Genomic DNA, 115,343 nt, shown 5'->3' on the forward strand with positions numbered 1-115,343 from the left:
CGGCCTGGTCCTGATCATCGTGTTCGCCGGCCTGGCCGGCATGTCCGGCTCGGTCGGCGCCGTGATCGGCTTCCGCGCCGGGTGGGGCCTGGGCAACGCACTGTTCATCGCGACCGCACTGTCCACGATCGTCAGCGCGTCGAAGGGCTCGCTGGCGCAGGCGATCATCCTGTTCGAGGCGGCCCTCGGCCTCGGCATCGCCTCCGGCCCGCTGGTCGGCGGCCTGCTCGGCGAGCAGTCGTGGCGCGGCCCGTTCTTCGGCGTCTCGGTGCTGATGACGATCGCCCTCCTCGCGACCGCGGTGTTCCTGCCCGCGACCCCACCGGCCGCCCGTCGTACGACGCTCGCGGACCCGTTCAAGGCCCTCACCTACCCCGCACTCGCCGTGATGGCGGCGGTCGCGGTCTGCTACAACCTCGGCTTCTTCTCGCTGCTCGCCGCCGGCCCCTTCGCCCTGCCGGAGGCCGGGATCATGCAGATCGGCTGGATCTTCTTCGGCTGGGGCGTGCTGCTCGCCGTGGCCTCCGTCGTCCTCGCGCCGTGGGTCCAGCGCAAGGTCGGCACCGTGCCCGCGCTGATCGGCGCGCTCGCGCTGTTCGCGCTCGACCTGCTGGCGATGGCGCTCGGCGCCGAGACGAGCACCGTGGTGATCGTCGGCATCGTCGTCGCCGGCGCCTTCCTCGGCGTCATCAACACCCTGGTCACCGAGGCCGTCATGGGCGCCGCCCCCGTCGAGCGGCCGGTCGCGTCGGCGGCGTACTCCTTCGTCCGGTTCACCGGCGGCGCGGTCGGCCCGTACGTCGCCCTCAAGCTCGCCGAGCACCAGGGCTCCGCGGCGCCGTTCTGGTTCGGCGGCATCGCGGTCGCGGTCGGCGTCGTGGTCCTCGTGGCCGGCGCCCGCACCCTCCACACCGCCCTGCACGGCGCCCCCGCCGCCCACTCCCCCGAGGAGGCCGAGGCCGAGGCGCTCGGCGACCTGGCCTGACGCCGACCCGGCTCGAACTGGCTCGAAAACAACGCCGACCCGGCAGGAAGTGGCTCTCATGACGGCCACCTTCTGCCGGGTCAGCGCCTTTTCACGACCACTTTGTGCCGGGTCGGCGGGATCGAGGAGCCAGTTGGCGACGGGTCAGCTGAAGATCATGCAGCTCGAACTCGCGTAGGCGACCAGCTTGCCGCGGCCGTCGTACAGCTTCGCCTCGGCGAGGGCGGTACGCCGGCCGCGCTGCAGCACGGTGCCGACGGCGCGCAGCCGTCCGGAGTCGACGGTGACCGGCTTGAGGAACTTCACGGTCAGGTCGAGCGAGGTGTAGCCCTCGCCGACAGCCAGGGTGGAGTGCACCGCGCAGCCGCAGGCGGAGTCGAGCAGCGTGGCGAAGACGCCGCCGTGGACGCTGCCGATCGGGTTGTAGTGACGCAGCTCCGGGTCGAGCTCGAAGATCGCGGTCCCCCGCTCGGGCACCTCGAAGCCCACGAACCCGAGGGTGTCCGCGATCGGCGCGGCGGGCAGCCGGCCGTCGAGGATCGCGTGCAGCTGCTCGAAGCCGTCGAGCGCGCTCGGGTCCACCTGGGTCTGGATCAGGGACTCAGTCATGGAGCCATCAGACCAATCCGAAGCTGAGTCTGTCAATGAGACCTGGGTCGCCTATGCTGGCGGGATGGACACCCCGCCGGCACTGGAGTGGTCGGTCGACAACTGCACGCTCGGCCGGGCGATGGCGATCCTCGGCGAGCGGTGGACGGTGGTCGTGCTGCGCGAGGTCTTCTTGGGCGTACGCCGCTTCGACGACATCCGCCGGCACGCCGGGATCCCCCGGCAGGTGCTGACCAACCGGCTCGCGACCCTGGTCGACGAGGGCATCCTGCGCAAGGAGCCCTACCGCGAGGACGGCGCCCGCACCCGCCACGAGTACCGGCTCACCGCGAAGGGCCTCGAGCTCCAGCCGATCCTGCTGGCCATCAGCCACTGGGGCGACCGGCACCTCGCGGACCCCGGCGGCCCGCCGACGGTGTTCGTGCACCGCGGGTGCGAGGAGCCGGTCCACGTGGAGGTCCGCTGCGCCGCCGGCCACGAGGTCGACGACCCCCGCGGGGTCGCCACCCGCCCCGGCCCGGGGGTGCGGCTGTTCGAGGGCTCGGGTCAGGCCCGCGACCTGGCCAGCAGGTAGACGAAGTACGGCGCCCCGATCAGCGCCACCACCAGCCCGGCCGGCACCTGCGCCGGCGCGATCACGGTCCGGCCGACGAGGTCGGCGAGGCCGAGCAGCACGGCCCCGACGAGCACCGCGACCGGCACCGAGCGGGCGTGCCGACCGCCGACGAGGGCCCGAGCCAGGTGCGGGGCGACGAGGCCGACGAAGCCGACCACGCCGACCGCGGCCACGCTGGTCGCGGCGAGCAGCGCGGCCGTGACCAGCACGACGAGCCGGACCGTCTCCAGGCGCACACCCACGAGACGCGGGGTGTCCTCGTCCAGCGCGAGCAGGTCGAGCTCGCGGCGCACCAGCCACGCGAGCGGGAGCGCGACGGCGAGCACGACCGCGACAGGCAGGACCTGCTCGAAGGTGCGGCCGTACGTCGTACCGGACATCCAGGTGTAGATCCGCGGCGTGTCCCAGGGGTTCGAGCGCACCAGCAGGAAGGTGGTGAGCGCCGCGGCGCCGTACCAGGTGCCGATGCCGATCAGCAGCAGCCGGTCGGCGTTGAGCCCGTGCCGCCAGGACAGGCCGTAGACGAGGGCGAAGGAGACCAGCGCGCCGACGACGGCACCGACGAGGATCGCGCCGTTGCCGGCGGCCTGCGAGACGCCGGCAGCGGTGACCACGACGACCGCACCGACGCCGGCACCGCCGGTGATGCCGAGGATCCCGGGCTCCGCGAGCGGGTTGCGGCAGGTCGCCTGGACCAGTGCGCCGGACAGGGCGAGCGCGGCGCCGCCGAACACGGCGGCCGCGACCCGTGGCGCCCGCTCGTCGAGCGCGAACTGGACCAGCGGCACCGCCTCGCCGTCGAACCACAGGGCGATGTCGCCGAGCTTGAGCCACGTGTCGCCGGCGAGCAGGCCCAGCAGGACGATGCCGAGCGCAGCCAGGGCCACCACGACGAGCACCACCACGAACCGCAGCCGGGTCCCGACCCGGACCCGCGCGGCGGCGGGCTGCCGGGTCGGCCCCGAGTCGCGACCACGCCGGGCGAGCACGATCATCACGACCGCCCCGACGAGGGTGGTGGTGATCCCGGTCGGGATCGAGATCGCCTCGTCCGCGCCGAGCACGGCCCGGACGAGGGCGTCGGCGAGGACGACGACCACCGCGCCGGTCAGGCCGGCGGCCGGGATCAGCACGGCGTGCCGGTTCAGCGCGGGCACGACCCGGCCGGTCAGCCGCACGATCACCGGCGCGAACAGGCCGACGAAGCCGATCGGTCCGGCCAGCGTCACCGACGCCGCGGTCAGCAGCACGGCGAGCACGGTGCCGGCCGCACGCGTCGACCGGACGGGGACGCCGAGCACTGCCGCGCTGTCGTCACCGAGGCCGAGCAGGTCGAGCCGGCGCGCGAGGAGCAGCGCAGCGAGGGTGCACACGACGACGACCGGTGCGGCCTGCTGGAAGGCCCGCATCCCGAGCTGGCTGAGCGAGCCGCTCCCCCAGGCGAACAGGCTGGTCGTCTCCTCCTCGAACAAGATGAGGAGCGTCGAGGTGGCGGCCTGCAGGGCGAGCGCGACGGCCGACCCGGCGAGCACGAGGCGGGTCGTCGCCGTACCCGCTCCGCCGGCGAGTCCGAGGACGAGGAAGGCGGCGAGCGAGCCGCCGGCGAAGGCGGTCAGGCCCGAGGCCCAGATCGGGACCGTGATCCCGAACGCCGCGACCACGGTGACCGCCAGGTAGGCGCCGCCGGTGACAGCGAGGGTGTCGGGCGAGGCGAGCGCGTTGCGCGCCAGCGACTGGAACAGCGCGCCGGCCACGCCGAGCGCGAAGCCGACCGCGATCCCGGCGGCGAGCCGCGGCATCCGCGAGCCGATCAGGACGTCGCCGGCGTCGGCTCCCGCGCCCGCGTCGGACCGGTCGCCGAGCAGCCAGCGGACCAGGTCGCCCGCGCCGACGGCGGAGGTGCCCTGCGTCAGGTGCCAGGCGGAGACCCCGAGCAGGGCGACGAGGAGCAGCAGCAACGCACCGGTGGCGCTGCTGACACCGGAGCGTCCCAGGCGTGGCGTCGCCCCGGCCTGCCCGGTCGTCCCGGCAGGCGCGGCGGTGCGCTGCTGCTGCTCGACGCTCATCGCACTACTGGGTCAGCAGGTCGACGTACGCGTCGATGACCTGCTCGGCCGAGCGGGGGCCACCGAAGGTCCAGATCCCGGCCGGGAACGCGTGGGTGCGGCCCTCGGCGACGGCGGGGATCTTCTGCCACACGGCGTTCTCGGCGAGCGCGGCGTTGACGTCGCCCTCGGGGTCGACGGTGCCGGTGTGGAAGAAGGTGGCGTCGCCGAGCTCGCTCATGCCCTCGATGTCGGTCTGCCCCAGGCCGTACGCCGGGTCGACCTCGCCGGTCCACGCGTTCTCCAGCCCCAGCTGCTCGCCGAGCTCGCCCATCAGCGAGCCCTGGCCGAACGGGCGGATCGAGACGTTGCCGCCCTGGACCCAGCCGTCGAAGTAGACGAACTTCCCGGCGCCCTTCCCGGCATCGGCAGCGGCGACCTTCTCCCTGGCCTCGGCCAGGTGCGCCTCGAAGCCGTCGACGACGGCCTTCGCCCGCTCCTCGCGGCCGGTCGCCTTCGCGATCAGCTCGAAGGTGTCGATCATGTTGGCGACGGGGTCGGCGGCGTCGGCGCCCTTGGTCGCGAGCACCGGGACGTCGTACTTCGCCAGCTGCTTGAGGATCTCGTCGTCGGGCGTGTAGGCCTCGACGATGACCAGGTCGGGATCGGTGCCGAACAGCGTCTCCAGGTTCGGCTCGCCGCGGGTGCCGACGTCGGTCACGCCCTCGGGGAGCTTCTCGGCGGTGTCCCAGGTGGTGTAGCCCTCGGCGTCGGCGACGGCGACCGGCGCCACGCACAGCGAGAGCACGTCCTCGACCTGCTGCCACTCGAGCACGGCCACCCGCTCGGCAGGCTTGTCGAGCTCGACCGTGCGGCCGTAGCTGTCGGTCAGCTTCACCCGTCCCGTCGAGGTCGTCGTCTCGTCAGCGGAGCACTCGGCGGAGTCGGCTGCCTTCGGGGCCGGCTTGTCGTCGGCGTCGGCCTCGGTCGTGCCGCATGCGGCCAGGAGCAGGCCGAGCGGCAGCACCGCGACGGGAGCCAGGGCAGCGATCGGTCGGGTCTTCATCGGGTTCCTCACTGGTGGGGCTGGTGGGGCTGGTGGGTGGTTCGGTGGTGGTGCCTGCCCTGGGCCTCCACCCGTACCGCGCCCGTGTGCGGGTCGAGGTCGCAGTGGATGGGCAGTCCGTACACGGCGGTGAGGTGCTCAGCCGTGAGCACGTCGGCCGGTGTGCCGACCGCGCGGACCGCACCCTGGTGCAGCAGGACGACCTGGTCGGCCACGGTGGCGGCATGGTTCAGGTCGTGCAGGACGACGCCGAGCGCCGTCCCGTGCCGGTCCGCGAGGTCGCGGACCAGGTCGAGCGTCTCAACCTGGTAGCGCAGGTCGAGGTGGTTGGTGGGCTCGTCGAGCAGCACGACGGCGGTGTCCTGGGCCAGGCAGGTGGCCAGCCAGACACGCTGCAGCTCGCCGCCGGAGAGCTGGTCGACGGGCCGGTCGGCCATCTCCTCGATGCCGGTCACGGCCATGGCGTGGTCGATGGCCGCCCGGTCGGCGTCGGTCACGCCGGCGAAGCGGCCGCGGTGGGGGTGGCGGCCGAACGCGACGACGTCGCGGACCTCGAGCCCGGACGGGTGGGGGCGCGACTGCGAGAGCAGGGTGACCCGGCGCGCGAACTCCTTCGCGCTCAGCGGCGCCGCGTCGGCGTCGTCGAGGCTGATCCGCCCCTCGACCAACGGGTGCAGGCGTGCCAGCGAGCGCAGCACCGTCGACTTGCCGCTGCCGTTGGGGCCGATCAGCGCGGTGACCTCGCCGGGGGTGAGGCGCACGGACACGCCGTGCACCACCGTGCTGCGCTGGTAGCCCAGCACCAGGTCGCGTCCTTCGAGAACCGTCGTCACACAAGGCAGCCTAACCTAAGTTAGGTGAGCCTTTCCTGTGGGGTGGCTCACGCAGTCGGAATCACCTCTGAAGAGGCGAAACCTGCGCTTCCCGGCCGTTGCAACGGTCAAGAAGCGCGGGAATCGCCTCTTCAGAGGTGATTCCTGCAGCCGCCGCTCAGGACGTCTTGCGGACCGCCCACTCCCGGATCCGGTCGATCCGCTTCTGCAGCTGGTCGGCGTTGGCGACCGCAGCAGCGGGGCCGCCGCACTCCTTGCGCAGGGCGGCGTGGGTGATGCCGTGCGCCTGTCCGGTGCGGTGGTGCCAGGACGCGACGAGCGAGTTGAGCTCACGGCGCAGCAGGCCGAGGTGCTCGTGGGTGGTGACCTCGGTCAGGGTGTCGGCGGCCCGCTCGTGCTCGGACTGGCCCGAGGACTCCGGACGGCGCGAGCGTCGCCGGTCGGCCTGGCGCTGCTGGAGCAGCGCGCTGACCTGGTCGGGCTCGAGCAGGCCGGGGATGCCGAGGAAGTCCATCTCCTCCTCGGAGCCGACGTGGACCTCGCCCTCGTGGCCGAACTGCGCGCCGTCGTACAGCGCGTGGTCGAAGCGGGCCTCGGAGCCGAGGGCCTCGAAGGGCCCGAGCTCCAGCTCCTCCGACGCCGACTCGCTCGCGTTGGCCTGGTTCATCAGGTCTTCCTCGGCGGCGAAGATGTCGCCGTCCTCGCTGACCTTGCGCTTGAGCACGTGGTCGCGCTGGGCCTCGAGCTCGGCGGCGAAGCCGAGCAGGTTGGGCACCGACGGCAGGAAGACCGAGGCGATCTCGCCGCGCTTGCGGGCGCGCACGAAGCGGCCGACGGCCTGGGCGAAGAACAGCGGGGTGGAGGTGGTCGTCGCCCACACGCCGACCGCGAGCCGCGGGACGTCGACGCCCTCGGACACCATCCGGACCGCGACCATCCAGCGCGAGTCGCCCTCGCTGAACGTCGAGATCTTCTTCGACGACGCCTTCTCGTCGGACAGGACGACGGTCACCGACTCGCCGCTGATCTGCTTGAGCAGCTTGGCGTAGGCGCGGGCGCTGTCCTGGTCGGAGGCGATGACCAGGCCGCCGGCATCGGGGATGTGACGGCGCACCTCCGACAGGCGCTTGTCGGCGGCCTCGAGCACCGACGGCATCCAGGACCCGTTGGGGTCGAGGGCGGTGCGCAGCGCCTGGGACGTCATGTCCTTGGTGAGCGGCTCCCCCAGCGACGCGGCGACCTCGTCGCCCGCCCGGGTGCGCCAGCTCATCTGGCCGGAGTAGGCCAGGAACAGCACGGGACGCACGACGTGGTCGGCGAGCGCGTCGGCGTAGCCGTAGGTGTAGTCGGCCACCGAGGTCGGTACGCCGCCCTCGCCGGGCGCGTAGGTGACGAACGGGATCGGGTTGATGTCGGAACGGAACGGCGTGCCGGTCAGCGCCAGACGGCGGGCGGCCGGCTCGAACGCCTCGCGCACGCCCTCGCCCCAGCTCAGCGAGTCACCGGCGTGGTGGATCTCGTCGAGGATGACCAGGGTCTTGAACCGCTCGGTGCGGATCCGCATGGCGAGCGGGTTGACGCCGACACCGGCGTAGGTGACCGCGACGCCGACGTAGTCGCTGGCGATCTTGCCCGAGCCCGCCGAGTACGTCGGGTCGATCGGGATGCCGGCGCGGGCGGCGGCCTCGGCCCACTGGAGCTTGAGGTGCTCGGTGGGCGCGACGATCACCAGCCGGTCGACGACGCGCCGGCCGAGCAGCTCCGCGGCGACGGTGAGCGCGAAGGTGGTCTTGCCGGCACCGGGCGTCGCGACGGCGAGGAAGTCACGCGGGTTGCGGGCGAGGTAGTCGGTGAGCGCAGCGGACTGCCAGGCACGCAGCGACGGCGCCGTGCCCCAGGCTGCCCGCTCCGGCCACGCCGGACCGAGCGAGGTCATGCGTCGGGACCGGACCCCTCCGGGCCCTTGTCGTCCGACAGGCCCTCCCAGATCTCCTTGCAGTCGGGGCAGACCGGGAACTTCTCCGGCGCCCGGCTGGGCACCCAGACCTTCCCGCACAGGGCCACGACCGGCGTGCCCATGACCATCGCCTCGGTCAGCTTGTCCTTCTCCACGTAGTGGGAGAAGCGCTCGTGGTCGCCCTCGTCGGTCGGGACGGTACGGCGGTCCTCGCGGACGTCCGTGTCTGTCGAGAATCCGATCGTGGTCACGTCCCGCAGTCTAGTGCCCTCCGGAGACATCGACGTCCTCCGGGAGCCCGCGCCACACGACGACCGCGACCAGCAGCGTGATCACGGCGCCGGCGAGGCCGACGATCCCGAACGCGTCGGTGTACGACGCCAGCGCGGCCGGCTCCACGGCGGTCCCGAGCGCGCCGGTGACCGACTCCACGGCGGCGTCGGGAGCGCCGGACGGGAGGCCGTGACGGTAGACGACGCCGGCGAGGCTGCCCAGCACGGCGATGCCCAGCACGCCACCGACCTCGTAGGACATCTCCTCGACCGCGGCCGCCGAGCCCGCCTGGTGCGCGGGCGCGGCGCCCATGATCAGCGCGGAGGCCAGGCCCAGCGCCGCCGTGCCGAAGCCGACGAGGAGCAGGGAGACCGCGATGCCGGCGTACGGCATCGGCCGGGGCAGCAGCCACAGCACGAGCAGGCCGGCAGCGAGGACCACGAGACCGGCGACGACCACGGTGCGCGCGCCGAACCGGGCGGCGACGCTCGGGGCCAGCGGCGGCCCGACCAGGCCGCCGAGGGCCATGGGCAGCAGCGCGACGCCGGCCACCAGCGGGCTCCAGCCCTGGACCAGCTGCAACCACTGCGAGCCCACGAACAGCAGCGCCATCATCGCCGTGCTGCTCACCAGCGCGGTCGCCACACCCGAGCGGAAGACCGGGTTCGCGAACAGGCGTACGGCGAGCATCGGCTCGTCCTGGCGCAGGCAGCGCCGCACGAACAGCGCCAGCATCGCGACGCCCGCGACGAGCACGAGCAGCGTGACGACGTCGAGGTCGCCCTTGCCGAGGTGCTTGACGCCGTAGACGGCGGTGACCATGCCGGCGACCGAGAGCACGGTGCCGATCGCGTCCACCCGGCCCGGCCGCTCCGAGCGGCTCTCGGGCAGCAGCAGCAGGCCCGCGACGAGCGCGACGACCATGAGCGGCACGTTGACGAGGAAGGCGGCGTGCCAGCTGAACGCGCTGAGCAGCGCGCCGCCGACGATCGGCCCGACCGCGCCGCCGACCGCGGCGGTCGCGGCCCACAGCCCGAGGGCGAAGGCCCGCTCCCGGGCGTCGGGGAACAGCGCGCGGATCAGGGAGAGCGTGGCCGGCATGATCATGGCGCCGCCGAGCCCGAGCAGGGCGCGCACGGCGATCACGTCGCCGGGGCTGCGCGCGACGAGCGCGGCGAGCGAGGCGACGGCGAAGATCGTGAAGCCGGTGAGCAGCATCCGGCGCCGGCCCCAGCGGTCGGCGAGCGCGGCGACCGGCACGAGCAGCCCGGCGAGGACGAGCGAGTAGACGTCGACGATCCACAGCTGGGCCAGCGCCCCGGCGTGCAGGTCCTCGGTGAGGTCGGGAAGCGCGACGTTGAGGACGGTCATGTCCATCACGACGACGAGCAGGCTGGCCGCGAGCACGGCCAGGCCGCCCCAACGACGGCGGCCCCGCACCTCGGCGGACCGCTGACCCAGGGTCGTGGTCATCGTGCAGCACCTCCCTCGAGGAACGTGGAGCGGACCAGCGCCTGGGCGTCGTTGCGGGCGATGTCGCCTGCGACGAGAGCGTCGCGCGCGGCGACGAGCAGGCCGTAGACGCTGTGCCCCAGCCAGCGAGCGGGTACGTCGGAGCGCAGCACGCCGGCCGCCTGTGCGGCGGCGTAGAGCGCGACCTCGTCGGCGAACAGCGCCGTCGCGCGCTCGTGCAGGTCGGCGGCGTTGAGCACGGTCGGGTCGGTCAGCGCGATGCCGAGCTCGTGGGCGTCGATGACGAACCGACCGAGGATCTCCTCGATGCAGGCCCGGATGCGCTCGGGGTCGGCCGAGGCGATGACGTCGGTGACCTCGGCCTCGACGAGCGTCGCCGCCCAGCGGTCGAGGGAGCGCCGGCCGATCTCGTGGAGCAGGTCCTCACGGCTGGCGAAGTGGCGGTGAACGGTCGCGCGGCCCACGCCGGCCGCGGTGGCGATCTGCGCCATCGACGCGGTCGGGTCCGTGGTGAGCAGGCGCTGGGCGGCGGCCAGCACCGTGTCCCGGGTGGTCATGATTCCTCCTTGATGAGACATCACTGTCTCACATGAGACAGTGATGTCTCAAGACGAGGAACCGGTCAGTTGAGCTCCGGGTCCGCCGGCCGGGTGGCGTGGAACGCGAGGTCGCCGGGCTGGCGACGCAGCACCTGACGGCGCAGGTCGTGGGTGTCACCGAGGAAGACGTCGTCGACCCGGCTGGGGACGACGTACCAGCTGCCCTCGGCGATCTCGGCCTCGAGCTGGCCGGCGCCCCAGCCGGCGTACCCGGCGAAGATCCGCAACCGGTCGACGGTGCCGTCGACGAGCTCGCGCGGGGTGTCGAGGTCGAGCAGCCCGAGCCGGTCCCACAGCACCCGGAAGCCGGCGGCGTTCTCGCCGCCGGGTGCCGCCAGGGCGACGGCGAGGGCACCGTCGGTCGCGACCGGGCCGCCCTGGAAGAGGACCTCGGGCTCCTCGACGACCTCGCCCCACTCCCCCAGCACCTCGGAGACCGGCAGTGCGGTGGGGCGGTTGAGGACGACGCCGAGGGCCCCCTCGTCGTTGACGTCGAGCAGGAGCACGACGGTGTCGACGAAGTTGGGGTCGAGCAGGTCGGGCGACGCCAGCAACAGGCGTCCGGCGCTCAGCTCGCTGGACATGGGTCCATCATCCCTCTTCGTCGGCCGCGTGCGGAACGCAAAGCGGCCCCGGACCCGACGCGGATTGGGAGGGAGACGCGTCGGGCCGGGGCCGCACCCGGGAGGGGGCTGGTGCCGGTTGGTTCGGGAGAGGTCAGGCGGCGACCACGGCGCGCAGGCGCTCGAGGAGGGTGCCGCGGACCTCGGGCTCGGCGTAGACCGCATCGGGCGTGACGACCGGCATGCCGCGGTGGAGCAGGCGGGCCCGCTCCTCGATCTCGGCGCCGATCCGGTCGGCAGCCTCGTCGCCGATGCTGGTGCGACCGGCCATCACGGCCAGCAGGTGGTGCTCCTTGAAGGAGGCCGCCTCCATCGCCGAGGCCATGGCGTCGTCGAGGGGGTGGGCGCGGTAGTGGTCGATGATCATCCGCACCCCGGCCAGCTCGTGGGCGGTGTTGCTCCACGCGATCTCGACGGCCTCGGCGAGGTCCATCGGCTGGTGGGCGAGCATCCGCTCGATCTGGCCGGACAGGCGGGTGTGCCACTTCAGGGTGAGGGCGGCGAGGAGGTCGAGCTCGTCGCGGAACGCGACGGACACGCCGTCGACGTCCATGGGCAGCAGGCCGTCGCGGCGGACAGCGGAGGTCGCGATGACGGAGCGGAGGGTCTCGCCCCGGTTGTGAAAGGCCGTCCAGGTCATGGTCAGCACTCCTGTTTCGATCGGCGGTCGTCCGGAACTCGGGGTATCCGACATACCGCTGGTACGTACTACGAGTATGGAGCCGACCGCGGGTATGCCCAAGGGAACGACACCGTGATCCCGCCCACCCGCCGCAGTGACGGGTGTCACGGCGCGCCTATGCTGAGGCGGTGGCGAAGGCATCGGTGTCCAAACTCGTCCCCAAGGTCCCCGTGCCCGGGGTGCCCGGGGCGTCCCGCCGGGCGGCGTACTCCGCCTCCACCAAGCGGGCCCTGGTCGACGTCGCCGAGCAGCTCTTCGCCGAGAAGGGGTACGCCGCGACCTCCCTCGACGCCATCGTGTCCGGCGCGCGGGTGACCAAGGGCGCGCTCTACCACCACTTCTCGGGCAAGCAGGCGCTCTTCGAGTCCGTCTTCGAGCGGGTCGAGCAGGAGGCCGCCAAGCGGATCCAGAAGTCGCTGCGCGGCCAGAAGGACCCCTGGCGCAAGGCGACCGAGGGCCTGCGCGCGTTCCTCGACGTGGTCCAGGAGCCGCCGTACCGCCGGATCGTGATCCAGGACGGTCCGGCCGTGCTCGGCTACGAGCGCTACCGCGAGCAGGAGGAGCGCTCGACCTTCGCCAACATCGTCGAGATCGTCCGCGCCACCCTCGATGCCGGCTCCTGGGACCTCGACGAGGACATGCTGCAGACGTTCGCGCGGATCTTCTTCGGCGCGATGTCCTCGGCCGGCGAGTCCGTCGCCACGGCCGCCGACCCGGAGGCCGCGGCCCGGCGGGTCGAGGGCGCGATCGGGTTCCTGCTCGCGGGCGTGCAGAGCCTCGTCGAGCAGGGCGTCGCGATGCCGAGCACGCTCGACGAGGACGACGAGGACGGCGAGGCCGCCGACCCGGAGTGACCGGGCCGGCGGCGTGGGTCGCAGGTCAGTTGTAGGTGACCGAACCGGTCGACGCGGCGCCCTTGCCGGGCACCAGCTCGAGCCAGGTCCGGCCGGCGGGCAGCTCGACCTCGTTGCCCGCGGCGTCCTTGAAGGTCAGCTCGGCACCCTCGTCGGCCTTCTCCCAGGTGACGTCGATGGCCTGGCCGCCGTGGAAGATGACCGCCTTGCCCTTGCCCTCGAAGTGCGAGACCGGGACCGGGTTGCCGGCGGGGTCCTTGTAGGGCGCCAGGCTGGTGCGCACGGTCGCCGCGATCACGGTGTCGGGCTTGAAGACGTCGCCGTCGGCCATGTAGCCGTTCTGCAGGACGTACTTCGAGCCGTCGTACTTCCAGTGCGAGGTGCGCCCGGCGGAGAGCTTGGCGTCGATCGTGGTCGCGGGCGCGCCGGCCGGGAGCGGGCTGTCGCCGAACGGCAGGTAGTCGTCGGGGCGGGTGGCGGTGCCGCGTGCCGAGGCGCCGATCTTCTTCAGGTCGGCCATGACGCTGTGCAGCGAGTCGTGGGTGCCGTCGTTGATGCGCACCACGTTGGGGTTGTTCATGTCGAGGAACTTGATGCCGGCCTTGCGGATGCCGTTGAGCGTCACCGGGGCCGCGCCCGAGGTGACGATGGTGGCGCCGAGCGGCTTGGCGATGCCGACGTCGGTGAGGCGCATCGACCGGACCGGGCCGGCCTTCTCGGGCAGCTTCTCGTAGAAGAACACGGCGAGCCGGGTGATCCCGCCCTCGACCAGCTCCTCGACCACCAGGTCGGCCTTGCCGATGCCGATCTGCGGGTCGCTGTCGACGGAGTTGTCGATCTTGACGATGTACGCCGGGTGCTTGCGCGCCGGGTCCGCCCCGCCCTGGGTCAGCTCGCCGGTCAGCGGCCACGTGGCCGGCGGCGCCGGCGTCTCGCTGGCCGTGGTCGGGGCGTCGCCCCCGCCGCTCGACTTCTTCCCGCCGTCGTCACCACCCCCGCAGCCGGCGAGCGCGAGGCTCAGCACGACGAGCGAGGCGGGCAGGGCACGGCGGATGATCGAAGGACGCACGCGGCAAGTCTGACCCACGCCGGTCCCACAGGGCGCAGCCGCCCCCCGCGTGTCGGGATGTGACATGACCGGCCCGGGCAGCGTCGTACCGGGAAAGCACACCGCTCCCCGGGAGAGACATGATCGAGCCCGTGCCCGACTCCTTCGACGCCTTCGCGCGCAGCCAGGCCCCGCAGCTGTACCGCGCGGCCTGGCTGCTGTGCGGCGAGCGGACCCAGGCCGAGGACCTGGTCCAGGAGACGCTGGCGAAGGTCTACGTGCGGATGCACCGTCGGCTCGGGCCCCGCCTGGACAACCCGGCGGCCTACGCGCACACGGTGCTGACCCGCACCTTCATCAGCAGCCGCCGGCGCCGGAGCAGCACCGAGACGCCCTACGCCGACCTGCCGGGACTCGGGTCGGCGGCCACCGCCGACCACGCCGAGGCCACCGACCTGCGTCTCGCGCTCACCGAGGCCCTCGCCGGGCTGGCGCCGGTGGACCGGGCGGTCGTGGTGCTGCGGCACCTCGAGGACCTGTCGGTCGAGGAGGTGGCCGAGGTGCTCGGCCTGAGCCCGGGGGCGGTGCGGAACCGGAGCATGCGCGCGCTGGCGCGCATGCGGGAGGAGGTAGCGCGATGACCGAGCACGAGCTGACCGTGGTGCTGGAGCGGGCCGTCGAGCGGCTCGACCCCGATGTCACCGGCCTGGTCGCGGGCGGGGCGCGGCGGGGGCGGCGCAAGGTCCGCCGGCGCCGGGCCGCGGCGCTGGCCGCGGGCAGTGCGGTGGCGGCACTCGTCGTCGGCGCGGTGGCCTGGCAGTCGTCGCTCGGGGCGACCACCGCCCACGACCGGGTGGCGACCCGGCCGACGCCACCCGCGCCGAGCCCCGCGTGGACCGCGGGACTCACGCCGGAGAACCAGCGGTCCCTGGCGCCGGACGACGTGGTGCTGGAGCGGTTCTTGCGCCAGCTGCCGGCCGGCCGGGTCACCGACCTGCGGATGACCCCCGTCGACGACCCGGACCACGTCAGCCAGCACGGCCTGGAGATCAACCTTCGGCTCGACGGCGCCGACCTCGAGGTCAGGCTCTACGACATGAGCCCCGATCCCGAGCACTGGAGAGAGGTCGCCCGCTCGCTGCCCGGGAACGAGCGCTGCGCGGCCTCGCCGGCGTGCACGGCCCGGCGAACGACCTACTCCGCCGAGAAGACCTGCGGGGCACCCGAGTGCAGGCCGCTCCCGGACGGCTCGTGGCTGTGGCTGCGGTCGGGCGACGGCGGCGACGGCTCGGACACGAGCGGATTCACGGCGAACTGGTCGGGCGTCTTCGCCCCGGACGGATGGATGGTCGACGTCTCCGCAACCAACCGGGACGACGTCGGCGATCCGCTGCTGAGTCTCGACCAGCTCACCGCGCTGGCGACCTCCGACCTCTGGTTCTCCTGAGGGTCGGGTGGGTGGGAGTGACCCGCTGGTCACTGCCACCCACCCGATGTCCTGCGGTGGATCAGGTTCCGAGCGAGATGCCGCCGTCGACGTAGAGCGTCTGGCCGGTGATGTACGACGCCTCGTCGCTGGACAGGAAGGTCACCGCGGCGGCGATGTCCTCGGGGAAGCCGACCCGCTTGACCGGGTTGGCCTCGGCGTTGAGGCGGCGGAACTCGTCGACGTCGAGCTTGAGCCGGGCCGCGGTGGCATCGGTCATCTCGGTCGCGATGAACCCGGGCGCCACCGCGTTGACGTTGATCCCGAACGGGCCCAGCTCGATGCCCAGGGTCCGGGTGAAGCCCTGGATGCCCATCTTGGCCGCCGAGTAGTTGGCCTGGCCCCGGTTGCCCAGCGCGGAGATCGAGGAGATGTTCACGACCTTGCCGTACTTCTGCTCCACGAAGTGCTTCTGAGCAGCCTTGGTCATCAAGAACGCACCCTTGAGGTGCACGCCCATGACCAGGTCCCAGTCGTCCTCGGTCATCTTGAACAGCAGGTTGTCGCGGGTGATGCCCGCGTTGTTCACCAGGATGTGGATCCCGCCGAGCTCGGCGACGACCCGCTCGATCGCGGCGTCGACCGACGCGGCGTCGGAGACGTTCGCGCCCACGCCGATGGCCTTGGCGCCCTCGGTCAGGGGCAGCTTGGCCGCGGCCTCGGCGGCAGCGGCCTCGTCGAGGTCGACGATCGCGACCGATGCGCCCTCCTCGGCGTAGCGGCTGGCGGTGCCGAACCCGATCCCTCGTGCGGCTCCGGTGATGACGGCCACTCGCCCGTCGAAACGACCCATGTGCTTACCTCAGCTCTTCTCGAGTCCAGTCCGATCGCGTCGCAGCCTACGACGAGCCCTGGTACGGCGTTCCTGCTGTCCGGCACTCAGTCCTCAGCCGGGCGGGCCGCCGGGCCGGTCCCCACAACTGGGTATCTCTGGGCCCGGCGGGCCGGCTGGGCCGCCAATCCCCTGCGGACCGCGACGACCCGCTCCTACCTTCGGGGTCGCGCGATCGCCACGGGGGCGCCGCGGGCAGGGGGACGCCGTGATGATGAGCTCTACGACCTGGACGCGTCGGGCGGCATGGCCGACGAGCCTGCTGCTGGTGCTCGGCTCGCTGCTGGCGCTGGGTGCGACCAGGAGTCCGGCGTCCGCGTCCAGCGTGAGTGCGGCCGTCTTCACCGGTGGTTCCGGGACGACCTCGGTGAACGGCACGCTCTACGCCAGGCAGGGCGGCGCGCTCACCCTGACGGTGACGACCTCGAGCGACACCAAGTGCGTCACGGTGTCCGGGGCGCTGTCGGGCATGCAGGTCTCGGACACCGCGAGGTCCTCGTGGACGTTCGCCTTCGCCGCGGGGTCCGGCGACGGGTCGCGAGCGGTCACCGCGGCCGCCTCCCCCGGTTTCAACACCCCGCGCACGAACTGCACCGGCGCCTCGAACAGCACCCAGGCGTCGTACGTCGTGGACAACACCGGCCCCACCGCGACGCCTGCCCTCACGCCGGTGCCGAACGGCGCGGGCTGGAACGCCACCAACACGACGGTGAGGTGGACCGTCGCCGACGCCGTGGGCGGTGTCGGCGTGGCCGACGCGAACCCGTTCCCCGACCAGACCGTCACCCAGAACGGCGTCACCACCGTCAGCGTCGCCGCGAGCACCGACCGGCTCGGCAACCAGGGCTCCCCCGCGTCGGTCGACGTACGGGTGGACAAGGCGAGGCCGACCATCACCGGCACCGAGACCAGGAACGCCAACGGCACCTCGACCGTCACCTTCACCTGCTCCGACACGAGCCCCGGCGGCGCCACGGCGTCCGGCGTCGCGAGCTGCGTGGCCGACGGGACCAGCCCTGCCTCGAGCTCGAGGACCGTGACGTCGGGTACGACGGTCACCGGCACCGCCACCGACAACGCCGGCAACAGCGCCACCGCGTCCGTCACCACCGCTCCGGCCGACGCCACCGCACCCACGATCACGGCGGCCGTCGCACCCGCTCCCAACGCCGCGGGCTGGAACAGGTCCGACGCAACGGTCACCTTCACCTGCGCGGACGAGGCAGGCGGATCGGGCGTGGCGTCCTGCCTCGCCGACGGCACCTCTCCGGCCTCCGCCTCCCGGACGATCACCACGGAGACGGCCGGCACTCTCGTCTCCGGCACCGGCACCGACAACGCCGGCAACAAGGCGACGACGGCCACCACGGTCAAGCTCGACAGGACCGCGCCGAGCATCACGGCGTCGACGGATCGCGCACCCAACGCCGCCGGCTGGTACGACCACGACGTCACCGTCTCGTTCCAGTGCGCCGACGCGCTCTCCGGCGTCCAGAGCTGCCCGGCGGCCCCGACCCTGGGCGAGGGGGCCGACCAGTCGGCCGGCGGCTCGGCGACCGACCGCGCCGGCAACACGGCGAGCGCGCAGCAGAGCGGGATCGACGTCGACACCACGGCGCCGGTGCTGACCGGCAGCTTCCCGGCCGGCTGGCACACCGGCGACGTCACCGTCACCTGGACCTGCACCGACGCGCTCTCCGGCGTCGCCGGCCAGCCCGCCAGCAGCACCGTCGGCGGCGAGGGCGCGAACCTCTCCGCGACCGCGAGCTGCACCGACCGAGCCGGCAACACGACGACGCGGACGGTCGACGGGATCCAGATCGACCGGACCGCCCCCGTCACCGGGCTCTCCGGCGTCTCGAACAGCTGGACCAACGGCAGCGTCACCGTGACGCTCGCGCCGACGGACGGGCTGTCCGGCGTCGCCGCGACGTACTACGCCGTCGACGGCGGCGACCTCCGGTCGGGGACCAGCCTCACCCTGACCGACGAGGGCGCGCACACCCTCACCTACTTCAGCACCGACCGTGCCGGCAACGGCGAGCAGCTGCAGAGCGTGGTGGTCCGCATCGACAGGACCGCGCCCACCATCGCCCACCTCTTCACCCCGCTCTCCTACACCGACGGCGCCTGGACCAACCACGACGTCACCGTCTCGTTCGACTGCGCGGACCAGGGCGGCTCCGGCGTCGCGAGCTGCTCCGCGCCGGTCACCGTGTCGGAGGAGGGCGAGGCCCAGCAGGTGGTCGGCACGGTCACGGACCACGCGGGCGGCTCCGCGACGGACACCGCCGTGGTGAGCATCGACAGGACCGACCCGACCATCACCGCCTCCGAGGACCGGCCGGCCGACCACGGCGCCTGGTACGACGCCGACGTCACCGTGACCTTCGCCTGCGCCGACGCGCTGTCCGGCGTCGCCTCCTGCCCCGCACCGAAGGTCCTGCACGAGGGCGCGGACCAGGCCGCCGGCGGCTCGGCCCACGACAACGCCGGCAACTCCGCCAGCGACGAGGTCACCGGCATCAACGTCGACGAGACCGCACCGGTGCTCACCGGGAGCTTCCCCGGCGGCTGGCACACCGGCGACGTCACGGTCACCTGGACGTGCACCGACGAGCTGTCCGGCATCCCCGACCAGCCCGCCGACAGCACCGTGACCGGTGAGGGCGGCAACCTCGGCGCGACGACGACGTGCACCGACCGGGCCGGCAACAGCACCACCGAGTCGGTCAGCAGCATCCGGATCGACCGCACGGCCCCGACCACCTCGGCGACCGTCTCCGGCGACCTGCACCAGGGCTGGTACCAGGCCGGCGTCGACGTCGCCCTCTCCGCGAGTGACAACCTCTCGGGCGTCGACGCGACGTACTACTCACTCGAAGGCGGCGACGCGCGGCCCTACCTGGCGCCGGTCTCCGTCGCCGACGACGGCACGCACACCCTGCGCTACTGGAGCGTGGACGCGGCGGGCAACGTCGAGCCGAGGGCCGGCAACACCATCACCCTCAGGATCGACCAGACTCCCCCGACGCTGACGGGTGCCGCGACCACCGCGCCCAACGACGACGGGTGGTACGGCGGCGACGTGACCGTGGCCTGGAGCTGCTCCGACGCGACCTCGGGCATCGACGGCACCTGCCCCGCCGACAGCACGGTCGGTGGCGAGGGCGCGAACCTCGGCGCGAGCGCCTCGGTGTCCGACCACGCCGGCAACTCCACCGGCCGGACGGTCGACGGGATCCGGATCGACCGGACCGCCCCGACCACCACGGCGGACGTGGCCGCCGCGCCGGACAGTGGCTGGTACGCCGCACCCGTCGAGGTCACGCTGCACGGCAGCGACAACCTGTCCGGCGTGTCCGTGACGCGCTACAGCGTCGACGGCGGCGAGCCGCAGCGCTACGACGGCGCCTTCACCGTCTCCACCGACGGCCCCCACGAGGTCACCTTCTGGAGCCGGGACGCGGCCGGCAACGTCGAGACGGCCGGCGCCCCGCTGACCTTCCGGATCGACCGGACCGCACCGGTCACCACCGTGATCAACCCGATCTCGCCGGACACCGGCTGGTTCGTCACCAGCGGCATCCCGTTCGCCTTCGACGCGAGCGACGCGCAGTCGGGCGTCGCGGCGACGTACTACACGATCGACGACGGCGCCCCGCAGGAGTACGGCGAGCCGTTCACCGCGGACCTCTCCACCGGCCGCCACACCGTCGGCTACTGGAGCGTCGACGTCGCCGGCAACGCGGAGCAGGTGCGCACCTTCCCGCTCGCCATCGACACCGTCGCGCCCACGATCACCGGCAGCCAGAGTCCCGCCGCGAACGGCAACGGCTGGAACAACGGCGACGTCGACGTGACCTTCCACTGCACCGACGCCGACTCCGGGATCGACGGGGTGGCCGGCTGCGCCGGGGACACGACGCTGGTCAACGAGGGTGCGCACCAGGTCGTCCACGGCGACGCCGTCGACGTCGCGGGCAACCGCAGCAGCACCGACTACGGGCCGGTCCGGATCGACAGGACCGCGCCGACGCTCCAGGGCGTGCTGCCCGCCGGGGCTCGCGACGGTTGGTACCGCGGCGACGTGGCGGTCCAGTGGGTCGGCGACGACGCGCTCTCGGGCATCGACCCGGCGATCAAGCCGGCGAGCAGCACAGTGACCGGCGAGGGCGCCGACCTGACGGCCGGGCCGGTCACGATCGACGACAGGGCCGGCAACGAGAGCGCACCCGCGACGGCGCACGTGAAGATCGACCGGACGGCGCCCACGATCAACGGCGCGCCGACGAGCCAGCCCAACGCGGCCGGTTGGTACAACAGCCAGGTCATCGTCGACTTCAGCTGCACCGACGCCCTGTCGGGCGTGGCCACCTGCCCCACCAGCAAGGCGATCCGCACCGACGGCGCGAACCAGTCGGTGACCAGCGACCCGGCGTCCGACGTCGCCGGCAACGAACGCTCCGGCAAGACGGTCGGCGACATCGACGTCGACGGGACCGCTCCCGCCACCACGGCCAACAACCAGTGCACGAAGGTCAACGGCTGGTGCACCGGCGCGACCGCGAACGTGGTGCTGACCGCGACCGACCAGCCCGGGCTGTCCGGGGTGAGGGAGATCCGCTACCAGGTCAACGGCGGCACGACCCAGGTGGCGAACGGCGCGACGAAGACCGTGACCGTGCCGCTCGACGGGTCCGGGGCCGCGACCCTCACCTACTGGGCGGTCGACTACGCCGACAACCGGGAGCCGGCCAACAGCGTGGCGCTCACGTGGGACAACATCGCGCCGACCGTGACGCACACGGTGACCCCGAAGCCCAACAGCGCGGACTGGAACAACGCCGACGTGACCGTCCACTTCGACGCCAAGGACGACGACGCCGGGTCCGGCGTCAAGGCCGGCAGCGTCACGCCCGACGTCGTGGTCGGCACCGAGACCGCGGGCCGCGACATCACCGGGACGGCCGAGGACGTCGCCGGCAACAAGGGCAGCGACAAGGTGACGGTCAAGCTCGACAAGACCGCTCCGGTCATCACCGGGGCGATCGTCGACGGAACGCTCGGCACCAACGGCTGGTACACCTCCCCCGTCACGGTGCGGTTCACCTGCTCCGACGCCCTCTCCGGCATCGCCACCTGCCCGGACCCGGTGGTGCTGGCGACCAACGGGGCGAGCAACTCCGCGACGCGCACCGCCACCGACAACGCCGGGAACACGGCGTCCGCGACCGTGTCGGGCATCAGGATCGACCAGGAGCGGCCGAGGCTCACGACCGCCGACGTCAACGTGGCCGGCGCGACGTACACCCTGGGCGCCGTACCGAGCGCGTCCTGCAGCGCGACCGACGCCGTCTCCGGGATCGACTCGTGCCGGGTGAGCGTCACCGGCGGCAACGCCAACGGCGTCGGCGGCTTCGCCTACACCGCGGTCGCCACCGACCGGGCCGGCAACACCACCACGGTGACCGGCGTCTACACGGTGAAGTACCGGTTCGACGGCTTCCTCCAGCCGATCAACGACACCGCGCACCAGGTCGGCGTCGCGACCAGCACCTTCAAGGCAGGCAGCACCGTGCCGGCGAAGCTCCAGCTGAAGCGGGACGACGGTGCCGTGGTCCAGTCGCCGACCGCGCCGGTGTGGCTCACGCCCGTGAAGGGCAGCGCCACCAGTGCCGCCGTGGACGAGACGGTCTACACCGCCTCGGCCGACAGCGGAAGCACCTTCCGGTACGACGCGACCGCCCAGCAGTACCTCTACAACTGGAAGAGCACCAGCGCCGGGGGCAACTACTGGCGGATCGGCGTGCGGCTCGACGACGGGCAGACCTACTACGTCAACATCGGCCTTCGCTGAGGGCCGTCCGCAGGCGGGCGGCGTACTGTGCGGACTCCCCCGCGGCGTACTTGGTGCGCGGCCAGAAGAAGCCACGCAGCCCGTCCCCCTTGGTCCGCGGTACGACGTGCAGGTGCAGGTGCGGCACCGACTGGCTGACCACGTTGTTCATCGCCACGAAGCTGCCCTGCGCCCCGAGCCCGTCGACCACCGCGCTCGCCAGGCGCTGCGCTGCGCCCAGGAAGCCGTCACGCTGCCCGGCCGGGAGGTCGGGCAGCGTCACGACGTGGGTCCGGGGCACGAGCAGGACGTGGCCCTTGAACACCGGGCGCCGGTCGAGGAACGCGAGCAGGTCGGGCTCGTCGAGCACGACGTCCGCCTCGGTGTCGCCGGCGACGATGGAGCAGAAGACACAGTCCGCCATGTCGCCGAATCTAGGCCCTGGGACCGACGCTCAGGCCGCGCCCTCGCCCGCCAGCCAGGAGTCGCGGGTGGCGACGGCGATGTCCGGGTTGTCGGAGAACAGCGCGTCGACACCGGCGTCGAGGAAGGCGTCGACCTCGCCGGCGAGGTCGCCCTTCGCGTTCGGGTCGGTGCCGATGCGGTGGTTGGTCGGCAGGAACTGGTTCTCGACGCGCATCGTCCAGGTCACCACGCGCAGACCGGCGGCGTGCGCGTCGGCGACCAGCGCGCTCGGTGCACCGATCGCGCCGGACCCGTCGCGCGGGATGACCAGGCCCTTCGTCGGTGCCACCCAGTCGGCGTAGGTCGCGATGTCGGCGAGGCCGGCGGGCGTGACCAGGTCGGCGTACGTCGTGGTGGAGCCGGCCGCCCTCAGGTCGTACGGCGCCCCGCTGCCGTCGACGAGCTGGGCCAGCGGGACGCGGGTCATCGTCGAGAGCTGACGCAGGTTGGCGGTCTCGAAGGACTGGATGACGACCTTGGCGTTGGGCCGGTCGAGGCCGTTGCGGCGAAGGGTGCGCACGAGCGGCTCCTCGAGGGAGAGCCCGATCGAGTCGAAGTACGACGGGTGCTTGGTCTCCGGCGCGATGCCGATGGTCCGCCCGGTGCGGCCCGACTCGCGCTTGACGAGCTGGATCACCTCCTCGAGCGTCGGGACCTCGAGCTGGCCGTCGTAGCGGGTGTTGTCGGGGCGGACCTGCGGCAGCCGCTCCTTGGCCCGCAGCGTCTTGAGCTCGGCGAGGGTGAAGTCCTCGGTGAACCAGCCGGTGACGCTGACGCCGTCGATGGTCCTGGTCGTGCGCCGGCCCGCGAACTCCGGGTGGGCGGCGACATCGGTCGTCCCGCTGATCTCGTTCTCGTGCCGCGCGACGAGCACCCCGTCCTTGGTGGAGACGAGGTCGGGCTCGACGTAGTCGGCACCCATCCGGATGGCGAGGCGGTACGCGGCGAGCGTGTGCTCGGGGCGGTAGCCCGAGGCGCCGCGGTGCGCGATCACGATCGGCTCGGCACCGGGGTGCCGCTCGGCGTGGGCGTTGCCGTTGCCGGGCGCGGCCTGCGCGGGGACGGCGGCGGCGCCGAGGGCGACGACGGCGGTGGTGGTGGCAGCCATGAGGGTCCTCCCGAGGAGGGTCGTCCGGGTCATGACCGCCACCCGAGCAGCCCCAGGTGGCCCGCCGGGGAGGGGAAGGTGAAGTGCGGGCAGCCGTCAGCGGGCGAGCAGGAGGATGCCGCCGGCGAGCAGGGCGACGACCTTGAGGACCTCTGCGCCGACGTACCACAGGTGCGCGCGCGATCGCGGCGCCTCGGTGCCCGCGGGAGCCGCGAGGACCGCGTCGGTCCGCCGGGTGAGCGCGGGCCGGACGAGGAGCAGCTGGGCGAGGAGCACCGCCACGGCGACGCCCAGCGCGATCCCCGCGCCGGCACCGGGATCGCCGACGAGCAGGGAGATCACGACCAGCACCGCGAGGACCAGCTCGCACGCGTTGAGGGCCCGGAACACCAGCCTGCCGATGCCCAGCCCGACCTGCAGCGTCACGCCGGGAGCCCGGAACTTCACCGGCGCCTCGACGAACGAGATCGCCAGCACCATGCCCAGCCAGACGAACGACGCGGCGGTGGCGGTGGCGTGCGACGCGGGCATGAGGTGATCATCCACCCTCCGTTCGGGGGTACGCCGGGCTCCGAGCGCGCGTGAGAATGGCCCGGTGGCGTACTGGCACCGGACCGCACCGCACACCTTCTCCCCCACCGAGCACGTGGGCGGCGCCTGGGACCGGGCGACGCAGCACATCGCGCCTGCGCTGGGCGTCCTCGCCCACGAGGTCGAGCGCGATCGCGACGCACGCCGCTCCGACGGGCTGGTGGTCAGCCGGCTGTCCTACGACATCCTCGGCACGGTGCCGATCGAGCCGATCGAGGTGGCCGTGGAGGTCCTCCGGCCCGGCCGGACCATCGAGCTGGTCCAGGCCACGGCGTCGTACGCCGGCCGGGCGGTCGCGGTGCTGCGGGCCTGGCTGGTCGAGCCCTACGACACCACTCCCCTGGCCGGCACCGACCTGCCGTCGATCCCGGGCCCGGACGAGATGGAGCCGTGGGACATGGCCGGGCTGTGGCCGGGCGGGTTCATCGCCTCGATCGAGATCCGCCGCAAGGAGCTGGGCCCGGGCCGCTCGATGGTGTGGGTCCGGACCCCGCACGCGCTGGTCGCCGACGAGCCCGTGAGCCGGCTCGCCGCGGTCGCCGGACTGGTCGACGTGACCAACGGGATCGCGGTGCGGAGCGACCCGGCCGAGGTCGCCTTCCCGAACCTCGACCTGACCGCCCACTTCCTGCACCACCCCGCGGAGGGCTGGCTCGGGCTCGACACCACCCAGTCCTACGGGGCCGGCGGGATCGGCGTCACGAGCTCGAAGATGCACGACGAGAACGGCCCGCTCGGCACCATCGCGCAGACGCTCACCGTGCGCCCGTAGCCGCTGGTGTCCGCCGGCCCCCTCCTCGCCGGCACTTATCGGTCACCTGCCCGATCCGCTGGTCCGCCGCGCCGCCCTACGGTGCGCCGAAGACCCCGACCAGAGGAGCCGAGATGACCGACCCGAACACCCCCGCACCCGACGAGATCGGGTGGCTGAGCGCCACCGACCTGGTCGCCGCCGTCCGCTCCCGCCGCCTCCGGGTGGCCGACGTCGCGGAGGCCCTGATCGAGCGGGTCGAGCGGCTGAACCCTGCCCTGAACGCCCTCGTGTGGTTCGACGCCGAGCAGGTCCGCCGGGACGCCGCCGCCCTGGACGCCGCGCAGGACGCGGGTGCCGACCTCGGCCCACTGCACGGCGTGCCGTTCACGATCAAGGACCTGACCGCCGTCGCCGGGGTGCCCCTGACCTTCGGGATGAAGCCGCTCGCCGAGAACCTCGCCGACCACGACGCGGTGATCGTCGAGCGCCTGGTCGGCGCCGGCGGGCTCTTCCTCGGCAAGACCAACACCCCCGAGTCGGGCTACAAGGCCTGCACCGACAACCACCTGTTCGGCCCGACGCACAATCCGTGGAAGCCCGGCTTCAACGCGGGCGGCTCCTCCGGCGGGGCCGGGGCCGCCGTCGCCGCGGGGCTCGGCCCCCTCGCCGAGGCCAGCGACGGCGGGGGCTCGGTGCGGATCCCCGCATCCCTGTGCGGTGTCGTCGGGGTGAAGGCGTCCACCGGCCGGATCCCGCAGACGGTGCTCCCCGGTCGCTACTACTCGTGGGCCTACCACGGCCCGATCACGCGGACCGTCGCCGACGCCGCGCTGATGCTGGACGTCGTCACCGGTCCCGACCCGCGCGACCCGCTCAGCCTCCCCGACCGGGTCGACTTCACCGCCGCCATCGCCGACCGGGACCTCACCGGCGTCCGGGTCGCCTGGTCGCCGGACCTCGGTCTCGGCATCCCCGTGGATCCCGAGATCCTCGCCGTGTGCGAGGAGGCGGTCGGTGCGCTGGCGGCCGCCGGCGCCGAGGTCGAGAAGGCGGAGCCCGACTGGGGCGAGCTCGACCCGCAGCTCGCGATGTGGCACGGCATCTGGGTCCCCGGTTTCGCCTCGGAGCACGACCTGCTCGACTGGCCCTCCCTGCGCGGCGACGTGGACGACGAGCTCATCGAGCTGGTCGCCGAGGGCGAGCGGCTGACCGGGGTCGACGTCGGTCGTGCCGACGCGGCACGCGGGCAGATGTGGGACGTCTTCACCCGCTTCATGGGTCGGTACGACGTCCTGGTCTCGCCGACCGTCGCCACCCGCACCTTCCCGCACGGCCAGTTCGCCCCGGACCACCTCGCCGACCGCCCGCTGCGCGAGCAGCTGCTCGGCTGGTTCCTGACCTATCCCTTCAACCTGTTGACCACCCCGGCCATGTCCGTGCCGGCCGGCTTCACCGCGGACGGCGGTCCGGTCGGGCTGCAGCTGGCCACCGGCCTGCACCAGGACGCGCTGCTGCTGCGCACGGCGGCGGCACTGGAGGAGAAGCGCCCGTGGGCGCAGCACTTCCCGGCGTCCTGCCGCTGACGAATACTGGGGCGGTGCCCGTCCCCGAACCGTCGCCCGGCGCGTACCCGTCGACGTCGCGCCGTGCTCGCCAGCTCCTCGAGCTGGCGAGCACCGCGGTGCCGTTCTGCGCCTGGGCCCTCGGCTACCGCGACGCGCAGTCGGGCGTGATGCGGCCGCTGGTCCACACCGGCTACCGACCGGAGATGATCGAGTTCATCTTCGGCGAGCTCGGCGACCTCCCGCTGACGCGGCGGCTGCTGGCCCGGACCGGGACGCCGTACTTCTGGGAGGACATCGCCGGCTTCGCCGATGGCCCCGTGGCCCGCGAGGTGCTCCGGCCGAGCGGCTTCACCGAGGGCACCTCCATGTCGCTGCGCGGCACCGACGGACGCGCGGTCGGCGTCGCGCACCTGAGCCTGGCCGAGGACCGGGTCCCCGCCAACGCGCGCGCGGTGCTGGCCAGCCTGACCGAGGCGCTCGGCGAGCTCGCCGAGACCACGTCCCGTGCCTCGGGCGTGCTCCTGACTCCACGGGAGCGGGAGGTCCTCGCGCTGGTCGCGAAGGGCCGGACGAACCCGCAGATCTGTGCCGAGCTGGTGCTCTCACGCAGCACGGTCGGCACCCACATCGAGCACATCCTGGCCAAGATGGGTGTGGCGACCCGGGTCGAGGCCGTGGCCCGGGCGTTCGCGCTGGACCTGGTCGACCCCTGACGACGTACGGTGGAGCGCATGCGCGTCGCCGTCGTCGGAGGTCACGGACAGATCGCCCGCCTGCTGCACCCCCTGCTGGTCTCAGCCGGCCACCAGCCGGTCGCCCTGGTGCGCCGCGAGGCCCAGCGGACCGCACTCGAGGCGGTGGGTGCCGAGGTCCGGCTGCTCGACATCGAGAACGACGACGTCGCTGGCTTCACCCGGGCGTTCGAGGGCTGCGACGCGGTCGTGTTCAGCGCCGGCGGTGGCCCCGACGGCAACGCGGCCCGCAAGCGCAGCGTCGACCTGGAGGGCTCGCTGAAGTCCGCGGCCGCCGCGTCGGCGTCGGGCATCCGCCGCTTCGTCCAGGTCTCGGCGATCGACGTGGACCAGCCCGTCGCACCCGACGCCGGCGAGGTGTGGGCGGCGTACGTCGCCGCCAAGCGTGACGCCGACGCGGCGCTGCGTGCCGGCCCGCTGGACTGGACGATCCTGCGGCCGGGCCGGCTCACCGACGAGCCGGCCACCGGCCGGGTCGCGCTCGGGGCCGACGTCCCGCGCGGCGAGGTCACCCGGGCCGACGTCGCCCTGGTCGTCGCGGCCGTGCTCGATCGCACCGAGGCCGTGCACCACCAGTGGAACCTGGTGGGCGGTGACGTCCCCGTCGCCGACGCGGTCGCGCGGGCCGCGGCCTCCTGACCGCGGCCCGCGCAGAGCGTCCTCAGACGGTGTTGCCGCGTCCGTTGAAGATCGAGACGCCGCCGGGGCCGACCAGCAGGCCGAGAACGATCAGCACGATGCCGAGCACGATGCTGCCCTGCAGCAGGGTCACGATGCCGGCGATCACCAGGACAGCCGCGATGATCCACAAGAGCATGCCCATCACTGTTTCCTTTCCCTCGCCCACCGGTTGTGGGGTGCTCGGGCAGTACCCGGGCGCTCGCCCGGCACACGCCCCACCACTCCGGTCAGCGCACGCCGCGGACCCGGTCGAGCGAGCCCGGCTCGGGCGTGCCGGGCCGCAGGTCGGGTGCCGCGTGGCGGGTCACCGGCGGTGGGCCGTAGCGCAGGTGGCCGGCCCACGCGGGTCCGGCGACGTCGTGCTCCGGGTCCTCGGGCCAGCCGTCGGAGCGACGGAGCGACCAGGTCTCGATCGGCATCGCCACCACCTCGGTGGCGGCGAGCTCGCGGCGGGTCGGACGGCGAACCTCGCTCGTGCGGCCGGGCAGCACCCGGTCGGTCAGCACGTCGAGGGCGGCCTCGTGGTCGGCCCCGTCGAGCACGTGGAACTCCCCGAAGAGCACCGCGCTCGTGTAGAGCAGCGACGACTCGAACGCCGACCGGGCGACCACGACGCCGTCGACGACGGCGATCGAGACGGCGACCGGGACCCCGGCCGCGACCCGGCGCATCCAGCGCGACCCGGTCGAGCCGTGGGCGAGCAGCAGGTCTCCCCACCGGGCGACGGCGGTGGGCAGGACCGCCGGGGTGCCGTCCAGGTCCACGAACCCCACGTGGGCGAGCACCCCGCTGTCGAGGAGCGCGTCGAGGTCGGCCCGGGCGTGCGACATCAGCTCGGGCATCCGGGTCGGCTCGGTGCGGCTCATCCCGGCCCCCGCCGCGTCGACGCCGCCTGCACCAGCCCGGCGAACAGTCCGGCGTCCGCGTCCATCTCGGGATGCCACTGCACGGCCAGCCGGAACGGGTGGTCCGGGTCCTCGATCGCCTCGAGCAGTCCGTCGGCGGCCCAGGCCACGGCGGCGAAGCCGGGATGCTCGCGGACCGACTGGTGGTGGTGGCACGCCACCGGCGCGACCCCGTCCAGGAGCGCACCCAACCGGCTCCCGGCCGCGACCCGCACGGCCGTGCGTCCGTAGACGTCCCCGCCGGGGCTGTGCTTCTCGTGGTCGACGAGGTCGGGCACGTGCTGGTCGAGGGTGCCACCGGCGTGGACGGCCATCACCTGCATGCCCCGGCAGATCCCGAGCACCGGCAGTGCTGGAGCGAGCGAGGCGGCCGCGTCCAGCAGCGCCAGCTCCCACGCGTCGCGGTCGCGTCGCGGCCCGCCGGTCTCCGGGTGGGCCGCGGCGCCGTACCGCTCGGGGTCGACGTCGGCGCCGCCGCTGATGACCAGCCCGTCGAGGCGTCGTACGACGTCGCTGGCCGCCTGCGCGAAGGGCTCCGTCGGTGGCAGCAGGACGGGCACCCCACCGGCCGCCTCGACCGAGCGCGCGTACGCGGCCGGCAGCAGGTCGGCCGTGGCGTCCCAGACACCCCAGCGGGCGGGCTCGCGGTAGGCCGAGAGCCCGATCAGCGGTCGCACCGGACTCACAGGGGCGTGACGTAGGCGCCCGAGATGCCGCCGTCGACCAGGAACGTGGAGGCCGTGATGAAGGACGACTCGTCGGAGGCGAGGAAGAGGACCGCGTTGGCCATCTCCTCGGGCTCGCCGAACCGGCCCATCGGGACGTGCACCAGCCGCCGCGCGGCGCGCTCCTCGTCCTTGGCGAACAGCTCCTGCAGCAACGGGGTGTTGACCGGTCCGGGGCACAGCGCGTTGACCCGCACCCCCTCGCGGGCGAACTGCACGCCGAGCTCGCGCGACATCGACAGCACGCCGCCCTTGGACGCGGAGTACGAGATCTGCGAGGTGGCCGCACCCATCACCGCGACGAACGATGCGGTGTTGATGATCGAGCCCTTGCCCTGCTCGAGCATGTACGGCAGGGCGGCCTTGCAGCACAGGTAGACGCTGGTCAGGTTCACCTCCTGCACCTTGCGCCAGGCGTCGAGGTCGGTGTCGAGGATCGAGTCGTCCTCCGGCGGGCTGATGCCCGCGTTGTTGAAGGCGACGTCGACCGAGCCGTAGGTGTCCTTGGCGGTGCGGAAGAGGGCGTCGACCTCCTCCTTCGACGTCACGTCGACGTGGGCGTAGGTGAAGCCGAGCTCGGCCGACAGCTCCTTCCCGCGGACGTCGTCGACGTCGCCGACGACCACCTTCGCCCCTTCCTCGAGGAACCTCCGGACCGTGGCCAGACCGATCCCCGAGCAACCCCCGGTGACGACGGCGACCTTGCCTTCCAGGCGACCAGACAACGCGTTCTTCCTTTCGATCGGGTGGGTCAGTCGTGTGCGATGAAGACGTTCTTCTCCTCGGTGAACGCGTTCGGGGCCTCGGGCCCGAGCTCGCGTCCCAGGCCGGACTGCTTGAAGCCGCCGAACGGCGTCCAGTACCGGACCGAGGAATGGGAGTTGACACTGAGGTTGCCCGCCTCGACCGCGCGTGCCACGCGCAGGGCGCGACCGACGTCGCGGGTGAAGATCGACCCCGACAGGCCGTACTCCGTGTCGTTGGCGAGCCGGATAGCGTCGGCCTCGTCGTCGAAGGGCATGACCGCGACGAGCGGGCCGAACACCTCCTCGCGCCACACGGGCGCCCGCGTGTCCTCGGCGACCACGACCGTCGGGGGCAGCCAGAACCCCTCGGCGAAGGACGTGTCGTCGGGCACGCTGCCGGTGATCACCGGCTCGGCGCCGTCGAGGTAACGGGCCACGCTGTCACGCTGCTGCGCCGAGACGAGCGGTCCCATCTCGCTGTCGGGGCTGGCCGGGTCGGCGACCCGCAGGCCCTTGACCGCCGTCTCGAGGCCGGCCATGAAGTCGTCGTACGCCGAGCGCTGGACCAGGATCCGTGACCGGGCGCAGCAGTCCTGCCCAGCGTTGTCGAACACGGCGTACGGCGCCGCGGCCGCCGCCCTGGCCACGTCGGCGTCGGCGAACACGATGTTGGCGCTCTTGCCGCCGAGCTCGAGGGTCACCCGCTTGACCTGGTCGGCGCAGCCGGCCATGATCCGCTTGCCGACCTCCGTGGAGCCGGTGAAGCAGACCTTGCGCACCGCAGGATGGGTCACGAACCGCTCCCCCACCACCGACCCCTTGCCGGGAATCACCGTGAACACGCCCTCCGGGATGCCGGCCTCGAGGGCCAGCTCCCCGAGCCGGATCGCGGTCAGCGGCGTCAGCTCGGCCGGCTTGAGCACCACCGTGTTGCCGGCCGCGAGCGCGGGCGCGAACCCCCAGCCGGCGATGGGCATCGGGAAGTTCCACGGCACGATCACGCCGACGACGCCGAGCGGCTCGCGGAAGGTGACGTCGACGCCCCCGGGCACCGGGATCTGCCGGCCGAAGAGACGCTCCGGTGCGGCCGAGTAGTAGTTGAGCACGTCGCGGACGTTGCCGGCCTCCCACCGGGCGTTGCCCAGGGTGTGGCCGGCGTTGGCGACCTCCAGCTGCGCGAGCTCCTCGAGGTGCGCGTCGACCACGGAGGCGAAGGACCGCAGCAGCCGGGCCCGCTCGCCGGGCGCGAGGTCCCGCCAGGCCGGGAAGGCCGCCTGGGCGCGGGCGATCAGCGCGTCGGTCTCCTCGACCGAGGCCTGGCCGACCTCGGTGATCGGTACGGCGGTCGCCGGGTTGAGGACGGTGACGGTGGACATCTCTCCCTTTCTCGTTTCGTCCGGTCTCACATGCGCTCGAAGCTGCGACGCAGCTCCCAGTCGGTGACGGCGGCGTCGAAGGCGGCGAGCTCGACGTCGGCCATGTTGGTGTAGTGGTCGACCACCTCGTCACCCAGCGCGGCCCGGGCCACGGTCGAGTCACGGAAGGCGTCGCGGGCGGCGCGCAGGGTGCCGGGGACCCGCGGCCGGTCGGAGGCGTAGGCGTTGCCGACCAGTGCGGGCTCGAGGTCGAGCCCCTTCTCGATGCCGTGCAGGCCGCCGGCGAGCATCGCGGCCAGCGCGAGGTACGGGTTCACGTCACCGCCCGGCACCCGGTTCTCCATCCGGGCGCCGGCTCCGCGACCGACCAGGCGGAGCGCGCAGGTGCGGTTGTCCTCGCCCCACGCGATGGTGGTCGGCGCGAACGAGCCGTCGGCGAAGCGCTTGTAGGAGTTGATGTTGGGCGCGTAGAGCAGGGTCAGGTCCGGCATCGTGTCGAGCACCCCGGCGACGAAGGAGTCGTAGAGGGCCGACCGGGTCCCTGACCCCTCGTCCCAGAACGCCAGCGACCCGTCCCTCCCGCGCAGGGACAGGTGGATGTGGCAGGAGTTGCCCTCCCGCTCGTCGTACTTCGCCATGAAGGTGAGCGACTTGCCGTGCGCCGAGGCGATCTCCTTGGCGGCCGTCTTGTAGACCGCGTGGTTGTCGGCGGTGACCAGGGCCTCGTCGTACAGGAAGCCGATCTCGTGCTGACCGTGGTTGCACTCGCCCTTGGAGCCCTCGACGTTCATGCCCGCGCCGTACATGGCGTTGCGGATGTCGCGGATGACCGGCTCGACCCTCGTGCCGCCGAGGATCGAGTAGTCGACGTTGTACTGGTTCGAGGGGGTCAGCCCGACGTAGCACCGCTCGGACGCGGCCTCGTAGGTGTCCTCGAACAGGATGAACTCCAGCTCGGTGCCGGCCAGCGCCGTGTAGCCGAGCTCGGCGGCCCGGTCGAGCTGGGCGCGCAGGACGGCGCGCGGCGAGGCCGCCACCGGGCGGTGGTCGGGCCAGGTCAGGTCGCACTGGACCATCGCCGTGGCGGGCAGGTGCGGCAGCAGCCGCAATGTGGCGAAGTCGGGCACGAACTCCATGTCGCCGTACCCGCGCTCCCACGACGTCATCGCGTAGCCCGGCACCGTGTTCATCTCGACGTCGACGCCGAGCAGGTAGTTGCAGCCCTCGGTGCCGTGCTCGAGGACGACGTCGAGGAAGTACTGCCCGTGCAGGCGCTTGCCCTGCAGCCGGCCCTGCATGTCGGTGAACGCGACGACCACGGTGTCGACCCGGCCGTCGCCGATCATCGTGCGCAGGTCGTCGAGGGTCAGGTGCCGCTCGTTGCGGGTCATGGGTCTCCCTGTCGTCGGTTTGTCGTGGGTGCTCCGCGGCTCAGCCGAGGAGGCCACGCAGCAGTGCGGCCGTGTCGTCGCAGTGCTGCTCCATCGCCCGGCGCGCCCGGACGGGGTCGCCGCCCAGGATCGCGGTGACGATCGCGCGGTGCTGCGTGCTGGAGTGCTCGATGTTGACGTCCAGGACCGGGATGGCCTGGAGCATGTCGTGCAGGCAGGCCTGCACGTCGGTGACCGCCGCAACGGTTCTGGGTGAGCCGGTGACGCCGGCGATCGCGAGATGCAGCCGGGAGTCGGCCTGCCGGTGCTCGGCGGGGTCGCTGGCCCCGTCGACCTCGGCCAGCGCCGTGGTCAGCAACATCCGCTCGCTCGCGCTCAGCTCCCGGCTGGCTGCGAGGTGGCAGGCGCCCGGCTCCACGACCCGGCGGAAGACGAGCGAGTCGAGGAGCTCCTCGCGCCGCTCGGCGATCCCTCCGTCGGCCCGCGGCTCCCCGGGGGCCGACGGCTGGTACGACACCACGGTGCCGCCGCCCCGCCCCCGCGTCGTCCGGACCATCCCCGCGGCCCGCAGTCCGGCGATCGCCTCCCGCAGCGTGGCTCGCGCGACCCCCATCCGGTCGGCGAGCTCACGCTCGGGCGGCAGCGCTGCGCCGTACGCGAACACGCCGAGCCGGATGGCCGTCGCGAGCTGCTCGACACAGCTCTCGAAGGCGTGGTGCCCCCGCACGGGGCGCAGCACGAGGTCGCCGAGAGGACGGGCCGGGTCGAGCTCCGGCGCCGGGTCCGGGGAAGGAGTCATGGTCCGAGTGTCGACCCGCGTGGCTAGAGGGCCCCGGCCGGGTCCGCCTCGTCCACGGTCCGGATCGGTCCCTTGAACCAGTTCTTCGCCGACACCTGCCACCACACGGTGATCCCGAGCAGGATGCCGAGGGTCACGATCGGCGCGTAGTTGACGAACTTCCACTCGAAGTCGTCGCTGAACGGCACCGCCCCCGGCACGAACGGCATCATCAGGTAGATCGAGACGATGACGATCTCGGCGACCGCGAGCGGGTTCATCCACTTGTACTTCGCACCGTTGTTCCACGGTCCGACCTCGAACTTCTCGCCGTGCCGCCAGCGCAGGAAGATCGGGATCGCGAAGGACAGGTAGAGGCCGATCACCGCGATCGAGGTGACGGCGTAGAAGGCGACCGGGATGATCAGCGGAGCCTCCGCAGTGCCGAGGTTGACCTCGATCAGCGCCGGTGCGGTCACGATCGCGCTCACCGCCGCCACCAGCAGCACGGCCCGCGCCGGCACCCGGCTGGCCGTGAGCTGCTGCCAGTGCCGCGAGCCCGGCACCGCACCGTCACGACTGAATGCGTAGAGCATCCGCGACGCCGACGTCATGCACGCCGTCGCGCAGAAGACCTGGGCGGTGGCCGAGATGAAGAGCACGAGCCCGGCCTTGGTGCTGCCCAGCGAGCTGACGAAGACGTAGGCGACACCGCCGGCGCCGACGCCGGCGTTGTCGGGCGCACCGTTGACGCTCGGGATCGCGAAGACCACGGCGAGCAGCAGGACGTAGCCGCCGATGGCCGAGTACGCGATCGACTTCCACAGGCCCTGGGCGGCGCCTTGCGAGGCGCCCTGGGTCTCCTCGGAGAGGTGCACCGAGGCATCGAAGCCGGTGATCGTGTACTGGGTCAGCAGGAAGCCGAACGGGATGATCGCGAGGAAGAAGCCGAGGCTCGAGGTGCTGCCGTCACCGAAGCCGGAGTTGTTGAAGCGCTCGGTGAACACGTAGCCGATGCTCTGGTGCTCGTCCGGGACGACCACCAGCAGGACGACGATCAGCGCGGCCCCGAAGACGTGCCACCAGACCGAGATGTTGTTCATGATCGCCATCAGGTGGCCGCTGAAGATGTTGACGACCGCCGTGAACACCAGGACCACGAGGAAGGTGAGGAACACGCGGGTCAGCGAGTAGTCGGCCGCGTAGCCCTCCGACCACGTGCTGATCGTCAGGTCGATGAAGGTGGCGCAGCCGTAGGCGACACCGGCGGTCACCGCGACCAGGCCGACCAGGTTGAGCCAGCCGGTGTAGAAGCCGGCCCGCGGCCCGCCCAGCTTGGACGCCCACCAGTAGATGCCGCCGGAGGTCGGGTACGACGACACCAGCTCGGACATCGTGAACCCGATGATCAAGATGAACACCGACAGGATCGGCCACGACCAGGAGATCGAGATCGGTCCGCCGTTGTTGAAGCCGGCACCGAAGTTGGTGAAGCAGCCGGCCAGGATCGAGATGATCGAGAAGGAGATCGCGAAGTTGGAGAAGCTCGACCAGCTCCGCTTGAGGTCCTGCTTGTAGCCGAGCTCGGCCAGACGCTTCGCGTCCGCGTCGAGGTGCGGGTCGGCACCCGGGTCGTTCGTCACTGCCATCAGCCGTCCTCTTTCGCCATGGGGAGGGGGAGGTGAACTGGCCGTCAGTGTGTTCCGGACCACGCCGCCCTGTCAATGGTCCGACCTTGAACCTTTAGAGCCGGGCCACCCGGCGTGCGAGGGTCGCAACGCCGCCCACCCGGCGGGGCGGCGCTGCCACGGCCCCGAAACTTCACCATGCAGGGCGTTGACGGGCCGGCACCGGAGGAGAAATGTCGCCAGCAGTCCCCAGCCCCGAAAGGCCAGCCCCGTGCCTCACCTCACCTCCACCGCCCGGCGCCGCCTCGGCGCCGCCGGCACCGCCGTAATCGCCGTCCTCGCCCTCGGCCTGCCACCCACCTCGGCGCACGCCGCCCCGCCGGGTGCACAGCCCGCCGCCTCTCCCACCGCAGTGGGCAAGCTGCTCGCCTTCAACGACTTCCACGGCGCCATCGACCCACCGGTCGGCAGCAGCGGCACCGTGGCCGGCGTCCCGGCAGGGGGCGTGGAGTACCTCGCCCACGAGGTCAAGCGGCTGCGGGCCCAGGCCCAGCTGGAGACCAAGGACGTCTACACCGTCGCGGCCGGCGACCTGGTCGGCGCGAGCCCGCTGGTCAGCGCGGCCTTCCACGACGAGCCGGCGATCGAGGAGATGAACGCGCTCGGTCTGGACGTGACCAGCGTGGGCAACCACGAGTTCGACGAGGGCGTCGACGAGCTGCTGCGGCTGCAGAAGGGCGGGTGCCACCCGACGGACGGCTGCCAGGACGGTGACGGGTTCGCCGGCGCCGACTTCCCGATGCTGGCCGCGAACGTCGTGCGCAAGAGCAACGGCAAGCCGATCCTGCCGGCCTACAAGGTGCGCAAGGTCGGCGGCGTCCCCGTCGGCTTCGTCGGCATGACGCTGGAGGGCACGCCCAGCATCGTCAACCCCAACGGCATCACCTCGGTGGACTTCCTCGACGAGGTCGAGACCGCGAACCGGTACGCCGCCGAGCTGCGCACCCAGGGCGTGAGGTCGATCGTGCTGCTGCTGCACGAGGGCGGCCAGCAGACCTCGACCGACGTCGACCGCTGCGACGGGTTCAGCGGAGCCGTCCAGGCCATCGTCGCCGGCCTCGACCCGGCGTACGGCATCGTGATCAGCGGCCACACCCACCGCTCCTACGTCTGCCACCTGCCCGACTCGGCGGGCGAGGACACCTTGGTGACCAGCGCGGGGACCAACGGCCAGGTCGTCACCGACGTCACCTTCACCGTCAGCCGCGCCACCGGCACGATCGTGTCGGCCAGCGCCGACAACGACCTCGCGATCAACGGCGTGCAGAACCCCGACGGGACCTGGCAGGTGCAGAACGGTGTCCCGGTGCGCAACCCCGCCCTCGTGGACCCCGCAGCGAAGGTGATCGCGGACAAGTACCGAGCCGCCGTCGCCCCCATCGCCAACCGCGTCGTCGGCTCGATCACCGCCGACATCCCCCGTGACAACAACGCCGCCGGCGAGAGCGCCCTCGGCGACGTGATCGCCGACGGGATGATGGCCCGCTCCGCCTCGGCCGCCCCCGACTTCGCGTTCATGAACCCCGGCGGCATCCGGGCGGCCCTGAGCTACGCGGCCAGCCCCGGCGGGGAGGCACCCGGCCAGGTCACGTACGGCGAGGCGTTCACGGTCCAGCCGTTCAACAACCTCGTCGTGACCCGCACCTACACCGGGGCCCAGGTCAAGGACGTCCTCGAGCAGCAGTTCGCCGGGTGGGCGGGCCAGACGACCACCAAGGTCCTCCAGGTCTCCGCAGGCTTCACCTACAGCTACGACGCGACGCTGCCGCTCGGCGGCCGGGTCAGCGACATCCGGCTCAACGGCGTCCCGCTCGACCCCGCCGGGACCTACCGGGTGACGATGAACGACTTCCTCGCCGCCGGCGGCGACTCGTTCACCTCGCTCCGGGTCGGCACCAACCCCGTCTACCAGCCCGGCTTCGACGTCGACTCGTTGACGGCCTACCTCGCCACGGGACCGATCGCGCCCGGGCCGCAGAACCGGATCACCAAGCTGGGCTGAGGCCCTCGGACACAGGAAGCCCGCCGCGGGCAACGCCCGCGGCGGGCTTCCTCCAGTGGAGCTGCGGGGAATCGAACCCCGGTCCTCGAGCGCCGAGCCAGGTCTTCTCCGGGTGCAGTTCGTGCTGGCGTTTTCTCGGCCCCGACGCTCGCACGAACACGTCGTCGACAGGCCCAGTCAGGTTTGAGTCCCGGTCAACCACCCTGACGGCAGTTGATCAGCAAGTCTCCTGGATGACGCCTGGGTCCGGGACGGAGACGGATGCCCGGTCAGACGCTTCGATCACCGCTCAGGCGGCGAGAGCGAAGGAACTGCGCTTAGCGTTGGCAGTTATTGGTTTCCAGCGATCGTTTACGAGATGACGCTGGCTCCTCGACCCGCTTCCCCTGGAACAAACGTCCCAAGTCGAAACCGATCAGCCCCTCTTGAGTTGTGTCGACGTCAGTCTACCCAGTGCCAACCACACAGGCCCACCGGATAATCCCGGTGGGCCTGTGCGAGAGCAACCGAGGCGGCCTCAGCCCAGGAAGCCGGCCAGCCAGTCGGCGACGACGGGGATGTCGATGCGCTGGTAGCCGTCGAGGTAGCGGCAGTTCTGGGTGTAGCCGTACGACGTCACGCCGACGACCTTCCCGTTGAGCCACAGGGAGCCACCCGAGTCACCGAAGCAGGTGCCGCCGGTGCCGAACGGGTCGTTCTCGTTGCCGTTGGTCTGGATGATCTGCGGCGTGATCTTCTGGCCCGGCATCTGCACGTAACGGCGGATGATCGGGTAGCTCATCGGCGTGGGCTTCTGCGAGCCGGTGTCGGCCTGGCGCACCTCGGTGCCGTAGCCGACCGCGGTGAACAGGGTCTTGCGCGGCTGCTTGATGGCGTCCGCGGCGTTGAGCGCGGCGAGCGGGGCCGGCGCGATGGTGACGGCGTGGTCGAGCACGATGACGCCCACGTCGTTCCAGTTGTCGAGGTCGGTGAAGTTGCTGTAGTTCGGGTGCGTGTACGCCGTGCCGGACAGGTAGCCGGCCCCGGTGATGTCGGCGTCGGTGTAGCCGGCGGTGACGTCGCTGGCGACGGGAAGCGGTGAGGGCGGCGCCTCGGCGACCACGCTGTCGAAGGTGACAAGGGTCTTGCCGAGGGTGCCCGACGTGCAGTGGGCGGCGGTGACCAGGACGGTCGGGCTGACCAGCGTCGCCGAGCAGCGGAACCGGCCGTCGGCGTCGTAGAACGCGATCATCGCGACGTTGGGGTGGGTGTCACCGTCGACGGTGCCACCGGTGCTGGCCGACGCCGGCGAGGTCGGGACGACGAGACCCAGGCCGGCCAGGGCGGCGACGGCGAGGGCCAGGAGACGAGCGCGCATGGTTCTCCTTCGTGCTGGGTGTGCGGAGGACCAGTCCAGCACCACGAAGCGGTCCGGGGAAGTGCGCTCAGGTCAAGAATCTGCGGTCGGGGGCCCGAACAACCGGACAGCGTTGTGCCAGCAGACGTCCCGCAGCCAGTCGTCGCCGAGCTCCAGGCGCGCCAGCCCTTCGAGCTGGTGGTGGTACGGGTACGGGATCGTCGGGAAGTCCGACCCGAGCAGCACCTTGGGCTGCAGGTCCCGCACCCGCGGCAGCAGCTCGCGTGGGTAGCTGCCGTCACGGTCGAAGAAGTCGGTGAAGACCATGGTGGTGTCGAGGTGAACGTTGTCGTGCTGCTCGGCGAGGACCAGGAAGTCGTCGTACTCCGGGGCCCCCATGTGGGCGATGACCAGCCGCAGCCGCGGGAAGCGACGCAGCAGCCGGGCGACCGAGTCCGGCCCGGTGAACTCGTTGCCGACCGGGCCCGACCCGGCGTGCACGGTCACCGGGGTGCCGGCGTCCTCGAGGACGCCCCAGACCGGGTCGAGGAGCGGGTCGTCGGCGACGAACTCCCCCACCTGCAGGTGGATCTTGAAGATCCGGACCCCGTCGTCGACCAGCTGGGCGACGTACTCCTCCGCCTCGGGCTCGGGGTAGAACGTCGCCGAGCGCAGCACCTCGGGAGCCGTCGCCGCGAAGTCGCGCGACCAGTCGTTGAGGTACGACGCCACACCCGGCTTGTGGGCGTAGGGGTGGGTCGGGAAGGCGCGCAGGCCGAAGGACCGCAGCAGCTCGAGCCGCTCCTCGTGCGAGTCGCGGTAGCGGATCGGCCAGGGTCGACCGATCTTCGGTCCGGCCTCGTCGAAGACCCGCCACACGGCCCGCTGGATGTTGGGCGGCAGGAAGTGCGTGTGCACGTCGAACAGCCCGGGCAGCCCGAGCGGCTCCCAGAACCCCCGCACCCCGCGGACGTCCGCGGATCGGTCCTCAGTCACTCATGCCCTTGAGCCGGCGACCGATCGCCTCCTGCTTCTCGCGGTCGGCGGTGCGCTCGGCGATGGCCTGCCGCTTGTCCCACGACTTCTTGCCCTTGGCGAGGCCGATCTCGACCTTGGCGCGGCCCTTGACGAAGTAGAGCGAGAGCGGGATGACGGTGTGGCCCTTCTCGCTGACCTTGCGCTCGATCTTGTCGATCTCGACCCGGTTGAGGAGCAGCTTGCGCTTGCGGCGGGCGGCGTGGTTGGTCCACGTGCCCTGGGCGTACTCGGGGATGTGGACACCGTGCAGCCAGGCCTCACCGCCCTCGATGTCGACGAACCCGTCGACCAGGCTGGCGCGGCCCATGCGCAGCGACTTCACCTCGGTGCCCTGCAGCACCATGCCGGCCTCGAAGGTGTCCTCGATGTGGTAGTCGTGGCGCGCCTTCTTGTTGGACGCGACGAGCTTGCGCCCGCTCGCGTCCTCCTGCTTCGCACCCGACTTCTTGGCCATGCCCCGATTCTCTCAGTACGGCGCAACGGGGTTTGCCGGAGGTGCCCTACAGGTAGCCCATCGGGTCGACGGTCTCGCCGTTGCGCATCACGATGAAGTGCAGGTGGCAGCCGGTCGACCAGCCCGTGGAGCCGGAGTACCCGACCACCTGGCCGCGGGCGACCTTCGCACCCTCCTTCACGGCGTACCTGCTCATGTGGTTGTAGACCAGGACGATGTCGGCCCCGTTGACCTTGCCGATCGCGAGGTAGAGGCGGTTGCCGTAGATCTCGTCGTAGTACTCGTCGATCACGGTGCCGGACTCGCCGGCCCACAGCGCCGCACCACAGCCGGTGCCGAAGTCGGTGCCGTTGTGCAGGCCCCAGTAGCCGTAGATCGGGTGGATCCGGTAGCCGTACGGCGACGTCACGGGGCCCGGGCCGGGGCGGGCGAGCAGGCCGGCGGTGTCGCCGTTGTAGCTGCCGCCCTGCTTCTTCGACAGCTCGATGATCTTCTGCCGGATCCGCGCCTCGCGCTTCTCGAGGCGGCGCAGCGCCTCGCGGTCGGCCTCACGGGCGGCGACGACCTCCTTGCGCAGGCCCTTGTTGTGCGCCACGAGGTCCTCGACCTCGGCCGTGGTGGCCGCGGCCTGGTTGACCAGCGCCTGCACGGTCGCGACGTTGTCGTCGGCCGCCTTCTTGGCGGCGGCGACCTCGTCGCGGGCCGCCCGGACCGCGGCGCGCTGCTGCTCCATGGCGTCCTCGGCGGCGACGAGGGCGACCAGCGCGTCGTGCTGGCGACCCATCACGAGGTCGTTGGCGGTCTCCCCCATCAGCACGTCCTCGATGCTGCCCGCGTCGGCGTACGCCGCCAGCAGGGCGAGCCGGGTGTCCCCGGACGTCGCGATGCCGATGACGGTGTCGCGGCTGGCGTCGCGCTGGGCGGCGACGTCGGCGCGGGCCTGCGCCAGCGCGGCCCGGGCGGTCGCCAGCTTGTCCTGCGCCGCGCTCAGCTCGGTGGCCAGCGTCGCGGCGGCCGCCTGGGCGTTGGCCAGGTCGGCCTGCACCGAGGCGAGCCGCGAACGGGCGCTGACCAGCCGGGCCTTGGCCTTCTCGAGCCGCTGGGCGATCTTGGCGACCTTCTGGCTGGCCTCGTGGATGTCGCCCTTGACGCTGGCGATCTCGCCCTTGACGTGGTTCTGCTTGTCCTTGAGGTCGTCGCGGTCGTCGGCATGGGCCAGCGGGACGGCCAGCCCGGCCACGGCGACGAGGGTGGCGACGGCGGTCACCAGCCACTGGGGGTGGGCCCACACGGGCAGCCTGTCGAGGGCACGGCGCAGCCACGGGGCGCTGGGGAAGAAGCGCACGGTAAGACCAATCAGTGTTCGGGGAAGTGAACCCCTCGACCGTAGCCGCCGACGATCAGACTTTGACGTATTTGCGGGTCAGCAGGAGTGTCGGGATCAGCGTGAGCGCCGGGCCGAGCAGCACGATGCCCGGCGGGAAGAGCCCGAACAGCGCCTGGGTGTAGTCGCCCCAGTCGACCCACGGCAGGAACGACACGTGGTCGGACAGGGCCTGGTCGACCCCCCAGTGCTGGAAGGCGGCGAGCACGCCGGCAGCCAGGGCGACGCCGATGATCGCGGCCACCAGCGACTCGAGGAGGAACGGCAGCGCGATGTAGAGCGTCGAGGCGCCGACCAGGCGCATGATCGCGATCTCGCGCCGGCGGGCCAGGGCCGCCAGCCGGATCGTGTTGGTGACCTGCAGCAGCGCCGCGAACAGCAGGAAGCCCGCGCCGATCCAGGAGCCGTACTTCAGCACGGTCATGATCCCGAAGATCTGTCCCAGCGCCTTGCGCTGGTCCTTGATGCCGGAGACGCCGTCGAGACCCTCCAGCGCGCTGATGATGCCGTCGGCACGCTCCGGGGTCTTGAGGGTGACCCAGTACGCCGCGGGCCAGCCCTCGGCGGTCACGATCGGGTCGGGTCCGGTGTACGACGACTCCGGGAGGGTCTCCTTCGCCTTCTCGAAGCCCTCCTCCTTCGACTGGTAGGCGAACGAGCGGACCTCGTCGTTGCCCTTGATCTCCTTCTCGATCCGCTGCTGCTGGTCGGCGGTGACCTCACCGCTCGCGCAGTTGGGGCTGTGGGAGGGGTCGTCGTCGGTGCACAGGTTGACGAGGATCTTCAGCTCGTCGCCCAGGCTGTCGCGGGCGACCGTGGCCTCACGCTGGACGAGGATGCCGATGCCGGCCAGCGAGAGGGACACGAAGAGCGTGAGGATCACCGCGAGGTGCATCGACAGGTTGCGACGCAGGCCGGTGCGGAGCTCGGTGAAGACGTAGCGAAGCTGCATGAGGAAGGCTCTCTGGATCGGGCTGGATCGGATCCGGGTCAGTGCTGGAAGCCGTAGCTGCCGGACGCCTCGTCGCGCACGACCACGCCGTTGTCGAGCTCGATCACCCGCTTGGTGAACTGGTCGACGATGCCGTGGTCGTGGGTGGCCATCACGACCGTGGTGCCGGTCTCGTTGATGTCGCCGAGGAGGTTCATGATGCCCACCGACGTGGCCGGGTCGAGGTTTCCGGTCGGCTCGTCGGCGATGAGGATCATCGGGCGGTTGACGAACGCGCGGGCGATGGCCACCCGCTGCTGCTCGCCGCCGGACAGCTCGTCGGGCATCCGGTCGCCCTTGTCCTTGAGGCCCACCAGCTCCAGCGTCTCGGGCACGACCTTGGCGATCTCACGCCGCGACTTGCCGATCACCTGCTGGGCGAACGCGACGTTCTCCGCGACCGTCTTGTTGGGCAGCAGCCGGAAGTCCTGGAAGACGGTGCCGATCTGGCGCCGCAGCCGCGGCACCTTCCAGCCGGCCATCCGGTTGATCTCCTTGCCGGCGACGTGCACCCGACCCGTGGTCGGGCGCAGCTCGCGCAGCACCAGTCGCAGCGCCGTCGACTTGCCGGATCCCGACGTACCGACGAGGTAGACGAACTCGCCCTTGTCGATGTCGAGGGTGACCTGGTCGAGCGCCGGCCGACCGGGGCCCGGGTAGCGCTTGGTGACCTTCTCGAAGCGAATCACTGACCTGACGGTACGCCACCGCCGAAGCCGACCGGTGGACCCGTCGCCGGTGGGTCGCCGGCACGTCAGGCACGTCACGTCGCGGGTTCCGAACAGGGCGTCGGTAGGGTGACGTCCGTGCCGATGGTCCTGCGTGCGCTGCTGCTCTCAGCGCTGCTCACGCTCGTGCCCGTCGCCATCGGCGTGGCCGTCTCCGGCGACGCCACGCTGTCGCGCGAGCCGGCTGCCTACAAGGGCACCGACCTGGCCGACTTCGACACCACGAAGGCCGTCGTGCAGCGCGCGCCGTTCTGCGACCTGGTGCCGGCGGCCGCGGTGACGAAGGCGCTCGGGACGAAGGCGACGCTGGCGGCCTACGACAACGGCGAGAAGTCCGACGCCTTCCCGGGCGGCGACGTCCCCCACGAGTACGGCTGCCGCTTCTCCCCCTCCGACACGGCCGTCGTCGGCGAGGCGCGGGGCTGGGTGTTCGCGCCGCCGGTCACCACGGACGCGGCACAGGCGATGGCCGAGGCCTCGCTCACCAAGGCCTGCACGGCCCTGCCCGCCGCGCCGGCGTACGGCGCCCCGTCGGCGGGCGTGCTCTGCCCCGGCGACGGCGTGCAGACGGTGTCCTTCCGGGGCCTGTTCGGCGACGCCTGGCTGGCCTGCAGCCTGACCCTGCCGAGCGCCGTCGCCCAGGACGAGCTGGTCCGGCGCGCCGGGCGCTGGTGCGTGGCCGTCGCGCAGGCCGCCTCGGTCCCGCTCACCTGACCCACCGGGCCGATCGGGGCCGGTCGGGGGTCGATCGGGCACACTTGCCGGGACTACGTCCCGACCTCGTCGTCGACCCTTCAGCACGGTCCCGCAGCGGACCGATCGTGTCCCCATGCAGCACGCCCTGCGCAGAGGGACTCTCGGACTCGCCGGACTGGCACTCGCCGTCGGCACGCTCAACCTGCCCGCCGCCGCGGCGCCCGATCCCGACGTTCCGGGCCTGACCGCGTCCGAGCAACGACTGCTGGACGCCGACCCGTCGCTGGACGTGGCGCGCGACGGCACCCTGTTCGCGGTCGACGACTGGGTCCCGCCGGCCGCCGCCCCCGATGCGACGACGTCGGACGCGCCGCCGCCGGCGGTCGCCGAGACCCTCGCCGCCGCCGCGGACGTCCCCACCTTCTCCCTGCACAGCCGACCCGGCGCGGCCCGCAGCATCTACCTCGACTTCGACGGCGGCAGCCTGCTCGCCACCAACTCGTGGCTCCTCAACGGCCTCAACAGCCTGCTGTTCGGCGGCTGGTCGCTGGACGCGCTGACGCTGCTGTTCTCGGACTCCGAGCAGGCCGTGATCCGCGAGGTGTGGGCCCGGGTCGCCGAGGACTTCGCCCCCTGGGACGTGGACGTGACCACCCAGGAGCCGCTGTACGGCGGCCTGTTCCGGGTCTCCAGCAACGACCCGACGTACGGCGCCCGCGTGGCGTTCACCAACGACGGCTCGGTGCAGACCCAGCTGTGCGGCGGTGGGTGCGGCGGCATCGCCTGGATCGGGACCTACAACGAGATCGCCTCGGGCGAGCAGCACAGCCCGGCATGGGTGTTCCCGGCCTCGCTGGGCCAGAAGGCCAAGAACATGGCGGACGCGGCCGCGCACGAGGCCGGCCACACGCTGGGTCTCTCGCACGACGGCACCGGCTCCAGCGGCTACTACGGCGGCACCCCGCTGTGGGGACCGATCATGGGCAGTCCCTACAGCTCGGCGATCACGCAGTGGTCGCGCGGCGACTACTCCGGGGCCAACAACCACGAGGACGACCTCGCGGTGATCGGCGCGCACGGACTCCCGCTGCGCACCGACGAGGCGGGCAGCACGCCCGCGACGGCCGCCGACCTGACGACGCTGCCTGATGACGGCGGCGTCATCTCGACCCCGGCGGACAGCGACTGGTACGCCCTGACCGGCTGCGCCGGCACGCTCACCGCGACCGCCTCACCGGCGGGCGTCGGGCCGGACCTCGACGTCACCCTCGAGCTGCGCGACGCCTCCGGCAACGTGATGGCCTCCAGCGCACCCCAGACCTACCGCACCTCGACCGGCGCGATCAGCGGGATGGGCGCCTCGCTCACCGTCCCCCTGGTCGGCGGCCCCTACTACCTCGCCGTGTCGGGCGGCGGCTCCGGGCCCGGTGGCGCCAGCGGCTGGGCCACCAGCGGCGGTGGGTACGACGACTACGGCAGCCTCGGCCGCTACCAGCTCTTCATGGCGGGCTGCGCCGGTGGCACCGGCGTACCCGTCCCCCCGGACACCGAGATCCCCTTCGACCCGTCCGGCGACCCCGACCCCGCGCCCCCCGGGCTGCCCACCTCCCGGCCGGGCACGCCGCACGCTCCCTCCGCGAAGAAGGGCGCCCGGGGCGGCCGGATCACCATCGACGTGCGCTGGACCCCGCCCGCCAGCGGGGGCGGCACGATCACCGGCTACGCGCTGCAGGTGTTCCGGCTCGACGCCCACGGTCGTGTCCTGTCGCGCACCACGACCGGCGTGCTGCCCGGCCAGGCCACCGGCGCCGAGGTCCGGCTGCCGCGCAAGGGCCGCTGGGCCGTGCGGCTCCGGGCCCGCAACGACCTCGGCTGGGGCGCGTACAGCCCCCGGTCGGCGCCCGCGAAGGGACGCTGAGTCGTTCTGGCGCTCGCTTCGCTCGCGCATGTCGGGCGGCACTCAGCCGCATCTCGTGCGAGCGCGCACGGCGTGCGGCTGAGTCTCGTCGCGCCGCCCGCCGTTTCTGGACGGAGGAGCGAGCGAGGAACGAGCGAGCGGGGGAGGAAGAAGCGGCGTCACAAGGCGGCGCGACATGCGCGAGCGAAGCGAGCGCCAGATTACTCCGCCTGCTCGGCGCCGCGGCGCCAGCGGATGCCGGCCTCGAGGAAGCCGTCGATCTCGCCGTCGAAGACGGGCTGCGGGTTGCCGGTCTCGTAGCCGGTGCGCAGGTCCTTGACGATCTGGTACGGGTTGAGCACGTAGTTGCGCATCTGGTCGCCCCAGCTGGCGGCGACGTCGCCCTTGAGGTCCTTCTTGAGCGCGGCCTCCTCGGCCTTCTTCTTCGCGAGGAGCTTGGCCTTGAGGACGATCATCGCGGCGGCCTTGTTCTGCAGCTGCGACTTCTCGTTCTGGCACGACACCACGATGCCGGTGGGCAGGTGGGTGAGGCGGACCGCGGAGTCGGTCGTGTTGACCGACTGGCCGCCGGGGCCGCCGGAGCGGAACACGTCGACGCGGATCTCGTTCTCGTCGACCTCGATCTCGTCGGTCTGCTCGAGCTGCGGGACGACCTCGACCGCGGCGAACGAGGTCTGGCGACGGCCCTGGTTGTCGAACGGGCTGATCCGGACCAGGCGGTGCGTGCCGACCTCGACGGACAGCGTGCCGTAGGCGTACGGCGCGTGGATCGCGAACTCCGCCGACTTGATGCCGGCCTCCTCCGCGTAGGAGATGTCGTAGACCTCGACGGGGTACTTGTTGCGCTCGGCCCAGCGGGTGTACATCCGCATCAGCATCTCGGCGAAGTCGGCGGCGTCGACGCCACCGGCGCCGGAGCGGATCGTGACGATGGCCTCGCGCTCGTCGTACTCGCCGGAGAGCAGCGTGCGGACCTCGAGGCCCTCGACGGCGGTCTTGACCCGGGCGAGCTCGGCGTCGGCCTCGGCGAGGGTGTCGGCGTCGCTCTCCTCGGCAGCGAGCTCGGCGAGGACGCCGAGGTCCTCGATGCGCTGCTGGAGGCCGCGGAACCGCTCGACCTGGCCCTGCAGCGAGGAGAGCCGGCCGGTGACCCGGGTGGCGTTGGCCTGGTCGTCCCACAGGTCGGGGGCGGCGACCTGCTCGCCGAGCTCGGCGATCTCACGCTCCATCTTGGGCAGGTCGAGGACCTGCTCGATGGTGTGCATCGTCGCAGTCAGCTGCTTGATCTCGGCGTCGTAGTCGGGGCCTGCCACAAGGAGCAAGGTTACGGCGCGCGCCCGGAATCACGCAGCCGGGGCGACCGCGCGCCCGCCGGGCCCGCTCCCGAAGGTAAAGAAAACGTGAACCCTTCTCAGAAAACCGGTGTGCCCGGCGTCACAACCTGCTTGAATCCCGCTCACTCCCTCCGCCACACGGTCCCCGTGTCCGTACCTCTCGGGTGGCACCCCCCTCCTGACGGGACGGTGACGCATGCTCCCTGCGCCGATCGACAACACACTCCTGCCCGCGGGCCGCCGACGCGCGGCGCGCTCCTTCCGACGACGGATGGCGTGGCTCAGCGTCCTCGCGACGATCGTCGCGGGCCTGGTCACGACGACCGGCATCGCGCCGGCGAGCGCCGACCAGGCCAGCGGCGACGACGCGGTCACGTGGAACACCGGGTGGGCGTGGACCTACCAGACGACCTTCCAGTACGTCGGCGACACCGCGAACGTCACGATCAACGAGAACGTGACCTACACGGTGGCGGGTGTCGAGAACTTCCAGGGACACAGCGCCTACAAGCTCACCATCACCGGCACCATCACCGGCGGCAGCGGCTCGGCGAGCACGCCGCAGGGCAACGCCAACCTCAGCAACTTCTCCGGTTCCGTGAGCGGCACGAAGTACGTGCGCCGCTCCGACCTGGCCCTGCTGCAGGAGAAGCAGCACCAGAACCTCGCCGCGAAGGCCTCGATCTCGATCATCTCGGTGAACATCACCGCGGCCATCGACCTCGAGATGACCCCGCGCGGCGGCTGGGAGGCCATCGACTTCCCGATCGAGGCCGGCCAGACCTGGCAGAACGACGTGGACGTCGACTACACCGGCGGCTTCACCTACGACGCCGGCAGCCTCGGCGGCAGCGGCGGCAGCCCGTTCGACGGCACGTTCTCGCTCGACGCCCCGGCCAACGTCACCAACGCGACCGCGAGCGTCCCGGTGGGCACCATCGCGACCCGCAGGGTCCACTCGCAGAACGCGGACGCCTCGATGGTGAGCACCCACTGGTGGTCGCCGAACCACCGCAACGACGCGCAGGAGTACCTCAAGCTCCCGCTCGACGGCGCCGTGCTGACCATCGACCGCAAGCTGTCCAACGCGACCGTCCCGGCCCCGTCCACCAGCCTCACCGAGACGCTCACCCCGTCCCTGACGTGTGCCGGCGCCGACGTCACCGTGGCCGGCAAGCTGGGCACCGGCGCCGCCGGCGTCCCGGTGGGCGTCACCCTCGACAAGTCGCCCCTGTCACCGGGCCAGGGCATCTCCGTGAGCACCACGACCACCGCGGGTGGCAACTACACCGCGACCCTCACCGCGCCCGCCGAGTCCGACGGCCTGCAGAAGGGCGGCGTCCGCGGCACCTGGGGCGTCCTCGTCACCGCCGGCGGCGTGACGAGCGTGTCCACGCTCGTCGTCACCCCGAAGAACTGCTCCGCCCTGACCTACGACGGCGCCACCTCCGCACCGCAGGGCAGCACCGCCACGGTCCGGGCCACGCTGACCGACCGCACCGGTGCCAGTGCCGCCGGACGCACCGTCACGTTCAGCCTCGCGGGCGGCGCGACGGCCAACGCCACGACCGACGCGTCCGGTGTCGCGGAGACCCAGATCTCGGTCGCGGGTCCCCCGCGCACCGCGACCCTGACGGCGTCGTACGCCGGCGACGCCGGCCACGAGCCCGCCTCGACGCAGACCTCGTTCGCGGTCGGCACGATCCCGACCACCACCTCCGTCGTCGCCCAGCCCGGCGTCGTGACCATCGGCGACCCGGTCCGCTTCACCGCCACGGTGACCCCGAGCCACGGAGGCAACCCGGGCGGCACCGTCCTGTTCAACGTCGACGGCGCCGACTTCGGCTCCGCGATCCCGCTCAGCGGCGGCCAGGCCACGAGCGCCCAGCTCTCGACCCTCGGCCTCGGCTACCACACCGTGATCGCCACCTACAGCGGCACCAGCGACCACACCGGCAGCACCTCGAGCTCGGTCACCTTCCGGGTCCGCGAGCCGCTGCTCGCCACCAGCACCTCCTCGTCGGTCTCCCCCGGATCGGCGGTCCACGGCCAGCCGGTCACCCTGTCCGCGAGCGTCACCACCGGCGCCGGCACCCCCACCGGTGACGTCGTCTTCACCGTCGGCGGCACCGAGGTCGGCCGCGCCGGCGTCGACACGAGCGGCAACGCCTCCACCGTGGTCACCGACCTCCCGGTCGGCTCCAACCAGGTCGTGGCCAGCTACACCGGCGACGACGTGTACGCCGGCAGCACGGCCACCCAGCGCACCGTGAACGTCGCCAAGGCAGCCGTCTCGGTCGCCCTGGCGGGCCCGCCGGGCAGCACGGTCAGCGGCCAGGCAGCGGGCTACACGGCGACCGTCACGGTCGAGGCCCCGGGCGGCGGTACGCCGGCCGGCCAGGTCCAGCTCCTCGTCGACGGCAGCAACGTCGGCGGCCCCGTCACGCTCGACAACGGCGTCGCGGTCTTCGCGCCGGTCACCTCCCTCGGTGCCGGCACCCACACCGTCGAGGCCCGCTACGCCGGCAACGCCGACTACCTCGCCGGCGCCGACCAGCTCGAGCAGGACGTCGACGCGGCCGACACCACCACCGTGGTGCAGGCGAACCCGTCGCCGTCGGTGCAGGACCAGAACGTCACCCTCACCGCCTCGGTGGCCGCCGTCAGCCCCGGCACCGGCGCGCCCAGCGGCACGGTGACCTTCTACGCCGGCACCGACGCCCTCGGTGCCGTCCCGCTCGTGGCCTCGGCCTCGGGAAGCCTCGCCACCCTCGACGTCGACGACCTGCCGGCGGGCACGCACCAGGTCACCGCCCGCTACGCCGGCGACGACGACTACCGCGCCAGCGAGTCCGAGGCCGTCGCCCACACGGTGATCCCGGGCACGGCGGTCGTGGCCACCACGACCACGCTGACGTCGAGCGCCAACCCGTCGACGTACGGCACCGGGGTGAGGTTCCGCGCGAGCGTCACCGCCGAGGGCGACACCCCGGCCGGCACCGTGCAGTTCTCGCTCGACGGCCAGGACCTCGGCGGCCCCGTGGCCCTCGAGGACGGCGTCGCGGTGAGCCCGCAGGTCGACTCCGCGGAGCCCGGTGACCACACGGTCATCGCCAGCTTCGACGCAGCGCCGGGCTTCTCCGGCAGCGGCGACATCCTCACCCAGTCGGTCGGGACCGGGACCGCGGACGTGTCCATCACCTCCTCGGCCGCCTCCTCCGGCGTCGGCGAGGGCGTCCAGTTCACCGCCGAGGTCACCTCGCAGGCCGGCCTCGCCCCGACCGGTGTCGTGCAGTTCTCGGTCGACGGCCACCCGGTCGGCTCCGCCGTCACCCTGGTGGACGGGGCCGCGACCAGCGCGACCCTCGCCGACCTGGCGCCGGGCACCCACACCGTCGCGGTGCTCTACTCGGGCGACCTGCGCTACGGCGCCGGCACCGCGGACCTGACCCAGGTCGTCGGCGTCATCGCGACCACCACCGGGCTGGTGCTCGACAAGACCTTCGCGGTCCACGGCGACCCCGTCACCCTGACCGCGACCGTGACCCCGGCCGAGGGCCGGCTCGGCTCGCCGACGGGCGCCGTCAGGTTCACCGAGAACGGGCAGGTGGTCGCGACGGCCACGCTCGCTCCCGGGGCGGGCACCACCGCCGTGGCCACCGCGACGGTCTCCGGGCTCACCGCGGGCGACCACGCGATCAAGGCGGAGTACGCCGGCACCAACCGCTTCGGCGCCAGCATGTCCGGTGCCCGCAGCATCGCGGTGGCCAAGCAGGCGACCGCGATCCAGGCCACGCCTGCAGTCGTCTCGCTGACCCCGCTGCTGCTCCCGCTCGGCCAGCTCCGGGCGACGGTGACGTCGGGTGGCAACCCGCTGGCGGGCGTACCGCTGGAGTTCCGCATCGGCGCGAAGCTCGTCTGCACCACCGTGACCAACGAGTCCGGGTTCGCCGTGTGCAACGCGGCCGCCCAGGTCCTGCAGCTCACCCTCCTCGGTGGCTACAACGTCACCTTCGCCGGTGACGCCAACCACCTCTCCTCCACGGCGCACGGCGCCATCCTGAAGTGAGGCGTGCTCCCATGAAAGGAACCTCTGTGCGGCGCATGATCGCGGCCCTCGCGGCCACCACCGTGGGACTCGGGCTCCCCGTCGTCCTGGCCTCGTCGGCCTCGGCCGACATCACGGCCCCGGCCCAGAACGCCGTCCTGCGTGGCACCGTCACGCTGTCCGCGAGCGGGGCGACCGACTCCGGCACGGCCTGCGTCGGCGCCAGCTCTCCCTACACGCAGCTCCAGCTGCGGGTGCCGGGCGGTGCCGAGGTGTTCACCAACACCCAGAACGGCACCGGCGCCAAGAGCGTCCAGGTCGACACGCACGCCTACCCCAACGGTGCGTACGTCGCGCGGGCGATCGAGCGGAACCGGTCGGGCTTCCTGTACTGCCCGACGTCGGACAAGACGACCGACCGCTCGGTGACGATCGACAACGTCACCGCGCTGTCCTACACCGGTGCCACCGCGGGTGCGCAGAACACCTCGGTGACGGTCTCGGCCAAGCTGACCGACCCCAACCTGGCCACGTCGGTCCTGCCGAGCCGCGTGGTCACCTTCTCCCTGTCGGGGGGCACCTCGGTCAACGGCACCACCGACGCCAACGGTGTCGCCACCGCGACGCTGCCGGTGGCCGGTCCGCCGCGGACCGCGAGCCTGACCGCCTCCTTCGCCCAGACCGCCTACTACAAGGGCTCCACGGCGCAGGTGTCGTTCGACGTCCAGAAGAACGCGTCGACGACCACGGTCGTGCAGCCCACCCCGGTCGTCCACGGTGAGGCCGCCTCGTTCACCGCCCAGGTCGCGGCGACCAACGGCACCAGCACCCCGACCGGGACCGTGCAGTTCACCATCGACGGCGACGACTTCGGCGCGCCGGTGCCGATCACGGGCGGAGCGGCGTCCTCCGGGTCGACCTCCTCGCTCAGCACCGGCAACCACACGATCGGCGCCCGCTACAGCGGTGACGCCAACGTGGCGGCCAGCACCGCGGCCACCAAGCAGCTGACCGTGGGCAAGGCACCGACGAGCACGGTGCTCACCAGCACCGGCTCGCCGACGGTCAGCGGGCAGGCGGTCACGTTCACCGCGACGGTCGGCGTGGTCTCCCCCGGCGCCGGGGACCCGGCCGGCGGTGTCCAGTTCAACGTCGACGGCGAGCCCTACGGCACCGCCGTCGCGCTGAGCGGCGACCACGCGGACCTCAGCATCAGCAACCTGGCACCCGGCAACCACACCGTGCAGGCGACGTACAACGGCAACGGCGACTTCGCCACCAGCACCTCGGCCGAGCTGACCCACGGCGTCGACCGCGCCGACACAGCGGTGAGCGTGAGCACGTCGAACCCCGACGCGGTCGCGGGCGAGCCCCTCACCTTCACCGCCGACGTCGACGTCGTCGGGCCCGGCGCGGGCGACCCGAGCGGCAACGTGCAGTTCTTCGCCGACGGCGACCCGATCGGATCGCCGGTCCCCCTCACCGGCGGCAGTGCCGTGTCGGCGCCGGTGAAGCTGGACGCGGGCGACCACCTGATCACCGCGAACTACGAGGGCGACACCCGCTTCGCAGGGGCCACCTCCACGCTCGACCAGGAGGTCGCCGCGGCCCACACCTCGACCGAGGTCGTGGTCTCCCCCAGCCCGTCGGTCTTCGGCCAGTCGGTCACCGTCACGGCGACCGTCACCCCGGTGGCGCCGGCCACCGGTGAGCCGGGCGGCGGCGTCCAGTTCACGATCGACGGCCAGCCCGGTGCGTTCGTGACGCTGGAGGACGGCACCGCGTCGATCTCCACGAGCTCGCTCTCCCGGGGCACCCACCAGGTGACGGCGACCTACTTCAGCTCCGACCCGAACTTCGTCACCAGCACCTCGCCGGCCGTGAACCACACGGTCAACAAGGCGGCCACGAGGACCACCGTCACCACCAACGCCCCGGTCGCGGTCTTCGGCCAGCCGGTGACGTTGACGGCCACCGTCGGCGCGCTCGCGCCGGGCGCCGGCTCGCCCTCGGGCACCGTCACCTTCACCGACGGGGACGCCGTCCTCGGCTCGGCCCCGGTCGGCTCGGCCACCGGCGGCATCGCGTCGATCACCGTCGACTCGCTCTCCGTCGGCCAGCACGCCGTCGTCGCGACGTACGACGGCGACGACAGCTTCACGGGCAGCAACGGCTCGGTCGCGCAGAAGGTCCAGCGGGCCCAGACCTCGACCGTCGTCTCGTCGACGGCCAACCCGTCCCCGCCCGGGGCCGCGGTCCGCTTCACCGCGACCGTGAGCCCGGTGGCGCCGGGCGCCGGCGTCCCGTCCGGATCGGTGCAGTTCAAGGTCAACGGAGCCGCCCTCGGCGCCCCGGTGACCCTCGTCGACGGCGCCGCCACCAGCCCCGACTTCGCCAACCTGTCGCCGGGCACCTACCGGATCTCGGCGGTCTACAGCGGTGAGCCGCGGTTCGTCGCCAGCACCGGACTGCTCGACCAGGGCAACGGCCAGAGCGTCGTCAAGGCCGGCACCGCCACCGAGCTGAGCTCCGACGACGCCGAGGCCGACGCCGGCCAGACGGTGACCTTCACCGCCACCGTCCGTGCGGTCGCTCCGGCCACCGGCAAGCCGACCGGCGTGGTGCAGTTCTGGGACGGCACCACCCTGCTCGGCGCGACCAGCCTGACGCCGGCCGCTGCGGCGAACACCAGCACCGCCACGTTCGCCACGGCCACGCTGGCACCCGGCACCCACGAGGTCCGGGCGTCGTACGGCGGCAGCGTGACCTTCGAGGGCTCCACCGAGTCGACCTCGCAGGTGATCGGTGCCGGCGTGACGGTGGTCGGCATCGCGTCCAGCGCCAACCCCTCGTCGTACGGCGACCGGGTGACGCTGAGCGCGATCGTGTCCGACAGCGCGCCGGCCCCCGGCAAGCCGACCGGCACGGTGACCTTCCGCTCCGGCAACAACGTCCTCGGCACGGCGACCCTGGCCACCGTGGACGGGCAGCAGGTGGCGACGCTCGACGTCGACGGCCTGGCCGCCGGCACCTACGCCCTGACGGCGACCTACTCGGGTGACGCCAGCCGGGCCGGTGCCACCTCGCCGGAGCTGAGCCAGGTCGTGCAGCGCGCAGCCACCCACCTCGACGACCTCAAGGTGATCAACTCGCAGCTGTTCACGGTCCGCGAGGTCACGGCCACGCTGCGCGGCCCGCGCAACGAGCCGCTCGCCGGGCAGACGCTGGTGTTCTCGACCAACACCACGGTGTCGGCCGGGTACCTCGAGATCTGCCGCGCGGTGACCGACGCCAACGGGTACGCCAAGTGCAAGGTGCCGCCGGCGATCCCGGCGTACGTCAACGCCGACGGCTTCACCGTGACCTTCGCCGGCAACGCCAACTACCAGCCGGCCACCGACCACGGCGGCGGCCGCTGACCCGGCGGTAGCACGAACAGCGAGGGGCGCGTCCACACCGGACGCGCCCCTCGTTGCCTGCTGGGAGGCCTACGCGCCCTTGATGTCGACCGAGGCCAGCATCTGCTCGATCATCTGGTCGCCGTCGGCAAGCCCGGCCGGGACCCGGAACTGGAGCAGGAAGAGTTGGTCTCCGACCACGGCACCGACGACGTAGTGGTGGATGTCGTCGTTGCGCCCGTCGAGGACGAAGCAGTCCACCCCGTCCACGACCCGGTTCTCGACCCGCTTGGGCGCCGCCGGCTCCGTGGACAACGTCCGCTCGAAGGACTCGGCCTTGTCGTCGGTGTCTCGCCCCGGCAGGTTCGGGGCGTCCTGCACGGTGACGTTCAGAGTTCCGCCCGTGTCCGGGTGGAGGGACGCGACCACGATCACCGCAGTCTCGGTCACTGACCAACCGGGCGAGTCGGTCAGCCGCATGCTCACGGTGGCGACGCTGAGCTCCTTGCCCGTCGCCGGCTCCACCGACGGCGTCTCCGGAGCGGTCGAGGTCGTCTCCGACGTGCCGGCCGTCGTTTCGGCCGCGCTCGAGGCGGGCGTCCCCTTCCCGGAACCTGGGTCGTCGTCCGTGCACGCCGTCAGGCCGAGAACCAACACGACTGCCGGCATCAGCCGCAGCGCCCGAGAGATGGTCACCACTGCGCTCCTGTCACGATGAGGGGCCCCAGTCTGACATCACCGTTTGGGCGGTTCCACGGTTGGGTAGCCGTCCGGGCACGACCATCCTCGGGACCACGAAGGACCACGCCCATGCTTCCCGATGCACCTGCTTCCACGCCGATCTTCGCCCCTGTGTTCACGGTGCCCATCCTCACGGGACTCCAGGGCGCCGTGCTGTTCGTCCTCAAGAAGGAGGTCCAGGCGGTCTACGACCTCCTCGACCAGCAGATCAAGGCGCTCCAGGAGCTCGACTTCCCCGACAAGGGGGCGGTACCAGCCGGGTCGTACGGGCAGGGCCACGAGTCGTGGGTCATCGCGACGGAGCACAAGCGCGCCCACGGCGTCATCGTCGACTCCCTCGTCGAGATGCGCAGCGACCTCGGTGCCTTCCAGAGTGCGATCCTCGCGGCGCAGGCGGTGATCGGTGAGACCGACGAGCAGGCCGAGGCCGACCTCCAGAAGGCCCTGGCCCGCACCCAGGGTCTCGATCTCGGCGTGAACACCGACAACGACGACGACGGGGTGACCTACTGATGGGCAAGCAGCATCTCAACGACCTGAAGCACCGCCGGCAGGGCATGTCCAGCGACGCGATCAGCACCGCGCAGACCTCCTGGCAGCTGACCGCGGACTCACTGGTCCTGATCCACGAGGCGCTCGACGGAGCCGCCACGGCGATGCCCACGACGAACATCGGCGGTGAGGCGATCCTCGAGCAGGCGAGAACGGCCTTCCAGGAGGCGGCCAAGAGGGTCGGCGAGCGGCAGAGCCAGATCTCGGGCGTCGCCACCGCCCTCGCCGCCGCCTACCCCGCGATGACCGCGGCGGAGAAGGCTGCCGACGGCGCCCCGACCGTGACTCCCCTCGACCCCGGCCCGGCGCCCGGCACCGGCGCCACGACGGAGGAGCTGAACGACTGGGCGGCCAAGAACGAGACCTACAAGACCGACACCAAGACGGTCAACGACGCTGACGAGGACGCCCGGCAGAAGGTCGAGACGCTCCTCAAGGAGTACGCCACCACCGTCACCGCGCTCAAGGAGATCAAGGGCGAGCCCAAGGTCCCGGTCGGGGACGGCGGTGGCGACCCCGGACCGGTCGGCCCGCGCTACCAGCCGCCGCCGCGCTCCACCCCGGTCGGCACCTGGATCGGCACGGGCAAGCCCGACCACCCCGATGTCCACGTCCCGCACGACCCGGGCCACACCGGCGGACCGCACGACCCCGGCCACACCGGCGGACCGCACGACCCCGGCTACCCGGGCTACCCCGGTGGACCGCACGACCCCGGCTATCCCGGCCACCCCGGTGGCCCGGGCGGCCATGGCGGTCCGGGTGGTTCCGGCGGCGACCACGGTGTCGGGCCTGCCGTCCTCGGCGGCGCGGCAGCCGGCGTCTTCGGCGCCCCGGGCCTGGTTCGCGGCATCCGCGGCCTGGTTGCAGGTCGCGGCCTGAGCGGCAGCAGCGTCGGGGCGATCGGCTCGAGCTCACGCACGGGCGGGCCCGGCTCGTTGGGCCGCACCGGATCCGGTACGCCGGGCAGCCCGGTCGCGCGTGGCGGCGGTCGGGGCGGCGCCGCAGGGCGAGGGGGCGCCGGTGGCCGCGGCAGCGGCGCGGCGGGCGCGGCCGGTGGCCGTGGCCGGCGCCGCGACGGCGAGAAGGAGGGGCGCGACCGCGACCTCTTCGACGACGGCGAGGAGTGGATCGACGACGAGGGCGCCGCTCCCGGCGTCCTCGACTGACCGGCTCCCCGCAGCAACGACGACGCCCCGGCCGCGATTCGCGGCCGGGGCGTCGTGCTGTCCGGACAGGTCCGGGGCGAAGCCTCAGGTGCAGTTGGCGGTGTGCTTGGCCTGCGCCGCGGCGAGGTTCGCGTCGGCGGTGCCGAGCTCGGCGCGGGCGGTCGCCACCGCGGACCGTGCCTTCCTCAGCTTGACCTTGAGCTGGGCGACCTTCGTCCGCATGTCGAGCTGCTTGGCTGCCTTCTTCTTGGCCTTGAGCCTGCTGACCTTGGCCTCGGCCGCGACCAGGGCTGCGGTCGCGCCGGCCTGCGCGACCGTTGCCGAGGTGAGCGCGGTGCTGGCCACGCCGCACGCCGGGGACTGCGCCGAGGTGAGGACGGTGACCGGTGCGGAGAGCGCCGACCCGTCGAGATAGCCGGTGCGCTTCGCGGTGACCTTGACGCTCAGCTGCTGACCGGCCGCCTCGGGCGGGACGACGAGGAACACGCCCGTGCCGATGGGCTGTGCCGATCCGGAGCGGAACCACTGGACGACGAAGCCGGAGGAGTCGGCCGGCCAGGGGTTCCAGACACCGACGTTGGCGCCCACGAGGTCACCCACCTTCGGCAGGCCCGACGCGGGGTTCACGAGGACCTTCGGCGGCGCGACGTTCTGCACCGCCGTGGTGCCCGCGGCCTCGACCACGACCTTCGCGGACTCGAGCGCGGCGTCGGCGTAGCCGGCCTTCTTCGCCGTCACCTCGACGCTGAGCTGCTTGCCGGTCGTGCCGGCCGGGACGACCAGCTCCTTGGTCGTGGCGCCGGCCAGCGGCGACCCGTCGACCAGCCAGCGGTAGCTGAAGGAGTCGGGGCCGGCAGGCCACACGCCGTCGTACGCGACGACCGTGGCGCCCGGCATCGGGGTGCCGTAGACCTTCGGCGCGACCGCTGGCTGCAGCGTGCCCTTCGCGACGACGTCGCTCGGCTCGGACGTCGCCTGGCCGGACGTGTGGCCGGCCTTGGTCGCGACCGCCTCGACCGTGAGGGTCTTACCGGCGGCCGCGGGCGGCACGACGACGTAGTTGCCGGTGGCGAAGGACGTCGCCTCACCCGTGATGGACCAGGTCAGCGTGACGCTGTCCGGCTCCGCGCTCCACACGCCCGGGTGCGCACCGACCAGCTGGCCGACCTTCGGGTTCGGCGTGATCGCCGGCGGGACGAGGTTCTCCAGCGCCGGGCTCGCGCCGGCCGCCAGGACCGGGCCCTGGGGCGCGGAGACGGCGTACCCGTCGGCGTTGCCGGCCTTGGTGGCCTTGACCGCGATGGCGAGCATCTCGCCCTCGGCGTCGGCCGGGACCACGAGGCTGGGTCCGGTGTGGATGGGGTCGGGCGAACCGGAGCGGTACCAGGCGACGGTCCTGGCGGCGTCGCTCGGGTTCCAGGTGCCGGTGTCGGCGGTGACCGTCTCGCCGACCTTCAAGGTGCCCTCGATCGAGGGCGCGACGGTGTTCTGGACCGGGTTGGCGCCCTGGGCCGTGACCGTCACCGGGGCGGAGGTGGCGACCGCGTCGTCGTACGCCGCCTTGGTGGCCGTGACCTCCACGGTCAGCTTCTTGCCGGCCGCGGCCGCCGGGACGGTGAGCGTCTTGCCGATGCCGACCGGGCTGGCCGTACCCTCCACGAACCAGCGGTAGGTGGTGGTGTCGGGCGCCGGGAACCAGGAGCCGGGCCAGGCCTCGACCTTGTTGCCGACCACGGGGGAGCCGAAGATCGCCGGCTCCTCGACGTTCTGCAGCGTGCCGTCGCCGACGACGTCCGACGGGGCGGAGGTGACGACCGCATCGGCGCGGCCCTCCTTGTGGGCGGTGGCCCTCACGGTGAGCGTCTCGCCCAGCGCGGCCGCCGGGACCACGATGGTCAAGCCGGTGCCGATCGGGTTCGCGGAGCCGGAGCGGAACCACTCGACGTCGACCGAGTCGGCCTGCGGGTCCCAGGCGCCGGGGTGGGCGACGGCGAGCGCGCCGACGGTCGGGTGCTCGCTGATCGCGGGCTTCGCGACGTTCCTGACCGGCCCGGTGCCGGGCGCGTGAGCGGTGACCGGGTCGGAGGTCGCGACACCGTCCTTCCAGTGGTCCGCCTTGAGCGTGACCTCGACGGTCAGCTTCTTGCCGTCGGCGGCCGCGGGGACGACGAGCTCCTTGCCGGTGCCGATCGGGGCGGCGGTGCCCTCCTGGAACCAGCGGTACGTGTAGCTCGTCGCCTCGACCGACCAGGCGCCCTCCCAGACGACCACGGTGCTGCCGGTCTCCGGGGTGCCGAAGATGGCCGGCTTGGCGTAGTTGGCCGGTGTGCCGGGCAGCACCGCGGCGCTCGGCTCCGAGGCCACGGTGGTCGGGGCGTAGCCGGCCTTGGCGGCGGTGGCCTTGACCGTCAGGGTCTGGCCGAGTGCCTCGACCGGGACGACGATCACCGCGCCGGTGCCGATCGGCTCGCTCGAGCCGGAGCGGTACCAGGTCAGCGTCACCGAGTCGGGGGTCGGCGACCACACGCCGGGGTGGGCGAGCGCGAGCTGGCCCACGGTCGGGCCGTCGTCGGGCGCGTCCGGGTCGTCGTAGATCGACGGCGGGGCCAGGTTCCGGACGGGCGCGGGATCAGCGGCCTGCGCGGCGGGCGAGGCTGCGGCGGACAGGGCCACCAGGCCCAGCAGCGCCACCGCTGCGGCCAGCAGCACCGAGATCAGCTGCCGGTGCACCGGCACGGCCGGACGGCTGCGTGCCGCCCCCAGGAAATGCGGACGCATCAAATCGACTCCCCATAAGTCGTCACGTGCCCGAGGGCACAGGATTCGCGCAGAGTACCGACGGTCCCGGCACTCTGGTGGCGGTTCAACGAATCCGGCCGCCGCAGGTCACTCGGGGCCCGCCTCCGGGTCGACCACCGCCGAGCCGACCGCGCGTACGGTCGGCTGCTCGGGCGCGCCGGGCAGGTGGAGCGGCAGGTCGACGGGAGCGACCAGCTCGACGACCAACCGGTCTCCGTCGACCCGCACGGTCGCCTGCAGCCCCGGGTGGTCGAGCGCGGCGCCGCTGGCACGCAGGTAGGACCGGACCGCGGCCTCGGCCTCGGCGCGCGAGATCGCGAGGTCGCCGGTGGCCAGCCCGCCGGCGTACGCGTCGGCGCCCTGGGCACCGAGGTCGGCACCCTGCAACGCGGCGCCGTCGGCCAGCGCGTCGAGACGCTGGCGGGCGAGGTAGGCGGCACTCGCGTCGACCACGACCGCGACCAGCAGCAGCACGATCGCGGCGAAGGCCAGGACGAGCGGCGTGGAGCTGCCGCGCCGGCTCCCGGTCGACCACCTCATCGCCCGGTGACCTCCTGGTAGCGGCCGATCGGGACCGTCTCCCGGGCGTCGAGCGCGAACCTCGGGCGGCCGAGCCCGAACACGTCGGGCAGCAGCGGCAGGTCGACCGCGGAGGCGACGCGCACGGTGATGACGGAGGTGCCGCTGTGGCAGGCGCGGGGGTACGGCGAGCAGGTGACCGTGACGTCGAGGGGAACACCGCGCAGCCCCTGGTCGGCGAGCGCCTGCTCCGCGACCGCGCGGGCCCGCTGCAGCCCGGCCGCGTCGTCGGGCGCGAGCGCGTACGCCCGGGCGGCGGCACGTGCGGCGCCGCTGACCCCGAACGAGCCGCGCTGCACCTCGAACACCGAGAGCACCACCCACAGCAGCGGCAGCAGGAGCAGCAGGCCGAGCCACACCATCTCGACCAGGCCGCTCCCCCGCTCGTCGCTCCCGTCACCGCTCACCGTGGGTCCTCCTCGATCGCCCGGCCGGTGACGGTCATCGCGACCGCCGGCCCGCCGATGCCGAGCGCGGGCACCTCGGCGCGCACCACGATCTCGATGCCGGGGGCACCGTCGACCAGGACCCGGTGCACCTCGACGTCCTCGGCGTACCTGCCCGCCAGGGCATCCGCGATCTGCGCCCGGGTCCGCGCCACCCCGTCCCCGGGCTCGCGGTCGACGGTCGCCGCCAGTCGCGCGCCCTCGGACGCGGCAGCAGCCAGGGTCGCGCGGACGTGGAGCACGAGCGCGACCTGGACCAGGCCGAGCACGAGCGGGACGAGGAGCAGCGAGACCAGGGTGAAGTCGACCAGTGCCGAACCGCGCTCGGCGCGGTCCGTGCACCCCGTCCGCCGGCGGCGGCTCACCGCACCGAGTTGAGCGCCGACTGCAGGATCCCGACCAGCTGGGGCTGGGCGATGCCCCACAGGGCCACGCCGATGGAGATGGTCATGATCGTGATCAGCACCCAGCCCGGCACGTCGCCTCGCTGGTCGTGATGCCTCTTGTGCACGGTGGTTCCTTCCCGAGATGGCGTGGATTCAGTAGCTGAGGGACAGGCCGATCAGGCCGGGCCAGAACGCGAACAGCACGGTCGTCGGGAGGACGAGGAAGACCACCGGGACCATCATCGCGATCTCCTTGCGCGAGGCCTGCTCGATCAGCTCGCGGCGGCCGGCCTCGCGGACGTCGGCGGCCTGCGCGTGGAGCACGTCGGCCAGCGGCGTGCCGCGCTCGATCGCGACCGCGATGCCGTGGGCGAAGCGGGCGATGACGGACAGGCCGGTGGTCGCGGCCAGGCGGTCGAAGGCGTCGGCGACGGGCTCGCCGGTGCGGATCCGGGCGAGCAGGTCGCCGAGCTCGCGGGACAGCTCGCCGCCGCTGCGGCGCACGACCCGGTCGAGTGCTCCCACGGGACTCTCGCCCGCGGCGACGCTCAGCGCGAGCAGCTCGGCGACGGTCGGGAACTCCGCGAGCATCAGTGCCTCCCGCCTGCGCACCTGGCTGCTCAGCCGGTTGTCGCGCAGCAGCACGCCGCAGGCGAACGCGCCGACGCAGGCCAGCAACAGCGGGAGCGGGGCGCCGGGACGGGTCCAGGTGCGCAGCACGCCGTACCCCGCCGCGACGGCGAACCCGCTCAGCCCCCACTGCACCTGCTGCACGCGGAACTCGTGGAGCGTGAGCGCCGACCCGGACCGGGCGAGCCGGCGCCGGACGGAGGGCGCGCCGCCGACCACGCGTTCGACGCCGTCGGCAGCGCGACGCAGCAGCGGGCCGAGCAGGAGCGTCAGGGTCGTGGGTGCGCCCGTCGAGGCCGTGGTCGTACGCCGGGCGGGGGTGAGGTCGCGGACGTAGGGCAGCACCCGGTCCTCGAGCCGGGGACGGCGGATCGCGACGGCGCGCGAGGCGACGAGGGCCAGGCCGAGGGCGGCGACCAGACCGAGCACGGCGCCGGTGACGGCGGGGCTCACCGGAGGATCCGCCGCTCGGCGGGAAGGCGGCCCAGCCGCATCATCAGCCGGTAGGCGACCACGCAGGTCGCCGCGCCGACGGCGAGCACGAGCGCGCCGGCCGCCGACTGGTAGCGCTCGATCACCGTCGGCTGGGTCGACATCACCAGCAGCACGATCCACGGCGCCGCGACCGCCACCCGGGCACCGTTGACGGCCCACGCCTGGCGGGCCTCGAGCTCGGCGCGGGTGCGCAGGTCGTCGCGCAGGTAGCCGGAGAGGTTGCGCAGCAGTCGGCCGAGCTCGCCGCCGCCGACCTCCCGCGCGATCCGCAGGCCCTCCACGACGCGGTCGCCGACCGGGTCGGCGAGCCGGTCCTTGAGCCGGTCGAGGCACTCGCCGAACCGGCCCGACACCTGGTAGTCGAGGGCGAACGCGTCGAAGGCGGGCCGCAACGCGTCGGGCCCGCGGACCGCGAGCGCGGCGACCGCGTCGGGCAGCGACATCCCCGCACGCACGGCGGAGGCCAGGTCGTCGACCGCCTCCGGCCAGACCTGTGCGAACTCGCGCCGTCGACGTCGTACGCGACCGGCGACGACGGCCCACGGCAGGTACGCCGCCCCCGCCCCCAGCACCACGGCGATCGGCGCGGTGCGGGTGAGGCCGAGGACGACGACGAAGCCGGCGACGCCCGTGCCGACGGACAGCAGGGCCAGCGAGCCCGGCGCCACCTCGCGCAGCCCGGCCTCGGCCAGCAGCCGTCGCACCCGCCCGTCGGAGCGGGGCGCGCGCTCCGCGCGCGGCCACCGGAACGCGGCCCACACCAGCAGGCAGCCGAGCCCGAACCCCAGCCCGACCAGCGCACCCACGGCTCAGCCCGCCTCTCGGTCCGCCTCGTGGAGCAGCCCGACGACGTCGATCCCGAGCCGCTCGAACTGCTCGAGCCGCGGCGGCAGCCCGATCCCGCGCCGCAGCGCCCCCTCGCGCCAGTCGAACACCGGCTCGGTCTCGATCACGTCGCCCTCCATCCGGCCGGGGACGGCGACGATCTCGCTCACGCGTCGGGCGCCGTGCGGGTCGAGCGCGACGTGGACGACCAGGTCGACCGAGGCCGCGACGGTCGGGACCACGAAACGAGCCGAGATGTTCTCCCCGGCCAGGAGCGGCAGGGTGCAGGCCTTGGTCAGCGCCTCGCGCGCGCTGTTGGCGTGGAGCGTGCACATGCCGGGCAGCCCGGCGTTGAGGGCCAGCAGCAGGTCGAGGCACTCCTCGGAGCGCACCTCCCCCACGATCAGGCGACTCGGTCGCATGCGCAGAGACTCCTTGACCAGGTCGCGCAGCCGCACCTCGCCCGTCCCCTCGAGCCCCTCCTGCCGGGTCTGCATCGCGACCCAGTCGGGGTGCGGGAACCGGATCTCGAAGACCTCCTCGGCCGAGACCACCCGCTCCCCGCCGGGGATCGCGGCGGCCAGGCAGTTCAACATCGTGGTCTTGCCGGCCTGCGTGCCGCCGGTGACGAGGATGTTGAGGCCGGCCCGGACCGACGCCTCCAGGAAACGAGCCGCATGGGGCGTCAGGGTCCCGAGCTGGACCAGCTCGTCGAGGCGGGTCGCGCGAACCACGAACTTCCTGATGTTGACCGCCGAGAAGCCGCGGGAGATGCCCTGCAGCACGACGTGCAGCCGGTGCCAGTTGATTATCTAACCCCCGACCCCGGATCTGCGCTTACGGCGCTCTCGCCGGTCGTCAATCACTGTCCAGCACAGGGCTCGCCGCTGCCCGTTTCGGCGTAGCCCTCACCGAGCAACATGCCCAGGTGATCGACCCATACCCGCGCGCGGCCAACCTGGCTGAGCTGCCAGCCGATCGGCGGTTCGGAATCGCACTCGCGATCGTGCGCTTCGACGGTGACAGTCGTCGGGTCTTCACCACACACTGCCCGCAAGGGCCTCCTCTCATCGCATTGGCCGACGGCGCAGTCGTCGGAACGGACGGCAGGTATCACCTCTCTCGTCGCGATCGGATCGACTGCCGTGGGCTGCCAGGCCGAAGGCGACGCAGAGGCTCAGGCCTCGTCCATGAACAGACTGTCAGCTACTGGAGCGACGGGGATCGCTACACGATCCAAACGCCACATGGCGGTGATCCCGACCTGTATGGCCATCGGGACGTTCGCTGGATGGTCGACGTTGCAGAACCGGGCGTCGTCGATCCTGCCCGGGTGGCGCCCAACACGAGGTGTCCGCTCGATCGGGAGCACTGGCCGGGCTTTTTGGGCGGAAGCGACAAGATGTCCGCAACCCGTCGGTTGCTCGTTGATGCGCTTGGCCCCACGTGCCACTGCTGCGGCGAGCGCTACCCGTACGCAATCGACCACGATCATGAAACGGGCATCGTCCGGGGCTATCTGTGTCGCGACTGCAATGCCCGCATCGAACGCTGCGTCCACCTCAGCGGGTGTCGATTCGCGGAGTACCTCAACAGCCCGCCAGCAGAGCCACTCGGCCTCAGGCACCCCAAGCCGGTTCAGCGACGAGATCGGGCAAGCGCCACGGCAGTGGCTGCTCAGGCTCGCACCCTGGTGTCCCAGATAGTCGAGGGGTAGGTGCGACATTCGGTCGTTCGTACTCGACTGCGCGCCCGAGGCCTGTCTACTCGGGTGCGTACCGCGGGACCAAGTAGGCGCCTGCCAGTTCGGCCGCAGTCAGGACCTGCGTGAACTCCAGACAGATGCGGCCTTCGAGTGCCAGGGTCTCAGCAAGCCCAAATCGCATGTCGGAGTCCGTAGCCAGGCGGGTCAGGAGCCGCAGCATTGGCTGTTCGATACCGCGAACAACCCACTCCAGACCGTGTTGACTCAGGGTCTCCTGAAACATCACGGCATGACGGTGCGCGTCGAACAGAACGAATGTCCATCCATCGCCAGCCGTCTCCTTGCCGCGATGGATGAGTTCGTCCGGCACGCGGTACCACGAACCGTCGGGTCGGCCGTCGGACACATGCATCAAGGCCCAGAACGGCTGGCCCATGGCGTTCTCGGACGGCAGGATCAGCGGTCGTATCCGAGCCGCAACTACCTCTCCGAAGGTCGGCAGGCTCGCTCCATCGAGATGTTCGATGCCGTGCTGATCGAGGTACTGCAGGGCACTAGGTTGAAACCCGCTGACTGAGATGAAGACGCCGACGGTGTTTGACATGTGCCGCAACTTGCCCTCGAAGGCGATCGCTTCGTCGCGCTCGGTCTTGCGGGCGGTGTCCTTGCACTCCACCACGACCCGGTGAATGAGGTTGCCCACGTTGAACTCGAAGAGGACATCGATTTGGTAGGTGGCTCCGATGTTGTCAGTGACTCGCGCGTTGCGGCGTACCGACACTGCGCCCGCTTGCGCCGATAGCAGGCTCTCGTACATGTAGCTGACGTAGCTCTCAAGGAACTCTCCTGGCGCAACGCGTTCCCCGCGAGCCTTCTTGTGGCGGGTGTACTTCTGTCGCAATCGTTCGAGGTGGTCGCTGTTCCTCATGGTTGTCCTCCACCCGGGCGCATCGGATCGCTGTCTGTTCCGCAGCGAGGCGTGATCAGGCGACTTGGCGCCGCCCGGTACGGCTCAGATCGAGAACAGGCCCGCGGGGTCGCCGTCCGACTCCTCGTTGAGATCAACCAGTTCCCAGACCGCGCCGGGCCGATCCATCCGAACGATGCGGCCGCTGACCCGCTCGACGAGTACCTGCCCGCGGATCCCCGATTCGCCGATGCGGGCGATCCCAAGCCCGACGAGTCCCGGGCTGTCGGTACTCGACTCGACCTCGCCAGTGAGTTTCCAGTCATCGCTCGAGCGACCCCAGATGTCCGCGTACCGCGGTCGCAGCATCCGCTCGGGAAGGTGGAGCCCCGAGGCGTGCCTGGGCCCGCGCTCCCGCACCCGCCCGTTCACAGTCGTAACAGAGCCGTCCGATGAGTCGATGAACTTGACGCCGTCGCTGCGCTCGACTCGCCACATCGTGCGGTATGCCCAGAAGCGGTGTTCAAGTCCGCGGGGATGCTCGTCCGTGATCTCCAAGATTAGGCCGTCTGCGTACAGGAAGTCCGCGCCCAGCATCGGGCCGATGACGTCAGCCAGCGACGGTGCTTCTTGCATGATCTGACCAGCCGCTCACTTGAACTTGCAGGACACGGTCTTGTAGCAGGTGGCGCGGTCCGACTGAGCCTTCGGACTACCCGGGTAGGTCACGCCGCCGACAATCAGCGAGGTGTCGTAGGCCTCCCAGTACACCTTCCAGTCCGTCTGGTAAGGGAGGACGTCGTAGCCGTCGCCGTAGCGGTCCTCATACTCCTCGCAGCTGTAGACGCCAGTGCTGCAACCGTGAACATCCGGGTAGGTGAAAATCCGGTCGTCGGAGGCAAGAGTCTTGTGGTGCATGATCTTCGTACGCCACGTGATTCGCGCCGGCTTCGCCGAGCTGTAGGTCATCCACACGTTGGCGCTGTGGTTGTGTAGCGCGACGTTGAACGTGAACTTGATGGTTCCGAGGATCTGATCGCCATTGCCGTAGTACCACGTGGTGGTCTTGTTCGCGTGGTACTGATCGACGATCGTGCGGGCGCCAACGGTTCGAGAACCCGCTCGGATCTTGCCCTTGGGGCGAGCGTCCGCGACCTTCGTCTTCACTTCCTTGCCAGCGCCGTCGTACGAGTACGCGACACCGTCCGCGCAGCTCCAGAGGCCGTCGATGGAATCTTCGGCATACGCGACGCAGGGGTCCGAATCGGCCTTTGCCTTGGCCGCAACGACCTGAGTCGGAGAAGCGTGAACTGGGGGCGTCGCGGCTAGCGTGCCGACCAGCGTGACAGCGACGAGCGCAGCGATCTTCCTAGCCTTCATGAGAACCCTCCCGAGGTTGCCCGATCAACGTGAGGTGACTCTAAACCAGACACTCGACGGATTGTCGAGAGTCGCTCGGCTGCGAGTTGAAGGAACACGCGCCGATCTGAGGTCGGTGCGGATCGGTATCAGCTGCGTTGCGTCACGCGATCGGGTCTGAATGCCCGCGTCGTCTTGGGGGAGACAGCCCCATCTTGAGCGGGGTCGGAATTCACCTCGTGTTTCTGGGAGTACTGAGCCATGTCCTCTGCGTGTGCCTGGCGCGATGCGGTCAGGTCTGATTTGAGGATCTCGTTGATGCGTCGAAGGTCGATGATCGTGCGGTTCAGACGTGCGTTCTCGGCGACCAAGCGATCACATGACAGTCGCAGTTCGGCGTGCTCTTCGGGGTCGACCGACGTGGCGGAACTGAGTTGGTCGCCGAGCCATCGTCGGCGCATCTGTTCGAGTTCGTTGATGCGCTCCTGCTGATTCTCGATGACGGCCTTCTGGCGATTCACCTTGGTCATGAGCGTGTTGCGGTCGGCTCGCAGCCCTAGTTCGACGTCTGGCTGCTGTCGGGGTACCTGACGTTGACGGGGTGCGCGGGTCGCCTCCTGGACGGTTTGGTACAGGTCCTGGTGGGAGTAGATGAACTGGCGCGATACCCCGGCTCGGGTGGCGACCGCCGACACCGTGATCGCGCCGCCGCTGGTCAGCATCTCAGCGACCGCCTGGGCGACCGACTCGCGCTTGCGCTGAGACTCCTGGGCCCGGTGCTCGCGGAGGGCTTCCACTGCCGTCGTCATGCTCGTTCTCCGTCGGTGAACACTGCTCTGAGGTTGATCAGTCGTGGCATGGTTGCGAGCCGTCGAACCTCGGCGAGTCGGTGGAGCGCTCCCTCGATCGTCTGGCGTTCTGCTGCGGGGAGCCCGGCGACGTACGCGTCGATGCCATCGATGATCGTCGTGCAGTCCTTGATGCGGGCTTCGTAGTGGTCGAGCAGGTGTTGCTGAGCGTTGATTGCGCGTGCCCGTTCCAGTTGGACCTTGATCGCTTGCCTCTTGGCTGACATCCCGTCGCGTTCGAGCGGGTCGACTAGGAAGAAGGGGCAGGATTCGCAGGCGTGGTTGACCATGCAGCCGTGCCCATGGGCCGCAATGTTCTGCGGTTCGGTGCAGTGGCCCAGGGTGACGGCGACCTTGGTGAAGGTGTCGCGTTCACGGTCGACAGGGACGGCTTGGCCATGAAGATTGAGTCGCCGGGGTGGCACAGCCTGAAGGGCCTGCTTGCGGCGCTTTGCCGACACCTCGTAGTAGGCCATCGTGGTGTTGAAGTTCTTGTGTCCCATGTAGTCCTGGAGGACGTCTGGCGGGGTAGTGGGACGTCCCTCGGCGTCGGTCGCATCAGCGAACCTTTGGGCGAATGCGTGCCGAAACGAGTAGGGATCGATCGAGTCCAGGTCGAAGTAGATGAGGTTCCCTTCGACTCCTTCGACGGGGTCGGTGAGCGGGGCCTCGGCCTGGATGGCCGCGATGAGTTCGTCGAGGCGATCGCCTAGATACGGGTAGGCCCAGTGCTTGTCGAGCGTTGTGCCGCGCCGGGCTGGGAAGAGCCACTTCGACTCGACTCCGTGCTCGCGTTTGATGGCTTGCCACTGACGGATGACGTCGTGGGTCTCCTGGTGAATCGGAAGTCGCTTGCCTGGTGCGTACGGCGGCTTCCCGGCAACCCATTCGAGGTACGGCGCACCGTCGTTGTCGTAGGAGATGCAGTCGTCCACCAAGCGGATGGTCTCGCCCGTTCGGCGTCCGCATCGCTCGTGGAGGTAGATCATCGCGCGAGCCTCGGCGGTCCAGTAAGGGTCGCGTCGATCAAGAAGGTGGAGGTGATTCATGACGTGCTCGATCACCGGTTGCGGGACGAACCGGTAGGGCTCGTCGACATTTCTGACGTTCCGCGGCTTATGTGCGCCGTTGGGCCGATGTCGAGCGGGATCGACGACGAAGCGCGCTGGAATCTGCCACCACGTCGTCTTGAAGTCCTCGTGTCGTCGCCCGAACTCAAGGAGCACGCGCACCGCTCGAATCATGGCGTGTTGGTACTGCTCGTGGTCCCAACGTTCGCGAATCGCGGTGACGATCGCGTCTATGTCTTGCGCGCCCAGTGCCTGAAGAGGAGTGCCCCGCACGGTGAGAGTTCGGGAAGCGAGGACCCACGCCGTTCGCATCTGAATGGCGAGTTCGTAGCCGCGTGGGGCCTCGGCCAGCCAGGCGTGGATGGCGTCGATGATCCAGTCCTGCTCGATGCTGCGAAGGTCGAGGACGGCGTTCGGGCCAACGGTCCTCTGCGTCTTTCGCAACTCGACGTCGCGCAGGTAGATCAGCCGCCGGTCTCGGTCGTCGGTGCCGGACCACTGCCGGTGGGCGGTGTCGACGTGTCGTTGCCACTCGTCCATCAACGGCGCCAGGTACCTCTCGACCTTCCGTCCGAAAGACTTGGCTCCAACGACCGTGGTCGTGCCTGCTTGCCGATGATGGAGGTACGCGCCTCGAAGGTGTCGCGCTGAGAGCTGACGGCCGCCACGGTCTCGCTGCTGCACCGTGTAGAGGAACTCCCAGCGCAGCGGTTCGGGGAGCAGCATGAACGGAGTCGCGCCGATAGAGGAGTACGTGGTTCGGTTCTCCGCGTCGAACAGCGGCTCCATCTCCCTCGACAACCATTGCTCGATCGTCAGGTCGGTTGCCTGGCCGTTCCGTTTGCGCCACAACCGGAGGTTGTTGGCGTGGGTCCGGCACAGCCCACTGATGACGCTGGTGCGGACGCAGGCGCCGACGAGACATTCGGCCTTCGCGGGCAGTGGTACGGGCGATCGTTCGGCGATCCAGTCTTCGACGCGCTCGCCGCTGGTGGGCTTCTTGCGCCAGTTCTTGAATGCCTGTCCGTGTACGTTGCAAAGGCCGAACTGCTCGTGGGTCCGTGGGCAACCCGCGACCGCGCAATCCAGACAGGGCGACGTCCGCACCTTCGGTTCGACCTGAGCAAGCCATTCCTTGATCGACAGGTCGGTACCCGAGCGGCGGTGCTCCGAACGACATGCTGGGCAGGTGAGGTCATTGCTCAGAATGATCCCGCACCCTGGGCGCTGGCAGATCGTCCCGCTTGTGTGTGGGGAATCAAGGTCGGGGATGAAGAGCAGTCGGTCGTAATCGAACTCGCCCGGTCGCCACTCTCGATCGATGCGCTCCTTCAGGAACGACTCCCAGGACACCTCGCGGTCCGGGACACGGTCTCTCAGCAGGTCCGAAGCCAACGACAGGGTCACGGCACGTCCCCCAACTGGATGCTGCGTGGACGGATGGCGGCAAGCGACTGCTTCTTGGCGCTTTCGAGATCGTGGGAGTAGACGCGGGTCGAAGAGATGCTGCGGTGCCCCAGGATCACCTGCACGACGTCAAGCGGTTGTGGGTCGCAGTCGATGCCGCGAATCAGCCGAGTCGCCAACGTGTGACGGAGCATGTGCGGCCCGGTGAGGTCGAACTCGATGGCCTTGCCGACTCGGTCGATCAGTTTGCGGATGCCCGAGTACGTCATCGCCTGACCGCGGCGCGGCCCCGGCGTGTAGAGATTCACGAGCATGTGCGGCGACCCATCGTCGTCTCCGAGGATCCGCTGGCGTTCGAGGACGTAGTCGATGTACCGCTCAACAAGGTGCTCGGAAACCGGCAGGTCGCGGACGCATCCCTTCGACCGAGCCCGATTCTCGACTGGGTTGTCGAGTTTGACGTGGAAGTGGGGATCGAGCTGTCGGCAGCCCAACGCGATCGAGCCGCCACCGAAATGGCCATCTCGGGTGAACAGGGACAACGCCTCTCCAGCGCGGATTCCCGTGAAGTAGAGGAGGTCGATGACGAAGCGGTCCCGCGCGTTGAGTTCGAGTGCCTCAAGTCGATCCCTCGCCTCGGCATCGTCGATCCACTCGGGGTCGGTGTAGATCTGTGACCGTTCGGTCGGACGCAGTTCTTCGACCAGGACCCGGCGGCGATTGCCGTGCTCGCCGCCCGCCGCGGTACCGGGAGCGAAGTACTTGATCTCCGTCATCCGAGCCACGACGTCGGTCGTCAGGAGCCCCTGGGCATCGGCCCACTCGTAGAACGAACGGACCGCCACCATCCACAGCGCGACCGTGCTCGGCTTGCGGAGGATCTCCTCACCGTTGGTCTTGCGGACCGGAGAGGTCGTCACGGTCCGACGCCACATCGCCAGATGCGAGAGACCGACTGCGCGCCAATCGGTCGTCTGCGCGGTCCACGACAGGTACCAAGCGAGTCGTGACCCGTAGTCCTTGACGGTGTTGGGTGACCGGCCGATGTCCTGGAGATAGGCGAGCCAGTCGGTGCTCGGACGGTGCAGGTGGTCCGCCTCGTCGACCATCACGACCCGGGTCGATCGCCCGTCCGCAAGGACTGCCTCGTCGACTCGGAACCTCGCGGGTGCCAGCACGTCCTCAAGTTATTGACGAGGGTCAGCGAAGACTGTCAGACACGCCGTGGCCGACCAAGTGGGTGGCAGACCGAGACAGGTTCGAGTGGGGGTTAGATAACGGCCGGGAGCATCGCGTCGACGAAGGGCCGGCTGAGGTCGATCCGACGTCCCGTGGACTTCAGCATCCGCTCGACCAGCTCGGCGACCTGCGCCTCGGTCAGCACCAGGTTGGTCAGCTCGTGGCGCCCGTGACGCGCCACGAACACCCGGTCCGGGCTGTTGATCCAGACCTCTTCCACCGTCGGGTCCTCGAGGAACGGCTGCAGCGGCCCGAAGCCCGCCACCCGGGCCACCAGCTCGGCCACGAGCGCGTCCGGGTCGGCCACCGGGGCGACCATCCCGGTCAGGCTGCGCTCGTCGTGATCACGGACCAGACCGGTCGCGAGGCGGCGTACGGCGGCCACCTCGCGCTGCGGGCCGATCCCGTCCCGGCGCACGGCGGCGCGCAGGTCCTCGTCGAGGCGCGCGACGACGTCGTCCGACGCCGGCGCCACCACGACGGGTGGCTGCAGCAGGGCCATGGCGACTCCCCCGAGATAGGACTGCTTCTGGCTGGCAGCACCGTAGGCCACCGTGGTCCGATCGGGAAGGGGTCGCCAGGCCCCGCTGTGGATATCGGTCGCTCAGCGTGCCTCGCGCCGCGCCGCCTGGCGGCGCAGCTCGGCCTTGGCCAGCGCGTTCTTGTGGACCTCGTCCGGGCCGTCGGCGAAGCGCAGGGTGCGGATCCCGGCGTACATGTTGGCCAGCGGGAAGTCCTGCGAGAGACCGCCCGCGCCGTGGACCTGGATGGCCTTGTCGAGGATCCACTGCACGGTCTCGGGGGTGGCGATCTTGATCGCCTGGATCTCGGTGTGGGCGCCCTTGTTGCCGACCGTGTCCATCAGCCACGCGGTCTTCAGCACCAGCAGCCGCAGCTGCTCGAGCTTGACCCGCGACTCCGCGATCCAGGTGCGGACCGTGCCCTGGTCGGCGATCGGGCGACCGAACGCGACCCGCGACTCGGCGCGCTCGCACATCAGCTCGATGGCGCGCTCGGCGATGCCGATCGAGCGCATGCAGTGGTGGATCCGGCCGGGCCCGAGGCGGGCCTGGGCGATGCCGAAGCCGCCACCCTCCTCGCCGATCAGGTTCGAGGCGGGGACCCGGACGTCGGTGAACCGCAGCTCGGCGTGGCCGCCGTGCTCGTGGTCGTCGTAGCCCATCACGTGCATGCCACGCACGACCTCCAGTCCCGGTGTGTCGCGCGGGACCAGGATCATCGACTGCTGGCGGTGCCGGTCCGCGCTCGGGTCGGTCTTGCCCATGACGATGAAGATCCGGCAGTTGGGGTTCATCGCGCCGGTGATCCACCACTTGCGGCCGTTGAGGACGTACTCGTCGCCGTCGCGCATGATGGACAGGCCGATGTTGGTGGCGTCCGAGGAGGCCACGTCGGGCTCGGTCATCGCGAAGGCCGAGCGGATCTCGGCGTTCAGCAGCGGCTCGAGCCACTCCTTCTTCTGCTCGGGCGTGCCGAACAGGTGGAGCACCTCCATGTTGCCGGTGTCGGGCGCGGCGCAGTTCATCGCGGCCGGCGCCAGGTGCCCGCTGCGACCGGAGATCTCGGCGAGGGCGGCGTACTGCAGGTTGGTCAGGCCGGCGCCCTCCACGCCCGCGTGCTCGCCGGGCAGGAAGAGGTTCCACAGGCCGCGCTTGCGGGCCTCGGCCCGCAGCTCCTGGATGATCGGGGTGGAGTCCCAGGCCCACGGGTCGTCCAGCTCGGCGAGCTGCTCCTCGAAGACCGCCTCGGCGGGGTGGACGACCTCGTCCATGAAGGCGAGCATCGTGGCCCGCAGCTCCTCGGTGCGGGCGTCGAATCCGAAGTCCATCAGTTCTCCTTCATTGCGGTGAGGCCGGCGTCGAGCAGCGGGTGGATCGCGGCGCCGATGTCGTCGAACCCCTCACCGACGGTCTGGCCGGCGAGGAAGCGGTAGTGGATGCCTTCGAGGATGGCAGCGAGCTTGAAGGCCGCGAGGCCGAGGTACCAGCCGAAGCCGGACAGGTCGCGGTCGCTGGCGGCGGCGTACCGCGCGACGATCTCGTCCTCGGACAGGAAGCCCGGCGCGGTCGAGGCGTCGGCGACCGCCTGACCGATCGACTCGGCGAGGCGGTGGTAGGTGAGCATGAGCGCGAGGTCGGTGAGCGGGTCGCCGAGGGTGGCCATCTCCCAGTCCAGCACGGCGCTCGCCCGGTCGGCACCGTCGGCGGTGTCGACCAGCACGTTGTCGAGGCGGAAGTCGCCGTGCACGATGCCGGTCGCCGACTCGGCGGGCACCGACGCCGCGAGCCGGCGGTGCAGCTCGTCGGCGGCCGGCAGGTCGCGGGTGCGGGAGGCGTCGAGCTGCTTCTTCCAGCGGGCGACCTGGCGACCGAGGAAGCCCTCGGGCCGGCCGAAGTCGCCGAGCCCGACCTCCTCGGGCACGACGGCGTGGAGGGCGGCGAGGATGTCGACGAGGTCCTGCGAGATCGCCCGGGTGCGCTCGGCTCCCAGCTCGGCGAGCGCCGACGCGCGCCGGTACGGCGTGCCGGCGCACCGTTCCATCACGTAGAAGTCGGCCCCGATCACCGCGTGGTCCGAGCAGAACGCGTAGGTGCGCGGGACGGGGACCGGCGTGCCCTGGAGGGCCGACATGACGCGGTACTCGCGTCCCATGTCGTGGGCGGTGGCGAGCACGTGGCCCAGCGGCGGGCGGCGCACGATCCACTGCGCAGTGCCGTCGGTGACGACGAAGGTCAGGTTGGACTTGCCGCCGGCGATCAGCTCGGCGGTGAGCGACGAGCCGGCGCCGGGGACCGCGGTCGGCAGCCAGGCGCCGAGTGCGTCGAGGTCGAGGCCCGGCGGGTTCACTCGACGCCCCCGGTCAGCGTGACGCCGCCGTCGACGACCACGGTCTGGCCGGTCAGCCAGGCGGCGTCGGAGGAGAGCAGGAAGGCGACGACGCTGCCGATGTCGTCGGGCTCGCCGAGCCGCTTGAGCGGGTACTGGGCGGCGACGTCGGCCTCGCGGCCCTCGTAGAGCGCGGTCGCGAACTTCGTCTTCACGACCGCCGGCGCGACGGCGTTGACGCGGATGTCGGGTCCGAGCTCGACGGCCAGCAGCTCGGTCATCGAGATCAGCATGGCCTTGCTGGCGCCGTACATCCCGATGCCGGGAGCGGGCTTGACCCCGGAGACCGAGGAGACGTTGACGACGGCGCCCCCGTGCTCCTTCATCCAGGCGGCGTGGACCCGCTGGGTCCAGGCGAGGGTGGCCAGGCAGTTGACCTCGACGATCTTGCGGGCGGCGTCGAGGTCGAGCTCGATCATCGGGCCGTACGCCGGGTTGATGCCGGTGTTGTTGACGAGCAGGTCGGCGCTGCCGAACGTCTCGATCGTCTGGCGTACGACGTCGGCCTGGTGCTCCGCGTCGTCGGCCCGGCCCGCCACGCCGAGCGCCACGGACGGACCGCCGAGGGCGAGGACGGCCTCGTCGAGGGCCTCCTTGCCGCGGCCGGTGATGACGACCCGCGCGCCGTCGGCGACGAGCCGCTCGGCGATCGCGAGGCCGATCCCCCGGCTCGCTCCGGTGACGATCGCGGTCTTGCCCTCGAACCTGGTGCTCACGTGCCTGCCTCGTCGTGTCGATGGAGGTTACTAAGCGCTTGCTTAGCGTGTAGCCTGAGTGTGCCCGGACCGACGGGGAGCCGTCAAGACCCCCGACCCGACCACCGACCCACCCAGGGAGTGACGATGACCACCACCCCCTCCCGCGCCGACGCCACCCGCGCCCGGCTGCTCGAGGCGGCCGTGACGGCGTTCTCCGAGAAGGGCTTCCACGGCACCACCACGCGTGACATCGCGGGCGCGGCCGGGATGAGCCCGGCGGCGGTCTACGTGCACCACAGGTCCAAGGAGGAGCTGCTCTTCCTCATCTCCTGCCAGGGCCACCAGCAGGCGCTCGACGTGGTCCGCGAGGCTCGCGCAGCCGCGCCGGACCCGGTGGCACAGGTCGCGGCGGTGGGACGGGCCTTCGCGGCCTACCACGCCCACCACCACACGGTGGCGCGGATCCTCAACTACGAGCTCGCCGCGCTCAGCGACGAGCACCGCGCCGTCGTCGACGAGCTGCGCACGAGCATCGACCGCGAACTGCGCGACCTGGTCCGCGAGGGAGTGGCGGCCGGCGCCTTCGACACCCCCGACCCCGCGCTGGCCGCGACCGCCCTGGCATCGCTGAGCATCGACATCGCCCGCTGGTACCGCGAGGACGGCGAGTGGACGCCCGACCAGATCGGGGACTACTACTCCGACCTGGCGCTGCGCCTGGTCGGCGCGGACCCCAGGTCGAGCGGTACGACGCCCGTCGCGAAGCCCGCCGCGTCAAGCAGCCGGCCCACCAGCTTGTAGGGCCGCATCACCACGCTCCGGTCGGCGACCTCGACGTGCGGCAGCCGCCGCAGCAGCTGGGTCTCCAGCCGCTGGCCGTCGGCGATGCTGCGCAGCCACGCGGCGACCAGCAGGTTGGAGGGCCCGGCCGCGGAGAGCACCGCCCGCACCTCGGGCACGGCGGCCAGCAGCTGCCCCGCCTCGTCGATCCGGTCCGGCGGCACCCGCAGGAAGAACCACTCCGAGGTGCGCCACTCGGTGAGCCCGCGGGCGACCTCGCAGCGCAGCCGCAGCACACCCGAGCCGACCAGGGCGTTGAGCCGGCGCCGCACGGTGCTCTCGCTCGCGCCGACCCGGGCGGCCACCTCGCCGTACGACTGGCGTCCGTCCTCGGACAGCACCGCGACCAGCGCCTGGTCGATCGGTCCGGCGACGTGCACCCGCGCGGCCTCGGTGACGGTCGGCAGGGTCGCGGCCACGCGCTGCTCCTGGTCGTGGGTCAGGCTGCGCAGCCGCCACCGGCTGGCCTCGGTGTAGGCGCGCACCACGTGATGGCTGCGCACCCCCGCGACGTGCGGGACCTGCGCCACCCGGTCGAGGAGGTACGACGCGAGGGCGGCCTCGTCAGCGCAGGCGGCGGTCACGAGCAGGTCGCGGGTGCCCGCCGCGACGTCGATGGTCATCGACTCGGGATCGGCGGCCAGGTCGGCGGCCACGTCGAGCACCCGGCCGGGCTGCGCGGTCACCTCGATCAGGGCCAGCGCCGGGTCGAGGTCCTGCAGCGGCTGGCAGGAGACCCACGCGGCTCCGTGCTCGACCAGGCGCGCCCAGCGGCGGGCCGCGGTCGACGGGTCGACGCCGAGCAGGCCGCCCAGCTGCGCCCAGGACGCCCGCGGGTTGATCTGCAGCGCGTGGACGATCCTCAGGTCCAGCTCCGACAGGCTGACGGATCCGCGCGCATCGTCGACGCTCATGACGGAATCATGCAATTTTTCGGCGCCCTCCGCATCCCCTTCGCATCGTGGATCCACCGCATGACCCAGATCACAGCCCCACCGCAGGAGGAGCCCCGATGACCAGCCTCACCACGGACCTCGCCGCCGGTCCCCGCGCCGACCGCGCGATCCGCGCCGCCGGCGAGCGGCTCGTCGCCCTCAGCCACGAGGTGCACGGCTACGCCGAGCTGGCCTTCGAGGAGCACCGGGCAGCGGCTGCCGTCAGCGGCCTGCTCGCCGGCGCCGGCTTCGCCGTCGAGACCGGCGTCGCCGGGCTGCCGACCGCGTTCGTGGCGTCCTACGGCAGCGGCGACCTGGTCGTCGGCATCTGTGCCGAGTACGACGCCCTGCCCGAGATCGGCCACGCCTGCGGCCACAACATCATCGCCTCGAGCGCCGTCGGCGCCGCGCTGGGCCTCGCCGAGGTCGCGGATGTGCTCGGCCTGACCGTCAAGGTGCTCGGCACGCCGGCCGAGGAGCACGGCGGCGGCAAGGTCCTCATGCTCGAGGCCGGCTGCTTCGACGACCTGACGGTCTCGCTCATGGTGCACCCGGCGCCGACCGACGTCGCACCGTCCTCGGCCACCAGCCAGGGCGTCGCCCGGTTCGCCGCGACCTTCACCGGTACGCCGTCCCACGCAGCCGCCGCGCCGCACCTCGGCGTCAACGCCGCCGACGCCGCCGTGGTCAGCCAGGTCGCGATCGGCCTGCTGCGCCAGCAGCTGCCCGCCACCGCGCGGGTCGCGGCGTTCGTCAGCGAGGGCGGCAAGGTCACCAACATCATCCCCGAGCGCGTCGTCGTCGACTTCGAGGTCCGCGAGTTCGACGTCGAGGCGCAGGCCCGCCTCGTCGAGCGGGTCCGCGCCTGCTTCGAGGCGGGCGCGCTGGCCACCGGCTGCAGCCTGGCGATCGAGCCCACCGAGCCGGAGTACGCCCCCCTGCTGCAGGACGCCCGCCTCGGGGCCCCGTTCACCGCCGCGCTCACCGACCTCGGCCGCGAGGTGCACACCGAGAGCAAGCTCGCCGGCGGCTCCACCGACATGGGCAACGTCTCGCAGTACCTGCCCTCGATCCACCCGATGGTCGCCGTGGCCGGCAGCGAGCACAGCCCGCACACCCACGGCTTCGCCGCCGACGCGATCAGCCCCGCCGCCGACCGCACCGTGGTCGACGCCGCCCTCGCCATGGCCCGCACCGTCGTGGCCGTCGCCGAGGACCCCGCCGTGCGTGCCGAGCTCCTCGCGGAGCAGGCCGCCCGGTCGCCGTACCCCCGCCCCGCCGCTTCCCAGGAGAACCGGTCATGATCACCACCCGTCCGTCGGCCACCGCCGGCACCGCGTCCTCGTCCGGCTCCCGGCTCCTGCGTCGCCTGGGACCGCTCGCCGCGATCGCCCTCGTCCTCACCGTCGTCGCCGAGCTGGTCGGTGACCACACCATCGACCTCGGCATCGGCACCGTCACGCTCTACCCGCTGATCTGGGGCATCCTGCTCGGCGGCGTGGTCAGCATGCAGAAGGTCAAGCCGCTGCCCGTCGCCGTCCAGCGCCACGCCACCCAGCTGGTCGGGCTCGCCGTGCTGCTGCTCGGCGCCCGGCTCGCGTTCGTCGTCGGCGCCAACATCCCCGTCCTGCTCGACGCCGGCCCGGCGCTGCTGCTGCAGGAGCTCGGCCACCTGTTCGGCACCGTGCTCTTCTCGCTCCCGATCGCGGTCGCCCTCAAGATGGGTCGCGCCACCGTCGGCGCCTGCTTCTCGATCGACCGCGAGGGCTCGTTCGCGATCGTCGGCGACAAGTACGGCGCCGACTCCGACGAGTACCGCGGCGTGCTGTCGATGTACGTCTTCGGCACCGTCGTCGGCGCCCTCTACGTCACCCTGATCGCCACCGCACTCGCCGGTGCCGGCATCTTCGACCCGCTGGCGCTCGCGATGGGTGCGGGCGTCGGCTCCGGGTCGGTCATGGCCGCCTCGTCGGCCGCGATCGCCGCGGAGTTCCCCGCGCGGGCCGACCAGATCCTCGCCCTGGCCGCGGTGTCGAACCTGATCACGACCGTCCTGGGCCTCTACGTCGGCATGTACGTCGCCCTCCCGGCCGCCGAGCGCTTCTACCGGCTGCTCACCCGCCGGCAGGCTGCGGCGGCCCCCGCCTCCGGCCCCGAGACCGCCGCCCCCGCCGCCGCTCGCGTCACCGTGGACGAGGACCCCGCCGACCAGGCGCCCGTGCTCCCCTCGCTGGCGATCGTGCTGGTCCTCTTCCTCGCCTCCGCGGTCGTCTTCCACGGCGGCTTCGACCCGGCGATGCTCGCCGGCTTCGCGCTCATGGCCGCGCTGGTGCTGGTCTCGCTGGGCCTGAAGAAGGTCGTCGGGCTCTCCCCCATCATCGGCCTCACCACGATCGGCGCCTTCCTGGGCAGCGAGTGGTCGCCGGTGGCCGACGTGGTCGCGAAGGTCACCACGCCGATCGAGTTCCTCGCGCTGACCACCCCGGTCCTGGTGCTCGCCGGCCTCGGCCTCGGCAAGGACGCCCCGATGCTGCGCCGGATCGGATGGCGGATCGTCCCGGTCGGCCTGGTCTCGTTCGCCGCCTCGTTCGTCGTCGCGACGGCGATCGCCGAGGTCGCCCTCGGCCTGGGCGGCTGACCCCCGTCGTGGCTGTCAGCGTCGTCGACCTCTTCAGCATCGGCATCGGCCCCTCCTCCTCCCACACGGTCGGACCGATGCGGGCGGCGCGGCGCTTCGTGACGGCCCTCGCCGAACACGACCTGCTCGGCGGGGCCGTCGCCGTCCGCGTGGAGCTGTACGGCTCCCTCGCGGCCACCGGCCGGGGGCACGGCACCGACCGTGCCGTGCTCCTCGGCCTGGAGGGACACGAGCCCGAGACCGTCGCCCCGGACCTGGCCGACACGGTCCTGGACCGGGTGCGCGACCGCGAGCGGCTCTGCCTCCTCGGCCGGCACGAGATCCGCTTCTCCCCCACCGCCGACCTGGTCCTCGACGCCCGCACGACGCTGTCGAGGCACCCCAACGGCATGCGGTTCACGGCGTACGACGCCGGCGGGGCCGTGCTGCGGCAGACCACGTCGTACTCGGTCGGTGGCGGGTTCGTCGTCGACGAGGACGAGCCGGCCCCCGCGGCCGTCGCCGACGCGGACGTGCCCTACCCCTTCGCCTCCGGCGCCGCCCTCCTCGCGCTGTGCGCCTCGCGCGGCCTCGCGATCAGCGACGTCGTGCTCGCCAACGAGCGGGCGGTGCGCCCCGAGGAGGAGGTGCTCGACCACCTCGACCGGGTGTGGGCGGTGATGCAGGAGTGCGTCGAGACGGGGTGTCGCACCGAGGGCGTGCTGCCCGGTGGCCTCGGCGTGCGGCGTCGCGCTCCCGCGCTGCTGCGCCGCCTCTCCGAGGACGCCGGGAACGACCCGCTGCGGACCCTCGACTGGATCGACCTGTTCGCGCTCGCCGTCAACGAGCAGAACGCCGGCGGCGGCCGGGTCGTCACCGCACCGACCAACGGGGCGGCGGGGATCATCCCGGCGGTGCTGCACTACTACGTGCGGTTGTGCCCCGGCGCCGACGGCGACAAGCAGGACGGCGTGCGCCGCTTCCTGCTGACCGCCGGAGCGATCGGCAGCCTCTACCAGCGCAACGCCTCGATCTCGGGCGCCGAGGTGGGCTGTCAGGGCGAGGTCGGCTCGGCCTCCTCGATGGCCGCCGCCGGCCTGTGCGAGGTCCTGGGCGGCACCCCCGCCCAGGTCGAGAACGCCGCCGAGATCGCCATGGAGCACAACCTCGGCCTGACCTGCGACCCCGTCGGCGGCCTCGTGCAGATCCCCTGCATCGAGCGCAACGCGATGGCCGCGGTCAAGGCGGTGAACGCCGTGCGCATGGCGCTCGCGGGCGCCGGCGAGCACGTCGTCTCGCTCGACCAGGTCATCGCCACCATGCGCGAGACCGGTGCCGACATGGCCACCAAGTACAAGGAGACCTCGCTCGGCGGCCTCGCCGTCAACGTGATCGAGTGCTGATCCCCCGGTTCAGCGGGCGACCCGGATCATCTTCTTGTTGACGAACTCGTCGATGCCGAGGGTGCCGAGCTCACGACCGTAGCCGGAGAGCCGCACGCCGCCGAAGGGCAGCTCGACGGCCTCCAGGCCGACGCCGTTGACGAACACCATGCCGACCTCGAGCGCGCTGGCGACGCGGTCGGCCTGCTCGGGGTCGGTGGTGTAGACGTACGAGCCGAGGCCGTAGGGCGTGTCGTTGGCGATCCGGATCGCGTCCGCCTCGTCGGCGGCGCGGAAGACCATGGCGACCGGGCCGAAGAACTCCTGGTGGTAGGCCGGGTTGTCGGGCGTGACGTCGGTCAGGACGCCGACCGGGTGGAAGGCACCGTCGCGCTCGCCGGCGGAGACCAGGTTGGCGCCGGCGTCGACGGCAGCTGCGACCTGTCCGGCGAGCTCCTCGGCCGCACCGACCGAGGACAGCGGGGCTGCGTTGCCGGCGGTGGCGATCTTGTCGTTGAGCAGGCCGACGAAGGCGTCGTACAGCTCGTCGACGACGACGAAGCGCTTGGCGCCGTTGCAGGCCTGGCCGACGTTGCCGGTCCGGGCGGACAGGGCGTCGTCGACCGCGCCGGGGAGGTCGTCGGTGGAGAGCAGCACGAACGGGTCCGCGCCGCCGAGCTCGAGGACGCACTTCTTGAGGTGGCGGCCGGCGAGCTCGCCGATGATCGAGCCGGCGCGCTCGGAGCCGGTCAGCGAGACGCCGTGGATCCGCGGGTCGGCGATGACGCCGGCGATCTGGTCGCTGGTGGCGTAGACGTTGACGTAGGCGCCCTCGGGCAGGCCGGCGTCGACGAAGATCTGCGCCTGCAGCGCAGCCGAGCGCGGGCACTGGGCCGCGTGCTTGAGGACGATGGTGTTGCCCAGCAGCAGGTTGGGTGCCGCGAAGCGGGCAACCTGGTAGACCGGGTAGTTCCACGGCATGATGCCCAGCAGCGCGCCGACCGACTGGCGGCGGACGAGGGCGTGGCCCTCGCCGCTGAGCAGCTCGATCGGCTGGTCGGCGAGCAGGCTCTCGGCACGGTCGGCGTAGTACTGGTAGATGTCGGCCGAGAAGAGCACCTCGCCCTTGGCGGCGCCGAGCGCCTTGCCCATCTCGAGGTTGATCGCCTCGGCGAGCTCGTCGGCCCGCTCGCGGTGCAGCTCGGCGACCCGGGCGATCGCCGCGGCACGCTCGGCGACCGACGTCTGGCGGCCCCAGGTCTCGTGGGCGGCAGCGGCTGCGGTGACCGCGGCGGCGACCTCCGCGTCGGTGGCGGTCGGGTAGGTCTCGACGACCTCGCCGGTGGCGGGGTTGCGGACGGCGTACTTGCTCATCAGGACTCCTGGTGGCGTGGGGAGGAGAGGTCGACGGACACGCGGGGGTCGAGGGCGAGGGTGCCGGGGTCGACGACGCAGGAGCCGCCGTCGACGGGCAGCACCACCCCGTTGACGTACGACGCCGCGTCGGACAGCAGCCAGCCGACGGTCGCGGCGATCTCGTCGGGGTGGGCGGCGCGGCGCTGGGGCACCACGGCGGTGGCGAGCCGGTAGGCGTCGTCGGTGGAGATGCCGCGCTCCTTGCCGAGCTCGGCCATCTCCATGTCGCCCATCTCGGTGGCGGTCCAGCCGGGGCAGATCGCGTTGGCACGCAGCCCGTCGCGGCCGTGGTCGACGGCCAGGGACTGGGTGAGGAGGAGCAGGCCGGCCTTGCTGGCGGAGTACGCCGCCATCCCGTCGCTGGCCCGCAGCGCGGCGACGGAGGACACCGCGACGACCGAGCCGCGCGCGGCCAGCAGGTGCGGGAGGGCCGCCCGGACCAGGAGGAAGGGCGAGGTCAGGTTGACCCGGATGGTGTCGTCCCACTGCTCGGGGGTGACCTCGTCGACCCGCCCGACGTGGATGATCCCGTGGTTGACCACGAGCCCGTCGAGCCGGCCGAAGGTGGCGACGGTGTCGTCGACGACCCGGGCGACACCCGCGGCCTCGCTGACGTCGGCCACGACCACGTGGGCGCCGGTCTCGTCGGCCACCGCACGCAGCGGCGCCTCGCGACGTCCGCAGATGACGACCTGGTCGCCGCCTGCGGCGAGCAGCCGGGTGACGGCGGCGCCGATGCCCGTGCCCCCGCCGGTGACGAGGACGACCCTCCCCGTCACCCTGCTGCCACCTCGTCGAGGAAGTAGTCGACCAGCGCGGCGGCCCGCACCCGCACGTCCGCGTCGAGGGAGCCGATGTGCTCGATCAGCACCTCGGGGTCGAGCCCGCGCTCACGGGCGAGCTCCGCGCCGCCGTCCTCGAGCCAGCCCCGGACGCTCTCGGCGTCCACCTCGGGGTGGAACTGCACGGCGAGGTTGCGGCGCAGCACGAACGCCTGGGGCGCCGCGGCGTTGGACCCGACGACGGTCGCGTCGGCCGGCGGCACGAACTTGTCGTAGTGCCACTGCGTCCAGATCCCGGCGACCGCGGGTACGCCGGACACGACGTGCGGACCGATCTCCGGCGCGGGCGAGGCCACGACCTCGCCTCCGTGCGCCTGGGCGAGCATCTGGGCGCCGAAGCAGATCCCGAAGACGGGTACGCCGGACTCGTCCGCCGTGCGCAGCAGCTCCGTCTCGGGCTTGACCCAGGACGCGACGGTGTCGCTGTAGGCGCTCCAGCGGGCGCCGAGCACGAGCACGGCGTCGTACTCGCGCGGGTCCGGGAGCTCGACGTCGACGCCCGGGTCGTCGAAGCGCTCGGGCGGGACGACCTGGATGCGCTCGACCTCGTAGCCTCGCTCGGTGAAGCGGTCCTCGATGCCGCCGGCCGCCAGGTAGTCGTGCCCGACCAGCAGCAGCCGCTTGCCCGCGGTGGCGGTGTCCGTCATCAGCCCATCGCCTCCGCCCGCTTCATGACGTCCTTGCAGAACGCCTCCATGTCCCTCTGGTCGTCGATGTACATCGACGGCTTGATGCAGATGGTGGTGAACCCCTGCTCGAGCTGCTCGGGGATCGAGTCCATCGACTCCCCCAGGTCGGCCGGCGAGTGCTCGTCGGGGAACGAGTAGCGCACCCCGCCGACCATCTCCAGCTCGGCCATGTCGCGCCCGGCCTCGGCCATCGCGTCCCGGATGACCTGGAGATCCTCCGCCGTGGGGCGACCGAACGGGTGGAAGCCGTGGCCGTACTTCACGATCCGCTCGACGACGGCGCCGTGCGCCTTCTGGCCGCCGAACCACATCCGCGGCCCCTCGGGCCGGAACGCCTTCGGCTCGAGGTAGATGTCCTCGAAGTCGAAGTAGTCGCCGTGGTGGGTGGCCGGCGACTGCTCGAAGACGAGCTTCATCACCTCGAGCTGCTCGCTGAGGATCTTGCCGCGCTCGCGGAACGGTACGCCGAGCGCGGCGTACTCGTCCTTGCTCCAGCTCACGCTCGGCTGGACGACCAGCCGGCCCTCGGAGATCAGGTCGAGGGTGCCGAGCTCGCGGGCGAGCAGCAGCGGGTGGCGCAGCGGCGCGAGCACCGCCGCGCCGACCAGGCGGATCCGCTCGGTGACGCTGGCGATCGCCGAGAACAGCATGAGCGAGTTGGGCCAGGGCATCAGCGGGTCCTGGTTGCCGGGCGCCGCGTAGTCACGCGGGTTGCCCATCACGCCCTTGTCGCTGGCATCGGGACCGAGGACGACGTGCTCGGAGATCATCACCGAGTCGAAGCCGGTGTCCTCGGCGATCCGGGACCAGGTGACGAGGTCGCCCAGGTTGCGACCGTCGGTGAGGGTCCAGTTCTCGCTGAGGATCATCAGCATGCGGGGTGCGGGCACGGCAGCGTCCTTCGGTGCTTCGGCTCGGGTCGGTCAGTGGGTGTTGGACAGGTCGGGCTTGCGGATGCCGCGGAACTCCCAGTCGCCGCCCTTGGCGGTCGAGAGGACCTCCTCGCTCTCGGTCGGCTGCGCGCCGACGTCGCTGCGGATCGGGGTCGGTCCCTCGACGATGTGGTTGCGCAGGGTGCCGAGGCCCTCGACCTCGACCTCGACGACGTCACCGGGGTAGACGGTGCGCGAGATGGCCGGCGTGCCGGACATCAGGATGTCGCCGGGCTGCAGCGTGATCGTGCGCGCGATGTCGGCGACGAGGTAGTGCATGTCCCACTTCATCTCGTTGGTGTTGCCGTCCTGGCGCACCTCACCGTTGACGATCGTGCGGATCCGCTTGTCGTGGAAGTCCCAGCCCTCGACGATGCCGGGACCGATCGGGCACAGGGTGTCGGCACCCTTGACCCGCAGCATCGAGCCGGAGTCGGTGTCGCGGAAGTCGTGCAGGCCGTAGTCGTTGCCGATGGAGTAGCCGCGGATGTAGTCGCCGGCCTCCTCGGGCGAGATGTTGCGCGCCGTCTTGCCGATCACGATGGCGATCTCGCCCTCGTAGTTGAGCCACTTGCAGCCCTGCGGGCGGACCACGGCCGACTCGTGCGCGTTGAGGGCGGAGACCGGCTTGTGGAAGTAGGTCGGCGCGGGCGGCAGCTTGGTCATCATCTCCTCGACGCGCGAGGAGTAGTTGAGGTGGACGCAGACGATCTTGCTCGGCGTCACCGGCGGCAGGTGGGTGGCGTCGGCGATGGCGACGGTGCGGCCGTCGCCGGCGACGAGGGTCTCGCCCTCGCGGCGCACGTCGACGGCGTTGCCGTCGAGGAGGATCCGGCGGTACTCGGTGGTCATGTCAGGGGTTCCTCTCGGTCGGCTCAGCCGGCGGCCGGTACGTCGGCACCGGCACCGCCCATCTGGCGCACGTAGTCGGGGTCGGTCGGGGTGGTGCGGGCGGCGGGGAAGCCACCCTCGGGACGGTCGAACCAGAGGTGGACCTGGCCGGTGCCGATGGAGTTCTCGTACTCGCCGTACTGGCGGCCGGGCGCGGTGCAGTCGCCCTCGCCGAGGGCGCCGATCATCATCAGGTAGTGCTGGAAGCGGGCCTCGGGCTTGAACTTGTAGAACGCGTCCATCGTGTCGAGCACACGGGCGTGGTCGCCGTTCTTGAACCACTCGATCCGCTCGGCGTCGGCGGCCGCGGCCTCCGGCGTGAAGATGTGCTCGACGCCCGAGGCCTCGTGGTCGCGCAGCTGGCGCAGGCCCCAGAAGGTGTGCGACATGGCGCCGGAGGCGATGAGCAGGACCTTGCGGTCGGACTCGGCGATGGCGGCGCCGAGGGCCCGGCCCAGGCGCAGCGCGTCCTCGCCGTCGGCGGTCTGGCACACGCCGATCGAGATCCACTTCTTGTCGGGCAGGCCCTGGCCGAGGTACTCCCACACGTTGGTGGTCGCGTAGAAGATCGGCAGGCTGTGGTCGTCGATCGCGGTGATCCACGTGGAGTTCTCGGCGCCCTTGCTCGCGATCAGGCGCGCGAGCTCGGGGTCGCCGGGGAAGTCGTAGTGGCGCCGCTCCATGCCCCGGGGCAGCTCCTCGGAGGTGAACAGGCCGCTGCGGCGGTCCTGGGCGGTGACGACCCACTCGACGGTGGTCGCCCAGTGCGAGTCGAGGACCACGACGGTGTCGTAGTCGAGCACGTCGAAGACCTCGCGGCGCAGCTGCTGCAGGCCAGAGACCAGCGTGGTGTCCTCACCGTTGTTGAGCTCGCGCCGGATCTCCTCCGGCAGCACGATCGTGGGGACGTGCGCGATCAGGCCCGCGCCGACGACCTCACCCATCGGTCCCACCTCCCTCTCCGGTCCCGGCGTCCGCCCAGCCGGTCGGCGAGAAGACGCTGTTCTTGATGTCGGTGTAGAAGTCGAACGACCAGATGCCGCCCTCACGGCCGATGCCGGACTTGCCGTTGCCGCCGAAGGGGGCGTTGAGGTCGCGCACGAAGAAGCAGTTGACCCAGACCGTGCCGGCGTCGAGGGCCGCGGAGACCCGCTCGGCCCGGTCGCGGTCGCCGGTCACGATCGTGGCGGCGAGGCCGAAGGGGGTGTCGTTGGCCAACGTCACCGCCTCGTCCTCGGTGTCGAAGGTGCTGATCGTGACGACCGGCCCGAAGACCTCCTCGGTCATGATCTCGGAGTCCTTCTTCGCCCCGACGAGGATCGTCGGCCGGAAGTAGAGACCGCCCAGCTCCTCGTTGGGACCGCCGCCGAGCAGTGGCTCGGCGCCGTCGGCGAGGGCCCGCTCGACGAAGCCGGAGATCTGCTCGAAGTGCCGCCGCGAGATCAGCGCGGAGACGTCGGTGCTCTCGTCGCGGGGGTCGCCCTGGGTCAGCTTGGCGGCGCCCTCGACGACGCGGCGGGTGAACTCCTCGGCGAGCGAGGAGTGCACGTACATCCGGGCTGCCTTGAGGCAGACCTGGCCGGCGTTGTCGAACTGCTCGACGGCGATCTCGACGGCGAGGTCCAGGTCGGCGTCCTCGAAGACCAGCAGCGGCGACTTGCCGCCGAGCTCGTAGGACAGCGGCACGATGTTGGTGGCAGCGGCCTTGGCGATCACGCCGGCGGTCGGGACCGAGCCGGTGAACGCGAGCCGGTTGATCCCCGGGTGCGCGGTCAGCGGGGCGCCCGCCTCGGCGCCGGTGCCCTGGACGACGTTGAACACACCGGCGGGGACGCCGGCCTCGTGCATGATGTCGGCCAGCAGGCTCGCGGTCAGCGGCGCCCACTCCGGCGGCTTCACGACGATCGTGTTGCCCGCGGCCATGGCCGGGCCGATCCGCCAGGTGGCGAGCATCAGCGGCGCGTTCCACGGCGTGATGATCGCGACGACGCCGGCGGGGTCGTAGGTGACCCGCTCGCGGTGGCCGCGACCCGGGACCTCCATGTCGGGGTGGCCGAGCTGGTGCTCGGCGAAGTCGGCGAAGGCCCGGAAGTTCATCGCCACCCGCGGCATCACGCCACGGCGGTGGCTGCGGATCAGGGATCCGTTGTCGCGGGTCTCGACGCGGGACAGGTCCTCGACCCGGGCCTCGATCCCCTCGGCGACGCGACGCAGGATCGCGCTGCGCTCGGCGACCGGCAGCGCCGCCCACGCGGGGAACGCCGCTCGCGCGGCGGCGACGGCGGCGTCGACCTCGGCCGACGTGCCGGCGGCGACCTCGGCGATCGGCTGCTCGTCGATCGGCGAGATGTCGGTGAAGGTGGACGCCGAGGCGACCCGCTCCCCGCCGATCCAGTGACGGGTGTCGACCTGGACGCCGTCGACGTCGACGAGGTGATCCGTGGTCTCGGTCATCGCGCCGCCTCCCAGGTGCCGTCGGTGTTCGTGGCCAGGGTCTTGCCGCCGTCCCAGACGACGCCGACCTGGCGGTAGTAGCCGCCGATGATCTCCTGCACCTCGAGGCGGTGCAGCTCCTCGGTCGGGGACTCGAACAGCTCGAGCTCGACGTCGCCGGAGTAGGCCGGGCCGGCCTCGAAGGAGCTCGAGCCCGAGGCGATGAGCTCGGCGTACGCGTCCGGGCTGCCCTTGGCGATGCCCGGGTAGATGCGGTGGTGGGCCATCGGGTGGCCGTTGACGAAGCCGTTGGTGGGCGACTCGTCGGTGAGGGTCAGCACGGCCTGCGCGAGGCGCCGGTCGCCGGCGGCGAGGGTGGCGCCGAAGACGCCGCCCGGGGCGACCTGCGGGGCCGCGTGGGCGAAGGGGTGCGGCCGGGTCTGCCACATCGAGCCGAGCTTCTTGGGGTAGCCCTGGTGCATGCCGCGGCCGATCGCGAAGTCCTTGTCGACCCAGATGTAGACGCAGCGGGAGTAGGTCACGCCCTCGTAGGCACAGCGGACGACGACGAACGCCTCCTTGTACTGCGAGCGGACCGGGTCCAGCAGCTCCTCGCGGGTGCCGGAGCAGGACTGCCAGTCGGCCCAGATCAGCGCGACCGCGCCCGGGTCCTCCGGGGCGAGCTCGAGCGGAGCGGGCAGCAGCTCGGCGACGCGGGCCGGGTCCGTGCGGTACTCCACCGTCAGCAGGTCGCCGGAGTAGTACCACGGCGGCGACGGGATCAGCGATGACTGGCCGGTCGCGGTGCGGGGGAAGAAGAACCCCTTCATGTCGTTCATCGGGCCTCAGCTCCGGTCGAGGATGTGCAGGTCGTTCGGATCCGTACGATAGCCACCTCGGAGACGAAAGACCACCCTTGCGCGAGAGATTTTCGGGGGATATTGTTCGGATCCAAACGATCTACCTGAACGGATGGAGAACCGCCGTGGACAAGCCGCCCTACGTCCCGCTCGACCAGGTCGACCTGGTCGATCTCGACCGCTTCGCCGGGCCCGAGGCCTGGGGCATGCTCGACACCCTCCGCAAGGAGGCACCCGTCTTCTGGCAGCGCGAGACCGACGGCGGCCACGGCTTCTGGGCCGTCACGAAGCACGCCGACATCTGCGAGGTCGACAAGGACCCCGAGACCTACACCTCCACCAACTTCGTCAACCTCGAGGAGGTCGACCCGGAGCAGCAGGAGGCCCGCCGCTCCATCCTCGAGATGGACGGCCTGCGCCACCGCGCCCTGCGCAAGCTCATCTCGCGCGAGTTCAGCCGCCCCAACCTGATGAAGAACTACGAGGAGCTGCTGCGCGACATCACCCGCGCGACGGTCGACGCCGCCCTGGCCAAGGGTGAGTTCGACTTCGTCGAGGACGTCAGCGCCGACTTCCCGATCCAGGTGCTGGCCCGGCTGCTCGACGTACCCCAGGAGAAGACCGGCCAGCTCATCGACTGGGGCAACGAGATCATCGGCTTCACCGACCCCGAGCACGCCAAGATCCTGATCTCGGACCCGGAGAGCGAGAAGTACAAGCACCTGCCCTTCCGCTCCCCCGTCTCGCAGGAGGTCTTCGACTACGGCCGCGAGCTCGCCGCCGACCGTCTGGGCGGCGACGGCACCGACCTGGTCAGCCAGCTGGTCAACAAGATCCCCGAGGACGGCCAGGCCATGACGGCCTCCGAGTACGACTCGTACTTCCTGCTCCTCGTCGTCGCCGGCAACGAGACCACCCGCCACACCATCACGCACTCGATGCTCGCCCTGATCGAGCACCCCGAGCAGCTCGCGAAGCTGCAGGCCGACCCCTCGCTCATCCCCGACGCCGTCGAGGAGTTCCTGCGCTGGGCCTCCCCGGTCTACCACTTCCGTCGCACCGCCACCCGCGACGTCGAGCTCAACGGGCAGCAGATCAAGGAGGGCGACAAGGTCGTCATGTGGTTCGCCTCCGGCAACCGCGACGAGGACGTCTTCGAGAACCCCTACGACTTCGACGTCACCCGCAAGAACATCGACCACGTCACCTTCGGCAAGGGCAGCCCGCACCTGTGCATGGGCAACAACCTGGCCCGCATGGAGATCCGGCTGATGTTCGAGGAGCTGATCCCCCGGCTCGCCTCGATCGAGCTGAACGGCGACGTCCGCCGTGTGCGCAGCAACTTCGTCAACGGCATCAAGACGCTCCCGGTCAAGGTCACCACCAACGACTGAGGCTTCCCCTTCGGGAGACACCACGAGGCCCCGCCACCCTGACCGGGTGGCGGGGCCTCGTCGTGGAGTTCGTCGAGTAGGAGCGAGCGCCAGCGAGCGACGTATCGAGACGTCTGACCGGCGTCTCGATACACCCTCGCCCAGGGGCTCGGGCTACTCGACGACCTCAGGACCTCAGCCCTCGTCGGCCACCAGCCGCCGCAGGATCTTGCGCACCTGCAGCGCGGCCAGGTCGGCGGCGACGTTGACGTCCTCGCCGTACCCGTCGCGGTCGATGACCTGCTGCATGGTCTCGAGGATCTCGCGGACCTTGAGGTAGTACGACTCGAAGATCGGCCGCAGCACGTCGGAGGCCTCGGCCCCCGGCGCGAAGTTCCGGCTGACCCGCCACAGGTGACGGGTGCGGTGGTCGTCGACGGGGGTGACGGCGTGGGTGAACCGGAAGGTCTGGGTGCCGCCCTCGTCCGCGGGGATGAACACGTCCCAGCGGTCGGCCCACAGGCCGGGGGCGAGGAAGGCGCCCTCCTCGCGCTGCGGGTACGACGCCGTGGTCGACGCGCCGGAGATCTTGGCCTGCCACTCGGGCAGGGGCGCGGCCGGCCAGTCGCGGTGGAAGTGGACCGTGGTCTCGGTGAGCTCCACCTCGAGGGCGGGTGCGACGCCGGTCAGGGCCGGCGGCGAGATGACAGGGTCGACGACGGCGACGTGGGTGATGTCGGCGAAGTTGTCGTGGAGCAGGCCGATGCCCGCGGCGGTCTCCCACGCGCCACCGAAGGTGTCCCAGCCGGCATCGGTCAGCCACGGCGTGGAGACGGGGGGACGCAGCGCGGCCAAGGACGGCTCGCCGAGCCAGACCCAGACCAGGTCGCCCTCCTCGACGACCGGGTACGACGGCACCCGGGCGCCGTAGGGCACCTGGGCCTGGGAGGGCACCCGGACGCAGGCGCCGGTGCGGTCGTAGGCGAACCCGGAGTACCCGGACACGATCGTGTCGCCGTCGACGTGGCCCAGGCTGAGGGGGTAGGGCCGGTGGGCGTCGCGGTCGCCGAGGGCGACCACCGAGCCGTCGCCGGCCCGGTACAGGACGACGGGGGTGCCGAGGGCGCGCGTGCCGAGCGGGGTCGAGCCGACCTCGGCGGACGCGGCGAGGGCGTACCAGGCGTTGCGCGGGTGGCCGGTGCTGCGGTCTCTCATCTCAGGGCTCCCGTCACAGATCGAGTGTCAGGCTCTCGCCGCGGCAGCGGGAGACGCAGATCATCATGAACTCGTTGGACTCCTTCTCCTCCTCGTTGAGGATGGAGTCACGGTGCTCGACGTCGCCCTCGACGACCTCGGTCTCGCAGGTGCCGCAGACGCCCTCCAGGCAGGAGCCGACGACGCTGACGCCGGCCTCGCGGCAGACCTCGAAGATCGACTTGTCCGCGGGCACCTCGAGGGTGAGGCCGGAGCGCTGGAGGACCAGCTCGAAGGCCGAGTCCTGCTCGTCGGAGGTGGGCGCCTTGGCCGAGAACCGCTCCAGGTGGAGGCTGCCCGCCGGCCACGAGGCGTTGCACCGCTCCTCGACCGCGTCGAGGAGACCGGTCGGGCCGCAGGTGTAGACCAGCGTGCCCTCCGCCGGCGACCCGAGCAGCGCGTCGAGGTCGGGGAAGCCGGCCTCGTCCTGCGGGAGCAGGGTCACCTTGTCGCCGTACGCCGCCAGCTCGTCGACGAACGCCATCGACGAGCGCGAGCGGCCGCCGTAGACCAGCCGCCAGTCGGCGCCCGAGGCCTCGGCCTCGGCGATCATCGGCAGCATCGGCGTGATGCCGATGCCGCCGGCGATGAACAGGTACCGCGGCGAGGCGACCAGGGGGAAGTGGTTGCGCGGCCCGCGCACCCGGACCGTGGCGCCCTCGTGCAGCTCGGCGTGCACGGCCTTCGAGCCGCCCCGGCTGTCGGGCGCACGGAGCACGCCGACCCGGTACTGACCGGTGTCGGCAGGGCTGCCGCACAGGGAGTACTGGCGGACCAGGTCCTCCCCCAGCACCAGGTCGATGTGGGCGCCGGGCGTCCACGGCGGCAGCGCCGTGCCGTCCTCGGCGGCCAGCGTCAGCGTCACCACGTCGGTCGCGGCCTCGACGGCCGCGACCACCTTCAGGTCCGCCTCGAACTCCCGCACGATCGGTTGCGTCGTCACGAGCTTGTCTCCCCTCTCGCCGACCACCTCACAGGTGGTAGGCGTACTCCCGGAACTCCCAGTCGGTCACCCAGCTGTTGAACCGCTCGAGCTCGTTGCGCTTGTAGGCCACGAACGTCTCGACGAAGGCCGGGCCGAGGATGTCGGCCAGGTCCTTGTCCTCCTCGAGCGCGTCGATCGCGGTGCCGAGGTCGGACGGCAGCCGGTCGGCCTTGGACGGGTCGTAGCCGTAGCCCTCGAGCTTGGCCGGCGGCGTCAGCTTGTCGCGGATGCCGAGGTACGCCGCCGCGAGCAGGCTCGCGATGGCGAGGTACGGGTTCGCCGAGGCGTCACCGAGGCGCAGCTCCATCCGCGACGCGCGGCCCCGCTCGGGCGGGATCCGGACCATGGCGCTGCGGTTGTCGAGGCCCCAGTCGATCAGCCAGGGCGCGAGCGTGTCGGGCCCGAACCGCTTGTAGGAGTTGACCGTCGGGTTGTGCAGCGCGGCCAGCGCCGGGGCGTGGGCGAGCACGCCGGCGATCGCGGCCCGGCCGATCTCGGACAGGCCGTCCTCGCCGTTCGGGTCGTCGAAGAGGGGCTTGCCCTCGCCGTCGGTCGTGCTGAAGTGGATGTGGAAGCCGGAGCCGCCCTCGTCGTTGAACGGCTTGGCCATGAAGGTGGCCATCTTGCCGCGTCGCCGCGAGATCTCCTGGACGGCCGACTTGAACCGGAACGCCCGGTCGGCGGCGTCGAGCGCGTCGGAGTGCCACAGGTTGATCTCGAACTGGCCGCCCGAGAACTCGTGGTTGGCGGCGACGACGTCGAGGCCGTACGCCGCCAGGTCGCGCAGCGAGGAGAGCAGGGTGTTCTCCGGGTCGCCCTTGAGGCCGGCCACGTAGACGTTGCCGGTGGCGTCGCCGTACCGGCGCCAGCCGTTGGGCTTCGTCTCGTCCTCCTCGAGGACGTAGAACTCGAGCTCGGGACCGACGATCGGCTGCATGCCGAGCTCGGCGAACCGGTCGACGACCCGCTTGAGCACCTGGCGCGGGCTCTCCTCGGACGGCGAGCCGTCCGGGTTGTAGATGTCGCCGATGACGTGCGCGACGCCCGGCTCCCACGGCACGGCGCGCGCCGTGGCGAGGTCCGGCACGACCACGATGTCGGGCAGGCCCGCCGACAGGCCGCCGGCGATGTCGATGACATCGCCCATCGGCGAGGTGGCGTAGACCGAGCGGCAGAAGGCGACGCCGTCGCCCACGGTCCGGTCGAACCGGCTGGCCAGGATGTCCCGGCCACGCTCGGTGCCGATCAGGTCGCTGTAGCCGATGCGGACGACGTCGATCCCGTCCTCGGCGAACTGCTGGGCAGCCACGCGCAGGGCGTTCTCGTCGATGTGCTCCACGGTTGGTCTCCGTTCGTCTTTCTCTACTGATCCATCATCGGCCGGTGGCCGCGTCGGTGGCGAGGTGGTCGTCGAAGCGCTCGAGGTCGCTCGACAGGGCGTCGTAGACCGACGGCCGGGAGCTGCGCAGGTACACCGCGTAGCCGATGCCGCCGACGAGGGCCGCCACGAGCAGCCACGGCAGCGAGTTGACCGCCTTGGAGTCGGAGCCGGCGACGATCTCGAAGTGCTTGAAGGCGAGCACGACGGCGAAGCACAGGCCGATGAAGCCCAGGGCGGGCGCGACCAGCGTGGAGCCGATCCGCGGGTCGTTCTTGCGGCGGAAGTGGACCACGATCGACAGGGCGGCCAGCGCCTGCAGCACCAGGATCGCCAGGGTGCCGAAGCCGAGCATGCTCGGGACCACGGTCAGGATCGGGTCGGCGCCGGCGACCGCGAAGGCCACCGCCACGGCGACCGCGAAGGCGGCCTGGACCGTGCTGGCGACGTACGGCGCACCGCTCGGGCCGGTCTTCGAGAGCACCTGCGGGAGGATCCGCGCCCGGCCGAGCGAGAAGATGTAGCGGCTCGAGGAGTTGTGGAAGGCGAGCATCGCGGCGAACAGGCTGACCAGCAGCAGCCAGTTCATGACGTCGGTCAGGAAGCCGCCGATGTAGGTGTCGGCGAGGCTGAAGACGAGGTCACCGGTGGGCAGGTGGGCGATCGCGGTGTCCTGGGCCTGCGCGACGCCGGTGGCGCTGACGACGGCCAAGGTGGTGACGCCGAGGATCACGCCGATCAGGGTGATCGCGACGTACGTCGCCCGCGGGACCGTCTTGAGCGGGTTCTTCGCCTCCTCGCTGAACAGCGAGGTGGCCTCGAAGCCGAGGAAGCCGGTGGCCGCGAGCAGCAGGCCGATCGAGAGCGAGCCGGAGGTGATCGAGTCGGCGGAGAACGCCGAGAACGAGTAGCCGTCCTTGAACAGCACCGCGACGTCGAAGATGACCAGGATCGAGGTCTCCAGGACCAGCGAGACGCCGAGGATCTTGGAGCTGAAGTCCACGCCGCGCAGCGCCATCAGGTAGCAGACCGCGATCGAGGCCAGGCCCCAGAACAGCCAGGGCATGTCGAGGCCGGTCTTGTCGGCGATCACGATCTTCATGAAGAAGCCGCTGGTGCCGATCGTGCCGACGACGAAGAAGTTGTAGCCGAGCATCGCGATGAAGCCGGCGGCGAGGCCCGCGGGGCGCCCGAGGCCCTTGACGACGAAGGCGTAGAAGCCGCCCGCGTTGACCAGCTCGCTCGACATCTTGCCGTAGCCGATCGCGAAGAGCAGGAGGACGACGGCGACGGCGAAGAACGCGAACGGCGTCCCCCCACCGTTGCCCAGGGCGATCGCCAGGGAGGCGACGACCACCATTCCGGTCAGCGGTGCGACCGCCGCCAGGACCAGGAACACGATCGCCCCGACGCCGAGCGCATTCTTGCGGAGTGTGGTGTTGACGGTGTCCGACATCGGGACTCCTTCGCTGTACGCGCGGCCGGGGCCGGCGGTGACCGGCACCCTTTCGCCGGATCGTTCGGATCCGTACGATAGCCGCTATGTGACCCAGGGCACCAGACCCCCGGAGGAGGTTTTCCGAAGAATGTTTGCTCCCAAACGACCTCGGTCGACCGAGGTCATGGATACGCTGACCCGCATGCCGGACCGCCACACGCTCGAGGAGACCGAGCGCGCGATGAAGGACCACGTGGGAGCACTCCCCCTGGACTTCGCCGCCGCGAACGCCCTGTCGAACCTGTTCCGCGCCGCCAACGCGGTGCGCAGCGAGCTGACCAACCGGGTGCTGCGCCAGCACGACATGACCTGGACCGGGTTCGTCGTGCTCTGGGTCGTGTGGATCTGGGACGGCATGGAGACCCGCCACGTCGCCGAGTCGGCCGACATCTCCAAGGCGACCCTGACCGGCGTCGTGAAGACCCTCGAGGCGCGCGGGCTGATCGCGCGCGAGGGAGACGACAACGACCGGCGCCTGGTCCGCCTGCGCCTGACCCCCGAGGGGGTCAGCCTGATGGAACAGCTCTACCCCGAGTTCAACGCGGTCGAGTCGGAGATCATCAGCCAGCTCTCCGAGCGCAAGGTCACCACCTTCACCAAGACCCTGCGCGACGTCGTCAACGCCGTCGAGGGACCCGAGCCCGTCGAGTAGGAGCGAGGGCCGGAACGCCCAGGGACCGGGGCTACTCGACGAGCTCGAGGCGCGCGCGGTCCCGGGAGGCGTCGACGAGTGCGCGGAACAGCCCGGCCTGGGCCGGGTCGGTCGCCGCGGTGTCCTCGGGGTGCCACTGCACGCCGAGGTACCAGCCCTGCGCGCCGGCGAGCTCGACGGCCTCGATGACGCCGTCGGCCGACTCGGCGACGGCCCGCAGGCCCTCACCCGGCCGCCCGATGCCCTGGTGGTGGTAGCACGAGATGCTCGGCGCCGTACCGACGATGCCGGCGAGCACCGAGTCGGGCTCCACGGCGATCTCGTGGACGACGTGACGGTGGGTCCGCTCTCCGAGGTCCTGGATCAGGTCGCCGCCCAGGGCCACGTTGACCACCTGGTTGCCGCGGCAGATGGCGAGCAGCGGCAGACCGGCAGCCAGGGCATGGCGGGCGACCGCGAGGTCGAAGGCGTCCTGCTCCTCGTCGACGTCGTACTCCGTCGCGTGCGCCTCCTGGCCCGCCCACCGGGCGGCCAGGTCGCCGCCACCGGGCAGCAGCACGCCGTCGGCGTACCACAGCCGGGCGGCGACCTCGGCGTCGTCGACCTCGGCCCCCGGGGCGACCGGGTGCACGACGAGCGGCTCGCCGCCGGCGGCGTACACGGCCTCGACGAGGGCCCGGGCGGTCACGTCGGCGCGGTAGCGCAGCGCCGACGCGGACTCGGAGAACCGCGCCGGGATGGCGATCAGCGGGCGGCGGCTCACGGCGCCACCAGCGAGGGCAGGCGGTCCTCGACGAAGCGCGTCTCGCGCTCCCAGGCGGCGGCGAGCTCGATGACGCCCGCGTCGTCGTGGTTGCGACCGATGACCTGCAGGCCGATCGGGAGCCCGGAGGAGCCGAAGCCCGCCGGCATGGCCAGCGTCGGGGCGCCCAGCAGCGTGCCGATCGCGGTGACCTCCATCCAGCGGTGGTAGCTGGACATCGGGACGCCGTTGATCTCCGCGGGCCAGTGGACCTCGTTGCCGGCGCTGTCGAGGTTGTCGAAGGGCATCACCTGGGCGGTCGGCAGCAGGACGAAGTCGTACTTCTCGAACAGCAGCCGGAAGGACTGGTAGAGCGCCGTTCGCTTGACCGACATGTTCCACGCCTGCTGCGCCGTGATCGGGCCCGAGCCGTCGATGCCGTTGAGCATCCCCTCGACCTCGTACAGCGTCTCCGGCTTGAGGTAGGGCTTCCAGGCGGGGTTGTTGTAGACAGGGAAGTTGAGGTTGCCGCTGATCCAGTGCCGGAACACGAGCCAGGTCGGCCACAGGTCGGCGTTGGTGAAGGTGCCACCCGCCTGGTTGAGGTTGTCGATCCTGTCGACGGTCGCGCCGAGGGCGCGCATCTTGTCGATGGCGGCGCCGGTGACCTCGAGGACCTCGGGCTGGGTCGGCAGGTAGCCGCCGAGGTCGGCCATCCAGGCGATCTTCTTGCCGCGCAGCGAGGTCCGTCGGACCTTGGTGAACACCTCCGGGTCCTCCTCGATCGTCAGCGGCACGCGGACGTCGTAACCGGCCATCGTGGAGAGCAGGAGGGACAGGTCGAGGGCGTTGCGGGCGATCGGCCCGGTGACGCCGCCGTGCTGGACGAACTGCTCGCCGCCCAGCTCGGGGACCCGGCCGAACGACGGCCGCAGGCCGAGCACGTTGTTCCACCCCGGCGGGTTGCGCAGGGAGCCGAAGAAGTCGCTGCCGTCGGCGACGGGGAGCATCCGCAGCGCGAGCGCGACGGCGGCGCCGCCGCTGCTGCCGCCGGCCGACTTCGTCGGGTCGTACGCGTTGCCGGTGGTGCCGTAGACCTTGTTGTAGGTGTGCGAGCCCAGACCGAGCTCGGGCAGGTTGGTCTTGCCGATGAAGATCGCGCCGGCGGCGCGGATCCGCTCGACGAGCAGGGCGTCGGAGGTGGCGGGGGCGACCGGCACGCCGGGCTGCCCGAAGAACCCGACGCTGGTCGGGATGCCCTTGACGTTCCACTGGTCCTTGACCGCCTGCGGGAAGCCGTGCATCCAGCCCTGGTACCTGCCGGCCGCGAGCAGCCGGTCCTTCTCCGCCGCCTCGGCCAGGAGCTCGGCTCGCGGCCGGCGGGCGACGATGGCGTTGACGTGCGGGTTGAGCTCGTCGATCTGGTCGAGGTAGGCCGTCATCACCTCGACGCAGCTCACCTTGCGCTGCCGGATCGCGACGGCCAGCTCGGCCGCCGACCACCACACGATGCGGCGCAGGTCGGCAGGCCGCTCCACGGTGGGCCAGGCAACGTCCGGAGCGGCCTGGGCAGCGGAGCTGAGCGCACCCAGCGCCACTCCAGCAGCAGTGGCACCGGCAACGACGGAACGGCGGGAGATGGCGCTCACGGGCTCTTCCTTTCAACCCTTCACCGAGATCGTTTCGGTACGAACGATCTTGTTCGGGTCCGAACGTAAGGTGGTCGCCGTCACCTCCGCAAGCCCCTTCCCGCACTTCGGACCGCTCGACGCGGACCCTTGCCAGCCCTCCGCCGGATCTCTACCGTGAGACCCGAACCAACCTGTCCGTCACCGTGGGGGGAGCATGGACGCACCCGCCGGGGCGAGCGCCCCGCACCCCGTCTCGGACCGCCTGATCGAGCTGCTCGGCGACCTGGCCGCCCTGGCCACGCCCGACGAGGCCACCACGGCCGCACCGCGCCTGCTCGAGCGCCTCGCCGGCGACCTCGGCGCCGCCGCCTGCCAGCTCGACACGGCCCTCACCGACGCCGACGACCCGCAGGCACCGTCCTTCCAGACGGTGGCCAGCGTGGGCTACTCCCCCGAGGTCTCCCAGCACTTGTGCGCCGACCTCGCGCCGTCCCCGCACGGACGGCGCGTGCTCGCCGCGAGCGGCGGGCTGCGGATCGACGAGGACGACCCCTACGACTTCCGTCGCTCCGCGCACTACCTCGACGTCCTCCACCCGGCCGGCTACGACGACGGCATCTCCCTCGCACTGCGCGACTCCGGCGCCCACCTGGTCGGGATGCTGCACCTGTCCGCCCGCAGCACCCGCGACTTCGCCCCCGAGCTCACCGGTGCACTGCCCCCGCTCGGGCGCGCCTTCGCCCGGCTGACCACCGTCGCCACCTGCTCGACGCCCGACGTCACGCTCCCGCGGGAGTACGCCGTGGTCCGGCTCGACGCCGCCGGCCGGGCCACCCCCGTGGTCGGCCGCGCGCCGCTGCACGCCGCGCTCGACGACGAGCTGCTCGGCATCATCGGCTCCATCCTCGGCACCGGCACCCGCTTCGCGACCTTCCTGCACCAGCAGGCGGGCCGGCTGATCGAGGTGCGGGTGCACTGCCCGTCCGGCCGCGCGACGACGCGCCAACCGTGCACGGTCGCCACCCGACCGGCCGCGTCCACGCTCGGCCTCACCCTGCGCCAGCTCGAGGTGCTCACCGCCGTCGCCACCGGCGCCGGCAACCGCGAGATCGCCGACGAGCTGTGCCTGACCCAGCGCACCGTCGCCGCCCACGTCGAGGCGATCCTGGCCCGACTGGACAGCCCGTCGCGGGCGGGCGCGGCCGCGAAGGCGACCGCTGCCGGCGTGCTGCTGCCGTCGGCGGACCCGGCGTCGGTGCGGTCGCTGGCGCGGGTGCTGCAGCAGCCCGTGGCCTGATCCCGAGGTCGTTCGGGTCCGAAGACTGGCATTTCTGCCAATGACCCAGGTCACACCGCGGTCCCACGATTACGGGACCGCGCCGGAACCACCGGCGCCGTACCCCGGGAGGCGCGAATGGCGACCGGCTACCTCTACCACGAGCTCTTCGGCTGGCACGACACCGGAACCAACGCAGGACTCTTCCCCGCCGACCACCGCGCGGGCATCCAGCCGTTCCAGCACTTCGAGAACGCCGAGACCAAGCGCCGCATCCACGAGCTCGTCGTCGTGTCCGGCACCATCGACCACCTCACCCGCCTCGAGCCGCGCAAGGCGAGCGACGAGGAGATCCTCGCGGTGCACACCGAGGAGCACCTCGCCCGGATCAAGGCCGAGAGCGAGCAGCCCAAGGGCGGCGACTCCGGCGACGGGCTGAGCCCGTTCGGGCCGGGCGGCATCGAGATCGGGCGGCTCGCCGCCGGCGGCATGATCGAGGCGACCACGGCCGTCGTCGAGGGCCGCGTCGACAACGCGTACGCACTGATCCGGCCCCCTGGCCACCACGCCGAGCCGGAGACCGGTCGCGGCTTCTGCATGTTCGCCAACCTCGCGATCGCGGCCCGTGCGGTGCGTCGTACCCACGGCGTCGAGCGGATCGCGGTCCTCGACTGGGACGTCCACCACGGCAACGGCACCCAGAAGGTCTTCTGGGAGGACCCGAACACCCTGACCATCTCCCTGCACCAGGACCGGGTCTTCCCGCCGGACTCCGGGTTCGTCACCGAGCGCGGCGAGGGAGCCGGCTTCGGGTACGCCGTCAACGTGCCGCTGCCGCCCGGCACCGGCGGCGGCGGGTACCTGTCCGCGATCGACCGGGTCGTGGCGCCCGCGATCGACCGGTTCCGCCCGGACCTGATCCTGGTCGCGAGCGGCTTCGACGCGAACGCCACCGACCCGCTCTCGCGCCAGGCGCTGACCAGCAGCGACTACCGGGCCATGACCGAGCGGCTCCTCGACCTGGCCGCCACGCACTGCGAGGGCCGGCTCGCGATGAGCCACGAGGGCGGCTACAACCCGGTCTACGTCCCGTTCTGCGGCCTGGCCGTGATCGAGGCGCTGGCCGGGGTGACCGAGCCCCTGACCGACCCCTACGAGCCGATCTTCGGCGGGATGGCCGGCCTGGAGCTGCAGCCGCACCAGAGCGCCGTCCTCGACCAGGTCGTGCCCTTCATCGACGACATCCACGCCGGCACCCGCGCCGGGTCGTGACCCCTCCTCCTCCCGATCGGAGCACCACCATGAACGCAGTCGTGAAGAAGTCCGTCGACCGCCGCGCCTTCCTCGCCTGGACCGGCGGCATCGGGGCCGCCGTCCTGGCCTCCGCGTGCAGCGCGCCGTCCAGCACCAAGGCCTCCGGCGACAAGGTCGCGAAGTCCAGCAAGGACGTCGACACCATCGCCTGGGACTACCCGTTCACCTTCCTGCCCGTCTACGCCGGCGTCGCGAAGTTCGCCAAGGAGCGGGCCAAGGAGAAGGGCGTCTCGCTCGAGCAGACCAACGACAACGGCAAGCCGGACGTGCAGGCCTCCAACCTGGACACCCTGATCGCCAAGAAGGTCCCTGCGATCGTGTCCTTCCCGATGGTCTTCGAGGCCCTCGAGACGCAGGCGGCCAAGGCGCTGTCGGCCGGCATCATCTGGGTGACGTACGGCGGCACCCTGAAGAACCAGAGCGCCTCGATCACCTTCAGCTTCGAGGAGGGTGGCCGCAAGCTCGGCGAGGACGCCGCGGCCTGGGCCAACCAGACGCTCGGTGGCAAGGGCAAGGTGGCCTTCCTCGTCGACGACACCATCCAGCTCGGCATCGAGCGCACCAAGGGCATGATCGACGCGTTCACGAAGGCCGCGCCGGACATGCAGGTCGTCGGCCGCGAGCAGGCGATCGACCCCGACACCGCGCTCACCAAGACCAAGGCGATCCTCGCCAAGCACCCCGACGTCAACGTCATCCTCGGCATCACCGACGGCGCCGCCTTCGGCGGCTACAAGGCGCTCGTCGAGTCGGGCCGCTCGGAGACCGACGCGAAGACCTACGTCGGCGGCCAGGACGGCGACCTCGGCTCGCTCGAGCTGATCAAGAAGGGCACCTTCTACCGCGCCTCGGCGGCCCTGCAGCTGCGCGACATCGGCAACGCGGTGATCGACGTGCCGCTCGCCGTCGCCGACGGCAAGAGCGACGCCGAGGCCAGCACCGACGTCCCGATCACCCTCGTCAAGCAGGGCGACGCGCTGCTCGACGAGATCATCGCGCAGTACGGCTGAGCCGGGACCGGGCAGCGAGAGAGCAGGTAGTCGGACATGGCACTGCGGGTCACCGGGCTGCGGAAGTCCTTCGGAGGCGTGCACGCCCTGCAGGGCGTGGACCTCACCATCGAGGCAGGTGAGGTCCACGCGCTGCTCGGCCACAACGGCGCGGGCAAGTCCACGCTGATCAAGGCGCTGGGCGGGGCGTTCCACCCCGACGGCGGCACGATCGAGGTGGGCGGTCGCAGCTATGCGGGGCTCACCCCGCGGCAGTCGATCGACGCCGGCATCGCGATCATCTTCCAGCACCTCAGCCTGGTCGACTCGCTGTCGGTCGTGGACAACATCTTCCTCGGCCAGGAGCACCGGCGCCTCGGCATCGTGGACCGTCGTGCCCAGCGGGCTGCGGCCCAGCAGCTGCTCGACCGGCTCGGCGCGACCTCCTCGATCGACAGCCGGGTCGGCGACCTGCCCATGGGGCAGAAGCAGCTCGTCGAGATCGCGAAGGCGCTCTCGCGCGACCCCGTGGTGCTGGTCCTCGACGAGCCCACGGCGGCGCTGTCCTCGCACGAGATCGGCGCCCTGGAGCGCACGGTCCGCTCGCTCCAGGAGCAGGGCCTGGCGATCTGCTACGTCACCCACCTGCTCGGCGAGGTCGAACGGCTCGCCGACCGGATGACGGTGCTGCGCGACGGCCAGGTGCACGTCGCGACGTCGCTGGCAGGCAAGACCCGGCGCGACATCATCGAGGCGATCGCCGAGCCGCCGGCCGACCTCCCACCGGCCGGTCCGATCCACGACGCCGATCCCCCGCAGCTGCTGGTCCGCGGCCTCACCGGCCCCGGCATCGGTCCGGTCGACCTCGAGGTCCGGCCGGGCGAGATCGTCGGCCTCTACGGCCTGATCGGGTCGGGCCGTACCCGCACGCTGGAGATGATCTTCGGCCGGCGGGCACGGCAGGGCTCGATCACCGTGGGTGGCCGGGAGGTACGACGGGCGACGCCCCGCGCCGCGCTCGCGGCCGGCCTCGCCCTGGTGCCCGGCGACCGCGGCCGCCAGGGCCTGTTCGCCTCGCTGACCGCGCTCGACAACGCCCTGCTCCCGGCCCAGGCCGTGCTGTCCCGGTTCGGGCTGCGCCGGCGCCGGGCCGAGGCAGAGGCCTTCGAGCGACTGGCCGCATCGCTGGCCGTGCACCCGGCGACGCCGAACGCACCGGCTCGCGCGTTCTCCGGCGGCAACCAGCAGAAGCTGCTGCTCGGCCGCTGGATCAACGGCATCCTGCCGACGACCGTGCTGCTGCTCGACGAGCCGACCCAGGGCGTCGACGTACGCGCCCGCCACGAGATCTACAAGGTGGTGCGCACGATCGCCTCGGAGCGTCGTACGGCGGTGCTGTTCGCCTCCACCGACCCCGAGGAGATCGTCGCCCTCGCCGATCGCGCGCTGGTCATGCAGGACGGCCGGGTCCTCGGCGAGCTGGCCGGCGAGGCCCTCGACGAGGACGCCCTCCTCCACGCGATCCACCAGTCCGACACCGACATCGAGACCGAGGTCCAGTCCGACCTCCAGGAGCTGTCATGAACGCCTCCCTCAACCTGCGCCAGCTCGCGCGCTACCCGCTGATCCCGGTCATCGTCTTGATGGCGATCGGCTTCGAGCTCGCCACCGGCAGCTTCGTCGGCAGCCAGAACCTGCTCGGCATCGCGACCGACAGCGCCACGCTCGCGATCGTCGCGGTCCCCTCCGCGCTGCTCGTGATCAGTGGCTACCTCGACCTCTCGGTCGGCTCGACCTACGCGCTCGGCGCGGTCGCCGCCGGCTGGCTCGCCTCCGAGCACGGCGGCAGCCTGCTGACCTGCGTGCTGCTCTCGCTGCTGGCCGGACTCGCCGTCGGCGCGGTCAACGGGTTCCTGTGCTGCGTGGTCGGCCTGTCGCCGTTCATCGTCACGCTCGGCACCCTCACGGCCGTCCGCGGCCTCGCCCAGCAGTTCGCGCCACTCCCGCTGACCAGCTTCGGCGACTCCTTCGCCTGGCTCGGCGGCGCCAAGATCGCCGGCCTCCCCTCGCCGGTCGTGATCGCGATCGTCGTCGTCCTGGTCGCCGGGGCGATCCTGGCGCTGACGCCGGTCGGGCGGCACATCTACGCGATCGGCGTCTCCCGCGAGGCGGCGTACCTGTCCGGCGTCCGGGTCCGCACCGTTCCCTTCACGCTCTTCCTCGCCACCGGGGCCAGTGCGGCGCTGGCCGGCGCGATCAAGGCGTCGGTGCTCGGCGCCGTGCAGTCGGGTACGGCGGGCAGCGGCTTCGAGCTCGCCGTGCTGACCGCGGTCCTGGTCGGCGGCGTCGCCCTCACCGGCGGCTCGGGAACCCTGTTCGGAGTGGTCCTCGGCGTCGCCTTCCTCGGCATCCTGCAGAACGGTCTGACCCTGGTCGGCGTGCCGACCTTCTGGCAGCAGGTCGCCCAGGGTCTCGCTCTCGTGGTGGCCGCCGGCCTGGCCTTCCTCGCACCGCGGCTCGAGGCCCTGGCCGCGGTCCGGCCCACGGCACCACGGCGGGCGGCGGCCGACCCGGAGCCGGCGACCACCTGACCGCTCTTCCGCGAACAGAGCTCTGTTTTAGAATCGCGGGGTGGACCTCGACGCCGGCGTGACCGCGATCGGCGTGCTCGCCGACCCGACCCGGCGCACGCTCTACGAGTACGTCGCCGCACAGCACGACGCGGTCGGCCGGGACGCGACCGCCGCGGCCCTGGGGATCGCCAAGCACACGGTGAGCTTCCACCTCGACCGGCTGGCCGAGGAGGGGCTGCTGGAGGTGGAGTTCCGCCGGCTCAGCGGGCGCAGCGGGCCGGGCGCCGGCCGCCCCAGCAAGCTCTACCGACGCGCGTCGCGCGAGTTCGCGGTGACCCTGCCGCCCCGGCGCTACGACCTGGTCGGCGACATCCTCGCCGTGGCGGTGGGCCGGGCCGGCGCCGGCGAGGACCTCGACGACGCCCTCGCGGCCTCGGCCCGCGCCGAGGGCGAGGCCCTCGGTGGCGAGACCGGCGGGGCAGTCGCGGTTCCGGGACTTCGCGACCTGGCCGCGGTGCTGGCGGGGCAGGGCTACGAGCCCGTCGTCTCCCCTCGGGCGGTGTCGCTGGCGAACTGCCCGTTCGACGCCCTCGCCCGGAGGCACACCGCCCTCGTCTGCAGCCTCAACCGCTCCTTCGTCCAGGGCGTGGCCGACGGCCTCGGCTGCACGGGCGTCACGGCGCACCTCGAGCCCGACCCCGGCCACTGCTGCGTGACCGTGCGGACCGATGGACACGCGCCCCCGAGCGGAGAATGATCGCGGCGTGGCCATGTTCGAGGTGGCGGACGCCTACATCAGCTTCATGGGGCGGTTCTCCACTCCCCTCGCCCCGCTCTTCGCCGACGTGGGCCTGGCCGGCGTCGCGCCGACCGCGGCCGTGCTCGACGTCGGGTGCGGCCCCGGGATGCTGACCGCCGAGCTGGTACGCCGCCAGGGCGCCTCGCAGGTCTCCGCGGTCGACCCCGTGGCCACCTTCGTGACCGCCGCCGCTGCCGCGCACCCGGGTGCCGTCGTACGCCAGGCCTCGGCGGAGGCGCTTCCCTTCGCCGACGAGTCGTTCGACGCGACCCTCGCCCAGCTCGTCGTGCACTTCATGACCGACCCGGCCGGCGGCGTCGGCGAGATGCGGCGCGTCACCCGACCCGGCGGGCGGGTGAGCGCCTGCGTGTGGGACCACGGCGGCGGCACGGGACCGCTGTCCGCCTTCTGGCGCGCGGTCCTCGCCGTCGAGTCGACCGTGACCGACGAGTCCTCGCTCCCCGGGTCCAACGCCGGCGACCTCACCGCCCTGTTCCTCGCCGCCGGGTTGCACGAGGTCAGCGAGGTGCCGCTGACCGTCGCCGTCGACTTCCCCACCTTCGACGCGTGGTGGGAGCCCTACACGTTCGGCGTCGGCACCGCCGGCGTCGCCTTCGAGGCCCTGAAGCCCGACCAGCAGGACCGGGTGGTCGAGCTGCTGCGGGCCGAGCTCGGCGACGGACCGTTCACGATGTCGGCCACCGCGTGGGCGGCCACCGGTGTCCGCTGAGGCCGCCGGTGGCGACGGCCGGGCCGCCCTGGACCGCTGGATCCTGTCCGGTGGGCACTGGGAGGTGGTCGGCGAGCGGGACGGGCTCGCGACGGTCGCGCTGTTGACGTGTGACGGCGGGCAGGAGATGGAGCGAGTCGTCGTACCGGTGGCGGGGCTGCCGACATAGGGTCGCGCCATGGGCGCGAAGGACTGGTTGATCTGCTACGCCGACGACACCCTGGCGAGCGTGCTCGCAGCGCGCCCGGAGCTCGACCGTGTGGCGACCGACGCCCTGGTCCGTCGACTGTTCCCGGCCCATGAGGTGACGCCCGTCGGAGCGAACGAGGAGGTCCTCGAGGACGTCGGCGACCACCTTGCCTTCGAGGAGCCCTACTGGGCGGGTGAGCTCCCGGCGACGGAGGACGAGGAGGACGAGGAGTACTCCTTCCCGTTCCACCCGCTCGAGCTGGGCGAAGCAGCCCTCGACCACCTGTTCGGGTTCGTGCTCGAGGGTCACGGCGGGCCGCCCGGCGACACGTCCGTGGACCCGTTCGAGATCCCCCTCGCCGCGTACCGCCTGACCGCCGCGTCGAGGACCTGACGCACCGCTACGGCGCGCTCTCCAGCTCCTCCTCCACCGGGTCCGGCAGGGTCCACCGGTCTCCCCGCCGCGGGTGGATGAACCCGAAGTAGTAGGCGACCCCGATCGCGACCGTGGCCAGCCCGATCACCAGCTGCGAGGGGGCGTCCCGCCCGACCTCGACGCAGACGTACAGCATCCCGGCGACGAGCAGCACCGCAGGGAGCGGCCACAACGGCATCCGGTAGCCACGTGAGGAGGCAGAGCCGGGGCGGCGCAGCCGGAGGGCGCAGGCGCCGACGACGAGGTAGACGAGGGCGACCGAGGCGCCGGTGGCCGTGATCAGCCAGGTCAGCGGGATGAAGGCCGCAGTGAGGGCGGAGAGCACGCCGACGAGGACGGTGGCGTTGACGGGCGAGCGGAAGCGCGGGTGGATGCGCCCGAGGACGTCGTCGACCGGGCCAGGCCAGGAGCGGTCGCGGGCCGAGGCGTAGACCAGGCGGGCGATCTGGATGATGACGGCGATGACCGCGTTCACGATGGCGAGGGCGATGCCGACACTGACCGCGGTGTTGACCGCGGAACCTCCGCGCTCGAGCAGGAAGTAGTTCATCGGGGCGTCGCTGCCGAGCAGCGCCTCCATGCTGGGGGCACCGATGACGACGGCGGCGAGCGGGACGATCTCGACGAGGGCGGTGACGACGAGCGAGACCAGGATGACGCGACCGATGGTGCGATTGGCGTCCTAGGTCTCCTCGACGTAGTAGACCGCGGCGCCGTAGCCGTTGAACGCGAACAGGGCGACCGGCAGGAGCGCGATGATCGCGGCGACGCCCACGGTCTCGAGGCCGTGGCCGCCGGCGGCCTGGGCAGAGAAGAACGCGCCGGGACCGCGCTCGGGGTTGAGGAACCCGAGCACGGTCAGCACGACGAGAGCGAGCAGCTCGGTCGCGAGGAAGACGCCGGTCACCCAGGCATTGGTGCGGATGTCGAGGGCCGCGACGACGGTCGTCGCCACGATCACGACCACCCCCACCCAGGTCCCGTCGAGCGCCGACCAGGCGGCACTCAGGTAGTCGCCGGTGCCGAGCGCGATCACGGCGATGATCAGGATGCCGTTGACCATCGTCAGCACGAAGGTGCCGAACCCGAGCGGACGCCCGAGCAGGCGCGCGGCCCAGGTGTACTCGCCGCCGGTCACCGGGTACGTCGCGGACAGCTCGGCGTAGCAGACGCCGACGAGCACGGCGGCCAGTGCCGCGAGGCCCATGGTGAGCACGGACGCACCGCCCACGCCGAGCAGGATCGCCGGGACGATGATGAAGACGCTGGAGGCCGGCGTCACCGACGACAGCGTGATGAGGATGTTCTCGCGCATCGTCAGCGACCGCGCGAGCTCCTGCTGGTAGCGGCCGGTGGACGTGGCCTGGTGCAGCTCCGACATGGCACCCCTTTCTTTGACGCTGAATCAAAGAACTGATTGGATACCGCTGTCAATAGGCAATCTGTAACCTCTGCAATCCTGACGTGGCGTCAGGATGAGCAGCGAGGAGGCACGGGGTGGCACGGTTCAAGGACCAGGAGCAGCGGCGCGACCAGATCGTCGCCGCAGCGCTCCAGGTGCTGCGCGAGGTCGGGGCCGCCGGCCTGAGGATCCGCGACGTCGCGGCGCGGGCGGGCGTCTCGACCGGCACCGTGCACTACTACTTCGACGACGTGCAGGGACTGCTCAACGAGGTCCACGCCCGGGCCCGCAAGCGGTTCTACGACGACCGGCTCTCGCTGGTCACGCAGTACCCCGACGCACGCGACAAGCTGGTCGCCACCATCCGCGGCGGCCTGCCGTCCTCCCCCGACGACGACCTGGTCGGCGCGCTCTACCAGCTCGACGGCCACCTCCGGCTGCGCGAGGACAACGCCGACCTGTTCGCCGCGCTCTACGACACCCAGGTCGCGATCTACGTGGGCATCCTCGAGGTCGGGGTCGCCCAGGGCCACTTCACCCTCACCGCCGACGCCACCGACATCGCCCAGAACCTGGTCGCGCTCGAGGACGCGTACGGCGAGCACATCGTCATCGGCATCCGCTCCCTCGACTACGAGCGGACCGTGTCCCTGATCTGCGGGTACGCCCGCCTCGCCACCGGCTGCGCCGACATCCTTCCCGAACGAGAGGTCACCCGTGCCCACTGATCCACGCCCCCGCGCCCGCGACCTGCTCGCCCTCCCCGGCCGCCCGGGCCCGCACAACGCGATCACCGACGTACCCGGCGTCACCGTCGGCCTCGAGACGCTGGTCAGCGGGACATCCGTCCGCACCGGCGTGACGGCGATCCTGCCTCGCGGGCGCGACGGGGTGGGCGAGCCGTGTGCCGCGGCGTCGTACTCCCTCAACGGCAACGGCGAGCTGACGGGGACCACCTGGATCGAGGAGTCCGGCGCGTTGACCATGCCGGTGCTGATCTCCAACACCCATGCGGTCGGCGCCTGCCACACCGGCACCGTCGAGTGGGTCAACGAGGTCCACCCGCAGCTGGCGGCGCAGTGGCTGCTGCCGGTGTGCGGCGAGACCTGGGACGGCTACCTCAACGACATCAACGGCGGCCACGTCCGCCCCGAGCACGCGCGTGCCGCGCTCGACGCCGCGACCGCCGGCCCCGTTCCCGAGGGATCGGTCGGGGGCGGCACCGGCATGAACTGCTACGCCTTCAAGGGCGGCACGGGGACGTCGTCGCGCGAGGTCGAGTTCGCGGGCACGACGTACACCGTCGGCGTGCTGGTCCAGGCCAACTTCGGCGACCGCCGGGAGCTCGTCGTCGCAGGGACGCCGATCGGGCAGGCGCTCGGCGACGACAACCCGATGGAGGACTCCGCCTGGTTCGTCCGCGACCTCGGCGCCGCCGCCCCGGCCGTCGCCGGCCGCCTGCCGGGCGGCGCCGGCTCGGTGATCGTCGTGGTCGCCACCGACGCGCCGATGCTCCCCCACCAGTGCAAGGCGCTCGCCCGGCGGGTCCCGCTCGGCCTGGCCCGCACCGGGACCGCCGGCGGGCACTTCTCCGGCGACATCTTCCTGGCCTTCTCGACCGCACCGGCGCCCGGGTTGCGCAGCCAGATGCACCCGGCGCCGACCGAGCTCGCCGAGCAGCAGGTGCTGCCGTGGGGCGCGATCGACCCGTTCTACACGGCGGTCGTCGAGGCGGTGGAGGAGTCGGTGCTCAACGCGCTCGTGGTCAACCAGGAGATGGTCGGGCGCGACGGGCACCGCACACCCGCGCTCCCCCACGCCGCCCTCGCGGACCTGCCGGCTGCCGTCCGGGCGTAATCCCCCGGCAGCGCGTTCCGGGGCCCCTTACCCTTGGCCGCGTGCCAGACCGTGGGGACGTCGTAGCGCTGCGCCTGCTCGGCCCCCTCGAGGTGCTCGACCGGGCGGGCGCGAGCGTCGACATCGGCTCGCCGCGACACCGCGAGACGCTGGCGGCCCTGGCCGTCGACGCCGGACGGGTGGTCTCGACCGACACCCTGCTCGACCGGGTCTGGGGCGAGAGCGGGCGGGGCGGCACCCTGGCCAACCTGCAGGCCGTGATCTCACGGCTCCGCTCGCGGCTGCGCGAGGCAGGGGTGCCGGCCGAGATCGCGACGGTCCCGCCCGGCTACCGGCTGGACCTGCCGGCCGGCGCGATCGACACCCACCGGCTGACGGCCGGGATCGAGACCGCTCGTACGGCGCTCACGGCCGACCCGGAGGCTGCCCGCGACCACCTGACCGAGGCACTCGGGTGGTGGCGCGGCGAGCCGCTGGCCGACGTACCCCAGGCGTTCGCGCGCACCGAGGCGCTGCGGCTCGAAGGCCTGTGGCTGACCGGCGAGGAGCTGGCGGCGGAGCTCGACCTCACGCTCGGGCACGCCGGCGCAGCCGTCACCCGGCTGACCGGCCTGGCCCGGCAGCACCCGCTGCGCGAGTCGGTGCGCGGCCAGCTGATGCGGGCGCTGTACCTCGCGGGGCGGCAGGCCGACGCGCTGGAGGAGTACGCCGACCTGCGGGCCCGGCTCGTCGAGGAGCTCGGCGTCGACCCCGGTCCCGCGGTGCAGCGGCTGCACCAGCAGATCCTCGAGCAGGACCCGTCGCTGCGCCCCCGGCCCGCTGCTGCGGCTCCTGCGCCGCCGGCCTCGCGGCCGCAGCGGCCCAGCGCCGTACCGTCGACCGACCTGCTCGGCCCCCTGATCGGACGCGAGCGCGACGTCGCCCACCTGGTCGACGTGCTCCGCTCGCCGGCGTCGCGCCTGGTGACCGTCACCGGTGTCGGCGGCTGCGGCAAGACCCGGCTGGCCCTGGCCGTCGCCGCGGCCGCCGAGGCGTCCTTCACCGACGGCGTCACCCTGGTCCCGCTCGCCCCGCTGCACGACCCGTCCGCGGTGATCCCGGCGATCGCCCGCGCCGTGGGCGTCGCCGAGGGCGGCAACCCGTTCACGGCGCTGCTCGACCTGCTCCGCGGCCAGGACCGGCTGCTGCTGCTCGACAACGCCGAGCACCTCCTCGACGCCTGGCCCGAGGTCGCGACCCTCGCGGCGGCCTGCCCGGGGCTGCGGATCCTCGTCACCAGCCGGATCCCGCTGCGGGTGCGCGGCGAGGTGCTCTTCCCGCTGACCCCGCTCGACCTGCCCGCCGCCGCCGAGCTGTTCGTGACCCGCGCGGCCGCCGCCGGCGCTGCCCGTCTGCTGTCCGCTGAGGATGCGGTGGTCGGCCAGCTGTGCCACCGCCTCGCCGGCATCCCGCTCGCGATCGAGCTCGCCGCCGCGCGGGTCCGGCTGCTGTCCCCGGCCGAGATCCTCGCGCGGCTCGACGAGGTGATGGCTGCCGAGGGGGCGCGCGACCTGCCGCCCCGCCAGCGCACGATGCGCTCCGCGATCGACTGGAGCTTCGAGCTGCTCTCGCCGCTGGAGCAGGCGGCGTTCCCCCGGCTCGCCGTGTTCAGCGGTGGCTTCGGCATCGACGCAGCCACCGCCGTGCTGGCCGACGTGGTCGGTCCGGGTGACGTCCTCGGCCTGCTGGAGTCGCTCGTCGACCAGTCGCTCGTGGTCGTGGCGCCGGGGCCGCGGTTCCGGTTGCTGGAGCCGGTGGCGCAGTACGCCGCCACCCGGCTCCCGCGGCCTGCCGAGCGTGCCGCCAGGGACGCGCACCTGCGGTTCTTCGGCGCCCTCGCCGCCCGGCACGAGCCGTCGCTGCGGGGCGAGGGCACGGTCGAGACGCTTGCGGAGATCGAGCGCGAGCACGCCAACCTGGTCGCCGCCGTCGAGTGGTCGCTGGCCTCCGGGCAGGCCGACCTCGGCGGCTGGCTCGGCTGGCACCTGTGGCTGTTCTGGTGGATCCGCGGTGCACTGCGCGAGGGGCGGCGACTGATGCAGGCGGTGCTCACGCACGACGTGCCCGACCCGGTCCGGGTCCGGGCCGGCTCGGTCGTCGGCGCGCTCGCCTTCGCGCAGGGCGACGACGCCGAGGCGGAGGCGGCCTGGACGACGAGCGCGGACCTCGCGCGTCGTACCGGCGACCTCGAGGGGCTCCCCTACGCCTACGGCGGGATCGGGCTGGTCGCGCTCGCCCGCGACGACGCCGACCTCGCGGCCAGGGTGTTCGAGGAGACGATCGTCCTGTGCGACGAGGCCGGACTGCACGGCGAGTGGCTGTGGACGCTGTCGCACGTGTGGCTCGGCACCGTCGAGCTGCTGCGCGGCAACCCGGCGGGTGCGGGCCGCCTGGTCGAGGAGGCGCTCGCCGCCGCCCGGCGCCGCAACGACCCGCTGGCCGTCTACATCGGGCTGTTCACCGCCATCCAGGTCTCGATGGCGGTCGGCGAGCCGGACCGGGCCCGACGCCAGATCGCCGAGGGCGTGCTGCTCAGCCGCGACACCGGCGACCACGCCAACCTGGCCTACCTGCTCGACGCGCTCGCGGTGGTGGAGTCGCTGTCTCCCGGACCTGGCTCGGGTGGCCTGGCCCGGGTCGGGCTGCTCCGCGGCGCCGCCGCCCAGCTGCGTGCCGGCACCGGCGGCAACGTCTACGGCTACTACCGGCCCGACGAGGCGTTGATCGCACAGGCCGGCGAGGTCGCCCGGGCAGCCCGCGGTGCGGCGTACGACGACGACGTGGCTGCCGGGTGGGCGCTCGACGTCGATGCGATGGTGGCGCTGGCTACGGATCCCACTGCCTGACCATGCTGTAGACGTACATGTCCCGCCGCTCCGCGCCGACCCGCTGCCACGACCGCAGCAATCCCTCGCGCTGGTAGCCGCAGCGCTCGGCCGCGCGCCAGGACGCCTCGTTCCAGGGCTCGACGTGGAGCTGCAGCCGCTCGACCTCGGGCAGGCTGAACGCCCAGTCCGTCAGGGCGGCGAGCGCCGCCCCGGCATGTCCCCGGCGACGGTGCGCTCCACCGATCCAGTAGCCCGTCGTGGCGCGGCCGGCCGCGATCTCGGAGGTCCACAGCCCGATCTGCCCGACCGCCTCGTCGGTGGCTGCATCCGCGATCGCGAACGAGTAGCCCTGCCCGGCCGGCAGCCGGTCGTGCTGGCGCTCGAGGTAGGCCTGCACGTCCGCCGGAGATCCCGAGCTCGGCACCGTCGTGATCAACGGAATCAACGGGTCTCCGGCGACCGACACGACCAGGCCGGCGTCACGGGGCTCGAACGCGCGCAGGCGCACGGGCGGGTGCTCGATCCGCGGGAGGTGGTCGGGCAGCACAGGCCCGACTCCACCATCGCGCCGACACCGGCGCCAGCCGATTCCAGCGACCGGACGTGCCTGTGCCCCCGCAGACGTGGAGTCCTGCGGGTGCGGGGCGGGTTCGCTACTCGTCGGGCGGGTGCACCGGGTGGGTGCCGCGGTGGTCGACCCGGAACTGGAACCCGCTGGGACTGGTCCACACGTAGGACCCGGGCATCGGGGTCTCGTAGCGCCAGGTGGAGTGGGTCTTGGCGCGGTGGTGCCGTCGACACAACGGCACGAGGTTGCACGGACAGGTCGGGCCGCCCTGGTCGTGGGGCTGGTGGTGGTCGATGTCGCACCGGGTCGCGGGTCGGGTGCAGTGGGGGAAGCGGCAGGTGTGGTCCCGCAACGCGACCCGGGTCTTGTGGCGGTCGGGGATCTCGTAGGAGCCGACGGGGAGATGGTCGGCGAGGTCGATCACCGGCCGCACGATGATCGTGGTGCTCTTCGAACGCAGCCACTCGCGGATCTGCGCGGTGGTGACGGGGCAGCGGCCCTCGTCCCACCGCCCGACCGGGTTCACGAACGGGTTCTCACCGGTGAGGGTGGTGTCGGTGACGTGCACGTTGAGGACGACCTTGCGGCCGGGGACGGTCGCGACGACCTCTCCGGTGGCGGGGTCCGGGACCAGCAGGTCGAGGGCGAGGTCCTGGCGGGCGAGCTCGGCAGCCGCTTTCGAGCGCCGCACGTCCAACGAGCTCTCGTCACCCAACCGGCCGAGCACCTCGGCGCGACGGGCGACGGCTTGGTCGAGGTCGTGTCCGTCGGCGGCATCCAGGAGCCCGTCGAGGTGCACCAGCCCGTGCTCGTCCACGTCACTGATGTCGAAGTGCCGGTGGTCGGCAGCCTTCTGGCGGTCGGCCTCCGCCTTGTCGGGGTCGAACCGCAGCACGGCTTCGGCGACGAGGCGTTCGAGCTGGGCCCACCCGATGCCGGAGGCGTTCCACAGCTGCCGGTCCACGAACCCCGCCGCCTCAGCCGACAGGCCACGGGTGAGGTCCGCGATCCGCTCAGCACGCCACGGAGCCAACCGCCCCGCCACCACGGCGTCGTAGACGTTCGGCAATCGCCACGCGCACTCGATCACCCGCCCGACGTAGGCCTTGCCACCGTCAGGGGTGCGGCCGAGGACCGCGACGAGCTCCATCAACGCGAACTCGCTGACCAGCGGGGCGCCGTCACCGGCGATCGGGACACCGGTGTCGAGGTAGCCCTCGGTGATCGTCGCCGCACCCTCGGGCCCGGTCACGATGTGGTCGCTCGCCCACTCCACGATCGCCGCCCATTCCTCGACGAGGAGCTGGTTGCGGACCTGGATCCCGGCGCTCAACCGTGACAGCACCGGGGCTGTCGAACGGGGCCTGGTTCCGAGATCCATGACAGGATTCTCCCACCCACCCCCGACATTGATGCTGGTCTTCGCTGCTCCCTGTGGAGTAGTGAAGAGGTCCCGATCGTCGTGCCTCAGCCTCCGACTGTCGCCCTGCTGGGTTGACCATCTTGTGGTCCGGCCGGCGGTCGGGACCCCGCGCGCCGGCCGGGCGGACATGACCTAA

At 71.8% G+C, this 115,343-nt stretch carries 102 protein-coding genes, 1 other RNA gene and 1 pseudogene (1 of these 104 running past the window's edge); 36 read left to right on the forward strand and 68 right to left on the reverse strand.

Annotated elements, in window-relative coordinates; all coding sequences use genetic code 11:
• Window positions 1-985, forward strand: the 3' portion of a protein-coding gene (locus BJ958_RS12410; protein ID WP_343052663.1) for an MFS transporter. 287 nt of this gene lie to the left of the window's left edge; the window shows 985 of its 1,272 coding nt (coding positions 288-1,272); the start codon falls outside the window, past its left edge; it ends in the stop codon at window positions 983-985.
• 144 nt (window positions 986-1,129) lie between these two features.
• Here the strand turns inward: BJ958_RS12410 and BJ958_RS12415 are convergent, their stop codons facing one another.
• Complete coding sequence (locus BJ958_RS12415) at window positions 1,130-1,594, reverse strand: PaaI family thioesterase (RefSeq protein WP_179727107.1); 465 nt, start codon at window positions 1,592-1,594, stop codon at window positions 1,130-1,132.
• A gap of 64 nt (window positions 1,595-1,658) precedes the next feature.
• Between BJ958_RS12415 and BJ958_RS12420 the strand changes: the two genes are divergently transcribed.
• Entirely contained in the window at window positions 1,659-2,168 is a 510-nt protein-coding gene (locus BJ958_RS12420) for a winged helix-turn-helix transcriptional regulator (protein ID WP_179727108.1), read from the forward strand.
• On the opposite strand, the gene BJ958_RS12425 is transcribed toward BJ958_RS12420, so the two are convergent.
• From BJ958_RS12425 to BJ958_RS12465, 9 genes are all read right to left on the reverse strand, one after another.
• A complete protein-coding gene (locus tag BJ958_RS12425) occupies window positions 2,141-4,276 on the reverse strand; it encodes an iron ABC transporter permease (RefSeq protein WP_179727109.1) in 2,136 nt (711 codons plus the stop codon). The genes BJ958_RS12420 and BJ958_RS12425 overlap by 28 nt on opposite strands.
• Window positions 4,277-4,280: 4 nt before the next feature.
• Window positions 4,281-5,321, reverse strand: coding sequence for an ABC transporter substrate-binding protein (locus BJ958_RS12430; protein ID WP_179727110.1), 1,041 nt, complete (start codon window positions 5,319-5,321; stop codon window positions 4,281-4,283).
• A gap of 8 nt (window positions 5,322-5,329) precedes the next feature.
• Window positions 5,330-6,154: an ATP-binding cassette domain-containing protein gene (locus BJ958_RS12435; protein ID WP_179727111.1), complete on the reverse strand. Its 825-nt coding sequence runs from the start codon at window positions 6,152-6,154 to the stop codon at window positions 5,330-5,332.
• A 157-nt stretch (window positions 6,155-6,311) separates the two neighbouring features.
• Entirely contained in the window at window positions 6,312-8,090 is a 1,779-nt protein-coding gene (locus BJ958_RS12440; protein ID WP_179727112.1) for a DEAD/DEAH box helicase, read from the reverse strand.
• Window positions 8,087-8,353: a DUF3039 domain-containing protein gene (locus BJ958_RS12445; protein ID WP_273521060.1), complete on the reverse strand. Its 267-nt coding sequence runs from the start codon at window positions 8,351-8,353 to the stop codon at window positions 8,087-8,089. Before BJ958_RS12445 ends, BJ958_RS12440 begins: the two co-directional genes overlap by 4 nt.
• A gap of 19 nt (window positions 8,354-8,372) precedes the next feature.
• Window positions 8,373-9,857: an MFS transporter gene (locus BJ958_RS12450; RefSeq protein ID WP_179727114.1), complete on the reverse strand. Its 1,485-nt coding sequence runs from the start codon at window positions 9,855-9,857 to the stop codon at window positions 8,373-8,375.
• Window positions 9,854-10,414, reverse strand: coding sequence for a TetR/AcrR family transcriptional regulator (locus BJ958_RS12455; RefSeq protein ID WP_179727115.1), 561 nt, complete (start codon window positions 10,412-10,414; stop codon window positions 9,854-9,856). Before BJ958_RS12455 ends, BJ958_RS12450 begins: the two co-directional genes overlap by 4 nt.
• A gap of 65 nt (window positions 10,415-10,479) precedes the next feature.
• A complete protein-coding gene (locus BJ958_RS12460) occupies window positions 10,480-11,040 on the reverse strand; it encodes a YqgE/AlgH family protein (RefSeq protein WP_179727116.1) in 561 nt (186 codons plus the stop codon).
• 133 nt (window positions 11,041-11,173) lie between these two features.
• The gene (locus BJ958_RS12465) at window positions 11,174-11,719 is read right to left on the reverse strand and encodes a hypothetical protein (protein ID WP_179727117.1); all 546 of its coding nucleotides are present in this window, start codon (window positions 11,717-11,719) and stop codon (window positions 11,174-11,176) included.
• Window positions 11,720-11,889: 170 nt separating this feature from the next.
• Between BJ958_RS12465 and BJ958_RS12470 the strand changes: the two genes are divergently transcribed.
• On the forward strand, window positions 11,890-12,615 hold the full coding sequence (locus tag BJ958_RS12470; RefSeq protein ID WP_179727118.1) for a TetR family transcriptional regulator: 726 nt from the start codon (window positions 11,890-11,892) through the stop codon (window positions 12,613-12,615).
• A gap of 25 nt (window positions 12,616-12,640) precedes the next feature.
• Here BJ958_RS12470 and BJ958_RS12475 read toward each other — a convergent pair whose 3' ends face one another.
• Complete coding sequence (locus BJ958_RS12475) at window positions 12,641-13,684, reverse strand: DUF3048 domain-containing protein (RefSeq protein WP_179727119.1); 1,044 nt, start codon at window positions 13,682-13,684, stop codon at window positions 12,641-12,643.
• A gap of 119 nt (window positions 13,685-13,803) precedes the next feature.
• Here BJ958_RS12475 and BJ958_RS12480 point away from each other — a divergent pair, with 119 nt between their 5' ends.
• Entirely contained in the window at window positions 13,804-14,304 is a 501-nt protein-coding gene (locus BJ958_RS12480; RefSeq protein WP_179727120.1) for a SigE family RNA polymerase sigma factor, read from the forward strand.
• Window positions 14,301-15,110, forward strand: coding sequence for a hypothetical protein (locus tag BJ958_RS12485; protein WP_179727121.1), 810 nt, complete (start codon window positions 14,301-14,303; stop codon window positions 15,108-15,110). The genes BJ958_RS12480 and BJ958_RS12485 overlap by 4 nt, the downstream gene beginning before the upstream one ends.
• Before the next feature lie 61 nt (window positions 15,111-15,171).
• Here the strand turns inward: BJ958_RS12485 and BJ958_RS12490 are convergent, their stop codons facing one another.
• Window positions 15,172-15,942, reverse strand: a complete 771-nt coding sequence (locus tag BJ958_RS12490) for an SDR family NAD(P)-dependent oxidoreductase (RefSeq protein WP_179727122.1) — start codon at window positions 15,940-15,942, stop codon at window positions 15,172-15,174.
• Window positions 15,943-16,192: 250 nt separating this feature from the next.
• Here BJ958_RS12490 and BJ958_RS12495 point away from each other — a divergent pair, with 250 nt between their 5' ends.
• Window positions 16,193-21,841, forward strand: a complete 5,649-nt coding sequence (locus BJ958_RS12495; RefSeq protein ID WP_246319502.1) for an OmpL47-type beta-barrel domain-containing protein — start codon at window positions 16,193-16,195, stop codon at window positions 21,839-21,841.
• On the opposite strand, the gene BJ958_RS12500 is transcribed toward BJ958_RS12495, so the two are convergent.
• From BJ958_RS12500 to BJ958_RS12510, 3 genes are all read right to left on the reverse strand, one after another.
• Window positions 21,822-22,244: an HIT family protein gene (locus BJ958_RS12500; RefSeq protein ID WP_179727124.1), complete on the reverse strand. Its 423-nt coding sequence runs from the start codon at window positions 22,242-22,244 to the stop codon at window positions 21,822-21,824. The genes BJ958_RS12495 and BJ958_RS12500 overlap by 20 nt on opposite strands.
• Before the next feature lie 30 nt (window positions 22,245-22,274).
• Window positions 22,275-23,393, reverse strand: coding sequence for a glycerophosphodiester phosphodiesterase (locus BJ958_RS12505; RefSeq protein ID WP_179727125.1), 1,119 nt, complete (start codon window positions 23,391-23,393; stop codon window positions 22,275-22,277).
• 96 nt (window positions 23,394-23,489) lie between these two features.
• The gene (locus tag BJ958_RS12510; RefSeq protein WP_179727126.1) at window positions 23,490-23,924 is read right to left on the reverse strand and encodes a hypothetical protein; all 435 of its coding nucleotides are present in this window, start codon (window positions 23,922-23,924) and stop codon (window positions 23,490-23,492) included.
• 64 nt (window positions 23,925-23,988) lie between these two features.
• On the opposite strand from BJ958_RS12510, the gene BJ958_RS12515 reads away from it, so the two are divergent.
• From BJ958_RS12515 to BJ958_RS12530, 4 genes are all read left to right on the forward strand, one after another.
• The gene (locus BJ958_RS12515; RefSeq protein WP_179727127.1) at window positions 23,989-24,756 is read left to right on the forward strand and encodes an acyl-CoA thioesterase domain-containing protein; all 768 of its coding nucleotides are present in this window, start codon (window positions 23,989-23,991) and stop codon (window positions 24,754-24,756) included.
• A 113-nt stretch (window positions 24,757-24,869) separates the two neighbouring features.
• On the forward strand, window positions 24,870-26,321 hold the full coding sequence (locus tag BJ958_RS12520) for an amidase (RefSeq protein WP_179727128.1): 1,452 nt from the start codon (window positions 24,870-24,872) through the stop codon (window positions 26,319-26,321).
• A gap of 14 nt (window positions 26,322-26,335) precedes the next feature.
• Entirely contained in the window at window positions 26,336-27,016 is a 681-nt protein-coding gene (locus tag BJ958_RS29040; RefSeq protein ID WP_179727129.1) for a LuxR C-terminal-related transcriptional regulator, read from the forward strand.
• 18 nt (window positions 27,017-27,034) lie between these two features.
• Window positions 27,035-27,694, forward strand: coding sequence for an SDR family oxidoreductase (locus BJ958_RS12530; protein WP_179727130.1), 660 nt, complete (start codon window positions 27,035-27,037; stop codon window positions 27,692-27,694).
• A 22-nt stretch (window positions 27,695-27,716) separates the two neighbouring features.
• Here the strand turns inward: BJ958_RS12530 and BJ958_RS12535 are convergent, their stop codons facing one another.
• The 8 genes from BJ958_RS12535 to BJ958_RS12570 all read right to left on the reverse strand — a co-directional run bounded on the left by BJ958_RS12535 (window position 27,717) and on the right by BJ958_RS12570 (window position 35,306).
• The gene (locus tag BJ958_RS12535) at window positions 27,717-27,878 is read right to left on the reverse strand and encodes a GPGG-motif small membrane protein (RefSeq protein WP_179727131.1); all 162 of its coding nucleotides are present in this window, start codon (window positions 27,876-27,878) and stop codon (window positions 27,717-27,719) included.
• An 85-nt stretch (window positions 27,879-27,963) separates the two neighbouring features.
• A complete protein-coding gene (locus BJ958_RS12540; protein ID WP_218865727.1) occupies window positions 27,964-28,602 on the reverse strand; it encodes a pyridoxamine 5'-phosphate oxidase family protein in 639 nt (212 codons plus the stop codon).
• Window positions 28,599-29,318, reverse strand: a complete 720-nt coding sequence (locus tag BJ958_RS12545) for a gamma-glutamyl-gamma-aminobutyrate hydrolase family protein (protein WP_179727132.1) — start codon at window positions 29,316-29,318, stop codon at window positions 28,599-28,601. The genes BJ958_RS12540 and BJ958_RS12545 overlap by 4 nt, the downstream gene beginning before the upstream one ends.
• 5 nt (window positions 29,319-29,323) lie before the next feature.
• Window positions 29,324-30,091, reverse strand: a complete 768-nt coding sequence (locus BJ958_RS12550; protein ID WP_179727133.1) for a 3-oxoacyl-ACP reductase — start codon at window positions 30,089-30,091, stop codon at window positions 29,324-29,326.
• Between the two features lie 26 nt (window positions 30,092-30,117).
• Window positions 30,118-31,488: an aldehyde dehydrogenase family protein gene (locus BJ958_RS12555; protein ID WP_179727134.1), complete on the reverse strand. Its 1,371-nt coding sequence runs from the start codon at window positions 31,486-31,488 to the stop codon at window positions 30,118-30,120.
• A 26-nt stretch (window positions 31,489-31,514) separates the two neighbouring features.
• Window positions 31,515-32,879 (reverse strand): glutamine synthetase family protein, encoded by a 1,365-nt coding sequence (locus BJ958_RS12560; protein WP_179727135.1) that lies wholly within the window; start codon window positions 32,877-32,879, stop codon window positions 31,515-31,517.
• A 40-nt stretch (window positions 32,880-32,919) separates the two neighbouring features.
• Window positions 32,920-33,678 (reverse strand): FadR/GntR family transcriptional regulator, encoded by a 759-nt coding sequence (locus tag BJ958_RS12565; RefSeq protein WP_179727136.1) that lies wholly within the window; start codon window positions 33,676-33,678, stop codon window positions 32,920-32,922.
• 23 nt (window positions 33,679-33,701) lie between these two features.
• Entirely contained in the window at window positions 33,702-35,306 is a 1,605-nt protein-coding gene (locus tag BJ958_RS12570) for an amino acid permease (RefSeq protein ID WP_179727137.1), read from the reverse strand.
• Between the two features lie 250 nt (window positions 35,307-35,556).
• On the opposite strand from BJ958_RS12570, the gene BJ958_RS12575 reads away from it, so the two are divergent.
• Complete coding sequence (locus BJ958_RS12575; RefSeq protein WP_179727138.1) at window positions 35,557-37,347, forward strand: 5'-nucleotidase C-terminal domain-containing protein; 1,791 nt, start codon at window positions 35,557-35,559, stop codon at window positions 37,345-37,347.
• A gap of 53 nt (window positions 37,348-37,400) precedes the next feature.
• On the opposite strand, the gene ssrA is transcribed toward BJ958_RS12575, so the two are convergent.
• The 7 genes from ssrA to ftsE form a co-directional block, all read right to left on the reverse strand.
• Window positions 37,401-37,770: a transfer-messenger RNA gene (gene ssrA, locus BJ958_RS12580) on the reverse strand.
• A 94-nt stretch (window positions 37,771-37,864) separates the two neighbouring features.
• A complete protein-coding gene (locus tag BJ958_RS12585) occupies window positions 37,865-38,704 on the reverse strand; it encodes a trypsin-like serine protease (protein WP_179727139.1) in 840 nt (279 codons plus the stop codon).
• A gap of 72 nt (window positions 38,705-38,776) precedes the next feature.
• Window positions 38,777-39,679 carry an amidohydrolase family protein gene (locus tag BJ958_RS12590; protein ID WP_179727140.1) on the reverse strand — a complete coding sequence of 301 codons (903 nt, stop codon included), beginning with the start codon at window positions 39,677-39,679 and terminating at the stop codon, window positions 38,777-38,779.
• Window positions 39,672-40,175, reverse strand: a complete 504-nt coding sequence (gene smpB / locus BJ958_RS12595) for an SsrA-binding protein SmpB (protein ID WP_141797809.1) — start codon at window positions 40,173-40,175, stop codon at window positions 39,672-39,674. Before smpB ends, BJ958_RS12590 begins: the two co-directional genes overlap by 8 nt.
• A gap of 46 nt (window positions 40,176-40,221) precedes the next feature.
• A complete protein-coding gene (locus BJ958_RS29045; RefSeq protein WP_179727141.1) occupies window positions 40,222-41,520 on the reverse strand; it encodes a peptidoglycan DD-metalloendopeptidase family protein in 1,299 nt (432 codons plus the stop codon).
• 55 nt (window positions 41,521-41,575) lie between these two features.
• A complete protein-coding gene (gene ftsX, locus BJ958_RS12605) occupies window positions 41,576-42,511 on the reverse strand; it encodes a permease-like cell division protein FtsX (protein WP_179727142.1) in 936 nt (311 codons plus the stop codon).
• A 38-nt stretch (window positions 42,512-42,549) separates the two neighbouring features.
• Window positions 42,550-43,239, reverse strand: coding sequence for a cell division ATP-binding protein FtsE (ftsE, locus tag BJ958_RS12610; protein WP_179727143.1), 690 nt, complete (start codon window positions 43,237-43,239; stop codon window positions 42,550-42,552).
• Between the two features lie 117 nt (window positions 43,240-43,356).
• Here ftsE and BJ958_RS12615 point away from each other — a divergent pair, with 117 nt between their 5' ends.
• The gene (locus BJ958_RS12615) at window positions 43,357-43,992 is read left to right on the forward strand and encodes a hypothetical protein (RefSeq protein ID WP_179727144.1); all 636 of its coding nucleotides are present in this window, start codon (window positions 43,357-43,359) and stop codon (window positions 43,990-43,992) included.
• A gap of 115 nt (window positions 43,993-44,107) precedes the next feature.
• The gene (locus tag BJ958_RS12620) at window positions 44,108-45,892 is read left to right on the forward strand and encodes a zinc-dependent metalloprotease family protein (RefSeq protein WP_179727145.1); all 1,785 of its coding nucleotides are present in this window, start codon (window positions 44,108-44,110) and stop codon (window positions 45,890-45,892) included.
• A gap of 200 nt (window positions 45,893-46,092) precedes the next feature.
• Here the strand turns inward: BJ958_RS12620 and prfB are convergent, their stop codons facing one another.
• Window positions 46,093-47,205, reverse strand: a complete 1,113-nt coding sequence (gene prfB, locus BJ958_RS12625) for a peptide chain release factor 2 (protein ID WP_179727146.1) — start codon at window positions 47,203-47,205, stop codon at window positions 46,093-46,095.
• A 217-nt stretch (window positions 47,206-47,422) separates the two neighbouring features.
• Between prfB and BJ958_RS12630 the strand changes: the two genes are divergently transcribed.
• Window positions 47,423-51,295, forward strand: coding sequence for a beta strand repeat-containing protein (locus BJ958_RS12630; RefSeq protein WP_179727147.1), 3,873 nt, complete (start codon window positions 47,423-47,425; stop codon window positions 51,293-51,295).
• A gap of 35 nt (window positions 51,296-51,330) precedes the next feature.
• The gene (locus BJ958_RS12635) at window positions 51,331-54,693 is read left to right on the forward strand and encodes a beta strand repeat-containing protein (RefSeq protein ID WP_246319507.1); all 3,363 of its coding nucleotides are present in this window, start codon (window positions 51,331-51,333) and stop codon (window positions 54,691-54,693) included.
• Window positions 54,694-54,762: 69 nt separating this feature from the next.
• Here the strand turns inward: BJ958_RS12635 and BJ958_RS12640 are convergent, their stop codons facing one another.
• Window positions 54,763-55,368, reverse strand: a complete 606-nt coding sequence (locus BJ958_RS12640; RefSeq protein ID WP_179727149.1) for a hypothetical protein — start codon at window positions 55,366-55,368, stop codon at window positions 54,763-54,765.
• A gap of 114 nt (window positions 55,369-55,482) precedes the next feature.
• Between BJ958_RS12640 and BJ958_RS12645 the strand changes: the two genes are divergently transcribed.
• Together BJ958_RS12645 and BJ958_RS12650 are read left to right on the forward strand one after the other, a co-directional pair.
• The gene (locus BJ958_RS12645; RefSeq protein WP_179727150.1) at window positions 55,483-55,926 is read left to right on the forward strand and encodes a hypothetical protein; all 444 of its coding nucleotides are present in this window, start codon (window positions 55,483-55,485) and stop codon (window positions 55,924-55,926) included.
• The gene (locus tag BJ958_RS12650; RefSeq protein WP_179727151.1) at window positions 55,926-57,134 is read left to right on the forward strand and encodes a hypothetical protein; all 1,209 of its coding nucleotides are present in this window, start codon (window positions 55,926-55,928) and stop codon (window positions 57,132-57,134) included. Before BJ958_RS12645 ends, BJ958_RS12650 begins: the two co-directional genes overlap by 1 nt.
• Window positions 57,135-57,218: 84 nt before the next feature.
• Here the strand turns inward: BJ958_RS12650 and BJ958_RS12655 are convergent, their stop codons facing one another.
• From BJ958_RS12655 to BJ958_RS12690, 8 genes are all read right to left on the reverse strand, one after another.
• Window positions 57,219-59,912 (reverse strand): hypothetical protein, encoded by a 2,694-nt coding sequence (locus BJ958_RS12655; protein WP_179727152.1) that lies wholly within the window; start codon window positions 59,910-59,912, stop codon window positions 57,219-57,221.
• Between the two features lie 108 nt (window positions 59,913-60,020).
• Window positions 60,021-60,473, reverse strand: a complete 453-nt coding sequence (locus BJ958_RS12660; protein WP_179727153.1) for a pilus assembly protein TadG-related protein — start codon at window positions 60,471-60,473, stop codon at window positions 60,021-60,023.
• Window positions 60,470-60,919 carry a hypothetical protein gene (locus tag BJ958_RS12665; protein WP_343052664.1) on the reverse strand — a complete coding sequence of 150 codons (450 nt, stop codon included), beginning with the start codon at window positions 60,917-60,919 and terminating at the stop codon, window positions 60,470-60,472. The genes BJ958_RS12660 and BJ958_RS12665 overlap by 4 nt, the downstream gene beginning before the upstream one ends.
• On the reverse strand, window positions 60,916-61,323 hold the full coding sequence (locus BJ958_RS12670; protein ID WP_179727154.1) for a TadE/TadG family type IV pilus assembly protein: 408 nt from the start codon (window positions 61,321-61,323) through the stop codon (window positions 60,916-60,918). The genes BJ958_RS12665 and BJ958_RS12670 overlap by 4 nt, the downstream gene beginning before the upstream one ends.
• Window positions 61,320-61,469 (reverse strand): hypothetical protein, encoded by a 150-nt coding sequence (locus BJ958_RS12675; RefSeq protein ID WP_179727155.1) that lies wholly within the window; start codon window positions 61,467-61,469, stop codon window positions 61,320-61,322. Before BJ958_RS12675 ends, BJ958_RS12670 begins: the two co-directional genes overlap by 4 nt.
• 28 nt (window positions 61,470-61,497) lie before the next feature.
• On the reverse strand, window positions 61,498-62,427 hold the full coding sequence (locus tag BJ958_RS12680; protein ID WP_179727156.1) for a type II secretion system F family protein: 930 nt from the start codon (window positions 62,425-62,427) through the stop codon (window positions 61,498-61,500).
• Entirely contained in the window at window positions 62,424-63,275 is an 852-nt protein-coding gene (locus tag BJ958_RS12685) for a type II secretion system F family protein (protein ID WP_179727157.1), read from the reverse strand. The genes BJ958_RS12680 and BJ958_RS12685 overlap by 4 nt, the downstream gene beginning before the upstream one ends.
• Before the next feature lie 3 nt (window positions 63,276-63,278).
• Window positions 63,279-64,079, reverse strand: coding sequence for a TadA family conjugal transfer-associated ATPase (locus BJ958_RS12690; RefSeq protein ID WP_343052665.1), 801 nt, complete (start codon window positions 64,077-64,079; stop codon window positions 63,279-63,281).
• 617 nt (window positions 64,080-64,696) lie between these two features.
• On the opposite strand from BJ958_RS12690, the gene BJ958_RS29310 reads away from it, so the two are divergent.
• Window positions 64,697-65,011: an endonuclease domain-containing protein gene (locus tag BJ958_RS29310; RefSeq protein WP_179730152.1), complete on the forward strand. Its 315-nt coding sequence runs from the start codon at window positions 64,697-64,699 to the stop codon at window positions 65,009-65,011.
• A 46-nt stretch (window positions 65,012-65,057) separates the two neighbouring features.
• On the opposite strand, the gene BJ958_RS12700 is transcribed toward BJ958_RS29310, so the two are convergent.
• The 10 genes from BJ958_RS12700 to BJ958_RS12745 all read right to left on the reverse strand — a co-directional run bounded on the left by BJ958_RS12700 (window position 65,058) and on the right by BJ958_RS12745 (window position 75,452).
• Complete coding sequence (locus tag BJ958_RS12700; protein ID WP_179727158.1) at window positions 65,058-65,927, reverse strand: restriction endonuclease; 870 nt, start codon at window positions 65,925-65,927, stop codon at window positions 65,058-65,060.
• Window positions 65,928-66,011: 84 nt separating this feature from the next.
• A complete protein-coding gene (locus BJ958_RS12705) occupies window positions 66,012-66,542 on the reverse strand; it encodes a hypothetical protein (RefSeq protein ID WP_179727159.1) in 531 nt (176 codons plus the stop codon).
• A 15-nt stretch (window positions 66,543-66,557) separates the two neighbouring features.
• Window positions 66,558-67,286 carry a hypothetical protein gene (locus BJ958_RS12710; protein WP_179727160.1) on the reverse strand — a complete coding sequence of 243 codons (729 nt, stop codon included), beginning with the start codon at window positions 67,284-67,286 and terminating at the stop codon, window positions 66,558-66,560.
• Window positions 67,287-67,414: 128 nt separating this feature from the next.
• Window positions 67,415-68,074 carry a DUF6262 family protein gene (locus BJ958_RS12715; RefSeq protein ID WP_179727161.1) on the reverse strand — a complete coding sequence of 220 codons (660 nt, stop codon included), beginning with the start codon at window positions 68,072-68,074 and terminating at the stop codon, window positions 67,415-67,417.
• Complete coding sequence (locus tag BJ958_RS12720; RefSeq protein WP_218865732.1) at window positions 68,071-70,590, reverse strand: tyrosine-type recombinase/integrase; 2,520 nt, start codon at window positions 70,588-70,590, stop codon at window positions 68,071-68,073. The genes BJ958_RS12715 and BJ958_RS12720 overlap by 4 nt, the downstream gene beginning before the upstream one ends.
• Complete coding sequence (locus BJ958_RS12725) at window positions 70,587-71,768, reverse strand: tyrosine-type recombinase/integrase (RefSeq protein ID WP_179727162.1); 1,182 nt, start codon at window positions 71,766-71,768, stop codon at window positions 70,587-70,589. Before BJ958_RS12725 ends, BJ958_RS12720 begins: the two co-directional genes overlap by 4 nt.
• A 92-nt stretch (window positions 71,769-71,860) precedes the next feature.
• Window positions 71,861-72,331, reverse strand: coding sequence for a Flp pilus assembly complex ATPase component TadA (locus BJ958_RS12730; RefSeq protein WP_179727163.1), 471 nt, complete (start codon window positions 72,329-72,331; stop codon window positions 71,861-71,863).
• A gap of 102 nt (window positions 72,332-72,433) precedes the next feature.
• The gene (locus BJ958_RS12735; protein ID WP_179727164.1) at window positions 72,434-73,678 is read right to left on the reverse strand and encodes an acyl-CoA dehydrogenase family protein; all 1,245 of its coding nucleotides are present in this window, start codon (window positions 73,676-73,678) and stop codon (window positions 72,434-72,436) included.
• Window positions 73,678-74,697 carry a phosphotransferase gene (locus BJ958_RS12740; RefSeq protein ID WP_179727165.1) on the reverse strand — a complete coding sequence of 340 codons (1,020 nt, stop codon included), beginning with the start codon at window positions 74,695-74,697 and terminating at the stop codon, window positions 73,678-73,680. Before BJ958_RS12740 ends, BJ958_RS12735 begins: the two co-directional genes overlap by 1 nt.
• Entirely contained in the window at window positions 74,694-75,452 is a 759-nt protein-coding gene (locus BJ958_RS12745; RefSeq protein WP_179727166.1) for a glucose 1-dehydrogenase, read from the reverse strand. Before BJ958_RS12745 ends, BJ958_RS12740 begins: the two co-directional genes overlap by 4 nt.
• A 126-nt stretch (window positions 75,453-75,578) precedes the next feature.
• Here BJ958_RS12745 and BJ958_RS12750 point away from each other — a divergent pair, with 126 nt between their 5' ends.
• Complete coding sequence (locus BJ958_RS12750; RefSeq protein WP_179727167.1) at window positions 75,579-76,235, forward strand: TetR/AcrR family transcriptional regulator; 657 nt, start codon at window positions 75,579-75,581, stop codon at window positions 76,233-76,235.
• Here the strand turns inward: BJ958_RS12750 and BJ958_RS12755 are convergent.
• On the reverse strand, window positions 76,130-77,188 hold the full coding sequence (locus BJ958_RS12755) for an Lrp/AsnC family transcriptional regulator (RefSeq protein WP_179727168.1): 1,059 nt from the start codon (window positions 77,186-77,188) through the stop codon (window positions 76,130-76,132). The genes BJ958_RS12750 and BJ958_RS12755 overlap by 106 nt on opposite strands.
• Window positions 77,189-77,286: 98 nt before the next feature.
• On the opposite strand from BJ958_RS12755, the gene BJ958_RS12760 reads away from it, so the two are divergent.
• From BJ958_RS12760 to BJ958_RS12770, 3 genes are read left to right on the forward strand one after another with little or no spacing between them, the layout of a single operon-like run.
• Window positions 77,287-78,513, forward strand: a complete 1,227-nt coding sequence (locus BJ958_RS12760) for a M20 family metallopeptidase (RefSeq protein ID WP_179727169.1) — start codon at window positions 77,287-77,289, stop codon at window positions 78,511-78,513.
• Window positions 78,510-79,847 carry a DUF3100 domain-containing protein gene (locus BJ958_RS12765; protein WP_179727170.1) on the forward strand — a complete coding sequence of 446 codons (1,338 nt, stop codon included), beginning with the start codon at window positions 78,510-78,512 and terminating at the stop codon, window positions 79,845-79,847. Before BJ958_RS12760 ends, BJ958_RS12765 begins: the two co-directional genes overlap by 4 nt.
• 8 nt (window positions 79,848-79,855) lie before the next feature.
• Window positions 79,856-81,229, forward strand: coding sequence for an L-serine ammonia-lyase (locus tag BJ958_RS12770; RefSeq protein ID WP_343052666.1), 1,374 nt, complete (start codon window positions 79,856-79,858; stop codon window positions 81,227-81,229).
• 9 nt (window positions 81,230-81,238) lie between these two features.
• Here the strand turns inward: BJ958_RS12770 and BJ958_RS12775 are convergent, their stop codons facing one another.
• The 8 genes from BJ958_RS12775 to BJ958_RS12810 are packed head-to-tail and all read right to left on the reverse strand — an operon-like array spanning window position 81,239 to window position 89,250.
• Window positions 81,239-82,582 (reverse strand): aldehyde dehydrogenase family protein, encoded by a 1,344-nt coding sequence (locus BJ958_RS12775; RefSeq protein ID WP_179727172.1) that lies wholly within the window; start codon window positions 82,580-82,582, stop codon window positions 81,239-81,241.
• A complete protein-coding gene (locus BJ958_RS12780; protein ID WP_179727173.1) occupies window positions 82,582-83,403 on the reverse strand; it encodes an SDR family oxidoreductase in 822 nt (273 codons plus the stop codon). Before BJ958_RS12780 ends, BJ958_RS12775 begins: the two co-directional genes overlap by 1 nt.
• Complete coding sequence (locus tag BJ958_RS12785) at window positions 83,400-84,113, reverse strand: type 1 glutamine amidotransferase (RefSeq protein ID WP_179727174.1); 714 nt, start codon at window positions 84,111-84,113, stop codon at window positions 83,400-83,402. The genes BJ958_RS12780 and BJ958_RS12785 overlap by 4 nt, the downstream gene beginning before the upstream one ends.
• Window positions 84,113-85,045, reverse strand: coding sequence for a TIGR03619 family F420-dependent LLM class oxidoreductase (locus tag BJ958_RS12790; protein ID WP_343052667.1), 933 nt, complete (start codon window positions 85,043-85,045; stop codon window positions 84,113-84,115). Before BJ958_RS12790 ends, BJ958_RS12785 begins: the two co-directional genes overlap by 1 nt.
• A gap of 33 nt (window positions 85,046-85,078) precedes the next feature.
• Window positions 85,079-85,939, reverse strand: coding sequence for a fumarylacetoacetate hydrolase family protein (locus tag BJ958_RS12795; RefSeq protein ID WP_179727175.1), 861 nt, complete (start codon window positions 85,937-85,939; stop codon window positions 85,079-85,081).
• A 23-nt stretch (window positions 85,940-85,962) separates the two neighbouring features.
• Window positions 85,963-86,922 carry a DODA-type extradiol aromatic ring-opening family dioxygenase gene (locus BJ958_RS12800; protein WP_179727176.1) on the reverse strand — a complete coding sequence of 320 codons (960 nt, stop codon included), beginning with the start codon at window positions 86,920-86,922 and terminating at the stop codon, window positions 85,963-85,965.
• Window positions 86,915-88,432, reverse strand: coding sequence for an aldehyde dehydrogenase (locus tag BJ958_RS12805; protein ID WP_179727177.1), 1,518 nt, complete (start codon window positions 88,430-88,432; stop codon window positions 86,915-86,917). The genes BJ958_RS12800 and BJ958_RS12805 overlap by 8 nt, the downstream gene beginning before the upstream one ends.
• Window positions 88,429-89,250 carry an acetoacetate decarboxylase family protein gene (locus BJ958_RS12810; RefSeq protein ID WP_179727178.1) on the reverse strand — a complete coding sequence of 274 codons (822 nt, stop codon included), beginning with the start codon at window positions 89,248-89,250 and terminating at the stop codon, window positions 88,429-88,431. The genes BJ958_RS12805 and BJ958_RS12810 overlap by 4 nt, the downstream gene beginning before the upstream one ends.
• Before the next feature lie 146 nt (window positions 89,251-89,396).
• Between BJ958_RS12810 and BJ958_RS12815 the strand changes: the two genes are divergently transcribed.
• Window positions 89,397-90,665, forward strand: a complete 1,269-nt coding sequence (locus BJ958_RS12815; RefSeq protein ID WP_343052668.1) for a cytochrome P450 — start codon at window positions 89,397-89,399, stop codon at window positions 90,663-90,665.
• Window positions 90,666-90,839: 174 nt separating this feature from the next.
• Here BJ958_RS12815 and BJ958_RS12820 read toward each other — a convergent pair whose 3' ends face one another.
• From BJ958_RS12820 to BJ958_RS12835, 4 genes are read right to left on the reverse strand one after another with little or no spacing between them, the layout of a single operon-like run.
• Window positions 90,840-91,859, reverse strand: a complete 1,020-nt coding sequence (locus tag BJ958_RS12820) for a Rieske 2Fe-2S domain-containing protein (protein ID WP_179727180.1) — start codon at window positions 91,857-91,859, stop codon at window positions 90,840-90,842.
• A 13-nt stretch (window positions 91,860-91,872) separates the two neighbouring features.
• Window positions 91,873-92,841 carry a PDR/VanB family oxidoreductase gene (locus BJ958_RS12825; protein WP_343052669.1) on the reverse strand — a complete coding sequence of 323 codons (969 nt, stop codon included), beginning with the start codon at window positions 92,839-92,841 and terminating at the stop codon, window positions 91,873-91,875.
• 28 nt (window positions 92,842-92,869) lie between these two features.
• Window positions 92,870-94,222: a type I glutamate--ammonia ligase gene (locus BJ958_RS12830; RefSeq protein ID WP_179727181.1), complete on the reverse strand. Its 1,353-nt coding sequence runs from the start codon at window positions 94,220-94,222 to the stop codon at window positions 92,870-92,872.
• A gap of 34 nt (window positions 94,223-94,256) precedes the next feature.
• Window positions 94,257-95,717, reverse strand: a complete 1,461-nt coding sequence (locus BJ958_RS12835; RefSeq protein WP_179727182.1) for an APC family permease — start codon at window positions 95,715-95,717, stop codon at window positions 94,257-94,259.
• Between the two features lie 184 nt (window positions 95,718-95,901).
• Between BJ958_RS12835 and BJ958_RS12840 the strand changes: the two genes are divergently transcribed.
• A complete protein-coding gene (locus BJ958_RS12840; protein WP_179727183.1) occupies window positions 95,902-96,411 on the forward strand; it encodes a MarR family winged helix-turn-helix transcriptional regulator in 510 nt (169 codons plus the stop codon).
• 31 nt (window positions 96,412-96,442) lie between these two features.
• On the opposite strand, the gene BJ958_RS12845 is transcribed toward BJ958_RS12840, so the two are convergent.
• Together BJ958_RS12845 and BJ958_RS12850 are read right to left on the reverse strand one after the other, a co-directional pair.
• Entirely contained in the window at window positions 96,443-97,174 is a 732-nt protein-coding gene (locus BJ958_RS12845) for a gamma-glutamyl-gamma-aminobutyrate hydrolase family protein (RefSeq protein WP_179727184.1), read from the reverse strand.
• Entirely contained in the window at window positions 97,171-98,802 is a 1,632-nt protein-coding gene (locus BJ958_RS12850) for an amidase (protein ID WP_218865734.1), read from the reverse strand. Before BJ958_RS12850 ends, BJ958_RS12845 begins: the two co-directional genes overlap by 4 nt.
• Before the next feature lie 196 nt (window positions 98,803-98,998).
• Here BJ958_RS12850 and BJ958_RS12855 point away from each other — a divergent pair, with 196 nt between their 5' ends.
• From BJ958_RS12855 to BJ958_RS12895, 9 genes are all read left to right on the forward strand, one after another.
• Window positions 98,999-100,081: a helix-turn-helix transcriptional regulator gene (locus BJ958_RS12855; RefSeq protein ID WP_179727185.1), complete on the forward strand. Its 1,083-nt coding sequence runs from the start codon at window positions 98,999-99,001 to the stop codon at window positions 100,079-100,081.
• 117 nt (window positions 100,082-100,198) lie between these two features.
• Window positions 100,199-101,332, forward strand: a complete 1,134-nt coding sequence (locus tag BJ958_RS12860; RefSeq protein ID WP_179727186.1) for a class II histone deacetylase — start codon at window positions 100,199-100,201, stop codon at window positions 101,330-101,332.
• 29 nt (window positions 101,333-101,361) lie between these two features.
• Entirely contained in the window at window positions 101,362-102,384 is a 1,023-nt protein-coding gene (locus BJ958_RS12865; protein ID WP_179727187.1) for a sugar ABC transporter substrate-binding protein, read from the forward strand.
• A gap of 36 nt (window positions 102,385-102,420) precedes the next feature.
• The gene (locus BJ958_RS12870; protein ID WP_179727188.1) at window positions 102,421-103,947 is read left to right on the forward strand and encodes a sugar ABC transporter ATP-binding protein; all 1,527 of its coding nucleotides are present in this window, start codon (window positions 102,421-102,423) and stop codon (window positions 103,945-103,947) included.
• Entirely contained in the window at window positions 103,944-104,954 is a 1,011-nt protein-coding gene (locus tag BJ958_RS12875) for an ABC transporter permease (protein ID WP_179727189.1), read from the forward strand. The genes BJ958_RS12870 and BJ958_RS12875 overlap by 4 nt, the downstream gene beginning before the upstream one ends.
• 40 nt (window positions 104,955-104,994) lie before the next feature.
• The gene (locus BJ958_RS12880) at window positions 104,995-105,693 is read left to right on the forward strand and encodes a helix-turn-helix domain-containing protein (protein ID WP_179727190.1); all 699 of its coding nucleotides are present in this window, start codon (window positions 104,995-104,997) and stop codon (window positions 105,691-105,693) included.
• Window positions 105,694-105,706: 13 nt separating this feature from the next.
• The gene (locus tag BJ958_RS12885) at window positions 105,707-106,465 is read left to right on the forward strand and encodes a class I SAM-dependent methyltransferase (RefSeq protein ID WP_179730157.1); all 759 of its coding nucleotides are present in this window, start codon (window positions 105,707-105,709) and stop codon (window positions 106,463-106,465) included.
• Entirely contained in the window at window positions 106,455-106,634 is a 180-nt protein-coding gene (locus tag BJ958_RS12890; RefSeq protein WP_179727191.1) for a hypothetical protein, read from the forward strand. Before BJ958_RS12885 ends, BJ958_RS12890 begins: the two co-directional genes overlap by 11 nt.
• Window positions 106,635-106,643: 9 nt before the next feature.
• Window positions 106,644-107,048 (forward strand): DUF6928 family protein, encoded by a 405-nt coding sequence (locus BJ958_RS12895; protein ID WP_179727192.1) that lies wholly within the window; start codon window positions 106,644-106,646, stop codon window positions 107,046-107,048.
• A 7-nt stretch (window positions 107,049-107,055) separates the two neighbouring features.
• Here BJ958_RS12895 and BJ958_RS27860 read toward each other — a convergent pair.
• Window positions 107,056-108,471: pseudogene (locus BJ958_RS27860) on the reverse strand (APC family permease).
• A gap of 116 nt (window positions 108,472-108,587) precedes the next feature.
• Between BJ958_RS27860 and BJ958_RS12905 the strand changes: the two are divergent.
• The 3 genes from BJ958_RS12905 to BJ958_RS12915 are packed head-to-tail and all read left to right on the forward strand — an operon-like array spanning window position 108,588 to window position 113,234.
• A complete protein-coding gene (locus tag BJ958_RS12905) occupies window positions 108,588-109,220 on the forward strand; it encodes a TetR family transcriptional regulator (protein WP_179727193.1) in 633 nt (210 codons plus the stop codon).
• A complete protein-coding gene (locus BJ958_RS12910) occupies window positions 109,210-110,349 on the forward strand; it encodes a P1 family peptidase (RefSeq protein ID WP_179727194.1) in 1,140 nt (379 codons plus the stop codon). The genes BJ958_RS12905 and BJ958_RS12910 overlap by 11 nt, the downstream gene beginning before the upstream one ends.
• A gap of 41 nt (window positions 110,350-110,390) precedes the next feature.
• The gene (locus BJ958_RS12915) at window positions 110,391-113,234 is read left to right on the forward strand and encodes a BTAD domain-containing putative transcriptional regulator (RefSeq protein WP_179727195.1); all 2,844 of its coding nucleotides are present in this window, start codon (window positions 110,391-110,393) and stop codon (window positions 113,232-113,234) included.
• Here BJ958_RS12915 and BJ958_RS12920 read toward each other — a convergent pair.
• Together BJ958_RS12920 and BJ958_RS12925 are read right to left on the reverse strand one after the other, a co-directional pair.
• Window positions 113,215-113,763 carry a GNAT family N-acetyltransferase gene (locus tag BJ958_RS12920; RefSeq protein WP_179727196.1) on the reverse strand — a complete coding sequence of 183 codons (549 nt, stop codon included), beginning with the start codon at window positions 113,761-113,763 and terminating at the stop codon, window positions 113,215-113,217. The two genes, BJ958_RS12915 and BJ958_RS12920, sit on opposite strands and share 20 nt — an antisense overlap.
• A 106-nt stretch (window positions 113,764-113,869) precedes the next feature.
• Window positions 113,870-115,165, reverse strand: a complete 1,296-nt coding sequence (locus BJ958_RS12925; RefSeq protein WP_179727197.1) for an HNH endonuclease signature motif containing protein — start codon at window positions 115,163-115,165, stop codon at window positions 113,870-113,872.
• Window positions 115,166-115,343 lie beyond the last annotated feature (178 nt).

The sequence above is a fragment of the Nocardioides kongjuensis genome, assembly GCF_013409625.1.
GTDB lineage: Bacteria > Actinomycetota > Actinomycetes > Propionibacteriales > Nocardioidaceae > Nocardioides > Nocardioides kongjuensis.

Bases quoted from the DNA above. Each gene is read 5' to 3' on its own strand.
- BJ958_RS12535 (WP_179727131.1), bottom strand. From the start codon at position 27,878: ATGGGCATGCTCTTGTGGATCATCGCGGCTGTCCTGGTGATCGCCGGC.
- BJ958_RS12795 (WP_179727175.1), bottom strand. From the start codon at position 85,939: ATGACCACCGAGTACCGCCGGATCCTCCTCGACGGCAACGCCGTCGAC.
- BJ958_RS12565 (WP_179727136.1), bottom strand. From the start codon at position 33,678: ATGACTCCTTCCCCGGACCCGGCGCCGGAGCTCGACCCGGCCCGTCCT.
- BJ958_RS12895 (WP_179727192.1), top strand. From the start codon at position 106,644: ATGGGCGCGAAGGACTGGTTGATCTGCTACGCCGACGACACCCTGGCG.
- BJ958_RS12455 (WP_179727115.1), bottom strand. From the start codon at position 10,414: ATGACCACCCGGGACACGGTGCTGGCCGCCGCCCAGCGCCTGCTCACC.
- BJ958_RS12505 (WP_179727125.1), bottom strand. From the start codon at position 23,393: ATGGCTGCCACCACCACCGCCGTCGTCGCCCTCGGCGCCGCCGCCGTC.
- BJ958_RS12705 (WP_179727159.1), bottom strand. From the start codon at position 66,542: ATGCAAGAAGCACCGTCGCTGGCTGACGTCATCGGCCCGATGCTGGGC.
- BJ958_RS12460 (WP_179727116.1), bottom strand. From the start codon at position 11,040: ATGTCCAGCGAGCTGAGCGCCGGACGCCTGTTGCTGGCGTCGCCCGAC.
- BJ958_RS12530 (WP_179727130.1), top strand. From the start codon at position 27,035: ATGCGCGTCGCCGTCGTCGGAGGTCACGGACAGATCGCCCGCCTGCTG.
- BJ958_RS12630 (WP_179727147.1), top strand. From the start codon at position 47,423: ATGCTCCCTGCGCCGATCGACAACACACTCCTGCCCGCGGGCCGCCGA.
- BJ958_RS12620 (WP_179727145.1), top strand. From the start codon at position 44,108: ATGCAGCACGCCCTGCGCAGAGGGACTCTCGGACTCGCCGGACTGGCA.
- BJ958_RS12450 (WP_179727114.1), bottom strand. From the start codon at position 9,857: ATGACCACGACCCTGGGTCAGCGGTCCGCCGAGGTGCGGGGCCGCCGT.
- BJ958_RS12865 (WP_179727187.1), top strand. From the start codon at position 101,362: ATGAACGCAGTCGTGAAGAAGTCCGTCGACCGCCGCGCCTTCCTCGCC.
- BJ958_RS12855 (WP_179727185.1), top strand. From the start codon at position 98,999: ATGGACGCACCCGCCGGGGCGAGCGCCCCGCACCCCGTCTCGGACCGC.
- BJ958_RS12645 (WP_179727150.1), top strand. From the start codon at position 55,483: ATGCTTCCCGATGCACCTGCTTCCACGCCGATCTTCGCCCCTGTGTTC.
- BJ958_RS12465 (WP_179727117.1), bottom strand. From the start codon at position 11,719: ATGACCTGGACGGCCTTTCACAACCGGGGCGAGACCCTCCGCTCCGTC.
- BJ958_RS12700 (WP_179727158.1), bottom strand. From the start codon at position 65,927: ATGAGGAACAGCGACCACCTCGAACGATTGCGACAGAAGTACACCCGC.
- BJ958_RS12885 (WP_179730157.1), top strand. From the start codon at position 105,707: ATGTTCGAGGTGGCGGACGCCTACATCAGCTTCATGGGGCGGTTCTCC.
- BJ958_RS12755 (WP_179727168.1), bottom strand. From the start codon at position 77,188: ATGAGCGTCGACGATGCGCGCGGATCCGTCAGCCTGTCGGAGCTGGAC.
- BJ958_RS12500 (WP_179727124.1), bottom strand. From the start codon at position 22,244: ATGGCGGACTGTGTCTTCTGCTCCATCGTCGCCGGCGACACCGAGGCG.
- BJ958_RS12875 (WP_179727189.1), top strand. From the start codon at position 103,944: ATGAACGCCTCCCTCAACCTGCGCCAGCTCGCGCGCTACCCGCTGATC.
- BJ958_RS12715 (WP_179727161.1), bottom strand. From the start codon at position 68,074: ATGACGACGGCAGTGGAAGCCCTCCGCGAGCACCGGGCCCAGGAGTCT.
- BJ958_RS12540 (WP_218865727.1), bottom strand. From the start codon at position 28,602: ATGAGCCGCACCGAGCCGACCCGGATGCCCGAGCTGATGTCGCACGCC.
- smpB (WP_141797809.1), bottom strand. From the start codon at position 40,175: ATGGCCAAGAAGTCGGGTGCGAAGCAGGAGGACGCGAGCGGGCGCAAG.
- BJ958_RS12430 (WP_179727110.1), bottom strand. From the start codon at position 5,321: ATGAAGACCCGACCGATCGCTGCCCTGGCTCCCGTCGCGGTGCTGCCG.
- BJ958_RS12730 (WP_179727163.1), bottom strand. From the start codon at position 72,331: ATGGCCCTGCTGCAGCCACCCGTCGTGGTGGCGCCGGCGTCGGACGAC.
- BJ958_RS12810 (WP_179727178.1), bottom strand. From the start codon at position 89,250: ATGAACGACATGAAGGGGTTCTTCTTCCCCCGCACCGCGACCGGCCAG.
- BJ958_RS12710 (WP_179727160.1), bottom strand. From the start codon at position 67,286: ATGAAGGCTAGGAAGATCGCTGCGCTCGTCGCTGTCACGCTGGTCGGC.
- BJ958_RS12765 (WP_179727170.1), top strand. From the start codon at position 78,510: ATGATCACCACCCGTCCGTCGGCCACCGCCGGCACCGCGTCCTCGTCC.
- BJ958_RS12785 (WP_179727174.1), bottom strand. From the start codon at position 84,113: ATGACGGACACCGCCACCGCGGGCAAGCGGCTGCTGCTGGTCGGGCAC.
- BJ958_RS12495 (WP_246319502.1), top strand. From the start codon at position 16,193: ATGATGAGCTCTACGACCTGGACGCGTCGGGCGGCATGGCCGACGAGC.
- BJ958_RS12510 (WP_179727126.1), bottom strand. From the start codon at position 23,924: ATGCCCGCGTCGCACGCCACCGCCACCGCCGCGTCGTTCGTCTGGCTG.
- BJ958_RS12760 (WP_179727169.1), top strand. From the start codon at position 77,287: ATGACCAGCCTCACCACGGACCTCGCCGCCGGTCCCCGCGCCGACCGC.
- BJ958_RS29310 (WP_179730152.1), top strand. From the start codon at position 64,697: ATGTCCGCAACCCGTCGGTTGCTCGTTGATGCGCTTGGCCCCACGTGC.
- BJ958_RS12735 (WP_179727164.1), bottom strand. From the start codon at position 73,678: ATGGACTTCGGATTCGACGCCCGCACCGAGGAGCTGCGGGCCACGATG.
- BJ958_RS12750 (WP_179727167.1), top strand. From the start codon at position 75,579: ATGACCACCACCCCCTCCCGCGCCGACGCCACCCGCGCCCGGCTGCTC.
- BJ958_RS12520 (WP_179727128.1), top strand. From the start codon at position 24,870: ATGACCGACCCGAACACCCCCGCACCCGACGAGATCGGGTGGCTGAGC.
- BJ958_RS12585 (WP_179727139.1), bottom strand. From the start codon at position 38,704: ATGCGCGCTCGTCTCCTGGCCCTCGCCGTCGCCGCCCTGGCCGGCCTG.
- BJ958_RS12840 (WP_179727183.1), top strand. From the start codon at position 95,902: ATGCCGGACCGCCACACGCTCGAGGAGACCGAGCGCGCGATGAAGGAC.
- BJ958_RS12655 (WP_179727152.1), bottom strand. From the start codon at position 59,912: ATGCGTCCGCATTTCCTGGGGGCGGCACGCAGCCGTCCGGCCGTGCCG.
- BJ958_RS12560 (WP_179727135.1), bottom strand. From the start codon at position 32,879: ATGACCCGCAACGAGCGGCACCTGACCCTCGACGACCTGCGCACGATG.
- BJ958_RS12800 (WP_179727176.1), bottom strand. From the start codon at position 86,922: ATGGGTGAGGTCGTCGGCGCGGGCCTGATCGCGCACGTCCCCACGATC.
- BJ958_RS12775 (WP_179727172.1), bottom strand. From the start codon at position 82,582: ATGAGCAAGTACGCCGTCCGCAACCCCGCCACCGGCGAGGTCGTCGAG.
- BJ958_RS12870 (WP_179727188.1), top strand. From the start codon at position 102,421: ATGGCACTGCGGGTCACCGGGCTGCGGAAGTCCTTCGGAGGCGTGCAC.
- BJ958_RS12835 (WP_179727182.1), bottom strand. From the start codon at position 95,717: ATGTCGGACACCGTCAACACCACACTCCGCAAGAATGCGCTCGGCGTC.
- BJ958_RS12860 (WP_179727186.1), top strand. From the start codon at position 100,199: ATGGCGACCGGCTACCTCTACCACGAGCTCTTCGGCTGGCACGACACC.
- BJ958_RS12635 (WP_246319507.1), top strand. From the start codon at position 51,331: ATGATCGCGGCCCTCGCGGCCACCACCGTGGGACTCGGGCTCCCCGTC.
- BJ958_RS12660 (WP_179727153.1), bottom strand. From the start codon at position 60,473: ATGAGGTGGTCGACCGGGAGCCGGCGCGGCAGCTCCACGCCGCTCGTC.
- ftsX (WP_179727142.1), bottom strand. From the start codon at position 42,511: ATGCAGCTTCGCTACGTCTTCACCGAGCTCCGCACCGGCCTGCGTCGC.
- BJ958_RS12925 (WP_179727197.1), bottom strand. From the start codon at position 115,165: ATGGATCTCGGAACCAGGCCCCGTTCGACAGCCCCGGTGCTGTCACGG.
- BJ958_RS12555 (WP_179727134.1), bottom strand. From the start codon at position 31,488: ATGTCCACCGTCACCGTCCTCAACCCGGCGACCGCCGTACCGATCACC.
- BJ958_RS12485 (WP_179727121.1), top strand. From the start codon at position 14,301: ATGACCGAGCACGAGCTGACCGTGGTGCTGGAGCGGGCCGTCGAGCGG.
- BJ958_RS12420 (WP_179727108.1), top strand. From the start codon at position 1,659: ATGGACACCCCGCCGGCACTGGAGTGGTCGGTCGACAACTGCACGCTC.
- BJ958_RS12490 (WP_179727122.1), bottom strand. From the start codon at position 15,942: ATGGGTCGTTTCGACGGGCGAGTGGCCGTCATCACCGGAGCCGCACGA.
- BJ958_RS12440 (WP_179727112.1), bottom strand. From the start codon at position 8,090: ATGACCTCGCTCGGTCCGGCGTGGCCGGAGCGGGCAGCCTGGGGCACG.
- BJ958_RS12650 (WP_179727151.1), top strand. From the start codon at position 55,926: ATGGGCAAGCAGCATCTCAACGACCTGAAGCACCGCCGGCAGGGCATG.
- BJ958_RS12805 (WP_179727177.1), bottom strand. From the start codon at position 88,432: ATGACCGAGACCACGGATCACCTCGTCGACGTCGACGGCGTCCAGGTC.
- BJ958_RS12415 (WP_179727107.1), bottom strand. From the start codon at position 1,594: ATGACTGAGTCCCTGATCCAGACCCAGGTGGACCCGAGCGCGCTCGAC.
- BJ958_RS12570 (WP_179727137.1), bottom strand. From the start codon at position 35,306: ATGGCAGTGACGAACGACCCGGGTGCCGACCCGCACCTCGACGCGGAC.
- BJ958_RS12425 (WP_179727109.1), bottom strand. From the start codon at position 4,276: ATGAGCGTCGAGCAGCAGCAGCGCACCGCCGCGCCTGCCGGGACGACC.
- BJ958_RS12820 (WP_179727180.1), bottom strand. From the start codon at position 91,859: ATGAGAGACCGCAGCACCGGCCACCCGCGCAACGCCTGGTACGCCCTC.
- BJ958_RS12480 (WP_179727120.1), top strand. From the start codon at position 13,804: ATGATCGAGCCCGTGCCCGACTCCTTCGACGCCTTCGCGCGCAGCCAG.